We start from the raw sequence: 115343 nt of genomic DNA, 5'->3' as shown, positions 1-115343 counted from the left end.
GCACTATCTGATTCACTTATCATTTCTTTAAGTTTTTCTCTTTTTTCGTTTCCATTTGTCTTTTGTTCTTCATTTTTATCTTCCTGTGCTTTGTTCTCACTATGCCTTACAGTATGTTCTGCTTCTTTATGCCTATTTGGGACTTCATCTTTAGGGCTTATTTTTTCTCTAAGTATAACACCACCCTTTTTGATATGGGCAGGAGATACTTTTTTTATTTCTTCAATCAATTGGCTTTTTTTATATTTTGATATATTTTTTATTTCCAAAGTTTTTGCAATTTGTTTTAATTGCAAAACCGTCATATTATCTATATCTTTATCGTCCAAAAGGTAACACCTCACAATTGTCTAATTTTATATTACAATTAAATTTAGGGAAACATTTAAAATATAATTGAAAATATCATTACTAATTAAGAAAATTCCATATAGAAATGCTTATATACATATAACATTATACCCTTTTTCTATATTTTAATCTACATTATTTTTGATAATTACAAAAAATTTATATCATAGCATATATTTTTTTATTAGCTCGAGTATACCTTAATATTTTTTCTTCTACGCTCTTACGATTTCCTATACAAAATATAGGGAACCCTAACAACTCGCATCCTCCAATTATAATATTTTTTTTAACTACTTTATTTATATTATATTTATAATAGTGAATGCTCCCGCAAAGTCCACATTTTATTTTTAAGGATAATACGCCATTATTTATAGAACTTACCTTTAAAGAGGTGAAACTTTCATTAATTTTGTTAGTGTCAAATAGAGAGAAATCCTTGATACAGTATTTCCCTTCTGGACTTATAACAGCAATGCTTATATTCGTTTCAAATACCATAAACCTCACCCCCCATAAAATTGGTATTTCAGAATAAAATATAGTATTTCTTTAAATATCTTAATACTATATACATTAATATTTCTATAAATATTACTAAAATCCTTCATAAAAATTGTTTATATTACTTTTATTTATATTATTTTCTCGACAAAAATTGGTATATGTAGTTTTCACTAACACATACCAATTTCTTAATTTAAAAATATATTAATTTTTATTATTTAAAGAAGCTTTTATGAAATCCCTAAATAATGGATGTGGTCTATTAGGTCTTGATTTAAGTTCTGGATGAAATTGTACGCCTACAAACCATGGATGGTCTTTTATTTCTACAATTTCTACTAACCTTGAATCAGGGCTCGTTCCTGAAAGAACAAGACCTGCCTGTGATAAATTTTTTCTATAATAATTATTAAATTCATATCTATGTCTATGTCTCTCATATATAACTTCTTCTTCATAAGCTTTAAAACAATTACTATCCTTTAAAAGCTTACATGGATATATTCCAAGCCTCATAGTACCACCTTTTTCATCTATATCCTTTTGATCTGGCATTAAATCTATAACAGGATATTTAGTGTCTGGGTCTATTTCTGAGCTATGTGCTCCGTCATATCCAAGTACATTTCTGGCAAACTCTATTACAGCACACTGCATGCCAAGACATATTCCGAAAAAAGGAATTTTATTCTTTCTAGCCCAACCTGCGGCTAATATTTTACCTTCTATTCCTCTATCACCAAATCCTCCCGGAATCAGCACTCCATCTATGTCTTTTAAGTGTTCTCCTACATTTTTACTAGTAACATCTTCAGAGTTTATCCACTTTATATTTACATTAGTATCGTTAGCATATCCTCCATGATTTAATGCCTCAACTACAGATATATATGCATCATGAAGCTCTACATATTTTCCAACTAAAGCTATATTTACATCTTTAGATAATTTTTTGATATTATCTACCATTTTAATCCATTCCGAATTATCTATTTCACTGCATTCTAATTTCAATTTCTTACATACCAATTCATCTAGTCCTTCTTTATGAAGCATCAATGGAACTTCATATAAATTTTCAGCATCTAAGTTTTGAATAACAGAATCTCTTTCTACATTGCAAAATAAAGCTATCTTTTCCTTTAAGTCATTAGATATAGACGCCTCTGAACGACATACTATTATATCTGGTTGTATTCCTATACCCCTAAGTTCCTTAACTGAATGTTGAGTAGGTTTTGTTTTCAATTCTCCTGACTTTTGCAAATAAGGTACTAGAGTAACATGTATAAAACATACATTTTCTATTCCAACATCATATTTTATCTGTCTTATGGCTTCTAAAAAAGGCTGGGATTCTATATCTCCTACAGTACCACCTATTTCAGTTATAACTACATCAATATCTTGTTCTTTGGCAACCCTATATACCCTTGATTTTATTTCATTTGTTATGTGTGGAATTACCTGAACTGTACTTCCTAGATATTCCCCTTTTCTTTCTTTTGATATTACTGACCAATATATTTTTCCTGTAGTAACATTATTATTTTTACTTAAATTTTCATCTATAAATCTTTCATAATGCCCTAAATCCAAATCCGTCTCTGCTCCATCATCTGTAACAAAAACCTCACCATGCTGATATGGGCTCATAGTACCTGGATCTACATTTATATATGGGTCAAATTTTTGAATTGAAACCTTTAATCCTCTATTCTTTAGAAGTCTTCCTAATGAAGCTGCGGTTATTCCTTTTCCTAGTGAAGATACTACTCCTCCGGTTACAAATATATATTTTGTATTCATAAAATTTCTGCTTTTAAAAGCAGTTTCACCCCCTGTTTTTTATCCTATAAAGTTTTAGTATTACAATCTTTAATTTAACTATTTAAAAATATAAATAACATTATAAAACTAATTAATTATTGACAAACTAATTAATTAGTTTTATAATAACAATTACCTTCATAAATAGTAAAATGGTGTATTTTTGTTCAAAACATATTTACTATGATATCACACTTTCTATTTATATTCCATATTTTTTTATTCTTTTCTATAAATATTTATTTTACTTTGTTTATTATATCTTCTGCTTCAAAATACATTTCTCTTATTTTTTTATCAAGCAATAATTTTTCTTCTGCTCTTTTTATATTCCTTTTTACATTTTTACTGTTCACAGAGGGAAAATCTTTTTTCAATAATTCCATATCACAGCATTCATATTTTTTAATAAGCAAAAAAAATAAGTATCTGCAAGATTCATTTTTTAATATTTTAAACATATCTTTCCTACTAAATCCCTTGTATTCACATAGCATTTTAATTATTTTAGTATATACTTCTTCTTTATTTCTAAAATATTTCATTGCAATCAATCAACCCTCTCTTTTCATTACTATATATTTAATTAATTGCCATATGTGAATACTTTAATCAAGACTGCCCAAAAAACTTATTCATTAACTTTTATATTTACTTTTAGCTTGGTATTTTTTAATGCTTGTCCTGCAGTACTAATTTTATAATTTATCATTATATCCCCACCTTGTTCGTCTACGTTTATATTCAAACTATTTGTTTCTATTCTCAGCTCTATAGTTCCATAAGGTGTTTTATACATGGACACATTTTTTTTATTCTTATCAAAATCCATTTTAGTACTAGTACTCCCCATTCTTATGAGAGAGAACTTATCCTGTTTTATCTTCAATGTAGTAGTAGTTCCTTCCATTCCGGATAATTCAGTTTCTTTATAAACAGCATAATAGGAATCATTTTTTTTATAAAAACTTCCTGGAGTAACAACTTCTATAGGTTCTTCCTCATCAGTTTGTTTACTGGATACATATATAATAGCCTTCTTTTTCATAATTTCGTTATTAAAACTTTATCAAAACCTATGGATTTTAGTAAAGCTATAACGTACTTCGCCTCCCCTTTAGTCTAAAATAACTAATATATACATTATATCAGACTAATTTTAATATTAAAATCTATTCCAATCGTGAAATACTTTTTCGCACTTTGGAAACCTCACCAAATAAGTGAAGTTTCCATCATTCTAAACTAGACATTTAAAAGAAAATAGCACTGCTTTACATAGCGAGTTTACCATTAGGAGTGTCAATTATTTGAATTATTCTCTCCTCATATCCCGTACTTGTATTTACATAAACTTTAAAGTAATCCCCCTTATAATTTCCAGAAAATTCGTAACATAATATTTCCTTATTAGTTTCTGTAGGAATTATAGTAAGCCTCTTACTTGTTACATTAAGCCTCTTGCTAACTCTCTTCTCAGCTTCTCCATAGCTTAACTTAGGGGTTTCTATTTTTCTATTTTCTTCATGGGATATTAAGTACTTTTCTGCTTCCACACCTATAATTTCTCCATTATCTAAAGCTATCTTTAGTTTAATCTGATCAGGATAAACAAGTATACCATTTTGACTATACACATAGTTTATTACTGCCACATTATTATATCTTAGGGAATACGTAGTAATCATATTTTTATAACCTAAATTATTTAAATACTTCAATCCAATTTCAGAAGCCTTTTTAACGTCCATAGAGCTGTTATTTATACTCTTATCATTTATTAAGTAGTATACCTTCCCTCCATTTTTACTTATTTCACATACCACTCTGCTGTCTTTTTTAGTTCTTCCCTTTAATGCTGCAGAAAATCTATATACCCCTATGTTGGATTTTTCATTAACAGAAGATACATCCATATTTTCTATCTTATCTTTTCCAATAACCTGCCTAGCAGTTTTTTCTGCCTCACCTTGAGAAACTTCTTTTTGTAATTTTATTTTAGGGTTTATCTGAAGTGTATTATCTGAAAATGGCCCATCATAAATTAATGTAGGATATTGAAGGACCTGTTTTTGTATTCCCTTAAATTGTTCAGATATTGATACATCGTTACTTTGGGCAAAAACACCTGTAATCTTTTTTCTTATTTCTCCCCATTTTACCTTTCCTTGATTTATATTGTTAGATACTAATTCCAGCTGATTTTCAAGTACATTGGATTGCTTTTTTAATCTTTCTATATCATTATAATCTTTTTCGCTTAACTGTTTTCCTTCTGTAGATGATCTGCCTAAACTATAACAGAAATCTCCTACCTGAGTTAAAAACTTACTAGTATCCGATATAGTAGATTGGGACACTGGAAGTGAATGCAATTTATCACTAGCTATAGCAGAATACCTAAATATTTCGTCAAAAACTACTATCTGTTGTTCCCTTGATCCAACTATAGCCGCTTTGGTTAAATTAGTTCTTATATTTTGCACTGCATCTATTAATTCATACATACTTTTACCATACTCACCCTGCAAATAATTTCTATAATCATTTCTTTCAAGTGTCATTAATACGGCAAATGTACTCGAAAACACTACAATTAAAGTTACTATGGCAGTATACATTATTCTTTTTTTAGAAAACTTCATAAATTTCCACCTCTTTTTATGACTAATCTCACCATTTATCCGATCGCTACCATTGCTAACGTCCCCCATCGCACACAGTGAAAGCGACTATCACCAAATCAAAGACTTGGGATATCTGCTTTTCTATCAAAGTTGGGGATAAGCACTGCTACTGGATAAGTTCTTCCCCTAAAGGATAACGTATTCTAAGTGCTAAAGACACTAAGAATACTGTTAATAAGGTTCAGCTGGAAAAAGTCATACTTATAAGCAAACTCCATCTGAACCTAAGAATCACTTGATCCGATGATAATTCCTGCATTATTACATTTTGACTCTTTTTATATTGTTTGCATTTACCTAATTGTTATGTATTATTTGTTTAATATAAAATTTAAAAGCCAATACTATATTTATTACTTATTATTAATTTTTTCTTAAATGTTAGTTAAATGAGTTTATTATTTTCCGTACATTTTATATAATTAAATTACATACTTAACCAGAAGGTGATTAAATGAAAGTTTTAATTCTTTCGATTTCTGCGGGAGGCGGACATGGTAACGCTGCAGAAGCTATAAAAAGTTACATAGCCTTAAAAGCTCCAAAATCAGAAGTAAAGATTATTGATACCATTAAATATATAAATCCTATAATAGACAAAGTAGTAATTGGAAGTTATTTAAAATCCCTAAAAGTATCCCCTTATTTATATGGGAAATTATACACTTACTCAGAAGATGATTACACAATTACAAACACTATAAGTTCTAAGCTTATTGAAGCTATGACTTGTAAACTGATTCCACTTATTCGTGAATTTAAACCTAATATATTAATAGCTACCCATTCATTCTCTACAGAAATGCTGTCGGTACTAAAGTCAAAATACAGTATGAACATACCCTGTATGTCCATAATCACTGATTATTACTCTCATAGTTCTTGGCTTCATCCTTATATTGACGCTTATGTAGTTTCTAATGAAGATATGATAAGCAAAATGATTTTTAAAGGAATATCCAAAGACACTATTTATAACTTAGGAATACCTGTTAAACCAGATTTTAATATGAATTATGATAGAGGAGACACGTTAGAATCATTAGATTTATGCGAATCAAAATTTACCGTACTAGTTATGGGTGGAAGTCTAGGACTTGGAAAAATAGTAGATATATATAAACAGCTAGCTAACATAAATGAAGATATTCAAATAATCATAATAACAGGGAAAAATAAAAAACTTTATGCAGAGCTTTCAAAGATTAAAGATTCTTCTTCAAAGGAAACTAGAATTATAGGTTTTACTGACCATGTAAATAAGTACATGCAAGCTTGCGACCTTCTTTTAACAAAACCAGGAGGACTTACTATTACTGAAGCCTTAATATGCAAAATACCACTTGGTATATTTTCTCCAATACCAGGTCAAGAAGAAAAAAATGCTCAATTTCTGCTAAGGCATAACTTGGCTGTAAACTTAACTGACATAGAAAAGTGTGGTGAAAACATAGAAAAACTTCTTCACTCTAAAGATGCACTAAAAAGCATGGTAGAAAATTGCAGTAAATTTTCTAAACCTTATGCTGGAAATGATATATTTAATTTAATAAATTGGCTTGTACAAAATAAATCAAATAAAAGTTCCTTTACAGAAGAAGATAAAATTTATGAAAAGAATAGTCCTAAAACTTTTTTTAAATCTGCAGAAAAATACTTTTTGAAAACAGCTTTAAAATTATTTGAATTATAAATTAACTTGTGTTAAATATAGATTTCGATTCATATATTACAAGTTAGGGCTAATTAAAGGTATGAAATTCTCAAGTTTTGAGAACTTACCATATTCAGCCCCCTTGTACACTAGATTTATATTCCCAACTTATTTAACACTTCTATTATTTTAAATCTAACTTTTATATTATTTTTGTCACTTATGTCAAATTTATTATTATTTACCATCTTATACTCCTCCGGTGTCAAAACCTTTTTCATTTCTTGCTCTGTCTTTTTGTATGATACTTGTCCTTTTGTAATATCTACAAAACATAATGGAGGAAACATAACACACCACCAGTTTTGACCTCGTCCTTTGCCTATAATCACCCTATAAGCCTCATACCTTCCCTGAGGAAGAGTTATATTTCCATAAGTCTTTATAGGAAAATTTACTTTGGATAAGGTACTTTTAACTTCATAGTTATAACCCTGTTCACTTATTACTCTACGGGCTACTTTTAATACATCCTTATCATTTTCCATTAAAACTTTTCTTGATTCGTCTATATTTTTACAGTCCTTTAGTTTAGGTTGTATATATTTCAATATTTCGTCTCTTACTTTTAGTTTAAGTGCCTGATCACTTTTTGAATCACTATTTGCTATAACATGAAATCTTATAATCCTAGATGCCATATCATCTTGTATATTGTCACTTTTTACTTTACATAAATAGGAACATACAGTAAATATACTTAAAACACATATACTAAATACTAATAAAAATTTCTTCATAATCTCATCCCCACTTTTTAATAACTATTGAATATTTCATTAGTAATTATTTACATATATCTCAATTATATTCACTGTATTTTATTATTTTACTACACCAATTCTCCTTATCTTAGTATCTACATTTACATTTACAACTGCATCCTTATAAGAATCCTCCCATTTATCTTTTACTTGCCTCCACATGAGAGGATGATATCTTTTTATATAATCCTTAAATCCTATAGGATCAATCTTAAGATCCCTTTGAGTAACTTTTATAGCGTCTTTACACTCCTGTGATATGGCCTTATTAAAACTTTGTTCAATATAGCTCAGTTTATCTACTGATAAAACCTTACCATTAGTATAATAATTTTTTATCTCACCTTCAATATTTAACTTTATATTAAATACCAAATTGCCTTTTTCTTGAGACACCTTTATTCTTCTATTGCTATCATTTATCCTTATATCTACAGGATGGCCTTCTAAATATATCATTCTTTTACCATTTTTTAATTTACCTTGTAATAATTGTATATTAGAAGTCTGAACTTGATTTAAATCACCCTCATATTTAAAATTTTTTATAGCTGCAGTACCTGCTATTTTTATATTCTTTTTGTCCTTATCCATTTCAACTTTTGGTATTATGCTATTTCCATTTTCACTCATACTAACTAGAAAATCATTTAAAGTTACAGTCTTAACTTCATTGTCCTTGGCATCTCCTTCAACTAATCCCAATATATAATCTTCTGTACTTTTTCCCATAGGTGTTTTAATTTTTATATATTTATCTGAGCTGCCACTAGCTAAAACTATATACATATTTCTATTTAAAGAAGGCTCTCTTTGCAAATAATCTATGACTTCTTTTACTACATCAGGATATTCCATTAAGCCTTTACCTAAAACAAGCAGCTTAGTTTGACTAAACTTCACAGTTCTACTGCTTTTAGACATTGCTGTATTTACAGCATCCTCCATTGAATATCCATCTACATCAACATATTTGTCCCCAGATATACCTCCTTTACCTGGTTCTAATTTACTCAAATCCGGTGTTCCAAAAGTTACATGAATCTTTTTTAGGTTTACAGACGTTAGAAGATCTGTTGACTTTACATTTTTTAATTCTTTAACCTTACCTATATCTTCTCCTGCATCTACTCCTATTACAGATACCAATTGAGTTCTTTCTATCTCAACTTTATCCCAGCATCCAGTTAACACAGTACAAACTAAAAATATGCATATAAACTTACTTGCATTTAAGTTTCTTTTAGGTTTGCTGAACAAAAATATAATTAAAGGAAGCAATATTAAGCTGTACGCAGCTGCCACAGGCATTACTGTGTTAATTATATGATATAGCTCTGCTATATTTTCAGGATACATAGCTGTCAAATATATAAAGGGAGCTATTAAAGCTGAAGAGATCTTTATATCCCCTAATCTAAATACATCTTTCACTATATCTGAAGACAAGTAATATACATTAGAAAAATTGCAAAAGTAAAACATGATCCATACAGCCATTGCTATACCTTCCCATCTCTCTATAAAGGCTCCTCTTATATCCACAGATTTTATCATTGTTATAGTAGGCCATAATAAAGTTTTAGTTTGTTCTTCAGAAAAAATAGCCAGAGACAGTATAACTGTAACAACATAAAATAACGTTACAAACAAGATGCTTTTTAAAGCTATTTTTCTTATACTTCCTTTATTTTTTGCAAAAGGACCAACTAAATATATTATCTCTATGCCGATAAAACTATATATTGTATTTTTAAACGCTTTTAAATAATCATAAACATCACTATTAATAAAGTTAGGGATACTGTTGTTAAAGTGTGTTTTGTTTAAAGTAAACAAAAATATTAACCCTATTGACACAAACATTATCCAAAAAGAAATTTCATTAAATTTTATCAAATCTCCCAGTTCATTTCTTATAAGATAGATTCCCGTAAATATCATTACAATTATTAGAAATTCCGAAGGAGTCTTTTCCAGTAAATACATTTTTATAACTTCTATAAATATCCTCATTCCCATGGATATAAAAAATATATTATATGCAACAAATATAAGTGCTAAAATACTTCCAAATATCTTTCCAAAGCTATTTTGTAGTATTGTACATAACTTGTTATATCCATTTAATTTTATAACTTTATAGGCAATGTAAATTAAGAAATAAACTAATATTCCTTCTACTATGGTTCCAATCCATCCATTTGAACCTAAATAGTTTACCACTTCTTCGGGATATGAAAATGATCCTACACCTATCATAGTTATTACTATAGTACTGAACATTCCAAATTCAGTTATAAAATTTTTTTGTGTCATGTAATAACCATCTCCTTACCAATTCACAGTTCACAATTCATAACTTACAGTATGTGTAAATTTAAGTTTTTAAGTTATCTTTGTCTTATTTTATCTTGAGTTTTCATATACCCTGGTCTTCTTTTAAAAAAGCTAAAAGGCAATCTCAGGTACATATCCTTAAAATCATTAATGTTTTCATTTACCATTGGAGACAGGTAAGGTATTCCAAAACTTTTAAGTTTAACTAAGTGTATCAATGTTAATATAAGTCCAATCATAATTCCATAAAGTCCAGCAATTGCGGATGCAATTATGAGTAAAAATCTAATAAGCCTAAATGCAGCTGTCATCTCATAATTAGGTGTAGTAAAACTTGTTATAGCTGTGATTGCTACTATTATTATCATTATTGGGCTCACTATTCCAGCCTGAACTGCTGCCTGCCCTATAATAAGGCCTCCTACTATACCCGTAGTTGCACCTATGGCCTTTGGCAACCTGGCTATAGATTCTAAAAGCAATGCCAAACTTACCTCCATAATTATGGCTTCTACAAAAGCTGGAAAGGGTACTCCTTCTCTTGAAGCTGCAATAAAATATGCTAGTTTAGTAGGTATTATTCCTGTATGAAAAGAAGTAACAGCAACATAAAGAGCAGGCAATATAAGCGAAAGAATAATAGACATAAACCTTATTATTCTAATAGTAGACCCATATATCCACCTTTGATAATAATCATCTGGTGATTGAAACAGATTTGGCATCGTAGCTGGAACTATAATTGCAAAAGGAGAATTATCTACTAAAACAGCAATTCTACCTTCATAAAGTGCAGCTGCTACTACATCTGGTTTCTCAGTACTTTGAACCTGAGGAAAAAGAGACCATTTATTGTCTTCTATAAGCTGTTCTACATATCCACTATCTAAAATAGCATCTATTTTAATGTTATCTAATCTTTTTTCAAGTTCCTTTAGAGCTTTAGTATTTACTATATCGTCTATATACATTATTACCACATCGGTTTTAGATCTTACTCCCAGTGGTTTAGGCACAATTTTAAATCTGGTATCCCTTACTCTTCTTCTAACAAGTGCTGTATTGAATCTTATAGTTTCTGTAAATCCGTCTCTTGAACCTCTTAAAACAGTTTCTCCTGAAGGTTCCGTTACCCCTCTCGCAGGCCATAATCTAGTAGAAATTATATAAAAACTTTTCATTCCTTCAAGAAACATCAAAGTATCTCCTGATAAGACCAAATCTACCCCTTTTTTCAAGTCATCTAAATCCTTCATATCAGATACACTCATCATTCTATCTTTTATATTATCTACATATTTTACATATCTTGATCTAGCCATTAATCCTCTAAGTAGATCATTCAAAAGCATTTTGTCTCCCATTCCGTCTATGTATACTATTGCAGATTTTACAGATCCTATATAAAATTCTCTAAAAACCACATCTGAATCATCCTTAAACAGATCTTTTAAATATTTTATATTTTCATCTACACTAGAAGACACCGTGCTTCTTATCTCTTCTTTCACTTTTATCACTTCCTTAAAAAGAATAGATAGAAAAGGCGTATAACACAACTGAGAGAACTATTAAAATTACGCCAATTACCCTAGATTTAAAAGCAGTTTTTACTAACCTATTTCTTTTAAATTTTTTTGATTCAATGAATGTCAAAATGATTCCTTCAATTACCATAAGTATAAAAAAATATTTGTCAAACAGATGAACTATTCTCACATTTTTCCCTCTTCCCTTTTGTCAACTTTATATGAAGTAATTTTAAGTTATTTTTCGCCTAATAAAACTTATTTATTCATAAAATTGTTTTTGCTAATTTATTTCAAATCTATATAAAAAATTCCTGCTTAGTTATACGTTTTGTAACCAAACAGGAACTTTTTAAGTTAATGATTAAAAATGAATAGTAAATAAGGATTTTTCTCCACTACGATTTGAAAAATCTTAAGTTTAAAGCTTATTGAATCAAAGCTTCAATAGCACTATACTTTAGATTTTCTGGAGTTTTAACAGAAGAAAATCATCCATAACTCTTAATTATACTTTATCAATTATCAGCAAAATATCTAGAATATAAATTCAACTTCCAAATTATAGATTCTATATACCTTTAAATGGTTCTTGTAATAAACACCTCTCTATACCTAGTTTTCATATTATCATAACATTTCTGTGCTTTTAGCATATCATCAAAAAAAGCAAAAATGCTTGGACCGCTTCCACTCATAAGTGAACCAACTGCTCCAAAATCTATCAAATCAGTTTTTATTTTTCTAAGCACGGGATATTTTTTTAAAGTTACATTTTCCAAAACATTTTTCATGTTTTTACTCAGCATCTCCAATTTTGATTCATTAACCGCATCTATTAAAATTTCTGTATTAGGATGCCTTTTTATTTTACTTATGTCTAAACTCTTATATACCTCTGCTGTGCTCACTCCAAAAGGTGGTTTAATTAATATGAGTATATGGTTTCTAAACGGCATGAGTGGTGTAACCTTCTCTCCTATCCCCTCGCACAAGGCTGTACCTCCTATTATACAATAAGGAACATCTGCCCCTATATTTAAGCCTAATTCGCTCAATTCTTTATCACTTACTTCAGGAGTATAAATATTTCTCATAGTCTTTAGTATAGCTGCAGCATCCGCACTTCCACCAGCAAGTCCAGCTGATACAGGTATATTTTTACCTATGTTTATACTAATTCCATTCTTTATATTATATTTATCAATAAATAATTTTGCTGCTCTGTAAACCAAATTTCTCCTGTCACAGGGAATATATCTATTATTAGAGCATATCTGTATTCCAGTTTTGATCTCATCTATTTTTAAAACATCATATAAGTCTATATTCTGCATTATCATTTTCAAAAGATGATACCCATCTTTTCTTTTTCCCACCACGTCTAATGAGAGATTTATTTTAGCATAAGCTTTTACTAACATTTCAATCCTCCAAAGTAACTTAATAATATTAAGGTATTTAAGATAGTATAATACTATTTTAAAATTAAAGCTATACTTTTAAAATTTAAAAGTATAGCTTTTTCCTATATCATAGCTAGTGAATTTAAATTTGATTTTTCTTTATTTAGCTTCTGATTTAACAGCTTTATTAGAGGATCTATTTCTTCAAAGAATATTATTATGAGATCTCCTTGTTTTGCAGTATCTATTGCTTTTTCTAATGCCTCTTTTTCATCTAAAATAACTTCTACCTTGTTCATGTCAAAGCCTGACTTCGTGACGCCTACCTTTAGTATTTTTGCTATAGCTCCAATTTCTCTACCTCTTCTATCTTTATCTTCTTTAATGTATACATAATCAAAGTTCTTTCCCACAATACTTCCTATTTTTTCAACACTCTCATCTGTTCTATCACCTGGTACTCCAATTACTCCAACTAATCTATTATATTTTAAATTTTTAGCACCTCTTATAACAGCTTTATAACCTTCTATATTGTGTCCATAATCTAAAACTACTTTTATCCCATTTAAATCATACATATTAAACCTACCGGGGTTAAAAGAAAAATCTCCATAAAAGGTTTTAAACCCTTTCCTTATAATAGAATAGTCTATATTAAGCCCTACTGCAGCCGCACAAGCAGCCATAGCATTTTCTACATTATAGGTTAATTTTCCATCTAATGATATTCTTATATCTTCCACTTTAGCAATAGGTACTATTTTTTCTGTTTTTTCTACATACATAATATTATCTTTAATATATACTCCATACCCTCCACTATTTATGTTTTTTCTCAAAACTGGATTATCCTTATTTTTCGAAAACATAATTATAGTACTTTTTATTCTATTAATTATACTTATACTTACTAAGTCATCTGCATTTAAGACTACATACCCATCTTTTTTTACAGCTTCTCCTACAAGAGATTTCACATAAGCTAAATCCTTCATGGTATGTATTCCATCTATACCTAGATGATCTTCAGTTATATTAGTTATAACTGCTACATCTGCCAGGTCATAAGCAAGACCCCTTTTTATTATGCCACCTCTTGCCGTTTCTAGCACTGCTGCCTCTACATCCCTATTTGCCAGAATCGTTTTAGCACTATAATATCCTGTAGTATCACCTTTACATATACACTTATTATTTACATATATTCCACCTGTAGTAGTCATTCCAACATTATATCCAGACTTTTCTAAAATATGTGCTATAAGTCTTGTAGTTGTAGTTTTCCCATTAGTTCCCGTAACTGAAACTACAGGTATTGGCTTATATTTATCAAACATCATATCTACTATAGCACTTGCTACATTTCTGCTCTTACCTTGGCTAGGATAATGGTGCATTCTAATACCTGGTGCTGCATTAACTTCTAATATAGCACCTCCACTTTTGTCTATAGGTTTACCTATGTCTTCACAGCATATATCTATACCACACACATCAAGTCCTATAGCCTTTGCTGCTCTTTCACAAATATTTATGTTATCTTGACATATTATATCAGTGCAATCTACTGCCTTCCCTCCTGTAGATAAATTTCCATTTTCTCTTATTATCAACTTTTTACCTTTAGGTAATATACTATCTAACTTATAGCTGTGTTTACTTACACAAGACCTTAATTCTTCATCTATTTTTATTGTAGTCAAAGGCTTCTCATGTCCATCCCCTCGCGCTGTGTCTTTATTTACATTTTTTATTAATTCAACTACAGTGCTTACTCCATCTCCTACAACGTAGGGAGGTATTTTTTCCGAAACAGCTATTACTTTTCCATTTATCACACATATCCTAAAATCTTTTCCCGTTATATTTTTTTCTATCATTATGTTATCATATTTTTTTGATAATATATGATAAGCATTTATAGCTTCCTTTTCACTTTTTATATTTATAAATACACCTTTTCCTTGATTACCATAACAGGGTTTTAAAACTATAGGATATCCTATCTCTTTAGCTTCTATAAGCAACTCTAAAGGGCTTCTTACAATTCCGCCTTCTGCTACGGGAAGACATTGATTTTTAAGTATTTCTTTAGTCAATATTTTGTCACAGGATATATCTACAGCTACAGCTTTTGTATTATATGATATGGTGGCTTCTATAATTTTACTATGCTTTCCATATCCCAATTGAAATATACTATTGTCTCCAATTCTAGTTACAGGTATTCCTCTCTTTTTAGCTTCTGATATTACAGCTAAAGTACTTGATCCTATTTCTTCTCGTTTTAATACTTTCTTTAGATTTTCTATAGCTTCATTGAAATTATAATATGTTCCTTTTATAAGAGAATTTATTAAATTTACAGCTATCTTTCCCGCTGCTACTCCTGTATTTTTATATAAATACTCATATATTATATAATATTTGTCACCACTTATTTCCCTAGCTTTTCCATAGCAAGCATCTACTCCTAAATTATTTTCAATGGAAAGTATAATATGTTCGCATACATGAGCTAAGTAAGTGCCCTCTTCTAATCTTTTTCTAAAACCATGTTCTTCGTCAATTCCACACCTGTGTTCATTTAACTCAGGTATGATCTTTAACAATTTGTGATTAAACCCAGATATGTCTTTAGTAGGGATTTCGCTGTACCCTTCTAAATCTACAGACATTTTTATGCATTTTTTATGAGCAAATATATTTCTTCCCTGAAAAATTCTAAAATTATCTATTCTCATCTTCGTATATATTGCCCGTTATGCAAGCATAGAACTTTTAAATTCATTTAAAGACTCTGCTTACTTCCCTATTCATAGTATCCGATTTTGCTTATTTGCTACTTTCGTTTGGTCCGATACTCCAAGGGCTTAAAATCCCGTTTAACTATAACGGTATCATCAGCACTTATCTTTACGTTAGGCATTGTTATTTCCTTTCGAATGCCCTATTTGCTGATTTAACGGTCTATTCGGACTCCTCCCTTTATATCTATTTGACCTTTTATTGGTTTTTATTATTTCATTAGTAGTGACAAAAATCAAAATTTACTAGATATTATAGGCTGATTTATTTAGTAAATTAAAATTATCTCCACATTTAAGAACATGCAATTTTACATCAAACATGGATAACACTTCATCTGGATGTTGTTCTGAAACATTACTGTAAGTTATATTAGAACCATCTATTACATATACTGCTCCAGAACCAACTACTGTAAATTCCCCATTTTCCTTGACTATAATGGCTGTGTCCTCATCGATTCCTATGCCTAAACTTTGAGGATTCTCTGCTATTCCTACAAGCAGTCTCCCTATCCTGCCTCTCTGTGCAAAATGTTGGTCTATAATAACCCCTTTTATAAATCCAAGTCCCGGAGCCATTTTTAGAGTACACTTTTTAGGAGACTCCTCATCAGGACCTGTTACTATCATAGTATCACTCATAACAGAAGCACCTGCGGAAGTTCCCACAAAAGTACATCCATTTTTATATAGCTCTTGGATTTTAGAATACAGTGGTGTTCCTCCTATTAAACTGGTTATTCTAAGCTGGTCACCTCCAGTAAAAAATATCATGGAAGCATCTTCTATTACAGTTATATTGCTTATATTAAATGCATCCTTTCTATCTTTAATATTTAATATTCTTATATTCTTTATACCTAATTCTTCGAATATTTTCTGATACTCATATCCTAATTCCTCTGGAATTTCAGAAGCAATAGTTGCAATTACAAGTATATCTTTACTTTTTTCCAATATCCCACAAACTTCTTTTAATATTTTTTTATCACCTTTTTTATCCTCTGCCCCTCCTATTATTATCAACTTTTCCTCTACTTTTTCTTTCAAACTTATACACCTTCTCCTGTGGATATCCTATATCTTTTCCATATTTTTAATTATTATGCGTAAGGCAAAAAACTTCAGCACTTTACTACTGAAGCATGTAAATTAAATTATTTATTTTTAACTTAGCTTTCACCTATACGGAACTTTGACTTAATACAAAAATAATGCGAAGCAAAGCTTCGCAAGTTAAGAATTAATAGTGAAGTATAATTTTTAGCTGTCGCAAAAAATCTTTAAATTTATATAAGTCAGTGCTTAGTAATGTTTTACTTTAGCAAAACGGGCCTTCAAAAACTTAATTAAAGATTTTTTGTAGTGTAACGGAAAAAAGTCTACATTAACTATTAATTCTTCATTCTTAACTATTAATTAAAACTTTGCTTCGCAAAGTTTTTAAATTATATAACGGCTCTTCCTGGTATAATAAGCTTTTCTCCAGCTTTTATAACATCGGGATCTTCTATACTGTTTAGTTTCACTAAGTTTTCCACTGTAGTATAATACTTTTTAGCTATCTTCCACAGGGTGTCCCCTTGCTGGACTACATATATTGTTAAGCTGGATTTTTTATCCGGGAACTCTCCTTCTAAGGTATCTATATTTACTAAAAACTCCTTATGCGTAATATAGTTTACTCGAGCATAAACCTCTATAACTGCTTTTATTGCTATGGTGTCTACTTCTATTTCTCCCTCTATACTTTCTAAAGACACTTTTGCTATACACTGCATATCAATTTTACTTTCAGGTATATCCACACTGCAGTTAAAAGGTATCTCCTCTTTAGACCTTCTTATTTGATTTTCTGAATCTTTATATAGTATCTTGGCATTTAAAACTCCTTCTACAATAACCTTATCTTCTACTATTTTCTTATCAGTTATGCACACATCTCCATAACACATAATTACTTCTGTAGGTTTAATTCCTTCATTTATTTCTATATTGGATTTAACCATACTTTGAGTAGTATTTTGTCCATGCATGACATTCAATTCATAATCTTCTTTTTCCATTTGCATAAGGGAAGATGGAGAATATGCATCTTCTATTATATCCATATCTTCTTTATACATAACCTTAGTATTGGATTTAACAAGTACTTCTAGCTCAACTATTCTGTTTTCTCCTAAGTCATCTTCTCGCATAGTATGTTCTACTTCATCAATGTTAAAATCAGTATGACTTTCCATAGAAGGATTAACTCCCTGCATTGGAAGTTCCTTATTTACAAACACATCTTTTTCTATGCATACAATGTCTCTTGTATCCTTTCCTCTATAGAGCATTCTAATAAGCACATAAGCTTCTACAGAAATTCTATCTTCTAACACCTTTATATCTTTTTTATGAACATTTATATTATATTCTAGTACACTTCCAATCTGCGGTTTGTCCACAGATATCTGAATTTCAGTTTTAGCAACTAAGTCTCCTGAAACTGTACCCACTATTTTATCTACAGTAGCAGGATTTTTTAACATCTGTATGTCCTCAGATCCAGTTACATCCTTTATAACCTCAAATTCATACTTTTTATACACTTCTGCCTTTAATTTTATAATTCCTTCAATAGCTATTTTTCTCTCATTTGCTATAGTACAATTCATATGTTCCACATAACAATCTGAATCACATAACATCATATGTTCTGTGCCGGGTACCTCCACATAATTGGAAAATGTTCCTGTATAATTGACACTGTAAATACCCATGTTTTCGCTTTCTTCTGCTAAGTAAAGCAAAGTATATTCTATTTTCCCCTCTACAAATACTTTATCCTGCATCACTTCTTTATTAGTTATACTTGGTTTTGCATTAAGAATTAGAATTTCTTTAACATCCGGATTTGTATCAGGTATTACATATTCTGCTTTTATAACAGTATCCGAAAAATCTTCGGCTAGTAATTGTTCACATTCTATATTTTCTTTAATAAAATCTATGCTCATATTTATTACCTCCCCCATAAAAACCTACTATTTATTTATATAAATTTGAGGTAAAAAATATGCTACTATTGTAAAGATTTTTATGCTGTCTATTAATATTGACATTTAAAGAATTTTGACGTAATATTAAATTGGTTGTTAACCATATAACCTCTCATAAATTCTCAATACCCTTTTATACCATAGTTGAAAGATGGAATTAGCCATCTTTCTTCTTACCCTATAGAATTAAAAATAGTATATAGAATGATAATTATTTAAAATTATTATTCTATATACTATCCTTAATTCTACTAATTACCACTTAGAAAAGAGTAAAGGTAGTGGTTCCTGTAATTTGACTTGATTAATATTGCAAAAATAAATCGGTTATTTAATACCAATTTACGCCGTTTTATACTGGGAAAACTAATTGAACTGTCTTAGTTAAAACATCTGAATAGCTATATGTCACTTTCCTTTGGGTGTCACTTTCTAATCTAATCACAAATATACTAGGATAAGCTTTTTCTATCGTTCCCTTATTAACAAAAACTTTTCTCCTACCTCCATTTGCTTTTAGGGTTACCTTATCTCCCACATGATTTTCAATATTTTTTCTTATAGAAGCTAATACATTAGATCCTTCTATCATTCCAAACACCCTCTTTCAACATTTTATATTATACTCCCTATCCGCTATTATGTCAATTAAACTTTTTAGTATATCAGTTAATAAATCGCTTTGTCAATATTAATTTTTTGTAAACAGAACCAGGATACTTCTATTTATAGCATTTTATATTGTTATTTCTTTAAGTCACTCATATATACAATAATATTTACTATTTTTATGATTTTTATACATAGAGTGATTTGGGAAATCCTTCTCTATACTTTCCTCTTGTTTGTAATCCTCCAATGCCATTAGTTCTTGTTATAGTATTTTCTAATGCCTCTTGAATGGATACAACTTTTTCTATATTGGTATACGCTATTTTTTCGCACAAAAATACTGGGTCCAAACAATGAATAAGTACTCTACTAGGTGAGCTCGCAAAATTAGCTCCTGAATCTAAAATTTTCTCGTAGCAGGACTGGCATGCCCCTGCAAATATTACTAAATCATCATAGTTAGATTTGTAATTTCTGAGCTCGGATACTGTTTTCACAAAATACTTGGAATTTTTGTAGTTGTTTAAATCTGTATAGTCCTTAGTACCTTTAACTATAGCATCATGTCCTGTAATCACAACTATATCAGGCTTAATTTCCCTGGCTAACTCTACTACCTGACCAGGTTGATCTTTCTCTGGTATATTCTTCCCAACTACGTCTAACAAAAGCTGCTTATATACTTTAAGACATACATCTAAATATTCCGAATCTCCATCTATATGAAGTATCTTTCCTGGTCTTCCAAACGTCAATTCTTTACCTGATTTATGTGATAAAAATTTTGTTATATTATATTCTTGTCTGAACCCTCCCCTACTTGCTAAAATGTCTTTAATAGATCTATTAACTTGTCTACTAAATATCTTTTCACTTTCTGTAAGAGAATCTTCAGATACAGGTTCTAAATCATCTTCAGCTGAATCTGCAATTATTCTCAAATTTATTCCCTTTAGAATATATAGTTTTCCTTCTGCTTCTTCCTTCACATCTATTATTTTAAAAGTTATATCTCTATCGTAAGATTTCCTTACCACTACATCTCCTATTTTCATATTTTCATACATCCCCATATAAAAAGTCATGATATATATTATGAATACAATACATTTTAAGTGCAAAAAATAAGGACTATACCGGATTTAATTTAAAATTCCAGGTATAGCTCCTAGCCTTCTTTGATAATTTTACTTCTGGTTATATATTTTTTTAAATTTCTCAATAAAATCAATATATTTACCCTGCTCAGAAATTAATTCCTGAAGTTTATTATTATAAGTCTTTAAAGGCCAATTAACTTCGTTATAGTAGTATCTATTAGCCAACCTCCAAAATCTTTGAGGAAATAGCAAAAAAGCAAATATTACCCTGTATTCTTCTTCTTTAATAGGGCTAACTTCATTATATGAATTAATTATAAGCTCTGCATTAGCTATATCCCAGTCGGATCTTTTTAAAACCTTACCCATAAAAGACGAAATATCATAAGCCCTAACTTCCCTTTTACAATAGTCGAAGTCTATTACATTTACTTTATTATTATTGTCAATTACTATATTGTGATAGGTAAAATCGTGATGACAAAATCCTTCTTCTTTTTCTGTAATGTCACATAATTCATCATATTTAGAATCATTCAATACCTCTATGGCCTTTCTTCCAAAATCTTTATAAAACTGAACTTCTTTAGTATAATTTAAATCAAAATCTCCCTTGTTGCTTTTTTTCCTACCCATATCTCTCATTTTATCAAGAGCTTTAACCCTTTTTTCCATAAGGTGGTGCCACCTACCAAGATCTGTCTTCAATTTGCTGTTTTCCGGCGGCTCATATCCCTTGGAAGCTACATGTAAACTTGCCAGGCACTTAGAGGCATTTATGACATCATCTCTATTTTTAAAATCACATTCTCTGCCGCTAATCCATTCGGAAAGAGTATATATATCTTCATTTACAAGTGCATATGGATTTCCATCTACATTATTGCAATACTTATCTACATATGGAAACCCATTTTTTATAAGATGCTCCTTTGCTCCATAAACAAACAGAAGTTTTTGAGTCCCATAGTTTACCTTCTTTAAGCACTTCATTCCTTTGTCTGTTTTTAGAAGATATACTCCTTTGCTTGGTTTTATATTTTCAATTTTTACATCAAATTGTCTTTCTATTTCAAATTCTCGCATCATGTTAATCACCCCTATATATTTATATGAGGTCCTAAATTAATTTAGAAGAATATTAACATTTTGACCTTTATTTTAATATAATGAAATATACTAATTTAGAGAGGAATAACTTTATGAAAATAGGCATTGATGGACGTGCCGCAAAATGGTATAGAGGTACTGGTATAGGTACTTATACTTACCAACTACTAAATTGTTTAAATAATATTGATAATATAAATAATTATTTACTTTTCATGCCGGAGGGATTTAGAGACAATATAAATTTTAAAAAAAACTTTAGACTAGACACGCTCCCTCAAGACAATAATCACAATTTTTGGCAAGAAGTCAATGTACCGAATACAATAAAAGATACTAATATACAATTGTATCATGTTCCTCAAAATGGAGTTGGACTTCCAATTCATAAAAATTGTAAATTTGTCATAACACTTCACGATGTAATTCCCTATAGAATGCCTTCAACCGTAAGTGATAGATATCTCAAAGTTTTTTCAGACTATATACCTAAAGCAATACCCCAGTGTGATGGGATTATTACGGTTTCAAATTTTTCTAAAAAAGACATCATGAAGGCCTTTGATTTCCCAGAAGACAAAATATATGTCACCCCTCTAGCCAGTGAAGAGATATATAAACCCCTGGATAAAAGAATAAGCAAATATGTTGCTAAAAGATATTACTCTATAACTGGAGATTATATACTATACGTAGGTGGATTTAGCCCAAGGAAAAATATACTCGGGCTTATAGAAAGCTTTAGTAAATTAGTATCTTCATATAAAAGTCCTTTAAACTTGGTTATCGCCGGTAACAAAGGAATATCCTACAGCATATATAAGAATCGTGCTGAAGAATTAAATATATCGGACAAAGTTATATTCCCAGGGTTTATATCTATGGATCATCTTCCATATATATATAATGGGGCTGAATTATTTGTATATCCTTCTTTTTACGAGGGATTTGGTCTTCCTCCAATAGAGGCTATGGCCTGTGGAATACCTGTAATAGTATCAAATACAACTTCCCTTCCTGAAGTAGTTGAAAATGGTGCTCTTCTCGTAGACCCTACAGACCAAACTAATTTATATGAATCCATGTTAACCGTACTTTCAGATAACAACCTTAGAACTAAATTAATATCCTCAGGTATGAAAAGAGCTTCTGAACTAAGTTGGGGGAAAACTACCCAAAATACCTTGGATGCATACAACAAAATTCTGAGAAAATAATCAATTTAAAATTGTAAGAAACCGCATATATCTTTGAAATACATAGATTCTAAGGATATATGCGGTTTCTTACATACTTTATTTATTTTTTTAATATATTATTCACCTAATTTAGGATTTTATCTCTAAATTCCTGTAAAAATTCTTTTCTATCTTCTTTATATCTAGTTTTCCTCTTCAATCTATCTAAAAATACTTCTTCTTCCCACTCCTTACGCTTACTATAATAATCTCTTGCTATAGTGTAAAAATCATTAGGGAAATCTAGCATAGCATATAGTACCTCAAGTTCCCTACGACTTAAATTATTTTTATTGCAATAGCTATTTATTATAGAATTAGTTTTATCTATGTCAAAGGCAAAATTTTTAATAACTTTGTTTATGAAGTTACAAAGATCATGAACTTTAAGGTCTATGATGGCATAATCAAAATCTATAAAATACGCTTGATTTTCATTTATTAATATATTATGATACGCTAAATCATGGTGGCATACTACTACTTTATCCTCTTCACTACACAATTTATAATAATGAGATTGTTGAAGTAATATTATGCTTTTTTCTATTTCCTCTATATAGTAACTCCAATTTTTTATAAATATTTCATCAAACTCTGTCTTTTTCTCATGAATATTTGCTATATTTTTAAAAAATTCCATTTCCTGAATTCTTCTCTTAAAAGAATCAATCAATTTTCCATTATTACTCTTGTTATATATACCTGTCTTAAATCCTTCAGAAGCAAGATGAAATTCACCTAAGCCTTCTGCTGCAATATTCAGTTCTATAGGATTGCTAAAGTTACATTCCGTTCCATTTACTGTATCCATTATACAGTACATATCTCCATCCCAAATAGTATATATTTCTCCTGCTTTATTCTTCACAAAATTTATTATTCTAGGAAATTTTGTTCTCACATAATTTAAAACATTATATATAAACTTCAGCTCATCTAGGGTATAATCTACCTTTTTTAAAATTTTTTCCCCTTTGTCTGTGGAAATCATATATACACTTCTAACCGGTACAACATCATATACTTTTAAATCAAATCTATCAAAAAGCTTTGTACACAAATCATACTTGGTTAAATATTTTTTTTCACCATATCTGTCTACCAATTCTGCCTCCCCCTTACCATCTAAAATTTAATTAGACTCTCTCCATCTTCATTCATGGCTTTATTTAGTTTAAGTACATATTCTTCTTCTGTCCAATTTTTTGTACCATATATATATTTGCTGCAGCATTTCATAACCTCATTAGGATAAGAAATCATTGACAAAATAAACTGCACACTACTACTTTTTAAATGTTCGTACTTACAAAATTCCATTATAATTTCATAAAAGTCTGCATTTATGCCTTTCCTTTTTATTCTGTTTAAAAAATATACTGCATCCATCTCTACCATGTTATAGCAGCATCCTTGTATATCTATAACTTCTATATCTCTTTTTTTCCTCAGATTATTAAAATATGTGTTTCTGAGACACATTTCCACCCTTTTCATGCTTCTAATTATTAAATCTGTATAACTGTTTTTATCCAGGTTATCCATACAGCTTTCTGCTCTTATTAAATATTTTTTTCCTATTTGATTTAGTTTTTCCTGAAATATAGTCTTGTTTTGTAACTTCTCTACTCTATCTAAATATTTTTTCAATTTCTTCGTATAAACTCTATACTGTTCTACTTCCTTTCCTATATTGTTATATAGTCGTTTATTCATAATACCACTGTATTTTAAAGTTCTTCTATGAAATTCACTAATTATAAACATTTGTTCTTTTATGTTATCTATAGATATATCCTTGTACTTTATTGTATTATCAAATTCTTTTACTTTAAATATTTTTTTCGATTCTAAATAATTAACAAAGCATGATTCAACATCCTCAAAGTACACTTTTAAACCACCTCTTTGTTTTGCCTGTGAGATTGCCCTATCTATGCATTTTTTTCATTTCCTTTAACATCTTTTTCCTCTTTTTCTCTAATTTCATAACTTCCTTTTTTCTTTTATTCATTTTTTCTAGCTGTTTTACAGTTTTCTTTAAACTATCCACTTTACTTTCATAATATCCTAAATCCTTATTTTCAAATTCATCTATATTTTTATTATGAGACTTCTTATGAGACTTCTTATGTGACATTAGATGTTCCTCCTTTTAAAATCTTAATTATATTTGCTCTTCTTAAACTCATCTATGAATTCTAGTCTTTCTCTTGTGTCACCTAAAATTCTCTTTAACTTTTTTATAAATGCCTCTTCTCCCCAAGGCTGTTTTTCCCAATAATACTGTATTCCGAGCTGCCAATACCCTTGAGGGAACTCCATAAAAGCTGACATAATAGGTATATGCTCTGTTTTTACAACATTTATAGTACTATATGCATCAACTATAAAAGACGCATTATTCATATTCCATTTGCCGTTTTTCATCCTTCTTATAAGCAAGCTAGCCAAATCATGAAGATGAGTATCTAATATACAGTAATCAAAATCTATAATATTTATTTCTCCTTCAGTATCTATTAAAATATTATGGTTGGCATAATCATGATGACAAAATCCATTATTCAAGATTTCTTGTTTCATTTCATCCAAATACCTGGTTTTTTTTAAATCTTTTATAGACTTTTCTGCAATACTTATTTCCTTTTCCATAGAATTTAGATACAATATATCAAATTCTTCCTTATGGTCTTTTTTTAATATTCTTTTTTTAAAATCTAATATTTCGCTTTCTCTAGTTTTAAAAGTATCTATCCATTTAAACCATCCTATCCTAGGATTCATATTTTTTAGCACCTTAAAATTACAACTTTTTTTATGAAGTTCTGCTAATTTAGAAGTTGCAACTAAAACATCCAACGGATTTTCAAAATTACACTGTCTAGAATCAACCCATCTACATAAATAGGCATGACCCCCTTCTATTTCTACATAATCTTTTCCCTGCTTAGTTTTAATTATTTCAGGTATGCTTTTAAAACTTTTATTTTGGAGATGCTTTATGGCAGAAATTATAAATAAGAAATGTCCAAAATCGTAATTTATTACCTTTAAGCAATATTTATTGTATTTTGTATGAACCTTATATATACTTTTAACTTTTTCTATAAATTCAATATGGAGATCATAAGCATCTTCAACATATTTTTTTACTTCTAATATATCCAAAAGCCTTTTCCTCCAAAAATTACTATATATGTAGTATATGAATAAAGATATCCGTGTGTGCTAAATTGAAATGTCCTCTTAATTATTCATCTACAATTTGTATTCACCTTTTTATATTAGTATTAATATTATATAATATAACACTTTAACCATTTTAGAATTACTAGACTGTGGAGGTATAAAATCAATGAAAATTGCCATTGACGGAAGAGGAATCAATTGGTATAAAGGTACCGGTATAGGCACTTATACAGCTAAAATCCTAAAATATATGCTTAAAAAGCATACAGAGAATTTTTATAATATATACTGGTCCGGGAGCAATTACGAAAAATTTTTATATAAAAATACTAAAATATTAATGAGCTCTAAAAAACACCATAGATTCTTTGAAGAATATTATTTTCCAGAAAACTTAAAAAAGGAAGCTATAGATATATACCACATTCCCCAAAACGGTATTGGCATATCAAAAAATATAACCTGCAAAAAGGTAGTTACCATTCACGATTTAATACCATATATACTTCCTGAGACTGTAGGTAAAGGATATTTGTCAAAATTTTTAAAAGAGCTTCCTAATATTGTTGAACTGGCAGATGGAATAATAACTGTATCTAATTGTTCAAAAAAAGATATTCTGAAATTCTTTCCTATAGATGAAAGTAAAATATTCGTAACTCCTTTAGCTGCAGATAAAAAATATAAGCCTTTGGAAAAAGATAAATGCCAATACAACATAAAGGATAAATATAACATAAAAAATTCTTTTATTCTCTATATAGGTGGTTTTAGCTCCAGAAAAAACGTATCTTCACTAATTACTGCTTTTTCTAAAATTCATAAAAACTTGGATAAAAATTATGATTTAGTTATTATAGGTTCCAGTAAAGATGAATTATGTAAATTGAGAAACTTGAGTACAGATTTGAATATAGATAATAACATTAAGTTTACAGGATTTGTAGAAGAAAATATGCTTCCTATTTTTTATAATGCCTGTGATGTATTTATATATCCATCTTTATATGAAGGTTTTGGACTACCTCCTCTAGAAGCAATGAGCTGTGGTACCCCTGTAATAACCTCACGTATTTCATCTATTCCTGAAATAGTAGAAGATGGTGGTATACTTATAGATCCATTTGATTTAAAAAGCCTTATGTATTCCATGGAAGCATTACTTAATGATGAAAATATAAGAAATGAGTTAAGTGCAAAAGCCTTAAAGCAATCATCAAAATACTCTTGGGAAAAATCTTCTGAAAAAACTATTGAAGTTTATAAGAAAATTTTAGACATGTAAATCTTTCCAAACCCTTTAATAAAATAAAACCTTCTAACTACTGACGCTCCTAGTTAGAAGGTTTTATTTATGTTAAAAAATCCCTATGATTAATCCCCTATATTCATATTATACATCATTTTGCTAATTTTGTAAACGTTTCATGTAATTATTTTAAAATTGCTTCCAACCCTTCTATTATAGATTTATAATTTTCACTTTTAATGTTTGTTTGATTTAAAACTCCTCTTATTTTTTCTCTTATATCAGGAAAATTTTTTGTATAATTTATACTAAATGATCCTTGTTCTACACTCCCAAAAAGATTCCATATTGTACTATCAAAATACGTTATGTTTTTATTTAAATCTACAAAATTGTAAGCATCTGTGCTAACTGGGAATCTGCCATATTTATTTAATAAATCCATTTGAAGCTTTCCATCTGTAAGTGCAAATTTTACAAACTCCTCTGACAAATTTGATTCAGAAGTATTTTTATTTATAACTAAATTAATTCCACCTAAAGACACATCCCTATTACCTCCATCTTCAAAGGCAGGTAATTTCATTACACCCCACTTACCTTTAGACTGTGGAAACTTGTTCATTAAAGTTACAGCATAAGTAGGATCTGCAATAAAGGATACTATCTTGCTTAGCTGTGCTTTGTTTATAACTTCGTCTTTAGAAGAAATTTCTTGTATAAGTCCTTCTCCATAAAGGATCTTTGATATCTCGATAACTCTAGCCCACTTTTGCGATTTAAAATCTGATTTCCCAGATTGGTTAAAATAAGATGTTCCCAATTGATTTGAGAGCAGTAGATAAATATCATTATTGTCTTCTGAAGAATTTGCAATAAATATCTTTCCAGTATCTTTACTTATTTTCCTTCCTGCTTCTATATAATCACTCCAGCTTTTAATCGTATTTACGTCTATGCCTTCTTTATCAAATATATCTTTTCTATATAACAAGGCTTTAGGGTAAGTGTCCCAAGGTAAAGCATAAATTTTACCTTTTATAGTATCGTTATAAATCTTATTTGTTAATAATTCATCTTTATATCCCTTTACCGAATCTGTCATATCTAAAAATTTTTCTGGATTTTTGATTATAATGTGCTTTATACTGCTATCATTTATTGTAGTTATGTCTGCTTCATACTGCGGTCCATTAAATATCGCTTCAACATTGTTATCTGTATCCTTTACAGTAATAACATTTATATTAACTTTCTTATGCAATTTTTCAAATGCCTCTGCTGCAAGTTCAAATTGAGGTCCATGTTCTACATCCGTAACAATTTTAATATTTCCTTTAAGTACTCTTTCATTATTTTCGCTATCCTGTTTTTTATTACAGGAAACTACCATTAAACATAACGTTACTAACATTATTAGAAGCAATGTTATCCTTATATATCTTTTCATAAAAATTCTCCTATTGATTTCAATCTAATATGTATATTTTATAATAATACCAATTATCTTTCAACTTCAGTGATTAATCACAAATTTCTGATTAAAGTAAAATATCCAGAGAATAAATCTCTCTGGATATTTTAAAGGTTTAGCCTTTAGACATTTTATAATTTCCTTCAGAATTAAAATCTTTTTTCCAAGCCTTTTCTGCATAAGGCTTGTATTCCTTTGATAATTTATCAAGTTGTTTTTGAAATTCTAGATCTTCAAGCATCATTCTTGCACCTTCGTCTGTAGGCTTTGCGCCTGTCTTTTTAGCAATTTCCCTAATTTCATTAGTATTGTCAATCATCATACAAGGCAATAGCAAATTCTTATTATATGGTTGTCTATTTCTTAATTCCTTAAAAAAATCTGACTTAAATACATCCACAAGCTTTTTGCCTTTTAAATTATCTACTGCAAAATGAGCAAATATACAAGGTTCCACTTCTTCCTTGGAATTTATGTGACAATAGTATTTTCCTGCAATACATCCTCCAACATAAGGTGCATCATTAAAAAAATCAATAGTAAAATACGGCTTCGTATTTCTTATTTCTCTTATTTTTTCTCCTAAGCGTATTCTCTGCTCTGGAGTAAGCATTACATTTACATCAGGTTCTTTACCTACAGGCATAAATAAGAAATACCACCCCATTTTTGCTCCCTTTTCAACAAGCATGTCTATAAATTCACTTGATGTAACTGTATCTATGTTATACCTACTGGTTGCAGTAGATACTCCAAATAAAACTCCTCGTTCTTTCAAAAGATCCATTGCATGCATAACTTTTTTAAATATACCTTTTCCTCTTCTTTTATCTGTCTCTTCTTCAAAACCCTCCACAGAAAACATAGGAATTACATTTCCCAGCTGTTTTATCTTATCCGCTAATTTCTCATCAAAAAGGGTGCCATTTGAAAATGGTGTAAATATACAATCATTATATTTTTTGTATATATCAAGCATATAGTCATTTATAAAAGGTTCTCCACCAAGAATTATAAAATAATAAATTCCAAGTTTTCTAGCTTCACCAATAATTCTATCTACTTCCTCTTTGGGAATATCATCCTCTTTACTATAACTTGAAGCATAACATCCTATACACCTTAAATTACATCTCATAGATGGACTCATCAATATTGTAAATGGTGTCTTTATACCTGTATCTTGAAAAAACTGCTCTCTTTTTGGCATTCCATACCAAACTGCATTTGAGAAAAAATTGGTAAAAAGTTTATCCATACACTTTTTATTAGAATTTTTAATAATGCCTATAACAAGTTTATGAATTGCTTGATTAGTTTCGTATAATTCCTGAACTCTTTCTACTCTAGCTAAATTCTCTTCGTCTTTTTTTACTGTTTTCTTAATCAAAGCAAACAGCTTATCAAGGCTTTCTTCTGGGTCTCTATTCAGCAATTCTACACCGGCTTTAGCTAATGCATTCTTAGTTGCCTTTTCCAATATTCCAGTTACCTTCATCTGCCATTCCTCCTGATAAATAATAATATGAAAAATACGTCTTTAAAAAATAGCCATTTCCTTCTCATTTATGGGAAAATACGCAATAATATAAAAAAATGAATCTCTATTAAACAATATGAATTATTCAAACCGCATACCATAATTATACCTTTTAGCAGTTATTTGTCAATAAAATAACATTAGATGCATTTATTAGCATAACAACATTTAATAAAATTAATATAATCTAAAACAATATTATATTAATTTTATATGCAAATATTCAATAATTCCCACTCAATATTGCACAATTCATTTTATCCTGCAATTTTTCATCTAAAACACTTTTTCATTTAAATGTTTTAGACATAACCTCCCTATATATTTCATCTATACTTATTTTATTTTTTAAAGCAAGTTTTTTACAATCCTCATATTCAATTTTGCTTTTTATTTTTTTGCCTTTGTAATAAGCATTTTTTACATTTACTTGACCATACTTTGTAACTACCTTTGTAAAATCTCTATATAACATATTCCTTTCTACTTTATATTTTCTAAATCCCAAGGTAGTAGTTTCTGTTAAAATAATATCTCTAATCTCTTCTTCTGCTTCATCCTTATAAAGCGCGCTCAATTTTACTGCCGGCCTTCCCTTCTTCATTATTATGGGAGTCAAGTACGCATCTAAAGCTCCTATTTGTAACAATTTATCTATTATATATTGATATTTTTCAGGATTCATATCATCTATATTGCATTCTATAACTTGTGCTTCTTCTTTAATACATCCTACTTCATCTTTAAAGCTAGATTTATCCATGTTTCTTCTATTTAATATATATTCAGTTTTCTCATCTTTATTCCAATAACAATTCTTATGGTTATTCTTTTCATAAGATATAGGTTCTCCTATAAAAACTCTCAAAACATTTGGAATATCATCATTATCCTTACTTCCTATTCCATATCCTATTTTTGTTACTTTAAAATTCTTATCCGAAGTAAAATTTGAACATAGATAAGATAAAATAGCTGCACCTGTTGGTGTAGTGGCTTCAAAATTCACTTTAGATTCTATAGGAACGTTTTTTAATATCTCTGCTGTAGCAGGTGCTGGCACAGGTAATATACCATGAGCACACTTTACAAACCCACTACCAACTTCCACCTTAGAAGCTTCCACTTTATCCACATCCAAATAATCAAAACATATAGCAGCTCCAACAATGTCCACTATAGAATCCACTGCCCCAACTTCATGAAAGTGAACCTCATTTATAGGTTTACTGTGCACCTTTGCTTCAGCTTGTGCTACTTTTTTAAAAATTCCCTTACTTATTTCCCTAACCCTAGAGCTTAGACTACTTGAACTTATCATGTTTTCTATATATTCTAAATTTCTATGATGATGTGCACATACAGAATTATTTTTCAAAACTACGTCTACTTTAGTCCCTGAAATGCCATTTTTTATATCCTTCTTAATATTAATCTCATAACCATCTATATTAAGCTTTGCTAATTCAAAAGTTAAATAATCCTTATCTACTCCAGCATCTATTAAAGCACCTAAATTCATATCCCCACTTATTCCAGAAAAGCAATCATAATAAAGTATTTTCATAATTTTAATCTCTCCCACTCTATAAGGGTTTTCTAGTTGAAAATCCCTATAACATAATTATTAGTCTTATATGATATAATAATATCATATAAGACTAAGGGAGGTTGCATAATTTGTCTAACAAATTAGATAGAGATTTTTACGGAAGGGATACCTTATCAGTTGCAAAAAGTCTCTTAGGTAAAGTATTAGTTCATGAAATAAACGGTAAAAAATTGTCTGGGAAAATAGTGGAAACAGAAGCTTATAAAGGAATTATAGATAAAGCTGCTCATGCCTATGGAAACAGACGTACTAAACGAACAGAAGCCCTGTATGGCCCTTGTGGTTTTTCCTACGTATTTATAATATATGGAATGTACTATTGCTTCAATGTAGTAACTGAAAGAGAAGGTATTCCTGAAGGCGTACTTATAAGAGCATTAGAACCTCTCACTTGTTTAGAAGACATGTCCTTGAACAGATATGCAAAAGAATACAGCCTATTAAATAAACGTCAAATTGAGAATTTAACCAATGGCCCTGGTAAACTATGCAAGGCACTTCTCATAGATAAAAGTCAAAATAGAAAAGATCTTTGTAAAAGTGACCTATACATCGAAGGAAATAATATTGAAAATATCAGCATAAAAAGCTCTAAACGTATAGGTGTAGATTATGCAGAAGAAGCTGCAGATTACCTCTGGAGGTTTTATATAAAAGATAATGCTTACGTATCTGTAAAATAAGCTTATGGAAGAGATTAAAAAATGAATTATGTATATATATTAAAATGTAGTGATGGAACACTTTATACAGGTTACACCAATAATTTAGACAAAAGAATATCCACTCATAACAAAGGAAAGGGAGCCAAATATACTAGAGGAAGGCTTCCAGTAAAGCTAATTTATTTTGAAGAGTATATACTAAAAGGTGAAGCCTTACATAGAGAATTTATTATAAAAAAAATGAGTCGACAAAATAAGCTAAATTTAATAAAAAATTGTCAGCAACTTTGATATTTTACAAACTCACTGACATTATCTCTTAGATGGAAACTGCCTCTATATTCCATAATTACAATTTCTTCATTAAATGTATTTTTTTAAGTTACTTTTATTCTTTAAAATATCTACTAGATATTTTACCTCCTGATCTCTATTTTTGTCCATAATTAAAAGCACATCTTCAGAATCTATTACTATCAAATCCTTAACCCCAAATACTATTATAAGTTTATCACCTCCAAATACAGTACAACTTTCGCTAGACTCTATTACAGTATTCCCCTTTACATTATTACCCTTTACATCCTTAAGAAACCTTCCTAACGCAGTAAAAGTACCTATGTCATCCCATAAAAATTCGCATTTAATGACATAAGCTTTTCTGGTTTTTTGCATTATTCCAAAATCTACAGATATCCCATCTATACGTTTATATTGTTCCTGTATTACCTTCTCCTCCTGTTTTGTATCCAGGTTTTTATATATAAGAGCCATACTCTTATACATTTTAGGAAGGTACTTCTGCATTTCTCTTAAAAAAACATCCACCTTCCACACAAACATACCACTGTTCCATAAATAGGTTCCTTTTAATATCAAATCTTTTGCGACTTCTATATTGGGCTTTTCTAAAAATCTTTCTACTTTAAAAGCATTAACTCCTATATTTATTTTTTCGCCCATTTCAATATAGCCATATCCTGTTTCAGGTCTTATGGGTTTAACTCCAATGGTTACAAGTCCTTTTTTCTTTTCTGCAATCTCAACCGCTTTATTTATGGTATCTATAAATAATTTTTGACTTTCTATATAATGATCTGAAGGCAAAATTATCATAGTAGCTAGAGGATCCTTTTTTAACAATTTCACCGCCGAAAATCCTATACAGGTGGCTGTTTCCTTATTTTCTGGTTCTGCAAATATATTATTTCTACTTATATCCGGAAGTTCCGCTTGAACTCTATCTATATATTCCTCATTAGTAACTACATATATATTATTTGTATCAACTAAAGGCTTAATTCTATCTACAGTATTTCTTAAAAAACTCTTATTATTTACAATTTTTAAAAATTGTTTTGGATTTTTAGCTCTAGATAATGGAAATAATCTTGTTCCTTTACCTCCTGCAAGAATTAGTGCATACAACAATAAATTCACTCCAAATAATACTTGCTATGTTTTATACTATGTATAAATTATTGTAATTGTGAAATACTGTTTAAAATATTATTTCATTACAAGACTAAAAATATAGTGCCTTAAAAACATTTTTAAGGCACTATATTTTATACAACTTGAAGATTTTTATTCTGAATTTCTTCTAGCTTGTACTGTTCAATACCTATATTATTTAGCTTACTCCAAAGTTTTTCCATAACCCTTTCCGGGTTATAATAAAATTCACCTTCTCTTATCTTATAAAATATCCAACCTAATCTTTCTAAATCTAATTGGATTTCCATAATCTCCTTAGAGCTGTAATTTTTCTGAGACAGTTCACTATCACATATAATTGCAACCCTATTTCTCACGTCCTCCACAACAAAGTCTATTTTGTACTTACCTATTTTTACCTCAGGCACAATTTTATATCCCTTGTTTTTTATAATGCCATACACGTCTTTTTGAAATCTAGATTGAAATGCATATTCCATACTTTTATTTTTAACACTATACTTATTATAATTTAGGAAGTAATTTAAGAGAGAATAACGCACACATTCCTCATTTAAATCTTCTAAGTCTATTGAATGAAATAGCCACATCTGATTTCTAGCCCTACTTGCAGCTACATTAAATCTCCTTATGTCATTTTCTTTAGTAAGTGGAGCAAATTTTACATCCTTTGAAATAACCATAGATAAAAACATTATATCCCGCTCATCACCCTGGAAAGAGTAAGCATCTCCACATATGAGCTTTCTATTTATCATCTCTTCTACACCTATTTTTTCTCTAAGCATATTTTCTATAAGATGCCCTTGAGGTTCCCCAAGTAAAGATATAACACCCATAGACATATTAGAATATCTTTTATCCCTACAGCAGGAAACAACCTTATCTACTAAACATTCAGCTTCCTTAACATTTATAGGCTTAGATGCATCTCTAGCCCCGCCATTTACTTTAACAGTGTTTATCGCTGGATAAAATTTTTCACATATTTTAGGATATCTAAGAGGTACTATTTCACCTGAATAGCTTAAATCATTACTGAAGTTTATTATTTCCGGTACGCATCTGAAATGTTCCTTCAACATTAATCTACTTGGAAATACCCTAAGTGCTGTATCATACAAACTAACTTGAAGATCAAACCATTCTTTTTGAGGTATATTTTCCAAGTACTTCTCTATTAAGTCATGCACCACATTCTGATCAATACCTATAGTTTCTGGACTTATTTGTTTGTCATCACCTACTATAACTGCTCTCTTAGCCCTCATAAGTGCACACAATGAGAATATATCGCTCTGACTACTTTCATCAAATATTATTACATCAAACATATTTTTAGATAACTTTATGTTTTCAATAACCCTATTTAAAGGCATAATCCATACAGGTATAACCTTTTTACATTTTTCCATTTCTTTTTGAGCTATCTTCCTATACTGAGGCACCATCTTACCTCTGCCTTTGCCAATTCTTTTTACTGCCTGAGCCCAAGAAAATAAGCTTCTTTTTTCACTTTCCTTAGTTTTAATTATCTGATTATACCAAGTCTTCTTTGATACTATATCTTTTATAAGCACCTTCTCCCTATTTTTTTCATTTTCTATAAGGTCACCTATATTATCATCATTGAAATCATAGGTGCTCTGTAATAAACTATTCCATTTAGCCCACTTCCATGCTTGCCCCCAACTGTTAAACTTTTCCTTATCGTAAGCCCAGTTATCCAATATATTTATGCAAGTTTTGGGACATACTTTTTTCATTTTTCCTATTAACTCATCTATTTTAAGTGATTTATTTTTTACACACTTAATTTCTTCAAATTCATTTAATATCCTCTTAACTTCATCTATATTCAAATTGTCCACAGCTTTATAGAGATCTCTCAACTTTTCCGTAGTTTTTATCAACTTTTTCAATATCTCTATATAGGCTTTGTCTTCATTATATTTATTCATATTCTTTATAAAATTTACGCATTTAATTAAATAATCATAGGTCTCTTTCTTATGCCAATCAATATTTTGTGGAACTGATATTTTCCCAAGAGCCCTTAAGATCTCCCTTTTATACTCCATATCCCAATTTATTATAACATCCAAATAATTTAAATTTTGTTCAATAGCAATAAACTCACTTTCCCTTAAATTAGAGTTTATTGTTTCTCCACCGTAATCTTCCATTACATTATTCCACATAGTCTTTAATGCAGCAAAAATCCTCTCCTGCTGGGTATAGAGTTTAACTATTAAGGCTTGATCCGTATTTTTTAATAAGGCACCATTTACTTTACAATATTCCAGTATATATTTGCATTCAGGATGAAAAATCATAAATACTTTTCCTACTTTTCCCTTTTCATTAAATGCATCAAATAAAATATCAAAGTCTTCTATAAACTTATTTTTGCTTACATTTTCAGGAATCTCTATTTTGCAATTTCTAATCTGATTGTTAATCCTACTCAAGCTCAACATGTATTCGCTGCTTTTGCACAACAAGTCTCTAAATGTTTGCTTTGATATCTTACTATTGTGATAATCTTGAAATACATTCCACCATATATTTTTTTCCTGGAGTTTGGTAATTTTACTTTTACATATATTTGCAAGCTCTAAAACTTTTTCATAGTTGCATTTATTATCGTTAGGTATATGCCACCCTTCTACAGTTTTAATATAATTTTCATATTGGCCATTTAATCTTTTATACTCTGAAATTTTATTATATATTTCATTAAAGTCAGGTAATTTATTTATTATGTTTTTAATGCTATCAAACTTACACTTTTTATCCTTATCTAAATCCCCTAACAGATATATTAACAAATTGAATTCCTTATCTGACAGCGGCATTACTTGATCAATTTTTATTCTATCTTTCATCCAACTATATTTGTCTTTATTGTCTTTGACCCACTTTGCTATATATACAATGTCATACTCTTTTCCCTCATAATTTATACTTCTCTTTTCCCTCTCTCGAATCTTTTTTAATTTTTCATACAGAAGCTCCTCATTTCTCCTGCAAAAGCTTAATTCTTTTTCTAAACTTTTAACTTCTTCATCCATAATTTCTGGATCCATAGAGAGGTTGTCCGTTATTTTTCTTACAGCTTTGTTAAGGTCATTTAACGAATTGATATCGTTTCCCAAAACACTTATACATAAAGGTCTTATTTCTTCAGGTATTTTTTCTGTCAATACTTTAAGTGCTCTACTTGTTTGACTAGTTACAAGTATCTTTTTACCATTTGCCAATAAGTGACATATCAAATTCACTATAGTATGACTTTTTCCCGTTCCAGGTGGTCCTTGTACAACTACTCCATAATTTTCACATATTTTCTTTACTATGCTTTTTTGTTCTGAATTTGCAGGAAGCGGGAATAACAAATTATCCGACACATCCTTCCACTCGCTTTTATCAGCTCCACTGTAATCTGACCCATCTTCATCAACCAAAGCTTTAATGGTCTCAGGTATCTCATATCCATTATCTATTTCATCAATTATATTAGCTATTTCAACCTGCCATAATTTCATACTATTTTTTCTTACCAATATAACGGAGGAATTATAAATAACAGGAAACTGCTCAAAATCAATTTTCTTTTTTAAAACCTTACTCTGACTCAACTTACCCTTAACATTTATGTGGGAAATTAAATTTAAAAATACTGACTTACTTTTTTCTATATTTCTCGGATCTAAATTCAAACGACTTACTTCATCTCCAAGGGAAATAATATCAGACATATTACATTCTTTCAGGCCTTCAAAAATGGAAGTCTCTAACCTAGTCTTACCTGAAGGTATTAATATAAATGAGCCCTTTGCCTTATTAAATTCTATTTTCATTCTAGTAGTCAAAACAGGGTGAAGTATTTTTTCCTTATCTATATTCCATACAATTAAACCATGTCCAAAAACTATCTCAAAATTCTCTCCATTTTTTTCACTTTCCTGGTATAGATTAAAAAACTCCTGATACAGCTTTCCACACTTTTTATTCACCTCAATCCAATTTTCACTGGTAACAGTTTTACTAACAATACATCCAGCCATATGGGAAAACTCTTCTTCCCAGTACAACTTATCATAATCATAAACATTTCTTACGGATTTTTCATTTAGTTTTTTTAATCTTAGCAAATAAGAAAATATCTCTTTTATCTTTTCCCTGTATTCCATAATCCCCCTCCTAATAGTGGTTAACTAATTAATGTATTTACTTTTATGTTAAATTATACCATCATAAGGGAAATACTTCAAAAAAATCGTTAAACAAAATTCAAATATATGTGACGGCATTTTTTTCAATGATTTTATGTACCTTATAAAATACAAATTTCAGCCAAAAAAATTCAGTGAAATATATTTTCACTGAATTTTTTTACTTATTAAATTCCGTCTAAGAATTTTTCCTATTTATTTTTTTATACACTAACTTATACAATACAAATATAATTATAAAAACAACTAATGCTATGTCTGCAAAATGAAACCATTGTCGTATAATTGTCCATTTCTCTCCCATTTTATAACCTGCATATCCTAAAATAATACTCCATATAGAAGATCCAAGTAAAGTGTAAATTATAAATTTTTTAACTTCCATTTTACTTATCCCTGCAGGAAGAGAGATAAAAGTTCTGATTATAGGTAATAGTCGAGAAAAAAACACTATTTTTTCTCCATATTTGCTAAAATAATAATCGCTTTTTTCAATATGGGACCTAGATAATCTGAGTTTTTCCGCGTATTTTTCAACTAAAGGTCTTCCACCTATTTTTCCAATATAATATGCACCTAAAGAACCTATTGTTCCTCCAAATGTACCAACTATTATAACAAGAGGTAAACTTAGTCTTCCCGTATAACTTAGGTATCCTCCAAATGGCAGTATAGCTTCACTTGGAATAGGTATACAGGCACTCTCAAGAGCCATAGCTGCAAATGTGCCTATATACCCCGTTTTATCTAAGACAAAAATAACTATTTCAATTATTTTTTCTACCATTACGTTTTCCTTTCCCTATAATATATATTTTTTTGATTATAATTATATATTATCATTTAATACTTTTGTATTAAATTTTTATAAATAAATTTTTGTCCTAAATAAAATTATTTTTTGCAGGAATCCCTCTCAATCAATTTATGTGACAATACATAGTTCTTTTTTTCAAGTTCTTGCTTATTTATTAATTTTATGAGCATCCTCATTCCAACAGACCCCATGTCATAAGTGGGTTGCGCTACAGTTGTTAGCTTAGGATAAAATATGGAGGCAGAATATATATTGCCAAATCCCATTACATCCACGTCTTCAGGTACCCTAATATTATTATCTCTAAGTGCATTTATAGCTCCCATAGCCACTTCATCACTGGTGCAAAATACTGAATCTACTTTAGTTTTACTGAGTATTTCACTCATTCCTTTGTAACCATCTTTTGCTTTAACATTTCCAAAATAAACCTTACTTTTGTCCAACTTCAGGTTATTTTCCTCAAGAACCTTTCTATACCCTTTGTACCTTACGGCACTAGCATTTGCCATATCTGGATTTTCACCTATGTAAGCTATATTCTTATTTCCATTTTTTATTAGATAAGTTACACCTTCATATGCAGCTTTTTCATTATCAATAGTTACGCTAGGTATACTTTCTTTTTCATTTGTGGTCTCTACTAAAACCATTGGAAGCTGAAGTTGTTTTATGAGATCCAATATTTTTGGTTCTAAGGAATTACTCATATATAAAACTCCATCTACCATCTTCTCTTTCAGAACCTTTAAATATTCCATTTCTTTTTCTATATCTAAATCAGTATTACATAACATTATATTATAATCATATATATTTGCTACATCTTCAGCTCCTCTTACAATCTCAGGATAAAACTGATTAGATATATCCGGGATTATTATCCCTATAGTTCTTGTTCTTTGAGTTTTAAGACTTCTTGCTACTATATTGGGCCTATAACCTAGTTTTTCAATAGCTGTTAAAACCTTTTTTTTAGTTTCTTCATTTACAACGTCTACATCATTAAGTACTCTAGATACTGTAGCTATTGAAACTCCTGCCTCTCTAGCAACGTCTTTAATTGATGCTGCCACCTTATCACCTACCAATTACTTTTTTAATAATTATACTTATAAAATTGACTTATTACAAGCTAATTTACAATATTTCATATATCCAATTAAAACTAATCACTAACTTTAAAATAAATATATATTTAAAATTAGTGATTAGCCTATTTACTAATTGCTTTATTTATTTACTACTTCCATTGCAATATCTAGTTTTTCTCCATTAATGTTACAATTATTATATTCTCTATTGGCATTATAAATAACATCCATAGAAAGAGTTTCTTTTTTTATTCTTTCATCAAACTTTTTCACTACCGCTTCAAGTTTTTCATTACCTGAAATATATAGATTTATCTTATCTGCAACTTCGAAACCACTTTCTTTTCTCATATTTTGAACTTTGCTTAAAATCTCTCTCAAATTTCCTTCTTCTCTAAGTTCTTCTGTAATTGCGGTTTCTAAAACAATTCCAGTGCTTCCTTCTCCTGCAAATGCAAATCCCTCTAAGCCTTCCATTGTAATAAGTAAGTTATCTGAATTTAACTCTATTTCTGACTCTGATATATTTATCTTTACGGTTTCCTTGTCATTTATCTTTTGTGCCAATTCCATTTGATTCATGGATGATATTTCATTCTTTATTTTTGGTATTAATTTACCATATTTTTTACCTAATACAGGTAAATTTGGTTTTATACTAAAGTTAACATACTTTGATAAATCTGCATTAAAAACTATATTTTTAATATTCAATTCATCCTTTATTATATCTCCATAATATTCAGGAAGAGTATTTACACTTATAAGCATTTCAGAAAGAGGCTGCCTATTTTTTATATTAGCACTGTTTCTAGCACTTCTTCCAAGTTTAACTATCTTATAAGCTTCTTCCATATCTTTCTCAAGTTTATCATCTACTGCACTTGAATCATATTCTGGCCATTTACATAAATGAACACTTTCTACTGCATTTTTATCAAGATTTACTACAAGATTTTGATAAATTTCTTCTGTCATAAATGGTACAAATGGTGCAGCTACCAGACATAAAGTATTTAGTACTTTATATAATGTTAAATATGCTCCTATTTTATCATCTGTTAACTTTTGACTCCAGAATCTTGATCTATTTCTTCTTACATACCAGTTTGAAAGTTCATCTACAAAGTTTCCTATATTCTGAGCAGCTTGAGTAATTCTATAATTATCTAAGTGATCTTCAGTTTGCTTTATAAGAGAATTCAATCTGGAGATTATCCACTTATCCATTACATTCTCACTTACAAAATCTTTATAATCCATAGGGTTAAAATTATCTAAATCGGCATAAAGCACATAAAAAGAATATACATTCCATAGGGTACCTAAGAATTTTCTCTGACTATCCTGTACTGCTTCTTCATAAAATCTAGATGGAAGCCATGGTGCACTTTCAGTATAGAAATACCATCTAGCTGCATCTGCTCCTTCATTTTCCAAAATAGTAGAAGGACTTAAAACATTTCCTTTATGCTTTGACATTTTTAATCCGTGTTTATCCAAAACGTGTCCCAGAACCACACAATTTTCAAATGGACTTCTATCAAACATTACAGTAGATATAGCCATAAGAGTATAGAACCATCCTCTAGTCTGGTCTACTGCCTCAGATATAAATTGTGCAGGGAAGTTTTTCTCAAAAACTTCTTTATTTTCAAAAGGATAATGATGCTGTGCAAAAGGCATTGAACCTGAATCAAACCAGCAATCAATTACTTCTGATACTCTCTTCATTTCTTTTCCACAATGAGGACACTTTAACTTAACTCTATCTATATAAGGTTTATGAAGTTCTATATCATCTGGTACATTTATTCCTTTTTCCTTTAATTCTTTAATACTTCCTATGCACTCTCTATGACCACATTCACATTCCCATATTGGAAGAGGTGTACCCCAATATCTTTCTCTGCTAAGTCCCCAATCTATTACTCCTTCAACAAAGTTTCCAAATCTACCAGTTCTTATATTATCAGGATACCAGTTTGTATCATTAGTATTTTTAACTAGTTTATCTCTCATTTGAGACATTCTTATAAACCAAGTATCTCTTGGATAGTATAAAAGTGGAGTATCACATCTCCAACAGAATGGATAGGAGTGAGTAAATTTTTCTGCCTTATAAAGCATTCCTTTTTCTTTTAAATATTCTATTATTTTAGGATCAGCATCTTTTACGAAAAGACCTTTCCATGGAATAACTTCTTCTTTATATCTTCCTTGAGTATCTACAGAATTTGTCATAGGAATATTGTATTTTTTCCCTGTAATACTATCATCTTCACCAAAAGCAGGAGCTGTATGAACTATTCCAGTACCTTCTGTTAAGGTTACATAATCTGCATGAACAACATAATGTGCTTTTCCTTCAAAGGATGCGAAATTGAAGATTGGTTCATAATCAAGTCCAACTAATTCTTCTCCCTTGAACTTTCTTAAGACTTCATATTCTCCCTCTAGCTTTTCTAACATAGCTTCTGCTAGTATTAAATGTTGTTCTTGATTAAGAACTTCTACATAATCATAGCTTTTATTTACAGCTAATGCCATATTATTAGGAAGTGTCCAAGGCGTAGTTGTCCATGCTATCATGTATTTATCTTGGTCCTTAATTTTAAATTTAACATATACTGATGTCTCTTTTACATCTTTATATCCTTGAGAAACTTCATGGGAAGAAAGTGCAGTTCCACATCTAGGACAATATGGCACTATTTTATGACCTTTATATAAAAGATCCTTTTCCCATATTTTTTTAAGTGCCCACCATTCTGATTCTATGTAATCATTGTGATATGTTACATATGGATTATCCATGTCTACCCAGAATCCTAACCTATCAGACATTTCTTTCCATTGGCTTACATAAGTAAATACACTATTCTTACATTTCTTTATAAAATCTTCTACACCGTATTTTTCAATTTGTGGTTTTCCAGAAATCCCAAGACTCTTTTCAACTTCTAGTTCAACAGGAAGCCCATGCGTATCCCAACCTGCTTTTCTCAATACTTTATATCCCCTCATAACCTTATATCTTGGTATAAGATCTTTCATAACTCTAGTTAGAACGTGTCCTATATGAGGTTTGCCATTTGCAGTTGGAGGTCCATCGTAAAAAGTAAAGTATTCACCATCCTCATTTTCTTTAAAACTTTTTTCAACTACTTTTTTATCTTGCCATAATTTTAAAACATCCTTTTCCATCTGTACAAAAGTTTTATCACTATCAATTTTTTTATACATGGATTTAACCCCTTTCTATTCTCATTGTTAAGTTTTTACTATTTTTCAATGTTTATACACCATATAATTTTTAAACTAAAAAATACGCAATAAAAAAACTTCATCCAAATAGGACGAAGTTTAACTCGCTGTACCACCTATGGGTAATAAATTTAAGTACTACCATACTCTATTCTGTAACGTAGAATTACGTAAGAATTTACTAAAGTGATTATAAAAATACTGTTCAATTCTTCAACTCCCAGGTGATTTTCTTTAAGCTTTTCTATGGGTTTTCAGCACTCCCCCACTCTCTGTAAATAAAAACAAACTTAAATACTTTTCCTGTTCAATGTTTTTCAATTACTACCTATATAATTTCCTTTTATTATATTATATGAATTTTCTATTGTCAATTTTTTTAGACAATTTTTTTGTATTATATTCCTAAAACCTGTAATATAGCACTTGCTATGGCTTGTGCAGCTTTACTTCTACCACCATCAGTTCCTAATATTCCCGCATCATTTTTATTGGTAAGAAAACCTAACTCCGTTAAAACCGTTGGTGCAGTAGTATGCTTTGCTATATAAAGCCAGCTTCCATCTTTAAGTCCCCTGCTATAGGTTCCAAGAGCACTAGACAAGCTTTTTTGTATAGCCTCTGCCATTTTCTCTCCCTTTACACTTCCTGTATAATACAGTGTTTCAGTTCCTTCTGCAGCTGGATCATCAAAAGCATTGGTATGAATTGAAATCATATAGGTTGCACCTGCATTGTTTGCAGTATCACATCGTCTTTGAAGACTTTCAGTGACAGTTAAAGAAGTTGTTTTTCGCTCATCTGTAGTCCTAGTATAAATTACTTTCACTCCCTTGGATTCAAGTATTTTCCCAACTTTTAAGCCAACACTTAAAGTTACATCATCCTCTTGAAATCCATTTCCATTTGAACCTATATCACTACCTATGCCATGACCAGGATCTATAACTATCACAGGTGCACCTTCCGATGGTATTACTGGTACTGGCTCTATTTGTTTTGCTTTTACAGTTAAAGTAAATGTTACAGTTTTACTATATCCTGTTACAGTTCCCTTATACGTAAATATACCTACCTTAGATGTGTCAACATTGTTTGGATTCCATACAATATTTACTTTTTTACTAGTTCCATCACTCATGGTAGCTTGTACACTAGTTGGCAGAGAATACTTACTTCCTACAATTATACTATCCGATAAGTTAGATATTGAACTTACATTTACTGTATTTTCTTCCTGAAGAGATGGTAAAGACTTTAAAATTCCATTTGCAATAGCTGATGCACTTTTATTTTGAAAATCTTCACTTCCAATTAATTGGCTTTCCTTAGGATTAGTCATAAAGCCAAGTTCAACCATAACAGCTGGTGCTGTAGTTCCCATCAGTATTTTATGCTGAGCTGTCCCTTCTTTAATCCCTCTGTTAGAGAGTCCTGTATAACTTATTAAGTCACTTTGAATATTATTTGCTGTATTTTTAGCAGAATCATTTGAAGCTCTATAATAAGTTTCTATTCCATTCACCAAGGCACTTCCCGTATAGCAATTAACATGCAGACTGACAAACAAATTTGATTTTGCGTTATTTGCTATGTCAAAACGAGCTTGTAAATTTGTACTATCATTCCAGGTTACATTATCATCTTTCCTGGTGTAAACCACGTTTACTCCATTTTGCTCTAATATTTTTCCAGTCTTTAGTGCCACAGACAAATCTACATCTTTTTCTTTCAATCCTGCTTCACTTATATTTCCTGCATCAGTTCCTCCATGACCAGCATCAATTGTAACAGTATATTTGTTATTAGAACTTGGGTTAGATTTCACTCCAAATTGCACCTTAGCTTCGCTGGACAGATTTTTCCCATTTACAGCTTTTACTCCACTTTTTACAATTAAATTATAGGTTTTACCATATGCATACTGGCTTTTAGGGGTAACTACTACACCCATCCCATCCTTTTCAACCTGCAAAGATATGGGGACAGCATTTCCTGTACTATCTGTTACCACTATGTTTGAATCATTTACTGTATCTTGGTCTAATTTCATGTTGAACTTTATATTCCAGGACTTATTGGTTTCCACATCATTTCCTATAGTAATTCCGCTGTAATTAATTGCATGTACAGTATTTCCTTTTGCAAACATAATTAATACAAATATAAGACTTAATAATATCATCATAGAAATTCTTGTAATCTTCAAATAATGACCCCCGTTCAGCAGAATAATTGCCTTAGTGTAACATATACTATTATAATTATAGTATAAAAAATGAGAATTTTGTACTTAAAAATTGTTATGTTAACATATTAATTCAAAATAATCAAAACATATTTTACAAAGGGGCGATATTCTATGAAAATAAGATGGTTTGGTCATTCAAGTTTCTTATTTGAAGATTCAAAAGGTAGAAAACTTTTAACAGATCCTTTTGACGAAACTGTAGGCTATAAAACTTTTAAAGGAGACGTTGATGTCGTTACAATAAGCCACAATCATTTTGACCACTGTTATACTGAAAAGATAAACTACAAACATATTATAAATAAAATAGGCGCTTTTAATCTGTGTGATATACCTATCTATGGTATACCTTCTTATCACGATAAAGTTAAAGGTGCAAAACGAGGTGAAAATATAATATTTATCATTGAAATGGACGATTATAGGATATGTCACCTTGGAGATGTTGGATATGTATTATCTCCGGAAGAGATAAAAAGTTTAGGGTCTATAGATGTGCTTTTGATTCCCATAGGAGGAAATTTCACTATAGATGGAAAAGAGGCTGCTGAACTTGCAAAATCCATCAATAGCCACATAATAATTCCAATGCATTATAAAACTTCTCAGTTAACTTTTGAATTAGATGGATTAGAAAAATTTCTTAAATATATGAAAAATACAGAAAGAATTGAAAGCAATACATTAACTCTAGATAACAAACCTGAAGATTTTAATCTAGTTAAAATTCTTAACTTTAAGTAACTTACTAATATTAAGTGATTCTTAGGTTTAGGTGGAGTTATACCTTTTCTCCATCTGAATCTTATTAACAGTACTCTTAGTGTCTTTAGCACTTAGAATATATTATTCTTTAGGGGGGAAGACCTTATCCAGGCGTGCAGCAGTGCTTATCCCCCATCGCATACAGGAATATACTTACAAAGTTCATTACTGAAAAAACTTTTTATAAGATTTTATAACTAAAAAATCAACTTATACGCAGGCATATTTTTACAATAGAGAAGCTCTTTTAAATATTTTGTATATAAATCTTAGGTAAAAATTTTTAAAAAACCTAGAACTTTTGAACTGTTTGAGGTACGAGTTTTCAAAAGTTCTCAGTATTTTTTTAAATTTTTCCTTTAGACTTATCAAAATATTTAACTGAGCTGAAGATTGTAAAAGATATCCGGAGTATAAGTTGATTTTTTGCTTATAAACCTCATATAACTACACTCTAATTATGTTTTACATGTTCTAATCCTGCATTAATCAACTTATTTATATGTTCATCATCTAGGGAATAATACACCGACTTTCCCTCTCTTCTAAACTTAACTAGCCTTGCAGTCTTTAAAATTCTAAGTTGATGAGATATTGCAGACTGACTCATTTGGAGTATTTCTGTAATATCACAAACACATAATTCCTTTTTAAATAATGCATATATAATCTTAATTCTTGTATAATCCCCCAGCACCTTAAAAAGTGCTGATAAATCCATAAAAGTCTTTTCATCCAACATACTTTTTCTGACACATTCTATGCAATCCTTATGAATTTCAGTACAAGAGCAAACTTCAATTTCCGAATTGTTATTCATATTATCAACTCCTCGTCATGAAGTATTATAATATATTTAGCTAAAGTTTTTCAACTAAAAGTCAATACTATTACATCATTGGAATCTAAACTTTTCTTTACATCAATAATTCTCTGATTACTGGATCCTTTAAATTTTAATTTTGTATCTTTTTTGTTCTCTTCAAATTTTCCATCCACTAGCACATCTACATTATTTAAAAGACATTTCTTTGCCATATCTGAGCCATTAACTATAGATTCAAAGGTGTATCCTGTATAACACCATATATTTAAATTTAATTCTTTAATTTTATCAGCCATGTATGCAAATTCTTCAGGTTGCTCAAATGGGTCACCACCTGAAAATGTAACTCCACTTACCATAGGATTATCTTTAATATCACAAACCAGTTTATCTATATCTTTTAGCTGACCGCCTTTGAAATCATGGGTAGATGGGTTAAAACATCCTTTACAATTATGTCTACATCCCTGGGCAAAAAATACCCGTCTCATTCCAGGGCCATTAACTAGGCTCTCATATGCAATACCTGCCAATCTAATTTTTTTGCAACCCATTGATTTTTCCTCCTTCTTATGCATGGCTTAATTAACTACTGAGATTTAGCAATATACATGTTTGCTACTTCCCTGGGATATTCTATCCCTTCTTTCTGCTGTCTTACCTTCTCCAAATCTTTCATCTAAAGATAGATACCCTGTAACCCTTGATATACCCTGTATATTGTTGCTTCCACATTTAGGACAGACATCTTCCCCGTGCATATAGGTTCCACATTCTTTACAATATCTTATGTGAAAGTTTATCCCTATATAACTTATATTTGTATTATCGTAGGCATAGTCAATTATACTTTTAACAACCTCTTCCGATGGATAATCATCAACTTCTATATAACTTATGTGACCTCCATTACAAAGTTTGTGATAAGGAGCCTCTATATCAATTTTGTCTTTTATAGATATTGGATATCCTACAGGTATATGGTAGGAATTAGTATAATACTCTTTGTCTGTAACTCCAGGTATTTCTCCAAATATCTTCTTATCATGTACTATAAACTTTCCACTTAAGCCTTCAGCTGGTGTAGCATAGCAGCTCCAATTTAAATGTGTTTCCTCTATAAGTTTATCTGTATAATTTCTTATATATGTAATTATCTTTATCCCAAGTTCCCTTGAACTCTCATCCTCACCATGATGTTTCCCAGTTAATGCAATTAATGTTTCAGCAAGTCCTATAAACCCAATAGCCCAAGTACCCTGCTTCAATATTGGTTCTATCGAATCTTCTGACTTTAAGTTCTCTGCACCTTTCATAAGTTTCTGACCTGCTACAAAAGGTAAATCTTTAACTCTGAGCCTCTTTAGAATACCATATCTATGCATTAAAGATTCCCTTGCTAACTCTAACTTTCCTTGTAATAATCCAAAAAATTTACTTACATTTCCCTTAGATAAAATTCCAAGCCTAGGTAAATTAATAGTAACAGGAGCTATATTACCTCTACCCTTTACCCCTGGATCTCCATTTACATTTGAGCAGACATAGGTACGGCATCCCATAGTTGCAGGTATTACACCTTTATCATAATATGCTTTATTAAAATCAGCATCTAAATTCATAAAAGTAGGATTCATTCTCTTTGAAGCTACCCTACATGCAATTTTAAATAAATAATAATAAGGATCTTCCTGATTCTTATTTACGCCTTTTTTAACCCTAAATATTATATTAGGGAATATAGGTTGTTCTCCTCTTCCAAGTCCTTTTTCATATTCCGTCAAAAATACCTCACATACAAGAGCTGCATCCTTTGAGGTTGGTATACCTATATTTAGTGAGCTAAAAGGTACCTGTGATCCTGCCCTAGAGTGCATGGTATTAAGATTGTAGATTATTCCCTGCATAGCCTGTTCTATACTTCTTCTTAATTTCTTTTCAGAAATATCTTTTATTTTTTCCTCTCCTACTCCCATTTGCTTCAGGTTCTTCAATATTTCCTTTCTTGTAGGTTCAACAAAAATGGCCATATCATTATCAAAGTCTGGGTGAGACTGTCCACCAAACATATCATTTTGTGCTGACTGCAGTAATATACAAGAAAGTTCTGCAGCAGATTCTATTCTCTTAGGAGTCCTTATATTTCCATATCCTGTATTAAATCCATCTAAAAGCATTTCCTTTGTTGGTATATGAAGACAATTTACAGTTAAGTTATAAGAATCTAAGTCATGATAATATATATCACCATTTTCATGAGCCTTAGCTAAATGTTTAGGCATTGTAGCTAAATTATGCCACTTGTTAGACTCACTGGCAATCCTCAAGAGCTTTGCACTAAAGTTATTTCCAACATTTGCATTATCCCTGTCTGTTTGAACTCCTATTTTATCAATAGCCTTCATAAGATCAGACTTTATTTCTCTTATATCATTTCGTTCTCTTCTATAATTTGAATAAGCTAGCCCAATTTTAACATAGCCTTTCTTCATAAGTACTTCTTCAACTATATTTTGTATATCTTCTACATTTACTTCCTTAAGATTAAGATTTTCTATATTTTCTGTGACCTTTTGAGTTAAATCAATAAATTCACTTTCTTTTAAATCAAAACCTATTTCATCACAAGATCCTTTTATGGCATTGGTTATCTTAATGGAATCAAAGGGAACCCTTCTACCATCTCTTTTCACAACATGTAGCATATACCTTCCTCCCAACTACTATATATTGTATAAACGACTTGATTATTATACCTTGCCATATATAAAAAAGCAATTTATAAATTGAGCTTTATTTTTACTTTAAACCTATAAAAACCTATAAAGCACACTTTTTAATTGAAATGCATCAAATACCTATAAGATAAAATTTCTAGGAATAATATTTAAAAATACAGATAAAAATAACATATATAATCTTATCTTTAGGAGGACTTTCATGATCGGCAAAATAATTGATATGAATATTACAGACGCACTTGTAAGCTTTCAGGATGGTACTACTGCTAATGTGGGAGCTACTCATTTACCACCCGATTCTAAAATAGGTGATAGAATAAATATCCATCCAATATCTGAAGTTACATTAAATGACAAGTATAAACAGCATCCAGTTTTGTTTTAACCCTAATTGATATGCTGTGTGAAAAACTGTGGTACATTTTTATCACAAATAGTTTTTGAAAGTTTAGGGGATTATGTAATTTTTTACACAATCCCCTTTTCTTAATTTACCTTAATAGCGCAAACAGGACAACTGTCCTCTGCATCTTTCGCAGCGTCCTCTGTTTCTCCTGGGACATTATCTTCAATTGCCTTAGCTTTTTCGTCATCATCCATCTGAAAAACCTCCGGACATATACTTGGACATAGCCCACATCCTATACAAGTGTCTTTATCAACTACAGCTTTCATACTATTTCCCTGTTATTAATAACAAGTTTTCACTCCTCGCTATATAATTAGTTACTTTAAAGTACACTTTATATTATCCCAAAAATAATGCTTATTATAATAATTTCTACTTTAATTTTTTTATAAAGTTATTAAGTAAATCATTATATTCCAATGATTTTGATATGTATTCTTCTGCCTTCTTAGCTTCCATATTTTTTACCAAATCAGAATTTATGGGCATTTCAGCAAGAAGTTCTAATCCAAGATAATCAGCTTGTTCTTTCGCTGAATTTTCACTAAATAGCCTTACTTTTTCACCACATTTTCCACATTTAACATAGGACATATTCTCTACTACACCTAATATATTTACCTTTAGGTCTTCTGCCATTATAACAACCTTTTTTACTATCATAGATACCATATCCTGAGGAGTAGATACTATTATAACACCTTCCATTGGAATTTCCTGCATTACAGTAAGAGCTACATCTCCAGTACCTGGAGGCATATCTATAAGCAAATAATCTAATTCTCCCCAACTTGTATCTGAATACATCTGTTTTAACACTCCTGTTATCATAGGTGCTCTCCATATAACAGGTTGTTCTTCCTCTTCTGTCAAAAGATTTAAGGATATAACTTTTATTCCCGAAGAAGATTCTACTGGAGAAAACTTTATTTCTTCACTTTCCCCCACTTGTAGTATATCCGCCCTTTTATCGTTTATTCCAAAAAATCTAGGCATAGATGGACCTGTTATATCTCCATCAAGTACTCCCACCTTATATCCAGAGTTTCTTAATTTTGATGCCATTATTCCCGTAACTGTAGACTTACCTACTCCACCTTTTCCACTCATAATACCTATTATATGCTTTACGTTCCCATACTTAGGCAATATGTATTTACATCCACCTTTATCCTCTTTACTGCACTTTGATTTACTTGAACAACCATCGCAATTACTCAAATCATTTCTCCTCCTTTTATATAGTTAATCCACATTAAATTTTAAGCAACATTTCCTATATTTTTAAAAACCATTAGGCTTATTTTCCGATATGCTCTTGTTCCATCCGCCACTGCTGTATGTATCCTGTACATAATAAACCTTCTCACTTTGATTTTGTCTATCAAAAAGTGTAACAGTCATTTTATACAATGTGGATTTATAGCCTTCTGTCTTTATTGTTACCCATACATCATAATTATCTTCATCATTATTTCCAATGTTTGCATTTTTAAATTTACTAGTAAGATCCGATTTAAATTCTTCCTGTTCAGTGGAAAGTATAAATCTTTGTGCCTCTATATCATCTTTTAAATTTATTCCTATTTTCTTAGTTTTATCCTTTTCACTAAAATATTTATTTAACGTATCCATTATGGACCCATAGTACACAGATTTAAAGTCACTTGGCGGCATCCTTGTATTCCAAAAATTATTTATCATATCGTTGTCTATTCTATTTGATACTATATATACTTGACCTTTGCTATAGAGATTTCCTAAATCTTTCTTATCAAGTCCTGCTATATAACTAAACTTGTGAACTTTATTGTTTCCTTCATCTATTTCGAATACATAATCAGGATCCAATGATGATTTTTTTGATACTTTTTTAGCAGAAGATAGTATATCGTACAAATTTTTAATGGTACTTTGATCAGTAACTACAAATTTAAATCCCTGATCCCTTGTATTTTGAATAATTATCTGTTTAACTTTTCCCTGCTGTTTCATATATTCAAAATCTGAATTTTTTAAACCTGCCTTAACTTTTAATTGATCCAATTTACTACATCCACACAATAAGGTTACAGGTATTAAAATGCAGGATATTATAAATATATTTAATCTTTTTTTGGTAATCTTGTCCAATGTTTTCACCCACTGCAGAATTTTTAAGAATTTAATATGTAAAAATTATATTTACAAATACATTCTAGTATACAGCGAGGGATTCTCACCCCTTTCTATCTTAATGAAATCTATGATTATTATACCATAATTAGTATAAAAAAATCCCCTTTCATATAATAAACCTGAAGGGGATAAACCTTATATTTTCTAATTATATTCTAAAGTTTTAACAATAACCTCAAATATAGTAGGCATGTTTTCTTTGAAATTTGATTCTTTTACAAAAAAAGAAAATCTGCAAAATTGTTTTCCTTCTTCTGTAAAGTATTCTATACACTTATAACTATCTCCGATTTCCTTTGTAATTGTATACTTAAGTAAATATCCTTTTCTGCCATTCATACAAATTTGTTTTATAGAATACTCTTTGTACAAATTTTGTTTTTCGGATATACTCTTGCTATTTTGTAAAAATAATTTTAAGTCACCTTTTAAATTCCATACTTCTACAAAACCATTTATGGCATTGTCATCACTCTTAAAATCACTATGATATAATATTTCATCTCCAAATGTGTCCTGATTTCTACAGGTCCATCGTGATGGCAGCTTATATAGTAACCTGCCTTCCAGACCTTTATATTGAGTAAGAGATTCCATATTATTTTGAATAAGAGCTGTAAACTTTAACCTCATATCAAAATTTTTTTCAAGTCCTAAAAGCACTATCATAAGTCCTATTATAATTATAGTAACCCCAATTTTTTTTTTATCTATTACTATTAATCTCATAATAAGTGACCAATATTACTTTCTAACAGGTATTACTATAGTATTTGCTCTAAAGTCATAAAACATAAGCCAATGGCCCATCGTGTCTTTATCCTTTAGGGGTATCCACGTAACAAATCCAGATTTTCCTCCATAAGGTTGATCCTTTCTGCTTTTAGTTCCCGGAATTCCATATATCAAATATTTTACCCTGTCATTTTTATCACATTTATAACCTGCTAGATAATAATTATATTTTTTTATATATGGATAATATTGTACCATAGGATAATATATATAAGAATATTTATTATAATCAGTTATATTATACATATCATCCATAGAACTTACAGGTACCTTATTCCATACACACCTTTTTAATTCCTTATTTATATCTTTTATTTCTTTAAAGCCACTCATAAGTTGTGTAAAAAACTTTCCTTCTGGACCTTTAGGATAACTTCTAGATACATTATCTTTTTCACATTCTCTCTGACATCTATTTAAGTTTAATTTTTTATGGCATCGTAGTCGGGATTTATCCACATATATTGAGCTATCATTATTTCTATCTTCTTTAGAATTTATGTTTCTGTCTTCATTTTTTCCTGTATCATTAGATTTTGAGTTATCTTCGATAATCTCTTCTTCCATCACTTCAGCATCTACTTGAACTTCCTTATTTTGTTCTTCACTTTCCGATTTATTAACTTCCTCAGATTCCTCTTGCTCTTCTTCTTGTTCTTCTCTATACGAATCTTTTTCTTCTATTTCTATATTTTCTTTAACTTCTTCTTCGTCTTCTTTGGCTTTCTCTATAATATCCTCATACTGATCAAACACACTCTTTGTTTCAGTTTTTTCAGATTTTTCTATTTCACTTACTTCGGTTTCTTCTAAATCTTTGTTTTTATTTTGAGATACGGGAAATGCTTTCCACTCAGGTATTTCCGTACTTGCAAACCCGCTCATTACAGATATTATGTTATCATCCACCATTCTCACTATAGCAGCTCCTGACACCTTATCCATAGCTATACCACTTCCTGCTACATCATTTGCAGCATATTCATAACTTATATCTGCTCTTCCATAATCATCTATGTTCATTTCACCAATTTTGATTATATTTTTTATATCTTTTTTATTACATATTAACATCATGTAATAGGGTGTTTTTTCTTTTTTTAAATTTTGTACATAATAAGATATTTTACACTTATCATTTTTCATCTCCAACTTTGCATATCCTGAAGCAATTTTGTCAGAAGCTAAAGAGTATCCTTTTTCATCTTCTTGTAATATTATAAAATATCTACTATAACTCTTTTTTTGTGCCAACTTCTATACCTCCATATATTATATTCATTATAATATATGAGATAACTTTCAAAAAGTGAACAAATAGTTTTAACTTATCTTCAAAAACATGTCGCATTTTAATGTATACATATGTCATATATACAATCAGATAGTCTTCCAAACTCTTCTATAGATAGCGTTTCGCCCCTTCTCTTTTCATCAATTTCAGCTTTTTTAAAAGCAGCTTCCATATCTTCTTTAGGAACTTTTAAGGTCTTTACAGCATTCCAGAGAGTTTTTCTTCTCATATTAAATGAACATCTTACTACCTTAAAAAATAATTTTTTATCTTTCACCTTAACTCTAGGTTCATCAAGTTTGGTTAACTTTATAACTATAGATTCCACTTTGGGCCTTGGAATAAACGATAAAGGACTTACTTTTCTTATTACTTCAACATCGCAATAATATTGCACTAGAATCGAAAGTGCTCCATATTGTTTGCAATTAGGTTCTGATGAGATTCTCTCACCCACTTCTTTTTGTATCATTATAGTAAGAGTTTTAAAATTGTAGTTTTCATTCAGCAGTCGTGTAATAATAGGAGTTGTAACATAGTAAGGTAAATTTGCAACAATTTTCACATTTTTTTCATCATCTATTATTTTATTAAAATCTATTTTAAGCGCATCTTTATGTATCAACTCAAAATTTTTAAAGTCCTTTAGTTCTTCCTTTAAAATTGGAATTAAATCTGAATCCAATTCAATAGCACATACTTTACCTGCTTTTTTTAAAAGTTCTCTTGTTAAAGTTCCCACTCCAGGTCCTATTTCTATAATAAAATCCTCTTTACTTATATCAGCACTATTTACTATGTCATCCAATACTGTATTGTCTATTAAAAAATTTTGCCCTAAACTTTTTGAAAATTTAAATCCATATTTTTTTACTACATCTGCAGTAGATAAATCATTCATTGTACTTCTCCTTGTCTATTATATTATTTACTTTACTTATAGCCTTTTTAAATTCCTCTTTTGTTATTCCATAATCATTTAGTCTATTTAAAAACTGAGAAGTATTACAATATCCTATTCCAAGTTCTTTTCCCATCATATCCCTCTTCGCCTTGGAATTTGATTTTCCTGTCAAACCAAAGAACACCATATCACTTATTTCAAATTCCTCTCTTTTTTCCTTTACCTCATACTTGGCATTTTTTAAAGCCTTTATTATAGTTTCTGGGGAAGCATTTTCAACCCCAATATCTCCATTTTTTATACCATCTTTCTGAGATATATAAGCATGCTTTATTCCCTTTACCCTTTTAGATATAATCTGCCTTATTTTATTTCCTGCAAAATCCGGATCCGTAAGCACTATGACGCCCTGTCTTTTTTGAGCTTCTTTTATTTTATCTATAATTTTTTTATTTATTCCAAAACCCCCTACAGCTATAAGTTGAGCATCAACCGCCCTTTTAACTGCAGTTATATCATCTCTTCCTTCAACCACTATTACTTCCTTAATCATAAATGTCCTCCTATTTTATTAAATCTATTATTATAGATAATAGATACCTTATACTTATACTCGAAAGTATTTTCATAAAATTAAAAGAAAAAATAGGAGCATATGCTCCTACCTAATTACATAAACATTAACCCATCTTACACCCCAGTTGTCTACTTCTGAGCTAGAATCAAAAAATAAATCTAATCTATTTCCCTTGATAGCTCCACCTGTATCTTCTGCTATAGCATAACCATAACCTTCTATATAAAGCTTCGTACCAAGTGGTATTACTCTAGGATCAACTGCTACTGAGCTATAATCTCCATTATTTCTCCTGGCTACAGTGCCAGATGCAGTTATACCAAATGCTGGATCTCCAGGATTCTTACCTGTACTGGCATAATCTGCAGTATATGCAGTTGCCCTCATTTGCAGTGATTCAACATAGTTAAGATTAGTTCCTCTAGACGGAGTATAATTAGTCAATGTTCCTATGGCTATAACTTTTTGTACCGGCTGCTTTTTTATGATTTCGCTAATTACTTTTTTCGAAACCTCTTTACCATTTTGGTATACAACCCTAGTCACAGTCTCCTTCTCTCCATTTTGTCCTTCTTGCACAACCTTTTTAGTTCCATTTTCAACCTGCTCGTCACTTTTCAAAATTGTGTCATAGTTTATAGGTCTGTCCTCTTTTATGTCTTTTGTTTTAACCCTAGTCACTACTACATTCATTCCTTTTTTCAACTCATGCTTCCTGGATGGATATACTATATCAAGTTTTGAAATTCCTATCTTTTCTGCCTTTAACATATCTTCAACATTATCCTCGGCAGACTCTAAATTCAACTTTTTATTGTCAGCTTCTACTTTAACTTTTACTACTCTTTTGATTTTCAACGTGGTGTTATTCTCCACCCTACTGTCTAGACTAGGCTTCACTTTATCCTTAGGCCCTATGCTAATTCCACTATTATCGAGAACTTTTCTATAGGTACTACAAAACGTGGTAATCTTCTTACTTCTTCCATCTACTGAAACAACTATTGTCTTTCTTGTACTAAATATTACTCCGATTAAAACAGATAAAATTACAACTGCAATAATTTCTACTCTAAGGCCAATTGGAAAATATTTTTTCAAGTAAGTCTTAAACTTTTCCACCATAAAAATACCTCCTCTGGGCGAGAGCGACATACTCCATTATAAATGGAACCCAAAATCATGTCAAATATCACTCTGCATTAAGACTGTTATAAAATGTTAAATGCAGCCTTGTGCATAAAACTATAAATAAAATAATTATTTATGATTCCGATATTATACTTCATGAGTAAATAACTCGCATTAAATCTACTAATTAGAGTTCCCTACTCAACTTACAGTCTATGCTATTTTTTGGTGGTTTAAAGTGCCTATTATATAAATTATGCTGTTAAATGTTTTTTTATTACTAAAAATAGATTTAATAAAACCTCTCTTTAATTTTACACTATTTTACCATATTAAGCAACTGTTTCATGTTAAAAATTGTTAATTGGCTTATTTTACTATCCTCTACGCCTTTGATTTCAGCTATTTTAGCTATAATAAATTTTATATATTCAGATCTATTTCTCTTTCCTCTAAAAGGAACCGGAGCCATATAGGGACAATCTGTCTCAACTAAAATTCTATCAAAGGGTACTTCCCTTGCAACTTCAACAGCTTTCTTTGCATTTTTGAAAGTTACTACCCCTGTAAATCCTATGTAATATCCTAATTTTAAAAATTCCCTTGCAATTTCAACACTTCCAGAAAAACAATGTATTTCTCCAATAACATTCTTAAACTGTTTTACTATATTTAAAGTATCTTCATGAGCTTCCCTATCGTGTATAATTACTGGTAATTTTAATTCATCCGCTAATTTCATCTGCTTTATAAATACAGCTTTTTGTACTTCTTTCGGAGGATTTTCTTTGTAATAATAGTCAAGCCCTATCTCCCCAATTGCCTTTACTTTTTTATTTTTAGCTAAAATTTTTAATTCTTCTAATATATCATCAGTAAATATGTCTGAATATTCAGGATGCACTCCTACTGCTGCATAAAACATATCATGTTTATCCGCTAATTTAACAGATGCTCTAGCTCCTTCAATAGAAGACCCACAATTTAATACTCCAACTATATTGTTTTTTTTCAACTCTTCTATTACTTTGTCCCTATCTTCGTCAAATTCTTCATCATCATAATGCGCATGGGCATCAAATATGTTCAGTTCCATATGATTTTCTCCTAACCTAATTTTAAATTCTTTCGCAGTTTAAAAAAATTGCAAAGCAATTTTTTTAAAGAACAAAGTTCAAAGTTCAAATATCAAATAAGGATAATTTTCTTTCTAACATCAGAAAATATTTAAATTATAGATTTCCTGAGGTACGAGGGAAATTATCTTTATCTGTTCTTTGCTATTTGAACTTTGTTATTTTCAAAAGCTTTGCTTTGCAACTTTTTATATTAAATCAAAATTTCTTATGTTCCAAAGTTGAATTACATAAAATTCACATTACCTTACTGTGCTTCCACTTGGGATTTCATCAGAAAGTGATAGTATGGATAATTTACTATCATCATCTGAAGCTGCAGATAATATCATTCCTTCTGAAATTTCGCCTTTCAATTTTACAGGTTTTAAATTCGCTACAAATACTACATATTTGCCCACAAGCTCTTCTGGCTTATAATACTTTGCAATTCCTGAAACTACCTGCCTCTGTTCCTTTCCCATTTGAAGTTGAAATTTAAGTAGTTTATTGGATCCTTTTATGTTTTCACATTTTAAAACTTTAGCAACTCTTAAATCTATTTTATCAAAATCATCTATAGTTATTTGTTTTTTTAAAGATTTTTCATTGGAATTCTGTGCTGCTTTTTTTTCTTCTTTTAATTTATTTAACTCCTCTATTTTTTTATCTACATCTATTCTAGGAAATAATAGTTCTCCCTTGCTTATCTTTGTTCCAGCCTTGGTTCCATTAAAAGAAGTTATACTATCCCAGGAAACAACGTTTGTATTAAGTTGTTTATACATTTTAGCACTTGTTTCAGGTAAATATGGAGAAACACATATAGATATTATTCTAAGTGACTCTAAAAGATTGTAAAGCACTGTTCCAAGCCTATCTTTTTTAGACTCATCTTTAGCTAATATCCATGGTGTAGTTTCATCTATATATTTATTTGATCTAGTTATAAGATCCCATATATTATCTAAAGCTTCTGGTATTCTTAAATCATTCATATTCTTTTCTACTTTTTCAGGAGTTTCTAATGCTAACTTTATAAGTTCATCATCAATTTGCTCTTTTTTTGTTGGTTCTTGTACTACTCCATCAAAATATTTTTCAACCATAGCACAAGTTCTAGATAACAAGTTTCCCAAATCATTAGCTAAATCTGCATTAATTCTTTTTATAAATATTTCATTATTAAACAATCCATCTGAACCAAATGGTATTTCTCTCAATAGATAATATCTAACAGCATCTGCACCAAAATTATCTACTAAAACTACAGGATCTACTACATTTCCCTTCGACTTTGACATTTTTCCCCCATCTACCAAAAGCCATCCATGTCCGAATACCTTTTTAGGAACAGGAAGTCCCAATGCCATAAGCATTATAGGCCAATAAATCGTATGAAATCTCAGTATGTCTTTACCAACTAGATGTACATCTGCCGGCCAATACTTATTATACAATTCTTCATTTTTACTGCCATATCCAAGAGCTGTTATATAATTTGCAAGAGCATCTATCCAAACATATATCACGTGTTTTTCATCAAAAGTTACAGGTATTCCCCAATTAAAAGATGTCCTAGAAACACACAAATCCTGGAGTCCAGGCCTTAAGAAGTTATTTAACATTTCATTTTTTCTAGATTCAGGCTGTATAAAGTCAGGATGATCCTCAATATACTTTATAAGTTTAGGCGCATATTTTGACATTTTAAAGAAATATGCTTCTTCTTTAGTTTTTTCTACTGGCCTTCCACAATCAGGACACTTACCGTCTGCTGCTTGGGTTTCTGTCCAAAAGGATTCACAAGGTGTACAATATAACCCTTCATAACTTCCCTTATATATATCACCTTGATCATACAATTTCTTAAATATTTTTTGAACTGCCTTAACATGGTAGTCCTCTGTAGTTCGTATAAACTTGTCATAGCTTATATTCATCATATCCCACAACTTTTTAATTCCAGCCACTATTTCGTCTACATATTCTATAGGAGTAACACCCTTTGCTTCAGCTAACCTCTGAATCTTCTGTCCATGTTCATCTGTTCCTGTCAAAAGCATAACATCATAACCTGTAAGCCTTTTAAATCTTGCAAGAGCATCTGCTGCTACAGTAGTATAGGTGTTTCCTATATGAAGTTTTGCAGATGGATAATAAATTGGCGTAGTAATATAATAAGTTTTCTTGGTCATGTTTTTCTCTCCCTTTTTCTTCTAGTTTTATTGTATTTCTAATTATTTTTTCATATAAAAAAACCCCCATATGGAAAAATTTTTTCCACATAGAGGCGTAAATTACGCTTTACCACTCTACTTTACTTTTACTTCACAATAAAAGCATCATTAAGTAACTATTCATTACCTTGTAATGTAACGGTTACTACCGTACCACTCTACTATTATTTCAAGCGATATACTCTAGAGCCATATTCATAAATTTCATTGCATTCGGCTCTCACCAAAATCTGCCGACTCTCTTTGTGCAAACTAATTTACTACTCTTTCCTTCACAGTATTTAACAATATAATATGTCATATAATTTTATGTGTCAACATTTTTTGTTTGAAAAATTTCTTCATTTTTCTCTTTTATACTTTTTAAATCTTCCCAAAATGCAGCTTTTTTATTCGCATCTCTCAAAACTGCTGAAGGATGAAAAGTTGCAGTCATATAAAAGCCTTTTCTTTCAATCCACTTTCCCCTATCTCTTGTAATTCTCCATTCCTTTCCCAATATACATCCCATGGCAGTTGCACCAAGACAAACTATTATTTTGGGCCTTACAAGTGCTACTTGATTTCTTAAATAAGGAATACAAGCTTTTTCTTCTTCTTCATAAGGTGTCCTATTGTTCTTGGGTCTGCACTTGCAAATATTACATATGTAGTAATCTCTTTCTCTATGTAAATCCAGAGCAAGAAGAGCTTTCGTCAAAAGCTGACCTGCCCTACCTACAAAAGGTATTCCCGTTCTATCCTCATCTGCTCCTGGTGCTTCTCCTATAAACATGATATGTGCCTTAGGATTTCCATCTCCAAAAACCATATTAGTTCTGTTATCTCCTAAACTACATTTAGAACAACTTAAACATTCTTCATAGAGCTCTTTCCACCTTAACAACTTAACTCACATCCCGAATAATTATGAATTATACTATATATTATACAACTAATTATTATAAGGTAAAATATAAAATTTCATACCAATTTTCAATTAAAACATAATTCTAGTTACTATAACTGCTGTGATTATTGCAGTTATATCTGCCATTACTGCTGCCCAGAGGGTATGCCTTATTTTTTTTATACCAACCGCTCCAAAATAAACTGTAAGAGTATAAAATATGGTTTCCGTAGAACCCATAATTATAGAAGAAATTCTACCTATGTAACTATCTGGTCCAAATTTGCTTAAAGTTTCAGCAAATATTCCAAGAGCTCCACTGCCTGATAATGGCTTTACAAGCACAAGAGGTACTACTTCAGGAGGAAGCCCTATAAATTTTACTACAGGCTTTACAAATCCTATAAAGTAATCTAAAGCTTTAGATTCTCTAAAAACTCCTACTGCTATTATCATAGCTAGTAGGTACGGAAATATCTTAATACATATATCTATCCCTTCCTTGGCTCCTTCTACAAAACATTCATATACTCTAACTTTTTTCATTTGACCATAGGTAACCATAAATATAATAATTATTGGTATTATAGCTTTTATTATGTACTTCACACTACTCTACTCCTTTTAAATAAAGTTAAAAATACCTCTGGAGAATTTTACAACATACTACTCCTACTACTGCAGATATAGTAGTTGTAATTATGGCTGGTATTATTGTTTCTGCAGGATTTTTAGATCCCATTGCCGCTCTTATGGATATAACTGTAGTTGGAACAAGCTGTATGCAAGCTGCATTTAAAACTAAAAAAAGCGCCATATCATCACTTGCTTCTTCTTTCTTTTTATTGAGATTACTAAGCTGATCCATAGCTTTTATTCCAAAAGGAGTGGCTGCATTAGATAATCCCATCATATTAGCAGTTAAGTTCATAACTATTGGTCCTATAGCTCTTTCATCTTTAGAGGCATCCTTAAACAAAACTTTCAAAATGGGTCTCATTAAACTTGCTATTTTATTCATAAGGCCACTTTTCTCTGCTATTTTCATTACTCCACACCAGAGACACATTATTCCCAAAAGACTTATCATAAGTTTTACTGAAGCATCTGAAGAAGCTATAATAGACTTAGACACTGCCTCTCCCCTTCCAGATAATATTCCAAACCCTATTCCAAAAGCTAAAATAAAAAACCATATAATGTTTATCACAATATAACCACTCCCCCTATAATCCAAAATATACAAATATTTATCATATAACTAATATATGATAATAAGAATATAAAATTACCTATAAGCAGATGGATTTTATAGAGATGAAATCATTGAAAATCCCCTTTAATAGTGTTACCATTTATGTTGTGATAATTTTTAAATTGGAGGTTAATAATGACCATTAGAGATATAATGAAATATATAGAAAGTGAATATCTAGTTATAAATGATACTCCCTGTGAAATATGTGGAGGAGAATATTTAGCTGAAAATTCAAATGTATCCATAGTTGATGGTATCCCCTACGATATTTGTAATTGTGTATGTTCAGAATGCGGCCATGAAAAAACTTTTCAATTTTGTGCACCATTTGTAGAAGATGAAGATTTATCAAAAATAAAAAATATATTAAATTAAGGAGAATTATTAATGAAAGAAAACACTTTAAATTTGGCTCAACGAGATATCGACGAAGCTCTGTCAGTTATTGAAAGTTTGGAAAAGGCCATAGTAAGCGACAGCTCACAGAATCAGGTATTGAAAGACAAATTTCATCTTCTTTACGACAAAGTAAACGAATTGGAAAATATACTAAAAAGTGAAGGAATTATTTAAATAAAAAAACACTATCTAATCATCATTGATTTTGATAGTGTTTTTACTATATTTATTACTTATATTTAGGTATTTCAAATTCTAATGTTAAATTAGAACCTGCTGTTATATCCTGCATTTCCTTTATTATATTTGGTATTTGTTTATATGCCCAAGATATATCTGTAGCATACTCATGCTGTCCGGGATTTCCAGGATCCCACCTCATTTTATAAAGAGTGTTTTGATTTGTTGATGGATTGTTTATATACCACTTTCCTATCCACTGTGCTCCACCTGAAATAGCACTCTCTACAGTAGTCCATCCATTCTCATATGCAGTTTTAGTCCCATTTAAAACAGCATTATCGTCTGTAGCATTTATTCCAAAGAAATTATATACAGGTACTCCATAAATATAATTTCCATTGCTATCCGTTGCTCCACCATTTGCAAGCTTAGAAGTACCATTTCCTGTTTCAAGCATAGCATGTGAAACTAAATAAGCTACGCTTATATTATTATTTTTAGCTGCATCTAAAAATGCTTGTCCTTTTCCATCAAAGATTCCTTTTCCTTTTAGAAAATTATTTAGGCTATCTGCTGTAACGCCATCAGCATATGTAAGCTTTAAAAATTGATATTTACCATAACTGTCAAGAAAATTATTAGGATCCGCATAATATTTTATCTGATTTTTAGTTGCAGCATTGTCCATTACATTAGCTGCTACAAATACAGGTGTACTATCTGAATTTAATTGCGTATTTACCATATCATCTAAAGATATATCATAGTTTGCATATTCATTTGACCCAGCATCTATACTATCCACACATCTAAAGTAATCTACAAAATAATTATCATACTCTGTATTTCCATCTTTATGGGCTCCAGTAGCTCCTGTCCTTTTCACATAAATTACCGCTTTGTATTTTTGACCGTTAGTACCTGCACTCAACGTTTTTAAAGCTGTTATTTTTCCGCTATCCTCGCTAGTGTATCCATTTGTAAGTTCAGTATAATTTCCATCCTTGTCATTTTGTCCATTTACAAAAATTCTGTACTGTACATCTGATGAGCTATCACATTGTATAAAAAACCCTTGTTTCTCAGATGACAAAAGTGGTTCATATTCAAATTTATTGGAAGTTATCTTAGGAAGATCTGTATAACTTGTCCCATCTGAATATTTATTACTTGTAGTAAACTGCATACTTAAAGGGTTGGACAAATTTTTTCCTGAAACTGATTTTAATCCTTCCCCTATAACAAGATTATATTTTTCACTTGGATCATATCCTGATACCTTAGGACTTACCAATACAGTACTTGGATCATTTCCCAAAGTTACTGCCACAGGAACCTGAACATTATTTTTATCAGTAACTTGTATATTAGTACTATTTACAGTACTTGGCTCCAAATTGCTGCTGAATTTAACAGTCCACTCTTTATTGGTGTCAATATTTATCCTAGGAGATCCCAGCGAAGAATCTGCAGATACCTTAAATTGAAAAGCCACTAGTGCAAAAGCTGCTGTTATTATAAGTGTCTTTACATTCTTATTCAATTTTTACCCCCCAAAATATCTTAATTATAATTATCCTATTACTTGAACGTATTACCCTAGATAAAAGTCTTTACTTATTGGCATTTTCGTAATTACTATTTGTAAGTCGTCTTTTAAATTCATTCATTCCATATCTTTCACTTACATATACTCTGTGCAAAGTATATATTCCTTGGTCTTTATTAGCCCACCCCCCTAGTATGATAAACATGTAAACATTAAATAATAGTTTTCCTGCCTAAAACTTTAATCTATATAACATCTTTATAGTTCTAAAGTTCATTTATATAACTATTGTTTAATAACTCATCTTTTGAGACAATATTCTCGTATAGATAGAGGTTTACGCTCACCCCCATGAGGCTTTTTGACCTCGGAGCAGAGACTGCTGCCTCTTCTTTGCGAGATGTTGCGTATGAGCTGGATGTCAATTGTATTTTTACAATTTTTCGTATATCGAACTAGGCTGTAACTTGCATAGATGAGAGGATTCTATCTAAATAATCTTTTAAATGAAGGTGACTTTTTATGTATATTGTTGGTGTTGATATTGGTAAGAATAATCATGAAGCTACTATTATTGATGATACTGGCTCCATAATCGGCAAATCTATAAAGTTTGCTAATTCCCATAGCGGTGGAAATAAATTAATTGAACATATAAAAAAATATACTGGCAATTCTAAAGTTATATTTGGACTTGAAGCTACGGGGCATTATTGGCTGTCATTATATTCATTTTTACTAACAAAGGGATATGAGATAAACGTTATTAATCCTATTCAATCAGATAGTTTTAGAAATTTGTATATTCGTAAAACTAAAAACGATACGAAAGATTCTTTTATAATTGCTGAAGTTATTAGATTTGGTAAATTTACTAATACAAAACTTTGTGATGATAAACTTCTTGCTCTAAGACAGCTTTGCAGATATAAACTTTCTTTAACTACTGAAATTTCTGAACTTAAATGCAGAATAATTACAGTACTTGACCAAATTTTCCCTGAATATGATAAACTATTTTCTGATATTTGGGGTGCAAGTTCTAAAGCTGTTCTCGAAAAATGCCAAACTCCAGAAGGAATATTAGAATTGGATATAAATGATTTAACTAAACTATTGAAAACAAAAAGTAAGGGAAGACTTGGTTTTAATAAGGCTGATGAGATTCAAAATGCAGCTAAAAATACCTTTGGCATTAAGATAGCTAAAAAAGCTTTTAAATTTCAAATAAAACAACTTATTAGTCAAATACTATTCCTTGAAAAACAAATGAAATCTCTAGATTCAGAAATTGAGTTTTATTATAGTAAATTTGACTGCCATCTAACAACTATTCCTGGAATTGGTTCCGTAACTGCTGCTATTATTCTTAGTGAAATTGGTGATATTAAACGTTTTAAAAACTCTTCTAGTCTTGTAGCTTATGCTGGCATTGATCCTACTGTTAAGCAATCAGGACAATTTCTATCTAATAACAATAAAATGTCCAAAAGAGGTTCACCGTATCTTAGACGTGCCTTATTTTTATCTGCTTCAACATGTGTCTTACATGACAGTCCTCTTAATGAATATTATAATAAAAAACGAAGTGAGGGTAAACATCACTTAGTTGCAATAGGAGCTACAGCTAATAAATTAACACGCATTGTTTTTGCTGTTATGAGAGATAACAAGGATTATGTCCCTATTAACTAAGCAATATTATAACTAGACTAATAGTTTTATGTAAAATTTTAACTATTAATTATTTTAATAGTTTATTTGCTTTGCTCAAAATACTTTCTTATTATTCGTTTTTAATCTTCATATAAAATAAAAAAGGCATAACTCTGCCTTTTTATTAGTAAACAAAATAAGAATAATACGAACTGGTTTATTTATTACTATTAACAATTTCTATAGCTGCCTTACCTGTCATATGTTCGATTTTGACTTCAATTAAACATACTCTATTCCATTCTCTTTCAATTTCTTGCTGCCCTTCTTTAATATAGTCAGGTGAATATTTTTCAACTAAACTTTCAATGGCATATCTCCTATCGGAATCGTTTGTAAGAATCCTTGCTCTGCCAAATATGGAAACACTCCGAAAATGGGTAGTAAAAGTTTTTTGTATTACTTCGTCTTTTTCTATAACACAAAATGTCACTTTATCATTCCTTTTAATGCTGTCAATCTTATGCCCTTGTTTTGCACCATGCATAAATAGTTTGCCGTCTTTAAAAACATAACTTATTGGAACGGTATATGGATAATCATCGTCACCAATTACACCTAAGACGCCAGATGTACATAACTTTAGAATTTCAATTGTCTCTTCTTTGGATAATAATTGTTTTTTTCTTCTCATATCTCTAAACATAATTACACCTCTAATTCTTTCGCTATTTTATTTCTTATCATTTACTGCAATTCTTGATTAAATATTACAATTTACACTTACGACGTTTTATAAAAATATAATATATTAGCATTACTAAATATTTAATAATGTACTTGAAATTTCCTCAAATCGTTCATCATTTATACCAAGTTTTTTCTTAAATTTTTCATCTTCCATTCTTGCTACAATTATTTTGTCAGGAGATATTGCTTTAATAATATTTTTTATCTTCTCAATTGATTCTTCATCATCGTTATAGCCTTTAATGATAGTAATTTCAAATATAAATTTTCCTTTGTATTGTTTATTAAAAGAAACCATGTTTGAAATATATTCTGCTAATGTATATCCTTCAATAGGTCTTTGAACTTTTTGAAAGCCTTCTTCTGTTATTATTTTTATTTCTCCAACAACCTCATCACATTTATTAGCAATTTTCATATATTCATCTCTACCTAGTAAATATCCATTAGAAAGTAGTCTTACAGGCAAACCTTTGTCTTTGATAAAGTCAATAATATCACCAATTTTATCATTTACTAAGGCTTCTCCTTTTGAGTTAATAAAAACTAATTCTGCTTTTGTACTTTCTATCCTGTTTCCAAGTTCAATCAATGAGCTGTCTATTTCATCAAATGACATTTTTGTATCTACCTTATTTTTCGACCTTCCAATAGGACAAAATATGCAATCAAAATTACAATACTTTTCTGGAAGTACATTAATCTCCAGTACCCTTCTTCCATCTTCCATATAAATATCTTTATAACTAAAACCACTCATTACCTTTTTTTCTCCTTTCGTATAACCATGGGACAAGCAATCCTGACCGCTTTCGCTCACGAGTTACTCGTTAAAGGTCATTTAGACCTTTAACCTCAAATTAATCTATTAATACTTCTTTATTGTTAATATCAAGAATTGAAATCTTGCACGTTCCACCTAAATTATCCTGTACTATTTTTGCTAAATCTTTTAAAGCATTCTCAAAATCTTTAACTCTTCTCTCATCAACTAATTCAATGCACAAAAAAGCATTCCTTGTATTTTCAGTGAGCATTGTTCTTACTGATTCACGCCAATTAAAACATCTGCAAATTGCTCCTTCGTTATCTTTATATACTATTTCACCTTCATATGGTAGTGCACTCTCATCTGTTCCTAATGTAATAAAGCTTTCATCTCCAACTGCCTTAGTCAATCTTATATCACCAGCAAATTTATCCATATCCTCTCCACCACAAGGCAATGCATATGTTAAAGAAATAGAATTGTAAATATCAACTAGCGGATTAATAGTTCCTATATGAGTTCCTTTATCAACTCGTTTTAACAATGCTTCAATAGATGATCTTGCACCTTTCTTTGTTTTAAACTTTTGGAAGGCTTCTCTCCATACTTTTATGACTTCATTGCTGCTGAATTCTACATTCTCCAAATATTTTAATGCTTCCTTTTCTGACTTACTAATCATATTCTTGTATTGATCTTCATCTTTTATAAAGTTATCTATGCCATGACAAACTATAATTCCTATCCTTGCACCTGGAAACAGACTCCAAAAATCATCTTCAATAACAAACTTTTTCATTAAAATTCCTCCTTCATATTAAAGCTAAATAACTGCATATTTTCTTCTTATCACTTTTCTTTAATTAAAATTATATTTATTTTTGTTATTTATAAGCTATATACAATTATTAGTCTATTGATATTAATTTTAAACCAACGATTCCAAGAACTATAAATACAATACAACTCATACGCATTACATTAATTGGTTCTTTAAATAAAATAACACCTAACACTACAGTGCCAACAGTTCCTATCCCTGTCCAAATTGCATATGCATTGCCTAATGGTAATCTTTTTAAAGACAATGATAAAAAATAGAAGCTTGCAATCATTCCTATAACAGTTAGGATGCTAGGTAATATTTTTGTAAATCCCTGCGAGTACTTCAGCCCTATTGCCCAGCTTATTTCGAAAAAACCTGCTATAACTAAATAAATCCATTCCATAAACTTTACCTCCCTAAATTTTATTAATTAAGATTAGTATAGTAATATTTCATGGCTTATTTAAAAGAAAATAAAACAAAAAGCCTAAGGAAATATTACAAAAATATCTCCCAGGCTTTTATCCTTCCGTGTACACAATTAAATGTGCGCTTCCTCTCGGACCAGCCAGTTACAAACTGCGGAACCCTAGAAAACTCAAATATATAAACTTTTTTATAATTTATAAGTTACAACTTATAAATCTAATTTAGCATAGTAGTGGGTTTAAATCAAGTTAATATTTTTAATTCGCAAAATCTTACTCTTGCGAATTAAAGTATTTATATATTTTAAACATATTACAAATTTTTTTATAAAATCTATTGACTTCTCATAGCTGGTCTCTGCTGTAGTAAAAGCCATGCTATATCCTTCTGCCTTTAAAGCTTTTATAGCATTTTCATTCCATTTGCCATAAGGATATGCAATATACTTTACTTTTTTATTAAGAAGTTTTTCTAAGAATTCCTTTGAATCTTTTAAAGTCTGTATTTGTTTGTCATAAGTTAACCTATCCAGCTTATCATGATTTACGGTGTGGCTTTCAATATCCATACCATAACTATCCATCTGCTTCAACTCACTAGAAGTTAAAAAATCTTTCTCATTATTTATACTACTTGTAATCATAAACACGGTAGCCTTAAATCCAAACTCCTTTAAAACAGGAAAAGCATTTTCATAGTTATCCTTATATCCGTCATCAAGAGTTATCACTACAGATTTATTAGGTACTGGTTTATTATAAGCTAAAAAATTATAAAGTTCATTTAAAGTAAGGGTGGTATATCCATTATCCTTTAAATACTTCATCTGTTCTCTAAATCTTTCCTTTGGCACCCTTAATTCATTTCCCTTTTCATAATCTATGGAATGATAATATAAAATAGGAATAGATTGAGAGTTATATTTTATATTTTTCCCTGTAAATTCTCTATCCTTAACGTGTTCTACCTTTTTTATATTTGTTTGATTTTTTTTATCAGACTTTACATTTGATTTATTATCGACCTTTTTTTGGTCATTTGAAGATACAAGTTTATTTTTGTAAACACTATGTGCGCCAATTATAAAGAAAATCAATAAAACTAGAGCAATTAAACCTTTTATATTTTTATTTTTCATATTATCGCTTCTTTCCAACCTAACCTGGATGGTACCCTCACTTTTCTCATTAGTTATATAGATTACAAATTTTCCAGTAAATAAAGTAGGCTTTTTCCTAAATTTATTATATCAAACAATCATATACATAAAAAGTTTAATTTCAAAAGTCTATAAGCTGATTTTTTGCTTTAAGCTATTGTTTTAAATTCATATCCCTGATCTTTTAGATATTCGATAATCTGAGGTAATGCTCTAGCTGTTTCTTCTTTACCATAAGTATCATGCATAAGTATAACAACTTTTTGTTGTGAACCCACACTTCTTTTTACGTGTTCTAAAAGCTGATCTGCATTTTTTCTTCTTCCTTCTGCATCAAAATCATAGGCATTCCAATCTATGCTGTACATACCTTTTTCCTTTAGTCTTGCATTAAATTCATTTAAATTAGGATCGTGATAGTATGCCCTTGACATATAACCTCCTGGAAGTCTTAGTACTCTAGTATTAAAGTCTTGTCCAACAATATTTCTTATAGCTGTATTATCCTGTTCAACTTCTGCCATAACAGTACCTACATCAAGTCTATTCCCAGGATACAACTTTCTCATGCTGTGTGTATAAGTATGATTTCCAATAGCATGTCCCTCTTTTAGTATTTCTTTTACTAGTTCCTTACTTTTTTCATTTTTTTCTACATTTTCTCCTAGCAGACAAAAAGTTGCTTTCACATTATAATTTTTCAAAGTATTCAATATTATTGGTGTCACAGTAGTAGAAGGTCCATCATCAAAAGTTAGAAATGCTATCTTCTTTCCATCATTTGGAGCTTTATTGTCCAATATATCTTTTACTTTTTGTGCATCATAAGTATATTTCATTCCATCTTCAGATACATTATGTCTAATGTTTTTGTTCTTATCTGAATCTTGTTTATTACTACTTTTCACATTACTTTTAGATGTCTTTTTCTCACTAACTTCACTCCCAGCTTTTTTATCAGCAGATATTACCTTATTAGTTTTTGATTTATTCCCATGAAAATAATTATATCCTTCATAGGACAAGCCAAAGACTACAATTAATCCAAGTAACATCAATCCACCATTTTTTAAAATCTTACTAAAGTTGTTCCTTGTTGTCATTATATATTATCTCCCATCCACTTTTATTAAATTAAACTCCGCATAAAAATCCTTTCTCTAACATATTAAAACATGTATCTTCATTTTTGTTAAGCAAAATATTAACAAAGTGTAAATTATTTTAGCTTTCGTTACATTTATAAGACCTATTGTACGTTTGATTCGAAATAAAAACTATATTCAACATTATCCACAACATTATTACATATTTTGTGGATAACATGTTATTTTTAAATAATATAAGTTATCTTTTTCCTCTAATTTTCTATCTAGGATAAAATTTAAAATATAATACAAGTATCTTATTACTGCTATATTAAAAAAATACCTCCGAATAATAGCCATAGGTACTGCATATCTAATAATATGATAAATACTACTAGTTGTTGACTTTTCCACATTATCCACAGATAATATGTTAATAAGTTGTGTTATTAACGTATTATCTATAAAACAAAATTTGTTTACATGTTATTTTTATATCATTTATCCACATTATCCACAATTTTGTGGACAATATGTGGATAACATATTATTTAGTAACAAATTTAACCCTATATCCATATAATATTATTAACCACATAGTCACAAAGCTCATAAAACACAACTAACATTTTCCAATACAAAACAATATACCTTTTTATCTCAAAAATTAAGGGGATTACCTGTCCCCTTAATTTTATAATTGCAATTGATTAAATATTTTTGGTAATTTTCTTAACATATTTTTAAACTTATGTTATTATTATAGTAAGATCTTTTTATGGAAGGTGAGGTTATTTATGAAAGATAACGTTATCAAGGTAGATTTTTCAAGAAATAGGAAAAAAGATCCATTTTCACTTCTATTACTAATAAAGAAAACTTATAAAAAATTCTTTTACTCTATGTTTAAATCCTATAAAACAAAAGATAAAAATAATAAAAATATAATTCGAAGTTTTAAAGATATATCTTAAGGTGCCATTAAGTGCACCTTTTTATTATGTGTGTTAAAATATAATAAAAATATCTAGGAGGAATTAAATGTGAAAATCGGGCTTGGTTATGATGTCCATAAATTAGTTTATAATAGACCTCTTATTTTAGGAGGCGTAAATATCCCTTTTGAAAAAGGTCTTATGGGACATTCAGATGCAGATGTACTTCTTCATGCAATAATGGATAGTCTCCTTGGAGCCTTGTGTCTAGGTGATATCGGCAAGCATTTCCCTGATAATGATAATAAATATAAGAACATATGTAGTCTTAAATTGCTGTCACATGTATCAGCTTTGATTAATGAAAAAGGATATACTATAGGGAACATAGATTCTATTATAATAGCCGAAAAGCCTAAACTTTCTTCATACATACAAGATATGAGGGTAAATATAGCTAAAACTCTAAATGTAACTACAGCCGTAATAAGTGTAAAAGCCACTACAGAGGAAGGTCTTGGCTTTACCGGCAAAGGAGAAGGCATAGCCGCTCAAAGCATCTGTTTGTTAACAGCTAATTCAAAATAAGCTGCCCATAAACAGGGTGCATGGGAGTGCTATATCAGGTAGTCATCGGATAAAAAATAACTTACCTAAATTTAATTTGATAAATCTAGGTAAGTTGCATGAAGTATCACGATAAACTCATTTTTATCCCTTCTACTTTCCTTCATAGTTATTTACTATATTTTGAACTAGTTTCTTAATTGCACTCGCCTGGCAAATTAAAGACATTACCACAAAAAAGATACCTATCCTCTCTTCATCATCAGATTTTAAGTCCATATCCTTTACCATGTCTTGAAATTTTTGTTCATTAAAATGTTCTTTACTCATCAAATCATCAAGGCTATTGTTATGCAAATCTGAAAATATCTTATAGGCTTTTTCCCAAGATATTATATCATCTTCTCCATCGTTTATCTCATTAAAGGCAAGTCTAAAAACCTTTTTTATTTCCTCTGTGGTTAATATAGGTCTCATATAACTTAATAAAATAAGCTGTGTCAAATGAACTTTTGTATATCCCCTTTTTTTCCCATCTTCGGGTTTAGATATGACTTCATTTTTAATATAATTTTGTACTATATTATTTGTGTATTTTTCACCCTGAAACTTATCATTTAGATAGTCTGTAACTTGAGATAAAAATAAATCATACCTTGGCAAATCCTCATAAGGTACTATAGTATTATCTGATATATTCTTAGCAATTTTGTTTATATATTCCATGCCAAATTTGTGTTCTTTCATTATTTACAACCTCCAAAATAACAGTTATTTTAACCTTAAAAAACCATATTAATATTATATGTTATATATATATTCTTTACAAACTAACTATTTATTAAATCCACGGGAATTTGTTACATTTTCTATATATATCATGATAAACCATAATAAATCCTATTAAACCGTCTTAAATTGCCTAAAATAAGTTAATCTAATACTTGTTATAAGTTATATAATACTGTATAATGCTCTCATACTTAATGTTATAAAAATTTAATAATATTAATATCCACTAGCTATAAATATTATGTTACCATATAAGAAAAGATTATTTTCTTTAAGGGGGTGGCTAAAGTTAAGTTAAATAAAAAACTTTTTATTATATCATTAGTGATGGCTTTTTTGTTCTTATCAGTAGATTTGTTTACACCACAGGGAAATATCTTAAACATAAATAACAATACTGCATATGCAAGAAGCTCTGGTGGATTTAAATCAAGTGGATTTTCACACAGCACAAGTAGTTTTTCACATAGTAGTAGTTCCAAATCTTCTGGTGGTAGTTTTAAATCGGGTAGCTTTTCTTCCCCTAATTCTACCTATAAACAAAAAAATAGCAGTAATAGTTCTGGAGGAGATTTTAAGTCAGGCAGTTTTTCTAATACACCTAATTCTTCTTCAAAATCTAGTAATCAAAATACTAACCAAAATAATTCTGGCTCCGGTCAAAATTATAGCAGTAGAAGTCATAGGTCCTTTTTTCCTATACCTATACCCATCCCTATACCCTGGGGACACAGCTCTAGCTATTATGGATATGGTGGAGGTCATAGTCTTTTAGCAAACTTCTTTTGGGGCTTTGTTAAATTTGTAATATTAATTTTAATATTACTATTTATTATAAGAAAGATAAAAAAATTTAAAAATAGAAAATAATGAGGAGGATTTTTTATGGGAGTATTAAAAAGAGTATCAAATATTTTTAGGGCAAAAGTAAACAATACTTTAGATGATATTGAAAACCCTATTGAATTACTTGATCAAAAACTAAGGGATATGGATGACAGCCTAAACAAAGCTAAATTATCATCAGCACAAATACTAGGTAATGTTCATGAAATTGAAAAGAAAATGGAAGAATCAAAAAGAGTATCTACTGAATTTGATGAAAAAGTAAAACTTGCAATGAGTAAAGGAAATGAAGAATTAGCTAAAAAGGCTCTAGCTAGGAAATTAGAAGCTGATAAAAGTTACAGTTCTTTAGAAGCCAGTTACAAAGATGCTTGCCAAAAAGCTGAAGCAGTTAAAAGTAAGTTAAAAGAACTAGAAGAAGAAATACACAAAACTAGAGTATATAGAGATGAGGCTGCAGCAAGATTTAATAATGCAGAAGCCTCTAAAAAAGTAAATGAAATACTATCTAATGTAGAAACAGGAAGCAATAAAATAAATATTGATGACATCGAAAGAAAAATTCAAAAGAAAGAATCTTTGGCTGAAGGCCTTGGAGATTTAAGAGAAGAAGATTCTTTAGAAAAAGAATTTAAAAAATTAGATGAAGTTGACCTTGATAAAGAATTGGAAAAATATAAACAAAATTAGGTGATATCATGAGTAAAGCTGACCAGTTCTTAAAATGTGAAAAAGATAAGTACGGCAAAATATTTGTAGCTATAAATTATGCTATAGATAACATTTCTCCTTTTTTAGATAAAGATATTTTAAATAGGAGAAAATATGTATCCAAAATATCAACCTTAAAAAAATATATAGATTTAATTGAAGCTGCACAAGGTGAACTTGATACAGGAGGCTTTTTAAACAAGCTAAAAAGTGATAAATATATTTCTTTACTAGAAGATTATAAAAATGATAATTTAGAATCTTTATTCCAACTTGAGAAATGCAGCACCTGTCAATGCCTTAACTGTACTTCAGATTGTAAATTTGACAGTTGCCTTGGATGTAAAAGTGGTTCTAAAATCGTAAATTGTGATAAAAAGAAAATAAACATTACAAGGCATGATAGCTTTTCTTTAAATCTTACTAACGATAAAACTGGTGAAAGTGATAGGTATACAGTACTAGCCGTTCTTCAAGATGTACAATTAGACAGAAAGTATATAATAATAGAAAATACCTTATCTAAAGAAAAATTTATTCTGTATTATTATCCTGGGATTTCAGAAGACAGTTATGGAGAAATTTCCGATGCAGAAGAATTTGACTTTATAGTCTCAACTTTTCAAAGTATAGAAGAATAAACGAATTTTCAGACACTTGTCCACAGAAATCATGAACTTATCAACATTTTCTGTGGATAAGTTATAAATATTGATATTAATACAACACTTCTAATCAAATTTCAACTTTTATATATTAGCATAAACAAAATTCTAATTTATCAATTCATAGTGTCATAAGCAAGAACTTATCCACAATGTGGATAAGTTCTTGCTTAGTTTAAATATAATTGTTATTTATCTTAACTCTTAAATAATTTAATGCTTCTTCTCTAGTTTGTATTTTTCCTAAATATCTAAGTCTTATCACATCTTCAAGAGCATTTTTTACCTCAGGCCCTGATATATTTAAAATCTGAATAACATCATTTCCATTTAAAATCTTATTCTCGTTTATACTGCAGTATAATTCATACTCTTTTAGCATATCTTCAATAAACATTTTAAATCTAACTTTCTCATTTTCAACATCCAAAAGCATTCTTGTAGCATAGTTATCACAATATGCAGCAGTTAGTATTTCTATTATATATCCATCATATTTTGAAAAAAACTTATAAAAATCATTCTTCTTATCTTTAGAATTTTGTTTAAAAATCTTTAGCGGATACATATGGCCCTCTACTATATTCTCTATATAGCTTTCTGCTTTTTTTGGGAATTTCATGTTCCTACAGAAATTCCTAGCTATAGCAGCTCCTTTCATTTCATGTCCCCAAAAACTTACTTTGTCTCCGTCCTTTCTATAAGCCTCATATTTACCAATATCATGCAAAAAGCAAGCTAAAGACATATACTCTCTCAACTTAAAGTCACCTATTTTATCTTGAAACACATGTAAATTTAATCCCTTAACACTTACCTTACCATTTAAGATATCCTTAAATACACAATAAGTTAAATTCATATGAGTAAATACGTCTTCTATATGATATGCACATTTTCCTATAGTTTTTAATTCTTCTATATAAGGTATAATATTTTTTAGTATTCCATAGTTATCTAAAACTTCAAAAGCCTTTCCATAATCATCCCTTTCCAATATAAGCATAAATTCTTTAAAGACTCTTTCCATAGGCATATCCATTATTTTGTAACATAATTTTTCAATGCATTTTTCCGTATCTAAATTAAAATGCATTCCATAAGATATACAAAATCTAATACCTCTAAGTATCCTGATGGGATCATTTTCTAAGCTCATATCCGTTACACTTTTAATTATTCTATTATCAATAGATCTTCTTCCATAAAAGGGATCAATAACTTTAACTTTATCTCCACTAAGTTTTATAGCTATAGCGTTCATAGTAAAATCTCTTTTCTTCAAATCCTCCTCAATAGAATCCCCCTCCATGAGAGATATATCTATCGAATTATTTCCTAGCATACATCTATATATACCTATTTCCTGCTTTATAGGGAAAAATTTATATTGTCTATTTTCGAGTTCCTCCATAAATTTTTCAATATTTCCGTTAAATATAAAATCTATATCCTTTGGTTGAGCTGTTATACTAATTAATCTATCTCTTATATACCCACCAACTAAATAAACTTCTCCTCCTACTTTACTTATTACTTCTCTTGTGCTTTTAATAAAGTCTTTCACATAATCCAAATTAATCACCTACTTACTTATTATTTTATCACATAGAAATACTCTATTTCTATAAATAAAATTTCCTTTTTTTAAAATTATCAACATTATGTGTCTAAATTACAGATATATTTTTGCAAAACTAATTCCCATACAACCTGCTCTACTTCTATTTATTAAATCATACATCTCTTATTTTAATATAAATACTCTCTTATATCCATATAGATTATCAATATTAAATTTCTTATCGAAAATTTCGACTTTAAATATTTAATTATCCATTTAGTTACTATTTTATAAAAAATATTTTTTCAAATTTCCTGATTTTGTACTTAATTTTAATATTAATTTCTTACATTTAAATCCTTGTTTATCATATATTATAAACTTTTATTAATATTGTTATTGACTTTTGAATATTATGGTAGTATATTAACTTTAGATGGAATTTGATTAGAAATTTGTAAAATGTTTTATGAAATTATATTGACTTTTAATGTAATTTTTGCTATTATCTAATTATAGTCGTGTCGAATTATGGAATTAGAGGAGGAAAATCAATGAAATCAACAGGTGTTGTAAGAAGAGTAGACGAGCTAGGAAGAATTGTCATTCCTATAGAATTGAGGAGAACTTTAGACATTGCTGAAAAAGATGCCTTAGAAATATATGTAGATGGTGAACAAATTATATTAAAGAAGTATGAGCCTGCATGTATCTTCTGCGGTGACGCAAGAGACGTTGTAAATTATAGAGGTAAGAACATCTGCAAAAGTTGTTTAAATGAATTAAAAGAAGGCAAATAATTATTATTTAAAAGACCTGCATTATAATTATAATGTAGGTCTTTTTTCTATATTCAACTTATAAATGAATATTACGTTAAGATAGCCATTGAACAATTTAAGGTAAAAAAAACATAGCTAAATTTCCTAAATACAAAATGGATTTAACTATGTATGTATATTTAAATTTAAAAATAATATGTCATTAAATTATTATCTAACTCTTCTTCCACCCGTAAAATCTGATCTATTGTCCAAAGATGCTATTTTAACTACATCTCCTGTTTTAGGTGCATTAATAAACTGTCCACCACCTACATATATTCCTACATGATACGCTGGAGAACCAAAGAAAACCAAATCTCCTGGCTGAAGTTCATCTCTTGACACAGCTGTACCTACCGTTTGCTGTTCCTGCGAAGTTCTTGGCAAATCAATTCCAAAATGGGCATATACATATTGAACCAATCCTGAACAATCAAATCCTGAAGGAGATGTTCCTCCCCATACATATGGAACTCCTAAAAAGTTAGAAGCATATGCTACTACTGCATCAGATGATGCTATAGAACTTCCGCCTCTTGAAGCACTTTGTTGAACATTACTTGCAGCTGAAGCAACTGCTTTTAGAGTTGCTTGATTAGCAACTTCTAAAGACTTTTCTTGTGCATCTAAGGATGCTATTACATTTTTTGCACTTTCTTTATCACTATTAAGCTTGGCCAACTTTTTTTCATTTTCTGACTTTAGTGCCAATAGCTTATTATTTTCATTATTTAATTTTTCTTTTCCATTAGCTAATTGCTCTTTTTTATCTTTTAAATTTCCTATAACATTCTTATCAAAACCCATTACTTTTTTAACATTATCTACCCTAGATATAAAATCATTTAAATTATCTGCATTCAATATTACTCCCAGGTAACTACTTATGCCATTTATGTACATAGCCTTTACTCTTTGATTGAACACTTGCTGCTGATTTTCCATATTTTTTTGGGCGGAATCTATATTAGCTTGAGTTTGTTTTATATTATTAGAAATTGAGGCAATACTCTTCTTATTATTTTCTAAGTCATTCATAGTCTGTGTTATCTGGTTGTCCATTTTTTCAGCTTTAACTTCCAATTCCTGCTTTTGTTGTTTAACCTGCTCTAATGAAGTCGATGAACTTGATGCACTTGGCGCGGCTAAAACATTTGCCCCTGTTGACAATGCCAAAGTTAACGCAATTGCAACAGATAAGGTTCTTTTATTCAAAACTTTTCTACCTCCTCGTAAAATATTTAATAGCTTACAAATTTGAACTTCTCATAACCCCTAAAATCTGAGATTAGTAAGTAACGTATATCTATTATAACATTAAATTGATATGTACCTCAACACATGTATAAAATTTTCAGAAGAAATATTGCAAATTTTAAATAAAGCCAAATATTATTTTAATAATTTATTAATTATATTTTATGTTTATTAACAATTTTTCATAAAAAATATGTAAATTTTAAACTTGCCTTTATTTTCTAACTATAGGCCTAAAAATTCTTATAAAATTCACATTTGAAAAGTTTTCTGTTCCCTATTTGCCACATCGTGTCTTTTATGTTTATATCTGTAAAATAAAAAAACATAGCTAAACTCTCGAGTACAAAATGGATTTAGCTATGTATGTATACTGAAATTTAAAATAATATGTCACTAAATTATTATTTAACTCTTCTTCCACCTGTAAAATCTGATCTGTTATCTAAAGCTGCTATTCTAACTGAAAGCCCAGTACGTGGTGCTTCAATAAACTGACCATCACCTACATACATTCCTACATGATATGCTGGAGAACCAAAGAAAACTAAATCTCCTGGCTTAAGCTCATCTCTTGATACAGGTGTGCCCACATTTTGCTGTTCCTCTGAAGTTCTTGGCAAATTAATTCCAAAGTTTGCATATACATATTGAACTAATCCTGAACAATCAAACCCTGAAGGAGATGTTCCTCCATATACATAAGGGACTCCTAAAAAGTTAGAAGCATATGCTACTACTGCATCAGATGATATTATGGTACCTCCTCTTGAAGCACTAACATTACTTGCAGCTGAAGCAATTGCCTTTAAAGTTGCTTGATCAGTAATTTCTAAAGACTTTTCTTGTGCATCTAAAGATGCTATTACATTTTTTGCACTTTCTTTATCACTATTAAGCTTGGCCAACTTTTTTTCATTTTCTGACTTTAGTGCCAATAGCTTATTATTTTCATTATTTAGTTTTTCTTTTCCACTAGCTAATTGCTCTTTTTTACTTTTTAAATCGCCTACAACATTCTTGTCAAAACTCATTACTTTTCCAACATTATCTACTCTAGATATAAAATCGTTTAAATTACTTGCATTTAATATTGCTCCCAGGTAACCACTCATGTTATTTGTATACATAGCCTTTGCTCTTTGATTAAATACTTTCTGCTGGCTTTCTATACTAGCTTGCACAGAATCTATGTTAGCTTGAGTTTGTTTTATACTATTAGAAACTGAGGCAATACTTTTTTTATTATTTTCTAAGTCATTCATAGTTTGTATTACTTGGTTGTCCATTTTTTCAGCTTTAATTTCCAATTCCTGCTTTTGTTGTTTAACCTGCTCTAATGAAGTCGATGAACTTGATGCACTTGGCGCAGCTAAAACATTTGCCCCTGTTGACAATGCCAAAGTTAATGCAATTGCAACAGATAAGGTTCTTTTATTCAAAACTTTTCTACCTCCTCGTAAAATACTTAACAGCTTACAAATTTCAGCCCCTTATAACCATAAAAAACTCAAATTCGCAAATAACATGTTTCCATTATACCATTAAATTGGTATATACCTCAACACATATATAAAATTTATATCAGAGACATTATAAGTTTCTAATAAAATCAGCTTCTTTTTTAGTAATTTGTTACTTATATTCTATATCTATTAACGATATTTAATAAATTTTATACAATTTTTAAGCTTACTTTTTTCTTATTATAGGTTTAAAGAATACTTATAAACTTCAGATTTCGAAAGTTTTCTATCCTTAGCTACTTTTTTTATAGCTTCTTTTTTATCTAATCCATCTTCCATATACATTTTTATATGTTTTTCTATAGACAAGTTTATCCATTTTTCACTTTCTTCTCTTAAAAGTTCTTTTTCATCCTTACCTTCTACTACCAGTACAAATTCCCCTTTTGCATTATTACTTTCATAATAATTCATAGCTTCTTCTAATGTAAATCTCAATATTTCTTCATGAACTTTTGTAAGCTCTCTACAAATGCCTATATGTCTATTACCTAGGACGGTTGCTAATACTTCTAAGGTGCTTGTCAGTCTATGTGGTGCTTCATAAAATATCAATGTTTCAGTTCTATTTTTTACACCCTCTAGTATACTTCTCCTATCTTTATTTTCCCTAGGTAAAAATCCAATGAATGTAAACCTTGACGTATCCAGACCCGAGTAAACCAAAGCCGTTGTTACTGCAGTGGCACCAGGCAGGACTTCAAATTCTATTCCCTGTTCTATACAACTTTTTACCATAATGCTTCCTGGATCTGATATACCTGGTGTCCCAGCATCACTTACTAATGCTATATCTTTACCATCTTTCAACTTTTGTATTAATAATTTGCTTTTCTCATTTTCGTTGTATTTATGGCAACTTATAAGTGGTTTTTTTATATTGAAATGATTTAATAGCTTTAAACTCTGTCTGGTATCTTCTGCTGCTATTAAATCTACATTTTTAAGGGTATCAAGAGCTCTTAAGGTTATATCACTTAAATTTCCTATAGGAGTTGCCACTAAAAAAAGTTTTCCCATCACACATTATCTCCTTAAACATCTTCCGTATATTCTATCAATTTCATCTGTATAGCTTCCATCTAATTTATGTACACATATAGGTACTTCCCATTTTAAAAATGGCTTTCCATTATTTTGTCCCTCTATAAGTACCATATTAGGTGCCTTGTTAACACATGGCTGTACCATTGTCATCAGCTTTGGTTCTATATTGTATTTCCTCATAGTGTACATTATGTCTACAAGCCTATCCGGTCTATGGATCATATATAACTTTCCATTATCTTTTAATAAAATCTTTGCTGCCTTTATAACATCTTCTAATGTACAGCATATTTCATGCCTTGATATTGCATTTTCGTATTGGTCATTTGTGATTCCCGAATTTTTTAATTTATAAGGTGGATTTACCGTTACTACATCCGCTTTTGGTAACTTTTTTAAAAATTCAAAATCTACTAAATCTCTGTGAATAAATTCAACTTTTTTCTCCATGCCATTAAAAATTACAGAACGAGTTGCCATATCTACCATATCTTTTTGAATTTCCATACCTGTTATATGCTGAGCCTTTGTTTTACCAGCTATTATAAATGGTACTATCCCTGTTCCACTGCACAAATCAATTATATTCATTTTAGGTTTAATCTTAGCAAAATTTGCAAGTAAAACAGCATCCACTCCAAACCTAAAGCTATTTTTTTTCTGTATAATACATATTCCATTTATTTGTAGATCATCTAATGTTTCATCACTTCTCACTAACTTCAATTTCACTTAAACATCCTCACTTATAAAATTTATTTTACACAAGTTTACACATTAACTTAAATTGTAATTTAAATAAAATATGTTGTCAAATACTAGATACTTAACTATCATTAATTTTTGTAAAAAATAAAATCCCATTAAAATTAAGGGATTTAATAAATAGTATATTACTAACTATGTTTAATGTTGTTGAGATTGATTTACCTTTTGTTGATCTGTAGTTGTAATCTGTGAGGTACCCTGCGAACTGTTGGTGCTGCTGCTTGTACTATTTCCACGTTCAATACTGTTAAATTTATTGCTTTCTATAATTATATCTACTCTCCTATTTTTAGCTCTATTTGCATCTGTAGAGTTATCAGTAACTGATCTGTATTCTCCATAGCCTACTGATGTAAGTTTTTCAGGTTTAATACCTACTTTATTTTGTAAAAATTGAGTTACATTAGCTGCTCTAGCACAAGATAACTGCCAATTAGATGCATATTCATTATTGCTAATAGGCACATTATCCGTATGTCCTTCCACCCTTATGGAATTTCCCATTTGATTTATCATTTTTCCTATTCCCATTAATGTATTTTGGATTTCAGGTTTTATTTCTGCTTTTCCTGTATCAAAAAACAAGGTATTACTTAAACTAACAACAAGACCTCTTTCATCTATCTGTGAGCTTACACTTTGACTTAATCCGTTAGCTGCAAGATATGAGTCCACTTGCTTTTTTAATTGCTTTAATTTATTTGCTTCCATCTTAACCTGTTCTTCAGATTGGTCACTCTCAGTTGGCTTATCTACTGTTTTAACACTATCTTTAACACTAGAAGTATTATCAGCACCTATTATTGTTTTTCCTCCTCCCATTGCTATACTGAGAGATTGAGAAAGTTTATTATATTTAGTTTGATCTACCTGGCTCATAGCATACATAACTACAAAGAATATCATAAGAAGCGTCATAAAATCAGCATAACTAAGCATCCATCTTTCTGCACTTGGTCCTTCATCTGGTTTTTTATTTTTCTTCTTCATAATTCAGCCTTCCCATCCATTCCTTCATATTTTGCCAATTCCTGCTTGTTCAAAAATCCTTTTAATTTTTCTGCTATAGTATTTGGATTTATGCCTTCTTGAATATATAATATTGCTTCAATTATAAGAGTTTTTTCCTTAACTTCCTTTTCATCTTGCTGCTTTAATCTATTACCTAATGGAAGCCATAATAAATTTGCAGATCCTATACCATATAATGTAGCCAAAAATGCACTTCCTATTTTACCACCTAAGCTAGCTGTATCTGTAAGGCTACCTAAAATATGAACCATTCCCATAACTGTACCTATAATACCCATCGTAGGCCCATATCCTCCTGCACTCTCAAATACACTTGCCCCCTGCTTATGTCTCTCAGATGTAGATTCAAGTTCCAATTCTAGTATATCTCTTACAGCTTGAGGATCTACCCCGTCTACTACAAGCTGAAGACCTTTTTTTATAAAAGGATCTAAATTAGGGTCATTGGATATTTCGCCTTCCAAACTTAACAAACCATTTTTTCTAGTTTTATAGGATACATCTTTAAAATATAAAATTAAATCAACTAAACTTGCTTTTCTAGGATTAAAAATTACTTTAAATATTTTAGGCACTCTTTTTAATACATCTAACGGAAATGATAAAGCTACAGCTCCAAACGTTCCACCAAAAACTATTACAGCTGCTGCACCGCCGAAAAGTGCCGTTGGGTTTCCTCCATCCATCACAAAACCAGCTGTTACTGCAGCAATTCCAAATATCGTAAATATGACAACAGATATATCCATTTTTCCCTCCATCTAGTACATTTTCTAACTATAATTTATTTAATCTCCTATCTATATTAATTATTCGTGTAAAATAACTTACTCTTTATACAGAATTTGATATTTATATAAATTAAAAAGGCCACCTTATGGTGACCTCCTAACAACTAGCTTTCTTCAACTGGTGCTCCTACTGGACAAACATTAGCACAGTTTCCACATTCTATACATTTTTCTGGATCTATTACAAATTGACTATCTCCTTGGCTTATAGCATCAGCTGGACATTCTGAAGCACATGAACCACAACTTACACAATCCTCTGTAATTTTATATGCCATCTTATGTAACACCTCCTTAATTTTTAGATAATGTTTTCATCCCCTGTATTTTATCACATTTGTTATAATTTTAAAAGATAATTTTAGGCATTTGAAAGAAAATAACAAGTCAAAGATGCAGCGAATATTTTTTATCAGATAAGGAGGCAGGTTCCGCAGATAGTGAATCCTATCTAAGGGTTCTACCCACGCAATATGATAAAAAATAGGCTAGCATACTGACTAGTTATTTCTTTGAAAATGCCTTATAATACTGCATAACCTAAATCTTCTATACACTGGATAATTTTATTCTCTGTTATAAAGTAATTATCATATACTATACTTACTTTTCCTTTTTCTTTATTTATTTGGCAGGCTATTACCCCTTCACTACTGGAAATAACTTTTCTTATTTTATTAACATCCTCAGAAGTACGTATATTAGGAATTTTAAATACTGATTTCATATGTTCCTCCTTAATCCTCCTTAAACAATTGTTTAATCATATCTGCATCTTCTGTTTCTTCATCAATTTTTATCTCATTTTCATCTATATTGCCTTCAAATCCTCCTGAAATTACTTTAATTTCACTTATAGGCACTTCTTTTACTATATCATCACCATCTTCAACTTTTATCTTTATTTTAATGCTTTCCTTTACTACAGAGTTATCTATAACTTCTCCCCTTCCATCAGGTGTACTAACTACAGACCCTACCTTAGGCAACTTCTGTCTTATTTTTTCATAAGTATCTTGTTCATAATTCAAACAACACATAAGTCTTCCGCATATTCCTGATATTTTAGTAGGATTCAATGACAAATTTTGTTCTTTTGCCATTTTTATAGAAACAGGTACAAAATCGCCTAAAAACGTAGAACAACACATAGCTCTGCCACAAGGCCCAAGGCCCCCTATCATTTTTGCCTCATCTCTTACTCCTATTTGTCTAAGTTCTATTCTTGTTCTAAATATGGATGCAAGATCTTTCACCAATTCTCTAAAATCTACTCGTCCGTCAGCTATAAAATAGAATATAACTTTATTGTTGTCAAAAGTATATTCTACATCTATAAGCTTCATATTTAATTCATGTTGTTGTATTTTTTCAATACATATATCAAAAGCCTTTTTCTCTTTTTCTTTATTTTCATTATATTTTTGTATATCTTCTTCTGTAGCTATTCTTAAAACACTTTTAAGTGGTGAAACTATATCACTCTCTCTTATATCTTTTGGTTCTATGACACACTCACCAAATTCTATTCCCCTTGCTGTTTCTACTATTACACTATTTTCTCTTTTTATATTTAAATTACCTGGTGAAAAATAATATATTTTACCGGCCTTTTTAAAACGTACTCCTATAACTGTTACCATATTTTTATACCTCCTGCATTTTCACCAACATAGAATTAAAAACTAAAGTTCTATTTACATTGCTTTCTAACTTTTCTCTAGTATCCTTTACTATATTAATAATATCATTCAACTTATTAAATGAAAACATTTCTCCTATGGTCTTTATATCTTCAAATTTATCAATATTTATAATAAACTTCCTATTACCCGTTTCTTTGTATACAAGTACATCTCTTATATATGACAAAATACAGGTTAGTACTTCCTCCCATTCATAATTGTCTTTAGCTATATAATCTGACAGCTTTAAACAGGAACTAAAATTCTCATGACATAATTCTTTAAATATATTTAAAATTATATTTCTCATTTCACTTAAAGATATATCCGAAATAAATTTTTGTGCTCTTCCAGGTATTCCATCACTAAACGCTAAGACAGATCTTAATTCTTCAGTAGATAAGTTAGGAAATTTGGCATTTAAAAAAGTCTCCATTTCTTTTTGACTTAACCTATTAAGTTTATATACTTGACATCTCGACTTTATGGTGTCCAATATTCCATCTAGCTTTTCACATAAAAGTAACATAAAGCTTCCACTGGGAGGTTCCTCTATAGTTTTTAATAACGCATTTTGAGCTGCTTCTGTCATTTTATCAGAATTATATAGTATTATTACTTTTTTGTCACCTTCGTAAGGTTTTTTATTTATTTCTTCTATTATATTTTTTACTTCTTCTATTCCAACGGACTTTTTACCTTTTGCTATTTTAAATTCAATTATATCCACATACTGTTTCATTTGCTTTTTTCCCAATATATCTAAAGCTATTTCTTTAGCAAGAAGACTTTTACCTATCCCATCTTCTCCTACAAAAATATGGGCATGAGAAAACCTATTGGAAGTTACAGAATTTTTTATCTGGAGTTTTATATTCTCATGCCCTATTATATTGCAAAATTCCAACTCAGTATACCTCCCATTAAATCTTTACAAACTTATCTACATCTACTACAAATATATTTGCTCCTCCAACTTCTACCTCCACAGGATAGGGCATATATACCCCTGTGGAACTTGCTACAGATGAAGGAGTTGTTATAATTTGATTTCTTGTTTTACATACGTCCTCTATATGGGCTATTACTTTATCAACGTCTTCTTCTTCCACTCCTATGAGCAAAGTTGTATTACCAGCTCTTAAAAATCCGCCTGTAGTTGCAAGTTTAGTAACCCTAAATCCACCTTCTGTTAAAATTTCCAAGAGATCAGTAGCATCATCATCTTGAACAATGGCTATAATTAATTTCATAAAACATCACCTCTTGTAATTTATTTTACAAATAATTGCCTAAATTTCTCAAATTAGCTTATATTTATTATACCATAAGTACTTATTATCTCATATAACTGAAACTTTTAATTAATACATTAACTTTTTACTATAGTATTTTTTTTATCAAATCATATATATCTTCGTGAATTTTATCTACAGTCTTTATTTCACTACCTTCTATACATGAAATTTTATTCCAATTATATTTATCTACAATATGTATAGCATTTTTATAAGAATTAACCAGATACTCATAATCTCTCTCATGTATGTCCTTTTCTGCATTACCCGTAAATTTATTATTCCTCTTAGTCATAAGTTTTTTACTATATTCAGGAGGCATATCCAAAAATATAACACAATCTGGTACAGGAAGTCTAAATATATCAAATTCAAAATTCCAGAGCCATTTTAAAAACTTATTTTTCTCTTCTAAATCATCAATTTTAGAAGCTTGATGTATCATATTAGCTGTTGTATATCTATCTGCAAGTATTATTCCACCATTTTCATAAAACTTTTTCCACTCCATCTTATAAGATGCAAATCTATCTACTGCATAAAATGTTGATGCCGCATATGCACTTACATCTTCAGGTTTTTTTCCAAAATCTCCATTTAAATACATTCTTACTAAAGCTGAAGATTCACTATTATAATTAGGATATTCTATTTTTTTTAAATTATAATTTTCATTTAAAAGCCTTTTATAAAGTTTTTCTGTCTGCGTAGCTTTTCCGCTGCCGTCACATCCTTCTATGACTATAAGTTTTCCTTTTTGTAAACTCATTCGCTTTCCTCCAAAATTTATTTTACAACTTTTATTTTATTATCTTTTACTCCAATTAAATCCATACTATTTTTTATATAATATTTAATAACTTGAATTACATTCTTATCTATCAGCTCTCCTATAGACAATACAGGAACTCCCGGAGGATATGGTATTACACTTGCCCCACTTATCTTTCCACACGAATCATTTAAATCCACCATTTCCTTTTCTACATCTATAACTTGAAATGGAATCATCTTGGATTGAGGTATTCCATATTTTATCCTATTTGTTTTTTTACATTTAATTCTTTCTAAATCACAATTCTTTAATACAGTATATAATCTTTCAAACTCCTCTTTTTCATTAAAGGGAGAAAGAATCAATACTAGGTTGGAATTGTCACTCATTTCACACTGTATATTTAGTTTTCTTAAATAATTTAAAAGTAAATTGCCACTGTATCCTGGTTCTAGATTTATAGTATATCTTGTTAAATCTATATCTGCTACACTTGGTACTGCCTTCCTTTCTTTAGAATTAAATTGTATTATATCCTTTCTGCCAATTACCTGCAATCCTCTTATAGAGTTTATCTTATCTCTATAGAATTCAGCTATCTCTATAAGTTTTTCGTAATCACTGCTGCCATACTCTTCAAGGTAAAATCGAGCATAATCCATAGAACAAAGTGCTATGTATGAAGGACTTGTACTTAAAAACGCATTATAATAAAAGTCTACTTTATCTATATATTTCTCATTGTTTACATGTAAATAAGCAGTTTGAGTTAAACTAGGCAGCGTTTTATGCGAACTAGTAACTACCATATCTGCACCAAGTGTTACTGCACTTTCCGGTAAATTTTTATTAACACCAAAATGTGCGCCATGAGCACAATCAACTAATACCTTTATGTTAAGCTTTTTTGCCTCCTTTATTATAAACTTAAGATTGCTGCATATTCCATAATAATTGGGATATGTAACTACTATTCCCTTTATATTCTTGTTTCTCTTTAGTGCTTGTAAAAAATGCTCCAAATTTACGCAAATAGGAGCATTTATTTTTTCACTTATAATATTTTCTAAATATATAGGAATTAACTTCCTCATAATTATTCCATTTAGTATAGAACTATGGCAATTTCTTTCTACTAAAATTTTATCCCCCTCATTAAAACTACTAAACAACATTATCATATTTCCAGACGTACTTCCATTAACTAAAAAATAAGACTTTTTACTTCCATAAAGCTTTGAAAGACGCTTACTTGCATCTAATATTATACTTTTTTGATTATGAAGATTGTCTACACCATCTACTTCAGTAATATCAAATTTTAAAATATTAGATATAAATTCTCTTCCTATTGAAGTATTATAAAAACCTCTTCCATTTTTATGACCTGGCATACAAAATGATATATTATTTTCCTTAATATATTTTAAAACTCCTTCTAAAAGTGGTAATTCTGACAATGAGTTATCTCTCCTCTTATAATAAAACGTGCTATAGTTTTACTTATTCTTTCTTTATAGTATTCGTAAAAATCTAAATCATTTTCTAATTTTATTAATCTTTCTTCACAACTTTTACATATTCCTCTACCATATATTATTATACCATCACTCAAAGGTTTTCCACATATGATACAATATTTTTTTTTCATCTACATCCTCCTAGCGGCACTACTTACAAATTAATATTATTACTTTTGTTATTTAAATTTTTACCCTTAATACATAAAATATTCAATTTAAAAAATTCTTTCTCATTTTTATATTCTATAATATATACTATTCAGTTCTACCCTTAAACTTATTTTGTCCACATAAATAAATTTAAATAGTAGCATTTATATTAATATCTTATAATGATATATTCAAAAGTATGTTTTCATAAGATATAATATAAATATACTATATAAATAAACCAACCAAGATACTCTGCTAATTTTTACAAGGAGGCATTACATGATTTCAATTTATAAAACTATAGACGAATCAAATAACATTCAATCTGTAGATACCATAGAACATGGCTGCTGGATTAACGTTGTAGCACCTTCAGATGAAGATTTACTTTTAATATCAAAGAAGTCTGGTGTTTCAATGGATTTTTTAAAAGCTGCTCTAGATGAAGAAGAAACGTCACGTATAGATACTGAAGATAATAATCTACTAGTAATAGTTGATATTCCTTTTACAGAAATGGAAGTTAATTCTTTAACCTATGATTCTTATCCATTAGCTATAATCCATACAGAATCTACTTTAATTACGGTTTGTTTAAAAAACAGTAATATTCTTACTGATTTTATAAATGGGAAAGTTAAATCCTTTTTCACATTTAAACGTTCTAGGTTTATTTTACAAATACTTTATAGAATAGCGAGCTATTACTTGCTCTATTTAAGACAAATAGACAAAAAAAGTGTAATGATTGAGCAAAGACTTCATAGATCTATGAAAAATAAAGAGTTTATTCAACTTTTATCTTTACAAAAGTCTCTTGTTTATTTTTCAACATCCCTAAAAGCTAATGAAATGACTTTAGAAAAAATGTTAAAGTTAGAACTTTTACAGAAATATCCTGAAGATCAAGATATTCTAGAAGATGTTATTATTGAAAATAAACAAGCCATAGAAATGACAAACATATATAGTAATATCTTAACAGGAACTATGGATGCATTTGCCTCAGTTATATCAAATAACTTAAACATAGTCATGAAACTCCTAGCTTCAGTAACTATAGTTATGGCAATTCCAAATATAATATTTGGTTCCTTTGGCATGAATTTATATGGAATACCTTTTGCTAAATCTCCAAATGGCTTCTGGATGGTATATGTCATAACAGCTTCAATTTGCCTGGTGTGTATATTATTTTTAAAGAAAAAAAACTTATTTTAATTTTAGGATGTGATGATTTTGATTGGAAAAAGATTAAAAAAAGGAGATACTATAGGCCTTGTATCTCCGGCGAGTGCAGAGAAACCTGAAAAAATCAAAGGAAAAATTGAATTTTTAAAAGACTTTGGTTTTAATGTTAAAGAAGGGAAACATATATATGACAAATGGGGTTATTTAGCTGGTAAGGATGTGGACAGGGCTTCCGATATTATGGATATGTTCTCAGACAAAAGTGTAGATATGATATTATGCACAAGAGGTGGATACGGCAGCATGAGGCTTCTTCCTCTTATTGATTTTAACATTATAGAAGAAAATCCTAAAATATTTGCAGGATTTAGTGATATAACCACTTTATTAAACAATATCTACAACAAATGCCATATGATTACCTTTCATTCTCCAATGTGTACTTCTACTTTTGATGATTTTACATTAAAAAGTTTTTTAGATACCCTAATGTGTGGATATGCTCCCTTTACTATAAAAAACCCTGAGGACATCCCCACACGGTATTTTAATGGAGAGTACGCAGCTGGTACTCTTATAGGTGGTAACCTATGCCTTATATCTAGTCTTCTAGGTACTCCTTATGCTCTAAATACTGAAAATAAAATACTCTTTATAGAAGATGTAGGAGAAGAACCCTATAGAATTGATAGAATGCTTACTCAATTAACACTAAGTGGAGACCTGCAAAAATGTTCAGGTTTTATTCTAGGACAGTTTACAAATTGTGAACTTCCACATTATGAACGAAGTTTAACTTTAACCGAAATACTTGAAGACAGGATACTTAGCTTAAAAAAACCAACTTTAATCAACTTTCAATCTGGCCATTCATATCCAAGAATAACTTTACCAATTGGGAGTAATGTAGAAGTAAATTTTAAAGAAGGAGAAATACATGTATTAGAATCTGTAGTGAAATAGATCATTTATTTACAAATATAAAACACACCAATTTTTTATACTATAGAGGCGCCATCCAGATTTGAACTAGGAAGAAATGTTTTCCTCAGCTAATCTAGTTGGCAAACTCCTATTATATACAATTTTACATATCCTTATCATATTTACTTATAAAATATATATTTGAAAATACAACAAACAGGTACGCAATAACAATGGCTAAAACTACTGACCAACTGACACCCATCAGTGCAAATGCCATCATCAATGCCCCGAATACCAATATCATAAGATCATATGCTTTAGCTTTAGCTTTATTTCTTATTGCTATATTTCTCTCATCTTTTTCATCAATTTCCCTTTGCTTAGCTATCTCGGGATTTTTTTTCATAGTATAGATGTCAAAGGCAGTACCAAGATTTTGTCCAAAGACCCCACCTCCAATTCCAATAAGAATATATGGTAAAGTCTCAATGATACCTTGATCATTTCTTGTAAGTTTTGCTAATATAGCACCTGCAGCCAAAATTACAAAACCAATGAGTGAAAATATTAAATACCTTGCAGCACTCTTACTTTTCATTTTTTTCCTCCTCATAGCTAATACTTCTTATAAGCTATTTTTCACATAACAACTATTTTCCTAAATTGTACGGAAAGTTAACTTTACATTTTTATGTTACTACCACATAGTATAGATGTCAAGTATACTTTCCATAAAAAATTATACAATAGTATTTGTCTGCAGAAAATATTGCTCTAAGACCTAATAAAATTATCAAATAAGTTGAAATAGAACGATAAACGAGGAAAATCAAAAGTGAGATGGGCAATATTCATAAGTCATTTATTTATATTACTTCTTATTTTGGGTTTTAGATGATAACTTAAATTCAGTTTTTCTAATATCTTAATAGGGTCAGGAATATGCTGTAGTACAGTTTGACAAATAGTAATATCATATCTTTTCTTTGGTATATTAATACAATAATAATTATACTACAATATACCAAAGTGCTATAAACAATAAAAAAGAAGTAACCTATCTACTGAAAAATCAGCAACCAGATTACTTCTGTATCTTTTTGGAGGCGCCATCCAGATTTGAACTGGAGATAAAGGTTTTGCAGACCTCTGCCTTACCACTTGGCTATAGCGCCATACTTTTTTTAACAGAGTTTATGATATCATTTTAAATACTTTTTGTCAACTCCAATTACTAAAAAACCCGCTGCTAAATAAAATGAATTACTCTTATACATAAAACATGCTAATATTTGCTAAACAATTAAACATATAAAAAGTATATGCTATAATATTAATCAGAGGTGATTTTATGAGTTATGAGAATTTAAAATCCGCTGTAAATTCAAGTACTAATATTGTATTTTTGGGTGGTGCAGGAGTTTCTACAGAATCGCAAATACCTGATTTTAGATCCGAAACAGGATTATATAAAACTAAAAATAATTTTTCATATCCCCCTGAAGTAATGCTAAGTCATAGTTTTTTTATGTCTCATACTGAGGATTTCTTTGATTTTTATAGGGCAAAAATGATATACAAAGATGCAAAGCCAAATGACGCCCATTACGCTCTTGCAGAATTAGAAAAAATGGGAAAGTTAAAAGCTATAGTAACTCAAAATATAGATGGTCTCCATCAAATGGCAGGGTCAAATAATGTATTAGAATTACATGGTTCCATTCATAGAAATCATTGCACTAAATGTGGAAAATCTTTTGATTTAGATTATGTACTAAATACCCCAGGTCTTATACCAAAATGTGATAAATGTAATGGAACAATAAAACCAGACGTAATTTTATACGAAGAAAGTCTAAACATGGACACATTAAATAAATCCGTAGAATACATCCAACAAGCTGATATGTTAATTGTAGGAGGTACTTCCCTAATAGTATATCCTGCTGCAGGGTTAATTAATTATTTTAAGGGAAAATATTTAGTTCTTATAAATAAATCTTCTACTTCTTATGATAATGAGGCTAATATAGTTATACATGACAGTATAGGAAAAGTTCTAAAAAGTATATTGTAAGATTTTATTCTTTTTAATAAACAGAGTTCTTGACATCAAGTGGAGTTTAAAACTCCACTTGTGATACCTTATTAACAGGCTTCTTAGTACTTTAGCACTTAAGTCTTTATCCTTTAGGAGATTATCAAGAAACGTAGCTTCTCTCAACGTACACTTGGAGAAAAGCAACTGTTACAAAATGCGTGTGAGTATTAGAGCTCATAATCATCAGATAAAATTAAATTATGATAAAAAAATAGAGTGCTAATCAGTACTCTATTTTTTTTACCTGGCAGCGACCTATTCTCCCACAGGGCCTCCCCTGCAGTACCATCGGCACCCTGAAGCTTAACCTTCCTGTTCGGTATGGAAAGGGGTGTTACCTTCACGTCATTACCACCAGATTATCATCGAAAATTGCTATAAGCTTCTCATATTTTCGTCAAGTCTTTCATTGCGGTGCTCATTTACATAAGTAAACTCTGCTCCTCATTCAAGCCTTTCCCCAATCTGATCGCTTCTATCAATTTTCTTATATATTAACTTTTAAGAGTTCAAATTACTCTGTCCTCTCAAAATTGCACAGTAAACTTTTTTTCTTTCGTTTTTATTTGGTCAAGCCCTCGACCTATTAGTATCAGTCAGCTTAACAGGTTGCCCTGCTTACACCTCTGACCTATCTCCTCGTGTTCTTCGAGGGGTCTTACTAGCTTACGCTATGGGAAATCTTATCTTGAGGTGGGCTTCACACTTAGATGCTTTCAGCGTTTATCCCTTCCCAACTTGGCTACCCAGCTATGCTCCTGGCGGAACAACTGGTTCACCAGCGGTCGGTCCATCCCGGTCCTCTCGTACTAAGGACAGCTCCTCTCAAATTTCCTGCGCCCGCGACGGATAGGGACCGAACTGTCTCACGACGTTCTGAACCCAGCTCGCGTGCCGCTTTAATGGGCGAACAGCCCAACCCTTGGGACCTACTTCAGCCCCAGGATGCGACGAGCCGACATCGAGGTGCCAAACCTCCCCGTCGATGTGAACTCTTGGGGGAGATCAGCCTGTTATCCCCGAGGTAGCTTTTATCCGTTGAGCGATGGCCCTCCCACGAGGTACCACCGGATCACTAAGCCCGACTTTCGTCCCTGCTCCACCTGTTTGTGTCGCAGTCAAGCTCCCTTCTGCCTTTGCACTCTTCGAAGAATTTCTAACCCTTCTGAGGGAACCTTTGTACGCCTCCGTTACTTTTTAGGAGGCGACCGCCCCAGTCAAACTGCCCGCCTAACATTGTCCCGTCTCCAGTTTCATGGAGCCCGGTTAGAATTCCAGTACTATCAGGGTGGTATCCCAACATCGACTCGGTAATGGCTGGCGCCACTACTTCCTAGTCTCCCACCTATCCTGTACAGACAATACCGAAATTCAGTGCTAAACTGCAGTAAAGCTCTACGGGGTCTTTCCGTCCAATCGCGGGTAGCAAGCATCTTCACTTGCACTTCAATTTCGCCGGATTTGTTGTCGAGACAGTGCTCAAATCATTACGCCATTCGTGCGGGTCGGAACTTACCCGACAAGGAATTTCGCTACCTTAGGACCGTTATAGTTACGGCCGCCGTTTACTGGGGCTTAAGTTCTGACCTTCGCTTGCGCTAAGTCTTCCCCTTAACCTTCCAGCACCGGGCAGGCGTCAGCTCCTATACTTCAGCTTTCGCTTTAGCAGAAACCTGTGTTTTTGATAAACAGTTGCTTGAGCCTTTTCTCTGCGGCCACTTGCGTGGCTCCCCTTCTCCCTAAGTTACGGGGTTAATTTGCCTAGTTCCTTAACAACAATTCTTCCGATGGTCTTAGGATTCTCTCCTCACCTACCTGTGTCGGTTTGCGGTACGGGCACATAAAAACTCCATAGAGACTTTTCTCGGCAGCGTGAAATCAGGTACTTCCCCTTGCGGGTTCCCCATAACACCTCATCATTGATATACCGGATTTTCCTGGTATACCTGACTCGATGCTTAGACATACATCCATTTGTATGCACACCTTATCCTCCTGCGTCATCCCTTTTGTCAAACGCTTTTATGCGGTATCGGAATTTCAACCGATTGTCCATCACCTACGCCTTTCGGCCTCGGCTTAGGTCCCGACTTACCCTGGGCGGACGAACCTTCCCCAGGAAACCTTAGGTTTTCGACCAATAAGATTCTCACTTATTTCTCGCTACTTATGCCAGCATTCTCTCTCCTGTACAATCCACCGTTCCTTCCGGTACGACTTCTACTCATACAGGATGCTCCTCTACCACTCTTTCGAGTCCACAGCTTCGGTGGTAAGTTTTAGCCCCGGACATTTTCGGCGCATGATCTCTTGACTAGTGAGCTATTACGCACTCTTTAAATGAGTGGCTGCTTCTGAGCCAACATCCTAGTTGTCTTAGAAATCACACATCCTTTCCCACTTAACTTACACTTTGGGACCTTAGCTGGTGGTCTGGGCTGTTTCCCTTTTGACCACGGATCTTATCATTCGCAGTCTGACTGCCGGAATTCAAGTATATGGCATTCGGAGTTTGATAAGGTTCAGTAACTGTTGTCAGCCCCTACCCCATTCAGTGCTCTACCTCCATTACTCATTTCCGACGCTAGCCCTAAAGCTATTTCGAGGAGAACCAGCTATCTCCGAGTTCGATTGGAATTTCTCCGCTATCCACAGCTCATCCCATGGTTTTTCAACACCAACGTGGTTCGGTCCTCCACGGAATTTTACTTCCGCTTCAACCTGGCCATGGATAGGTCACTCGGTTTCGGGTCTACAACATACAACTTTTCGCCCTTTTCAGACTCGGTTTCCCTCCGGCTCCGTACCTTAAGTACTTAACCTTGCTGCATATCGTAACTCGCTGGCTCGTTCTACAAAAAGCACGCCGTCGTACTTTACGTACTTCGACTGTTTGTGGACACACGGTTTCAGGTTCTATTTCACTCCCCTCCCGGGGTTCTTTTCACCTTTCCCTCACGGTACTCCTTCTCTATCGGTCACCAGGTAGTATTTAGCCTTGGGAGGTGGTCCTCCCTGTTTCCCACAAGGTTTCTCGTGTCTCGTGGTACTCTGGATTAGATCTGACTGCTCTTTGTTTTCATTTACAGGGCTTTTACCTTCTCCGGCGGAGCCTTCCAGCTCTCTTCAATTAACACTTCACAGTTTTTATGACCTATCCGCAACCCCAGGAACAAGTTCCTGGTTTGGGCTCTTTCCCTTTCGCTCGCCGCTACTTAGGAAATCGATGTTTCTTTCTCTTCCTCCGGGTACTTAGATGTTTCAGTTCCCCGGGTTTGCCTCTACAAACCTATGTATTCAGTTTGCAGTACCTAGCGTTGTCTAGGTGGGTTTCCCCATTCGGATATCTCTGGTTCTCTGGCTATTTGCGCCTACCCAGAGCTTTTCGCAGCTTATCGCGTCCTTCTTAGGCTCCTGGTGCCAAGGCATCCTCCATGCGCCCTTTGTAGCTTGACCTTTATTGTCGAAAATCGTCATTAACTTCGTCCAGCTTCGTCAAATACCTCATTCCGGTGCTCATTTACATAAGTAAACTCCGCTCCTCATTCGGTCTTTTCCTTGCTGTACTCGTTACTGCCAATTTTCTTAGTTCCATATATTATCTTAAATCTTTAAAATAATATACATCTACTACAAAGGTTATATTATAACCTTTGCTTTACTTTATTTCTTATTTACTGTGCAATTTTCAAAGGACAAATTTTTTCAGTGGTTAAACAATAATGTTTAACTCACCTGGGATACATATAATATCATGTCGATCAATTTTGGTCAACATGTAAATAATCCCTGGAAATTAAACAGAGTAGACTTTCTAACTTACTTAAACCATCAATTTATAAGATAGATTATACTCTATCTTTCGACTCCCTAGAAAGGAGGTGATCCAGCCGCAGGTTCTCCTACGGCTACCTTGTTACGACTTCACCCCAATTACTAACCCCACCTTCGGCCGCGTCCTCCTAAGTTAGACTACGGACTTCGGGTGTTGCCAGCTCTCATGGTGTGACGGGCGGTGTGTACAAGGCCCGGGAACGTATTCACCGCGACATTCTGATTCGCGATTACTAGCAACTCCAACTTCATGTAGGCGAGTTTCAGCCTGCAATCCGAACTGGGGGCAGTTTTTGAGGTTTGCTCCACCTTGCGGTCTTGCTTCTCTCTGTACTGCCCATTGTAGCACGTGTGTTGCCCTGGACATAAGGGGCATGATGATTTGACGTCATCCCCACCTTCCTCCGCGTTAACCGCGGCAGTCTTGCTAGAGTGCTCAACTAAATGTTAGCAACTAACAACAGGGGTTGCGCTCGTTGCAGGACTTAACCTAACATCTCACGACACGAGCTGACGACAACCATGCACCACCTGTATCCCTGCCCCGAAGGGCTTCTCTTATCTCTAAGATATTCAGGGTATGTCAAGTCCAGGTAAGGTTCTTCGCGTTGCTTCGAATTAAACCACATGCTCCGCTGCTTGTGCGGGCCCCCGTCAATTCCTTTGAGTTTTAATCTTGCGATCGTACTTCCCAGGCGGAGTACTTATTGTGTTTACTGCGGCACAGAAGGGGTCGATACCTCCTACACCTAGTACTCATCGTTTACGGCGTGGACTACCAGGGTATCTAATCCTGTTTGCTACCCACGCTTTCGTGCCTCAGCGTCAGTTACGGTCCAGAGAATCGCCTTCGCCACTGGTGTTCTTCCTAATCTCTACGCATTTCACCGCTACACTAGGAATTCCATTCTCCTCTCCCGCACTCTAGATATCCAGTTTGAAATGCAGTGCCCGGGTTAAGCCCGGGTATTTCACATCTCACTTAAATATCCGCCTACGCACTCTTTACGCCCAGTAATTCCGGACAACGCTCGCCACCTACGTATTACCGCGGCTGCTGGCACGTAGTTAGCCGTGGCTTCCTCCTTGGGTACCGTCATTATCGTCCCCAAAGACAGAGCTTTACAATCCGAAAACCTTCTTCACTCACGCGGCGTTGCTGCATCAGGCTTTCGCCCATTGTGCAATATTCCCCACTGCTGCCTCCCGTAGGAGTCTGGACCGTCTCTCAGTTCCAATGTGGCCGATCACCCTCTCAGGTCGGCTACGCATCGTCGCCTTGGTAGGCCGTTACCCTACCAACTAGCTAATGCGCCGCGGGTCCATCTCAAAGCGGATTACTCCTTTAAATCAGTCTCCATGTGAAAACTGATTATTATGCGGTATTAATCTCCCTTTCGGGAGGCTATCCCCCTCTTTGAGGTAGGTTACCCACGTGTTACTCACCCGTCCGCCGCTAATCCACTCCCGAAGGAGCTTCATCGCTCGACTTGCATGTGTTAAGCACGCCGCCAGCGTTCGTCCTGAGCCAGGATCAAACTCTTAATTTAAAAGTTTGTATTGACTCTTCTTATTACGAAATTACTTTTTTAGCTGCTCTCGCAGCTCAAAAGAATTGCTGGTTTATTCTAAATAAGTTGTACTTATATCTTCCTCTGTTTAATTTTCAAGGATCATTTTGCCGTCTCACTTCGACAGCCTTTATAGTATATCATTTTAAATTACATCTGTCAATACGTTTTATTATTTTTCTTTAAATAAAAAACTATTGATTTAATCTGTTTCTGTAATCTCCATGACAACGAAATTTATTATATCACAGCTTATACTTAACTCAGTTCACTTACTCCGGTATTTTTATAACTTAATTTGCATTTTCTCCTTTATACTACTTATATTCACCATTTTTCTTACATAGATACACATGGATATGTTTATACTTAATTTATTCTAACAGAGAACTATATTACCCATTTTTAATAAATATGATACCTATTACATATCATTAAATAACCCTAATAAACAAATTTCTTTTAGGATTGGAGATAAAACTATAGTATTTAAATACAAAAAAAGTTTCGGATATAATCTGAAACTTTTTTAATAAAAATTAATAAGCACCTTGTGAATTTATCCAAAGTATTATTTAGAAGTTCTTTTCTTTCTTATTACATCAATTCCTACAGCTAAAATTATAATTGCACCTTTAGCAAACCTCTGTGGTCCCTGTTGCACATCTAGTAGGTTCATTCCATTCGCAATTACTCCCATAATTAAGGCACCAATAAGTGTTCCAACTATACCGCCTTCTCCACCGGTCATACTTGTTCCACCTATAGCTACTGCCGCTATAGCATCAAGTTCGTTTCCATCACCTGCAACTGGTACTGCTGAATCAAGCCTTGCTGTTAAAATTATAGCAGCTATAGCACAGCATATTCCTGAAATCGTATAAACCAACATCTCATATTTATCCACATTTATTCCTGAAAGCTTACTTGCTACTCTATTTCCTCCAATAGCATACATGTATCTTCCAAACTTTGTGTATTTAAGCACATAATAACCTAATGCAAATATTACTGCCATAATAATTGCAGGAATTGGAACAACTCCAATAAATCCAGCAAAGCTTTTAAACCCAGCTGAGAAAGAATATACTGGTTGTCCATTTGTTATAGTATATGCAAGTCCTCTAGCCATAGTCATAGTTCCTAGTGTAGCTATAAAAGGTTGGAGTTTAACCTTTGATATTAAAATTCCATTTAAGAAACCAATAGCTGCACCTAGTATAATACCTACTAAAATAGCTAACACAACAGACATTCCTGCTTTCATGCATAATGCCATAATAAGTCCTGTAAATGCAATAATTGAACCAACAGATAAGTCGATTCCTCCAAGTAATATTACAAAAGTCATACCAACAGATATTATTCCAATTTGTGCAATCTGCTGCAATATGTTAAATACATTTTTTACAGTAAGAAAATCTGGAGACAACACAGCCATAACTACAATTAAAACAACTAATGCAATGACAACCCCTAGCTTATCCAGTATGTCATTTATACTAGTCTTTTTCTTTTTTTCAGTATCTTCTAACTGATTCATCATTCTATACCTCCTGTTGCATAATGCATTATTTTTTCTTGAGTAGCCTCATCCTTATTTAATTCTCCAGTTATTTTCCCTCTACACATAACTAATATTCTATCACTCATGCCAAGTACTTCAGGAAGTTCTGAAGAAACCATAATTATTCCTACCCCACTTTTAACTAAATCATTCATAATATTATAAATTTCTATTTTAGCACCTACATCTATTCCACGAGTAGGTTCATCCACAATTAAAACCTTTGAATCAGATAATAGCCACTTTGCTATAACAATCTTTTGTTGGTTTCCACCGCTCAGTGTACCTGCAATTTGTCTATATCCTGAAGACTTAATTGACAATTTAGATATATAATCTTTTATTTCCTTGACTTCTTTTCTAAGATTTAATTTTATAGGATTACTAATATATTTGCCAAGGGATGCTAAGGTTATATTTTGACCTACACCCATCTGTAAAACAAGACCTTCATCTCTTCTATTTTCCGTTACAAATCCTATACCATTTTTTATTGCTTTCATAGGGGAATTTATTTCAACTTTTTTACCTTTTAAATATATTTCACCAGAATCAAATGAATCTATACCAAATATAGCCCTCATTACTTCTGTTCTTCCCGCACCCATAAGACCAGAAAATCCTAGTATTTCGCCTGATCTCAAACTGAAATTTATATTTTCAAAAACTCCTTTTTTGGTTAATCCCTTAACCCTTAATATTTCTTCTCCTAAATCAACCTTTATTTTAGGAAATTTTTCTTTAATTTCTCTTCCTACCATTAATTTTATAAGTTCATCTATAGATGTACCTTTGATATTAACTGTTTCTACAGTTTCTCCATCTCTCATAACAGTAACTCTATCACCAATTTGAGCAAATTCCTCAAGTCTATGAGAAATGTATATTATAGAAACTCCTTCAGATTTAATTTTTCTCATTATTTTAAATAAATTATCTATTTCTTTTTCTGTCAGTGCCGCTGTTGGCTCATCCATTATTATGATATCAGAATGAACCGATAGTGCTTTTGCTATCTCAACCATTTGTTGCTGGGCAATTCCTAAATTCTTTATTGGTTTATCTACAGGTATATCTACATTTAAGTAATCAATCATCTTTTGTGCATCATTGTACATTTTTTTGAAATTAACCTTACCAGGTACCTTGGATTCAGGTTCTCTTCCAAGATATATATTCTCAGCAACAGTCATATAGGGAACTAAATTAAATTCCTGATAAATTATGCTTATTCCAAGTTTCTCAGCATCTTTTGGAGAATTTATCTCTACTTTGTTTCCGTTTAGTATAATGTCTCCACTATCTTTTGAATATGCTCCAGAAAGTATCTTCATAAGAGTTGATTTACCTGCACCATTTTCACCAAGTAAAATATGAACTTCTCCTTTTTTAACTTCAATTCCCGAATTTTTAAGAACTGTAACTCCTGAAAAACTTTTAGTTATGTTCTCCATTTTCAATATAGTTTCTGACAATATTACCCCCCCTTTTGCCACAAATTACGTAACTAAATATTTTACTCTTAGAAAATGTTAAAGCTAACATTTTCTAAGAGCAAATATAGAATTATTTTGCTTTATAAGTACTAACGTTACTCTTGTCTACTACAAAAGTCTTTGTCTGATCTAATTTATTTGCCATTTTTTCACCTTTTAAAGCTTTAGAACAATCTATTATACTTTCTTTACCAATTTGTTTTGGATCTGTATAAATTGTAGCAGTAGTTTCTCCCTGTGCGATTGAATCTAAAGTAGCTGGATTTCCATCTATACCAATAGTAACTCCATCCTTAACCCCTGCTGATTTAAAAGCTTGGGCTGCACCTATTGCCATTTCATCACTCAATCCATAAAACATATTTATAGCCTTATTAGCTTGATAAAGGTTAGTTGCAACATTCATGCCTTTTTCTCTCTGCCAATCAGCTGGTTGTGTAGCTACAATCTTTACATTTGAATATTTTTTAGCTTCATTTACAAATCCACCTTTTCTATTGTCTGTAAATACACCAGGAAGACCCTCTAATACACCAACATTGAATTGCTTGTCTTTAAGTTTAGTTCCTAAATAGTCTGCAGCCTGAGCTCCTGCTTGTTTTTGGTCATATCCAACATAAGCATAAACATCTGCACCCTTTATTGGACTTAATGAGTTAAATACAATAACTGGTATCTTTGCATCATTTGCTTTTTTTACAACAGCAGCCATAGTTTTATCATCTGTGGTACATATTGCAATAGCATCAACTTGCTGAGTTATAACGTCTTCAACTATTTTTAATAATCCATTGAAATCGTCTTCTGTTTGAGGAGCCAATACTTTTATGTTAAATCCTTCTTTAGCTGCTTCTTGCTTTGCTCCTGTAACAGCCTGAGTATAAAATGGGCTTACAAGTGATGGTGGAATAAATGCTATCGTTTTCTTTTTACTGCTTGTACCAGAACTTGAAGTACTTGTACTTCCACATGCCATGAGACCTACACTTAGAACTAATACAAGTCCACATAATAGAATTGACCTCATGCTTTTTCTAATTGATTTAAATTTAATCATTTTTAAATCCCCTCTCCTTTTAATTAAAAAATCAAGTTTATATTGTAAATTTTTATTACTAATCTTAACAATTGTAATTACTGTTATGGTCTTCATTGTATCCATATTAGTCCCTTATATTCCATTAAATGAAAGCGATTTCTTAAATTTATAATAATATTTGTTCGTACAAATGTCAATTGTTTTTTGTGATTATCAGTATTAATTTTTATATTTTGTCATAAAATTAACCTACTTTCTATTAATTATTATCTTTTGAATTTTAATGGCATATTTTGACATTCAAATTAAAAAATATAGAGAGTATCATCTCTAATGATAAAAAAACCATCAGAAAAGACACTCCCTATTATTTACTTCTTATTTATTTGTTATTTTATTGAAACTAAAACCTTATTTCACTTATTCATTTTTATATGTCAGTTACAATATTGTATAAAATCTGCAAGTACATTTATTAGTTATTTTCTGCACTCATTTTACTTTTTCTTAATTGTAAATCCTTCATAATGCGTGGATACTCTTTGTCAAGTCCATAACAGAGCAATAATATAATTTGAGCAACATATATTATTATTGGAACATGAATAAACAATGCTTTTATTGAAAATACCGCAGAACTAGCTTGTACTGCTTGTGCACCATTATATCCTCCCCAAGCTAAAATCCATCCTGTTATGGCTGTACCAAAACCTATACCCATCTTTTGTCCTAAACTACCTCCGCTATAAAGCAATCCTTCATTTCTTATGCCTGTTTTCCATTCACCATATTCTATAGTATCAGGGAATAATGCCCACACTCCTCCTAGCAAGAAAGCTTGGCCAAAACCTTTAACAATTTGAGAAACCATAACAACTGTTAAACTATACGGATTTATTATTGTAATTAAGTAACCACCTATGCTTATTATTGAACCAATGATCATAGCATTTCTTTTTCCGTATTTATCATAAACTTTTGAGATCATAAGGAATCCCACTAATACTGGAGCTAAATATGCAATAGTTAATCCTCCAACTAGAGAAGAATTACCAAGAAGATATTTAGCATAATATACCGTACTACCTTGATTTATAGCATATCCAATACTATAAACTATAAAAAATATAGTTGCTATAAACCAATATTTATTTTGACATAAAGCCTTTAGACTAATCTTCAAAGGAATTTTTTCCTTTTTAATTGGTTTTACTCTTTCTTTTTGCGTTTTAAAAACATAAACAAATAATAATAGAGAAACTACTCCTAAAACTGAATAAGTTAAAGCCCATCCAGGTTGTTTTCCTCCAAATAAATTTACCAATGGCATTGTAAGATTAGTAACAATTAATACTCCTATTTGTGCCAAAAACATTCTAAAAAGATTTAATACTTCTCTCTGATGTTGATCTTGAGTAACCAATGAATTTAATGTACCATAAGGAATAGCAATTGCAGTAAACGCTATCATAAGTAAATTATACGATATTACAATATACACTATCTTTCCAAAAGTGCTTATGTTTGGTACCATAAATATTGATACTGTTAAAACAACAAAAGGAATTGATCCCCATAATATCCAAGGACGAGCTTTACCATACTTTGAATTAGTTTTATCAACAATTGTGCCCATTATAACATCTAAGACACCATCTAAACAACGTGAGAACAACATAATAGTTCCAATAATAGCAGCAGACATACCAACAACATCAGTATAGAAATAAACTACAAACATTCCCAAAGAAGCCCAAGTAAAGTTAATGGCTAAATCACCACATCCATAACCAAACTTCTCACTAAATTTTAAATTTTCTTTAAAAACATCTTTATCTTGTACTTTCATATCCACTTACCTTCCCACTCCCTTCATAATTTATTGAAATTACTTTATAATTAAAACATTCCAAGAAAGCTTTGGAAGAACAACTTTCGTACCATCACAATTTGAAAGATCTTTTTCCTTTACAGTAACGTTATCAGGACTTTCAAATGTATTTCTAAGTTCTAAGTCATCTCCAGATAATACAAATTGCTTAGAGATTTTACGATCTCCAAATCCATTAAATTGAAGGTCTAATTCTGTGTCTTCATCCTGGTTACAATTTAATGCAAATACTCTAATTTCATCAGATTCTTTATCATAAACAGTAGCTGCTTCTACTAAAGGTAATTCACCAAAATCACATTTGTAGCTTGCACCATTAACAGATGGTTTAAGTACAGTTCCTCTACCATAATTACTAACCATACTAAATGGATAATAAGTCGACTGTTTTAAAACTCCTCCATTTCTCTGCGTTGTAATAGGTGCTATTACATTAATTAATTGTGCAAGACATGCAATCTTTACTCTATCAGCATTATTTATTAAAGTTATTGCAAGTCCACCAACTGTTAGTGCATCTAAAAGACTATATTTTTCCTCTAAGATTGCAGGAGCTTCTTCCCATTTCTCAGCTGAAGTTACTTCAAAAGTCGTCAGTCCCTGTAAGTCGTCGAGACTATCAAGTTTTATATCCTGGAAGTTCCATACATTCCATTCATCTAAACATATTTTTATATCTTTTTCTTCCTTATTTTTTGCCTTTACATAATCAAGAACTCTTTCTGTATTTTTTATATGGTCATCAAGTTGTTTATATGATGCAAGAAAATTTGACGTTCCTTGATTGGTATTCATATTATAATTATGAGTAGATATGTAATCAACATAAGGATAAAGTTCTTTAAGTACAATTCTATCCCAATCCATATAAGTAGGAAGCATTTCATAACTACTTCCACAAGCAACTAATTTAATATCTTTGTCTACCCATTTCATAAGTTTAGCAGCTTCACAAGCTTTTTTTGCATAGTCTTCTGCTGATAAGTGACCTGCTTGCCAGGTACCTTCCATTTCATTTCCAAGGCACCAATATTTTATATTATAAGGCTCCTTACTTCCATTTTTGATACGAAGATCACTCCAGTAAGTCCCGCCAGGATGATTACAATATTCTACAAGTTCAGCTGCACTTTTAACACTACCTGTTCCTAAATTAACTGCTATCATTGGTTCAATACCAGCTTTTTTTGCCCAACGACAAAAATCATCAATTCCAAATTGATTTGTTTCAACACTTGACCAAGCAAATTCCATTCTTTTAGGCCTGTTTTCCTTTGGTCCAATACCATCTTTCCAATCATAATTGGAAACAAAATTTCCGCCAGGGTAACGAACCAATCCCAATTTTAAATCTTTTATTACTTCCATAGCATCTGTTCTGAATCCATCTTCATCGGCCTTTTCATGCCCTGGTTCATAAATTCCACTATATACAGCCCTGCCTAAATGCTCAATAAATGAACTATATAAATTTTCATTAACATCTCCAATCTTAAAATGATTATCATAATAATAACTAACTTTTTTCATTTTATAACAATCTCCTTTCTTATAGATAAAATATAACTTAATATAACTTTTTAGAGAATTATAAATCTTTATAATCTGCAATAAATTATGATAGTACCTTTAAACCATATCACCGTACTCTTTCAAACATCATCGTAAGCCACTACATTACCAGGAGTATTTATACACTAACATTCCTCCTTTAATTTTATTTTTGAAAGCGATTACTTAAATTAATAATAATATTTGTTCGTACAAATGTCAACCTTATTTTATTTTTATAGGGATAAATCCCCGTATTTCTTAAAAATTTGATCATTTTATTAGTTTTTTTACAAAAAATGACCCTTATGTTATTCATAAGGATCATTTTGAAAATTTTATTTTATTATGTGCATAAATTTAAATTGATGCTGTAGAACTTCTAATAACAATTTCAGGTTCATATAATATTGAATCACATTCACTAAAATGATTATTATTATTAATTAATCTAATAATTAACTTAGCAGCATCTATTCCCATCTTTTCCTTTGGATGAGTTATTGATGTTAATTTCGGTTCCATAATTGTTGCCATTGGAGAATCATCAAATCCAATAATTGATAAATCTTCTGGAACCTTTAATTTTAGATCATATGCAATATTTAACACCATGTATGCAATTTCATCATTATAGCAAAATATACCCGTTGGACGTTTTTCCTGTTTTAAAACATTCTTTATCTTTTCAGGTAGTAGTGTATTTGTTTCCTCTGACAGATAGGTTAAAATTTTATCTTGCCTTAACAATACATTACTTTCCTGACATCCAGTAATAAAACCATTCATCCTGTGCACACCTTGTAGGTCATCTACCTTGAAAATACCAGCTATATTCTTATGTCCTAAAGTAATTAAATACTTTGCAGCTATATTGCCCCCCTTTAAATCATCTACACATAAGCTTGGTACTTTAACTTGAGAATAAGATGCATTTATCATAATAAAAGGAATATCTTGCTCTATTAAATTATTAAAATATCCCATGTTAGGACTTTGATATGCACTCTTTGTAGGCTCTACAATGAGTCCATCTATTTTGTGTGCTAATAAATTTTTTAAATTGCTGCTTTCAAGCATTATATTATTCTTCGTAGAAGATAATAAAAGGGAGTATGATTCATCATATAGTGTATCTTCAATTCCTCTAATTATATCAGGGAATATATAGTTGGAAATATATGTTGTAAGCACCCCAACATTCTTGTTGTTTGTCAAGTAAATTTCATTTTGTTTAAAATCAGATACATATATTCCACTTCCCTGCAATCTATACAAGTATTTCTCTGCCGCTAGATCACTTATTGCTCTCCTTATAGTATGTCTACTAACTTTAAATAGCTCCATAAGTTCCGATTCTGTTGGAATTTTTTCATGTGGTTTATATTTTTCATTAACTGCCCAGCTAATAATTTCTTCTTTTACTTTTTCATATTTATGTTTCATGTTTATCTCCTGCACAAAATAATAGTTTATTATATTACACCTCATATTATAATACATATCATATTATATTAAAGCATAAAAATATAAAAAGTAAAATAATTACAATCATCGAGCAATTTGTACTAATAAATTTACAAGTAAAATTAATATTTAATGATATAGCAATTGTTTGTGAAAAAGTAGTTATATTTGTTTAAAACGCTGTAATGAAACGCGATAATATCATCACTAAAAATAATTATTTAATAAGTAATTATCTAAATACATTTAAAATAAGTACGTATCTTTTTTTATATATTTATTGACATGTACGTATATAAATGATATATTTATCATAAAAAACCGTTTACTATTATTGTAAGGGGGAGGTAATTCTATTGACTATAAATAAGGATAGAGTAAAAGAAATTCAAAATGGTAAAACATCATTAGGAATAGAATTTGGTTCTACTCGTATTAAAGCTGTTCTTATTGGAAACGATTTTTCTCCATTAGCTAGTGGCAGCTTTGAATGGGAGACAAGCTTAAGAGATGGTATTTGGACCTATTCGCTAGAAGAAATCTGGAAAGGATTACAATATAGTTATCAAAAACTTTTTGCTGAGATAAAAGAAAAATATGGTGTAACACTTTCAAAAATTGGTTCAATTGGTTTTTCAGCAATGATGCATGGATATATGGCATTTGATAAACAAGGAAACCTACTTGTTCCATTTAGGACATGGCGTAATACCATGACAGAGGAAGCAGCCAAAAAGTTAACAGAATCATTTCACTTCAATATTCCTGAGAGATGGAGTATAGCTCATTTATATCAGGCTATTCTCCATAAAGAACCTCATATTGAAAAGCTTGATTTTATAACTACTTTAGCTGGTTATATTCATTGGGAATTAACAGGTAAAAAGGTTTTGGGTATTTGTGATGCATCAGGAATGTTTCCAATTGATATGAAAACTCATAATTACGATAAACATATGTTAGAAACATTCAATCATTTGCCAGAAGTTGAAAAGTATTCATTGAATGTAGAGAAGCTTCTACCAAAAGTCTTACTAGCCGGAGAAAATGCTGGCGTCTTAACTCCAGAAGGAGCCAATAAACTTGATGTAAGTGGAAATCTTCAAAGTGGTATTCCACTATGTCCACCTGAAGGAGATGCAGGTACAGGAATGGTTGCTACAAATTCAGTTGCACCACGTACAGGAAATATCTCTGCAGGCACATCAATTTTTGCAATGGTCGTCCTTGAGAATCCACTTAAGAATGTTCATCCAGAGATTGATATGGTAACAACACCTACAGGAGACTTAGTTGGAATGGTTCATGCAAATAATGGTTATTCTGATATAGACGCATGGATTAATATCTTTCATGAATTTGCCGAAGCAATAAATGTCAACATTCCAAGAGATCTTCTTTATATGGGACTCTATACTCAAGCATTTCTAGGTGACCCTGATTGTGGAGGAATTCTTGCATATAACTATTTTGCAGGCGAAAATATCACAGGTGTTCCGGAAGGTAGACCTCTAATTGTACGAAAACCAAAAAGTAATTTTAATCTACCAAACTTTATGAAAGCACATCTCTTTACTTCATTAGGAGCCTTGAAAATTGGAATGGACATTCTCCTAAAAGATGAAGGCGTAAAGCTTGATAAGTTACTTGGTCATGGTGGATTATTCAAGACACCTATTGTAGGACAAGAAGCAGTTGCAGCTGCAGTAAATACACCAGTATCAGTTATGGAAACTGCAGGTGAAGGCGGTGCATGGGGAATTGCACTATTAGCTAGTTATTTGAATAATAAAGAAAGTAACTCCACGCTAGCAGAATTTTTATCAAAAAAAGTTTTTGCTGGTTATGTAGCTGATGAAGTAAAACCTGAAGCAAAAGACGTTAAAGGTTTTGAACAATTTATGAAACGTTATAAAAATGGAATTCCTATTGAACAAGCTGCAGTAGATTATTTAATCTAGATGAATAAGTTAAAAACAACTAAGATAATTTATCTTATTAGTGAAAGAAGGTTAGCTCATGTTAGAAGATTTAAAAGAAAAAGTGCTCGAGGCTAATTTGATGTTGCCAAAATACCATATGGTAACATTTACATGGGGCAACGTAAGTGGAATTGATCGCAGTCAGAGTCTTGTAGTTATTAAACCTAGTGGTGTTGAATATACAAAAATGAAAGCAAGTGATATGGTCGTTGTAGATCTTAATGGGAAAGTAATTGAAGGAGATTTAAATCCGTCAAGTGATACAGCAACTCACTTAGTATTATATAGAAACTTCCCTGACATCTTAGGCATTGTACACACACATTCTCCTTGGGCCGTGTCTTTTGCTCAAGCAGGTATTTGCATTCCTGCAGCTGGTACTACACATGGCGATTATTTCTACGGAGATATTCCTGTAACACCAAAGATGACTAAAGATGAAATAGTGACAGATTATGAGAAGCAGACAGGAGATGTAATTGTTAGAACATTCAAGGACAATAGTATTAATCCAAATGATATACCTGGAGTTCTTGTAAATGATCATGGTCCATTTACTTGGGGAACCGATCCTAAAAATGCAGTTCATAATGCAGTCGTATTGGAAGAGGTTGCAAAAATTACATATCATTCCTTACAATTAAATCCCCATAATATTAGAATGGATCAAGTTTTATTAGATAAGCATTTTAAACGCAAACACGGAAAAAATGCATACTATGGTCAAAATAATAAATAAAAACAAGGAAAGAGGGTCAATTATGCTAAAAAATAAAGAAATGGAATTTTGGTTTATTGTAGGCAGCCAACATTTATATGGTGAAGAGGCACTATCAGAAGTAAAAGAACATTCTATGGAAATTGCAGATGCTTTAAATAAGAGTGGCAAATTACCTTATCCTATTGTATTTAAATCTCTTGCAACTTCTGCGAGCCAAATAACAAAACTTATGAAGGAAGTAAACTACAATGATAATGTAGCTGGTGTTATTACATGGATGCACACATTCTCACCAGCTAAAATGTGGATTGCTGGTACTAAATTATTACAAAAACCATTACTTCATCTAGCAACACAATTTTACGAACATATTCCTTGGAAAACAATTGATATGGATTATATGAACTTACATCAAAGTGCTCATGGTGATAGAGAATATGGTTTTATTAATGCTAGATTAAAGAAACATAATAAAATTGTTGTAGGACATTGGAAAAAAGAAAATGTTCAAAAACAAATTGCTGATTGGATGAACGTAGCCGCAGGTTATATCTTAAGTCAAGACATCAAAGTTGCACGTTTTGGTGATAATATGCGTAATGTTGCTGTTACTGAAGGTGATAAGATTGAAGCTCAAATTCAGTTTGGATGGACAGTAGATTATTTTGGTATTGGTGATTTAGTTGCTGAAATGAATAAAGTTTCCCAAAAAGACATTGATGATACTTATGAAGAATTTAAAAAGATTTATATTATGGATGTAGGAGAAAATGACCCTAAATTCTATGAGAATCAAGTAAAAGAACAAATTAAAATTGAAATTGGACTTCGTCACTTCTTAGAAGCAGGAGGCTATACTGCATTTACAACAAATTTCGAAGATTTATATGGTATGAAACAGTTACCTGGACTTGCAGTTCAGCGTTTAAATGCTGAAGGATATGGCTTTGCAGGAGAAGGTGATTGGAAAACTGCTGCTTTAAGTAGACTTATAAAAATCATGACAAACAATAAAAAGACAGGATTTATGGAAGATTATACTTATGAATTAAGTGAAGGTAATGAGGAAATCTTAGGCGCTCATATGTTGGAGGTTGATCCAACATTTGCATCTGATAAACCTAGAGTTGTGGTAAAACCCTTAGGAATAGGTGATCGTGAAGATCCTGCACGTTTGATATTCAATGGATCTACTGGTAAAGGTACTTCAATGACAATGCTAGATCTTGGAACACATTATCGTTTGATAATCAGTGAAGTAAATGCTGTAGAACCTGCAGAGGATACTCCTGAACTCCCTGTAGCTAAGATGGTATGGAAACCTGAACCAAACTTTGCTGATGGTGTAAAAGCCTGGATTTATGCTGGTGGTGGTCATCATACTGTTCTTACTCTAGGATTAACAGTTGAACAAGTATATGATTGGGCCCGCATGGTTAATTTAGAATCAATTATTATAGATCATAATACAAATTTAAGAGATGTTATAAGAGAAACTACAAAATAATTAATTATATAAAGGTATGCTTATTATTTAATATTATCATAACACAAATAATTAAGCATACCTAAATTTTTTATCTTATAAACAGAGTTCTAAGCATCAGACGGTGTTTTAACTCCGCCTGATGCTTAGAAATCGTTATCCAGAGACGTAGCTGATCTTTACTCCCACTTGGAAAAGTGTGAGTATTAGAGCAGGTAGTCATCGGATAAAATTAAATATTAAAGGAGTATATAAAATGATAGAAAAAAGTGTTTTTGGTTCTTTCAAAGGAAACAAAATTTATAAATATACAATGACTAACAAACATGGTATGAAAGTTTCCTGTATCTCACACGGAGCTACTTTAACAGAAATTATTGTACCCGATAAGTTAGGCAACTTTTCAAACGTTTTATTAGGCTTTGACAACTTAGATAGTTATATAAAAGATAGAAAGATGTTTCTAGGAGCAGCTATCGGACCAGTAGCTGGTCGCATAGCTAATGGCTCTTTTAAAATTAAAGGTATCTCCTATAACGTTCCTAAAAATGAAGGTGAAAATACACTTCATGGTGGCACTTATGGGTTCAATTCTCTTATATGGAATAGTAGCACAGAAGACTCTGAAGAAGCCACTAGTGTACTTTTTCATAGGACTATATCTCCCGACGAAGATGGATTTCCTGGGACATTAAATGTAGAGGTTAAATATACACTTAATAACAATAATGATTTATTAATCACTTTTAGTGGATTAAGCAATAAAGATGCACTTTTTAATCCTACAGTACATTCATACTTCAACTTAAATAATGACATTACAAAGTTGTTCTCAGGTCATACACTACAAATTAATGCATCCCATTATGCTGAAATTAATGAAGCCTTATTACCAACTGGTACTTTAAAAGAAGTTTCTGGAACACCTTTTGATTTCCAGCAGCCTAAAAATTTGGAAGATGCAATTAAATATTTGCAAACTGAATCGGGCCTCAATGGCTTTGACCATCCCTTTAATGTAAATGGTAAAAATATTGCTACTTTAATTAATCATGATACATGTAGGCGTTTAGACATTGAATCAGATCGTAATGCTCTAATCGTTTATACTCTTAATATTAAAGATGACACTTGGAAAGTGCAAAATCAAAAATTAGTTTCCAATATGGGAATAGCTTTGGAACCGCAGACATTACCTGATGCAATTCATTATAAAAATTTCGGTGACATTATATTACCTGCAAATAAAAGAAAATGCTATAATATTAAATACCATTTTAGTTTAATTTGAAATAAATTTCCATTAAATTTCAAAAAGTTACATAAAATAATGGACATAGGTTTTGTTTTTACACAAACCTATGTCCATTATTACCTTGGCATTTTTATTGCAATATGTATTACTTCATTTCAACTTTATATTTACTTCTCAATTCTTTATTAAATTTTGAATACTCATATTTCTGTCTTTCCTGTAATAATCCATTCTTAATAGCGTTCTTTACTTCATCATAAGATGCTATAGAAGGTTCTATTTTCTCTTCCACTTTTATAAGGTGGTATCCAAATTGAGTTTTTACAGGTTCACTAACTACATCTATATCTAAACTAAATGCAGCGTTCTCAAATTCTGGAACCATTTGTCCTCTAGCAAATTCACCTAAACTGCCACCTTGAGCCTTAGATGGACAAGTTGAATATTTTTGTGCAGCTTCTTCAAAAGGCATACCTTCTGAGATCTCTTTTGAAATTTTCTTAGCTTTTTCTATACTATCTACTAATATATGCTTTGCTTTTAATCTTTCAGGCTTTTTATACATATCTTTATTGGCTTCATAATAATCCTGACTTTCTTTATCAGTTACATTAACCTTATTCATAACTTTAGATATAGCTATTTGAGTTAATATTTCTTTTTTAGC

At 30.9% G+C, this 115343-nt stretch carries 99 protein-coding genes, 1 tRNA gene, 3 rRNA genes, 1 pseudogene, 1 riboswitch and 2 other annotated features (2 of these 107 running past the window's edge); of the genes and pseudogenes, 23 read left to right on the top strand and 81 right to left on the bottom strand.

The annotated features are described in order from the left end of the window. The 6 genes from rho to ypeB form a co-directional block, all read right to left on the bottom strand. Nucleotides 1-305: the beginning of a transcription termination factor Rho gene (rho, locus tag CLJU_RS01085; protein ID WP_406541098.1), read on the bottom strand. Its footprint begins 1126 nt before the window's first position; only the first 305 of its 1431 coding nucleotides appear in the window; its start codon is at nt 303-305; its stop codon lies off the left edge, out of view. Between the two features lie 205 nt (nt 306-510). Next, the gene (locus tag CLJU_RS01080) at nt 511-855 is read right to left on the bottom strand and encodes a hypothetical protein (RefSeq protein ID WP_013236911.1); all 345 of its coding nucleotides are present in this window, start codon (nt 853-855) and stop codon (nt 511-513) included. A 210-nt stretch (nt 856-1065) separates the two neighbouring features. Beyond that, nucleotides 1066-2670 (bottom strand): CTP synthase, encoded by a 1605-nt coding sequence (locus CLJU_RS01075; RefSeq protein WP_013236910.1) that lies wholly within the window; start codon nt 2668-2670, stop codon nt 1066-1068. A gap of 260 nt (nt 2671-2930) precedes the next feature. Beyond that, a complete protein-coding gene (locus tag CLJU_RS01070; protein WP_013236909.1) occupies nt 2931-3236 on the bottom strand; it encodes a hypothetical protein in 306 nt (101 codons plus the stop codon). An 86-nt stretch (nt 3237-3322) separates the two neighbouring features. Next, entirely contained in the window at nt 3323-3739 is a 417-nt protein-coding gene (locus CLJU_RS01065; protein ID WP_013236908.1) for a YwiB family protein, read from the bottom strand. 226 nt (nt 3740-3965) lie between these two features. Continuing rightward, nucleotides 3966-5336 carry a germination protein YpeB gene (gene ypeB, locus CLJU_RS01060; protein ID WP_013236907.1) on the bottom strand — a complete coding sequence of 457 codons (1371 nt, stop codon included), beginning with the start codon at nt 5334-5336 and terminating at the stop codon, nt 3966-3968. A 496-nt stretch (nt 5337-5832) separates the two neighbouring features. Here ypeB and CLJU_RS01055 point away from each other — a divergent pair, with 496 nt between their 5' ends. Further along, nucleotides 5833-7071, top strand: a complete 1239-nt coding sequence (locus tag CLJU_RS01055; protein ID WP_013236906.1) for an MGDG synthase family glycosyltransferase — start codon at nt 5833-5835, stop codon at nt 7069-7071. A gap of 116 nt (nt 7072-7187) precedes the next feature. Here CLJU_RS01055 and spoIIR read toward each other — a convergent pair whose 3' ends face one another. The 11 genes from spoIIR to CLJU_RS01000 all read right to left on the bottom strand — a co-directional run bounded on the left by spoIIR (nt 7188) and on the right by CLJU_RS01000 (nt 21789). Then, nucleotides 7188-7832 carry a stage II sporulation protein R gene (spoIIR, locus tag CLJU_RS01050; protein WP_013236905.1) on the bottom strand — a complete coding sequence of 215 codons (645 nt, stop codon included), beginning with the start codon at nt 7830-7832 and terminating at the stop codon, nt 7188-7190. 84 nt (nt 7833-7916) lie between these two features. Continuing rightward, entirely contained in the window at nt 7917-10175 is a 2259-nt protein-coding gene (locus CLJU_RS01045) for a Ger(x)C family spore germination protein (RefSeq protein WP_013236904.1), read from the bottom strand. A gap of 74 nt (nt 10176-10249) precedes the next feature. Next, complete coding sequence (locus CLJU_RS01040) at nt 10250-11707, bottom strand: spore germination protein (protein ID WP_013236903.1); 1458 nt, start codon at nt 11705-11707, stop codon at nt 10250-10252. A gap of 13 nt (nt 11708-11720) precedes the next feature. Continuing rightward, nucleotides 11721-11915: a CLC_0170 family protein gene (locus CLJU_RS23260; RefSeq protein ID WP_013236902.1), complete on the bottom strand. Its 195-nt coding sequence runs from the start codon at nt 11913-11915 to the stop codon at nt 11721-11723. 391 nt (nt 11916-12306) lie between these two features. Continuing rightward, nucleotides 12307-13149: a 4-(cytidine 5'-diphospho)-2-C-methyl-D-erythritol kinase gene (ispE, locus tag CLJU_RS01030; protein ID WP_013236901.1), complete on the bottom strand. Its 843-nt coding sequence runs from the start codon at nt 13147-13149 to the stop codon at nt 12307-12309. A 104-nt stretch (nt 13150-13253) separates the two neighbouring features. Then, on the bottom strand, nt 13254-15878 hold the full coding sequence (gene cphA, locus CLJU_RS01025; RefSeq protein ID WP_013236900.1) for a cyanophycin synthetase: 2625 nt from the start codon (nt 15876-15878) through the stop codon (nt 13254-13256). A 309-nt stretch (nt 15879-16187) separates the two neighbouring features. Then, nucleotides 16188-16994, bottom strand: coding sequence for a cyanophycinase (locus tag CLJU_RS01020; protein WP_013236899.1), 807 nt, complete (start codon nt 16992-16994; stop codon nt 16188-16190). A 398-nt stretch (nt 16995-17392) separates the two neighbouring features. Beyond that, nucleotides 17393-18946: a DUF3794 and LysM peptidoglycan-binding domain-containing protein gene (locus CLJU_RS01015; protein WP_013236898.1), complete on the bottom strand. Its 1554-nt coding sequence runs from the start codon at nt 18944-18946 to the stop codon at nt 17393-17395. Nucleotides 18947-19340: 394 nt separating this feature from the next. Continuing rightward, nucleotides 19341-19577 (bottom strand): Veg family protein, encoded by a 237-nt coding sequence (locus CLJU_RS01010; protein ID WP_029170030.1) that lies wholly within the window; start codon nt 19575-19577, stop codon nt 19341-19343. Nucleotides 19578-19785: 208 nt separating this feature from the next. After that, nucleotides 19786-20655: a sporulation peptidase YabG gene (gene yabG / locus CLJU_RS01005; protein ID WP_013236896.1), complete on the bottom strand. Its 870-nt coding sequence runs from the start codon at nt 20653-20655 to the stop codon at nt 19786-19788. A gap of 132 nt (nt 20656-20787) precedes the next feature. Further along, nucleotides 20788-21789, bottom strand: coding sequence for a CotS family spore coat protein (locus CLJU_RS01000; RefSeq protein WP_013236895.1), 1002 nt, complete (start codon nt 21787-21789; stop codon nt 20788-20790). A 113-nt stretch (nt 21790-21902) separates the two neighbouring features. Here CLJU_RS01000 and CLJU_RS00995 point away from each other — a divergent pair, with 113 nt between their 5' ends. After that, a complete protein-coding gene (locus tag CLJU_RS00995) occupies nt 21903-23027 on the top strand; it encodes a glycosyltransferase family 4 protein (protein ID WP_013236894.1) in 1125 nt (374 codons plus the stop codon). A 106-nt stretch (nt 23028-23133) separates the two neighbouring features. Here CLJU_RS00995 and CLJU_RS00990 read toward each other — a convergent pair whose 3' ends face one another. Genes CLJU_RS00990 through CLJU_RS00975 form a run of 4 tightly spaced genes read right to left on the bottom strand, consistent with a single transcriptional unit; the run spans nt 23134 to nt 26222 of the window. Continuing rightward, nucleotides 23134-24156 carry a CotS family spore coat protein gene (locus CLJU_RS00990; RefSeq protein ID WP_013236893.1) on the bottom strand — a complete coding sequence of 341 codons (1023 nt, stop codon included), beginning with the start codon at nt 24154-24156 and terminating at the stop codon, nt 23134-23136. Nucleotides 24157-24176: 20 nt separating this feature from the next. Beyond that, nucleotides 24177-24944: a spore coat protein gene (locus tag CLJU_RS00985; protein WP_013236892.1), complete on the bottom strand. Its 768-nt coding sequence runs from the start codon at nt 24942-24944 to the stop codon at nt 24177-24179. 37 nt (nt 24945-24981) lie between these two features. Next, nucleotides 24982-25191 carry a hypothetical protein gene (locus CLJU_RS00980; protein WP_013236891.1) on the bottom strand — a complete coding sequence of 70 codons (210 nt, stop codon included), beginning with the start codon at nt 25189-25191 and terminating at the stop codon, nt 24982-24984. A 23-nt stretch (nt 25192-25214) separates the two neighbouring features. Beyond that, nucleotides 25215-26222: a CotS family spore coat protein gene (locus CLJU_RS00975; protein WP_013236890.1), complete on the bottom strand. Its 1008-nt coding sequence runs from the start codon at nt 26220-26222 to the stop codon at nt 25215-25217. Between the two features lie 187 nt (nt 26223-26409). On the opposite strand from CLJU_RS00975, the gene CLJU_RS00970 reads away from it, so the two are divergent. Then, nucleotides 26410-27528 (top strand): glycosyltransferase family 4 protein, encoded by a 1119-nt coding sequence (locus tag CLJU_RS00970; protein ID WP_013236889.1) that lies wholly within the window; start codon nt 26410-26412, stop codon nt 27526-27528. A gap of 148 nt (nt 27529-27676) precedes the next feature. Here the strand turns inward: CLJU_RS00970 and CLJU_RS00965 are convergent, their stop codons facing one another. The 3 genes from CLJU_RS00965 to larC all read right to left on the bottom strand — a co-directional run bounded on the left by CLJU_RS00965 (nt 27677) and on the right by larC (nt 32073). Then, nucleotides 27677-28942 carry an ABC transporter substrate-binding protein gene (locus tag CLJU_RS00965; protein ID WP_013236888.1) on the bottom strand — a complete coding sequence of 422 codons (1266 nt, stop codon included), beginning with the start codon at nt 28940-28942 and terminating at the stop codon, nt 27677-27679. A 139-nt stretch (nt 28943-29081) separates the two neighbouring features. After that, the gene (locus CLJU_RS00960; RefSeq protein WP_013236887.1) at nt 29082-30464 is read right to left on the bottom strand and encodes a radical SAM/SPASM domain-containing protein; all 1383 of its coding nucleotides are present in this window, start codon (nt 30462-30464) and stop codon (nt 29082-29084) included. A gap of 331 nt (nt 30465-30795) precedes the next feature. Beyond that, complete coding sequence (gene larC, locus CLJU_RS00955; protein WP_013236886.1) at nt 30796-32073, bottom strand: nickel pincer cofactor biosynthesis protein LarC; 1278 nt, start codon at nt 32071-32073, stop codon at nt 30796-30798. A gap of 113 nt (nt 32074-32186) precedes the next feature. Between larC and CLJU_RS00950 the strand changes: the two genes are divergently transcribed. Beyond that, nucleotides 32187-32801 carry a DNA-3-methyladenine glycosylase gene (locus CLJU_RS00950; protein ID WP_013236885.1) on the top strand — a complete coding sequence of 205 codons (615 nt, stop codon included), beginning with the start codon at nt 32187-32189 and terminating at the stop codon, nt 32799-32801. Nucleotides 32802-32822: 21 nt separating this feature from the next. After that, complete coding sequence (locus tag CLJU_RS00945) at nt 32823-33074, top strand: GIY-YIG nuclease family protein (RefSeq protein ID WP_013236884.1); 252 nt, start codon at nt 32823-32825, stop codon at nt 33072-33074. A 72-nt stretch (nt 33075-33146) separates the two neighbouring features. Here CLJU_RS00945 and CLJU_RS00940 read toward each other — a convergent pair whose 3' ends face one another. From CLJU_RS00940 to CLJU_RS00915, 6 genes are all read right to left on the bottom strand, one after another. Further along, nucleotides 33147-34214: a mannose-1-phosphate guanylyltransferase gene (locus CLJU_RS00940; RefSeq protein ID WP_013236883.1), complete on the bottom strand. Its 1068-nt coding sequence runs from the start codon at nt 34212-34214 to the stop codon at nt 33147-33149. 137 nt (nt 34215-34351) lie between these two features. After that, complete coding sequence (locus tag CLJU_RS00935; protein ID WP_013236882.1) at nt 34352-38437, bottom strand: AAA domain-containing protein; 4086 nt, start codon at nt 38435-38437, stop codon at nt 34352-34354. Between the two features lie 220 nt (nt 38438-38657). Next, a complete protein-coding gene (locus CLJU_RS00930; protein WP_013236881.1) occupies nt 38658-39266 on the bottom strand; it encodes a DedA family protein in 609 nt (202 codons plus the stop codon). Between the two features lie 107 nt (nt 39267-39373). Next, complete coding sequence (locus CLJU_RS00925) at nt 39374-40372, bottom strand: LacI family DNA-binding transcriptional regulator (RefSeq protein WP_013236880.1); 999 nt, start codon at nt 40370-40372, stop codon at nt 39374-39376. Between the two features lie 156 nt (nt 40373-40528). After that, the gene (gene ileS, locus CLJU_RS00920; protein WP_013236879.1) at nt 40529-43636 is read right to left on the bottom strand and encodes an isoleucine--tRNA ligase; all 3108 of its coding nucleotides are present in this window, start codon (nt 43634-43636) and stop codon (nt 40529-40531) included. A gap of 106 nt (nt 43637-43742) precedes the next feature. Continuing rightward, nucleotides 43743-43977, bottom strand: a binding site (T-box leader). A 77-nt stretch (nt 43978-44054) separates the two neighbouring features. Continuing rightward, nucleotides 44055-45866 carry an N-acetylmuramoyl-L-alanine amidase gene (locus CLJU_RS00915; RefSeq protein WP_013236878.1) on the bottom strand — a complete coding sequence of 604 codons (1812 nt, stop codon included), beginning with the start codon at nt 45864-45866 and terminating at the stop codon, nt 44055-44057. Nucleotides 45867-46019: 153 nt separating this feature from the next. On the opposite strand from CLJU_RS00915, the gene CLJU_RS00910 reads away from it, so the two are divergent. Further along, nucleotides 46020-46652 carry an MBL fold metallo-hydrolase gene (locus CLJU_RS00910; RefSeq protein ID WP_013236877.1) on the top strand — a complete coding sequence of 211 codons (633 nt, stop codon included), beginning with the start codon at nt 46020-46022 and terminating at the stop codon, nt 46650-46652. 475 nt (nt 46653-47127) lie between these two features. On the opposite strand, the gene CLJU_RS00905 is transcribed toward CLJU_RS00910, so the two are convergent. Genes CLJU_RS00905 through CLJU_RS00895 form a run of 3 tightly spaced genes read right to left on the bottom strand, consistent with a single transcriptional unit; the run spans nt 47128 to nt 50204 of the window. Beyond that, the gene (locus CLJU_RS00905; protein ID WP_013236876.1) at nt 47128-47493 is read right to left on the bottom strand and encodes an ArsR/SmtB family transcription factor; all 366 of its coding nucleotides are present in this window, start codon (nt 47491-47493) and stop codon (nt 47128-47130) included. Nucleotides 47494-47543: 50 nt separating this feature from the next. Then, a complete protein-coding gene (nrdG, locus tag CLJU_RS00900; RefSeq protein ID WP_013236875.1) occupies nt 47544-48053 on the bottom strand; it encodes an anaerobic ribonucleoside-triphosphate reductase activating protein in 510 nt (169 codons plus the stop codon). 45 nt (nt 48054-48098) lie between these two features. After that, the gene (locus tag CLJU_RS00895) at nt 48099-50204 is read right to left on the bottom strand and encodes an anaerobic ribonucleoside triphosphate reductase (protein ID WP_013236874.1); all 2106 of its coding nucleotides are present in this window, start codon (nt 50202-50204) and stop codon (nt 48099-48101) included. 235 nt (nt 50205-50439) lie between these two features. On the opposite strand from CLJU_RS00895, the gene CLJU_RS00890 reads away from it, so the two are divergent. Beyond that, a complete protein-coding gene (locus tag CLJU_RS00890) occupies nt 50440-50625 on the top strand; it encodes a hypothetical protein (RefSeq protein WP_013236873.1) in 186 nt (61 codons plus the stop codon). Between the two features lie 101 nt (nt 50626-50726). On the opposite strand, the gene CLJU_RS00885 is transcribed toward CLJU_RS00890, so the two are convergent. From CLJU_RS00885 to CLJU_RS00825, 13 genes and pseudogenes are all read right to left on the bottom strand, one after another. Further along, entirely contained in the window at nt 50727-50915 is a 189-nt protein-coding gene (locus tag CLJU_RS00885) for a ferredoxin (RefSeq protein WP_013236872.1), read from the bottom strand. Between the two features lie 106 nt (nt 50916-51021). Next, nucleotides 51022-51870 (bottom strand): Mrp/NBP35 family ATP-binding protein, encoded by an 849-nt coding sequence (locus tag CLJU_RS00880; protein ID WP_013236871.1) that lies wholly within the window; start codon nt 51868-51870, stop codon nt 51022-51024. 63 nt (nt 51871-51933) lie between these two features. After that, a complete protein-coding gene (locus CLJU_RS00875; RefSeq protein WP_023162533.1) occupies nt 51934-52791 on the bottom strand; it encodes a YhfM domain-containing protein in 858 nt (285 codons plus the stop codon). A 180-nt stretch (nt 52792-52971) separates the two neighbouring features. Further along, entirely contained in the window at nt 52972-53556 is a 585-nt protein-coding gene (locus tag CLJU_RS00870) for a hypothetical protein (RefSeq protein WP_013236869.1), read from the bottom strand. Nucleotides 53557-53571: 15 nt separating this feature from the next. Continuing rightward, complete coding sequence (locus CLJU_RS00865) at nt 53572-54876, bottom strand: DUF7922 domain-containing protein (protein ID WP_013236868.1); 1305 nt, start codon at nt 54874-54876, stop codon at nt 53572-53574. Nucleotides 54877-54974: 98 nt separating this feature from the next. Next, nucleotides 54975-55817 carry a 16S rRNA (adenine(1518)-N(6)/adenine(1519)-N(6))-dimethyltransferase RsmA gene (gene rsmA / locus CLJU_RS00860; protein ID WP_013236867.1) on the bottom strand — a complete coding sequence of 281 codons (843 nt, stop codon included), beginning with the start codon at nt 55815-55817 and terminating at the stop codon, nt 54975-54977. After that, on the bottom strand, nt 55810-56373 hold the full coding sequence (rnmV, locus tag CLJU_RS00855; RefSeq protein WP_013236866.1) for a ribonuclease M5: 564 nt from the start codon (nt 56371-56373) through the stop codon (nt 55810-55812). Before rnmV ends, rsmA begins: the two co-directional genes overlap by 8 nt. Before the next feature lie 108 nt (nt 56374-56481). Then, entirely contained in the window at nt 56482-57522 is a 1041-nt protein-coding gene (locus CLJU_RS00850) for a 3D domain-containing protein (protein ID WP_013236865.1), read from the bottom strand. A 325-nt stretch (nt 57523-57847) separates the two neighbouring features. Beyond that, nucleotides 57848-58624: a TatD family hydrolase gene (locus CLJU_RS00845; RefSeq protein WP_013236864.1), complete on the bottom strand. Its 777-nt coding sequence runs from the start codon at nt 58622-58624 to the stop codon at nt 57848-57850. 282 nt (nt 58625-58906) lie between these two features. Beyond that, nucleotides 58907-60844: pseudogene (gene metG, locus CLJU_RS00840) on the bottom strand (methionine--tRNA ligase); the annotation flags it as partial. An 85-nt stretch (nt 60845-60929) separates the two neighbouring features. Then, nucleotides 60930-61168, bottom strand: a binding site (T-box leader). A 22-nt stretch (nt 61169-61190) separates the two neighbouring features. Next, nucleotides 61191-61769 (bottom strand): uracil-DNA glycosylase, encoded by a 579-nt coding sequence (locus CLJU_RS00835; protein ID WP_013236862.1) that lies wholly within the window; start codon nt 61767-61769, stop codon nt 61191-61193. A 93-nt stretch (nt 61770-61862) separates the two neighbouring features. Further along, the gene (locus CLJU_RS00830) at nt 61863-62381 is read right to left on the bottom strand and encodes a spore maturation protein (RefSeq protein WP_013236861.1); all 519 of its coding nucleotides are present in this window, start codon (nt 62379-62381) and stop codon (nt 61863-61865) included. A gap of 25 nt (nt 62382-62406) precedes the next feature. Further along, a complete protein-coding gene (locus CLJU_RS00825) occupies nt 62407-62982 on the bottom strand; it encodes a nucleoside recognition domain-containing protein (protein ID WP_013236860.1) in 576 nt (191 codons plus the stop codon). Nucleotides 62983-63162: 180 nt separating this feature from the next. Between CLJU_RS00825 and CLJU_RS00820 the strand changes: the two genes are divergently transcribed. Next, a complete protein-coding gene (locus CLJU_RS00820) occupies nt 63163-63405 on the top strand; it encodes a hypothetical protein (RefSeq protein WP_013236859.1) in 243 nt (80 codons plus the stop codon). 12 nt (nt 63406-63417) lie between these two features. Next, nucleotides 63418-63603 (top strand): hypothetical protein, encoded by a 186-nt coding sequence (locus CLJU_RS00815; RefSeq protein WP_013236858.1) that lies wholly within the window; start codon nt 63418-63420, stop codon nt 63601-63603. 55 nt (nt 63604-63658) lie between these two features. On the opposite strand, the gene CLJU_RS00810 is transcribed toward CLJU_RS00815, so the two are convergent. After that, the gene (locus CLJU_RS00810; protein WP_013236857.1) at nt 63659-65155 is read right to left on the bottom strand and encodes a glucosaminidase domain-containing protein; all 1497 of its coding nucleotides are present in this window, start codon (nt 65153-65155) and stop codon (nt 63659-63661) included. 528 nt (nt 65156-65683) lie between these two features. Here CLJU_RS00810 and CLJU_RS00805 point away from each other — a divergent pair. Beyond that, entirely contained in the window at nt 65684-66856 is a 1173-nt protein-coding gene (locus tag CLJU_RS00805; protein ID WP_013236856.1) for an IS110 family RNA-guided transposase, read from the top strand. Nucleotides 66857-67034: 178 nt separating this feature from the next. On the opposite strand, the gene CLJU_RS00800 is transcribed toward CLJU_RS00805, so the two are convergent. From CLJU_RS00800 to CLJU_RS00775, 6 genes are all read right to left on the bottom strand, one after another. Beyond that, nucleotides 67035-67523: a pyridoxamine 5'-phosphate oxidase family protein gene (locus CLJU_RS00800; protein WP_013236855.1), complete on the bottom strand. Its 489-nt coding sequence runs from the start codon at nt 67521-67523 to the stop codon at nt 67035-67037. A gap of 114 nt (nt 67524-67637) precedes the next feature. Next, nucleotides 67638-68327, bottom strand: coding sequence for a radical SAM protein (locus CLJU_RS00795; protein ID WP_041704986.1), 690 nt, complete (start codon nt 68325-68327; stop codon nt 67638-67640). Between the two features lie 100 nt (nt 68328-68427). Next, nucleotides 68428-69135, bottom strand: a complete 708-nt coding sequence (locus tag CLJU_RS00790) for a B3/B4 domain-containing protein (RefSeq protein WP_013236853.1) — start codon at nt 69133-69135, stop codon at nt 68428-68430. Between the two features lie 109 nt (nt 69136-69244). Beyond that, on the bottom strand, nt 69245-69565 hold the full coding sequence (locus CLJU_RS00785; protein WP_013236852.1) for a DMT family transporter: 321 nt from the start codon (nt 69563-69565) through the stop codon (nt 69245-69247). 105 nt (nt 69566-69670) lie between these two features. After that, a riboswitch (guanidine-I (ykkC/yxkD leader) is annotated at nt 69671-69766 on the bottom strand. A 63-nt stretch (nt 69767-69829) separates the two neighbouring features. Continuing rightward, entirely contained in the window at nt 69830-70729 is a 900-nt protein-coding gene (locus tag CLJU_RS00780; protein ID WP_041704984.1) for a polysaccharide deacetylase family protein, read from the bottom strand. A gap of 170 nt (nt 70730-70899) precedes the next feature. Next, nucleotides 70900-71853, bottom strand: a complete 954-nt coding sequence (locus CLJU_RS00775; RefSeq protein WP_013236850.1) for a polysaccharide deacetylase family protein — start codon at nt 71851-71853, stop codon at nt 70900-70902. Nucleotides 71854-72635: 782 nt separating this feature from the next. Between CLJU_RS00775 and CLJU_RS22530 the strand changes: the two genes are divergently transcribed. After that, nucleotides 72636-72812, top strand: a complete 177-nt coding sequence (locus tag CLJU_RS22530; RefSeq protein WP_013236848.1) for a hypothetical protein — start codon at nt 72636-72638, stop codon at nt 72810-72812. Between the two features lie 69 nt (nt 72813-72881). Continuing rightward, on the top strand, nt 72882-73361 hold the full coding sequence (ispF, locus tag CLJU_RS00770) for a 2-C-methyl-D-erythritol 2,4-cyclodiphosphate synthase (protein ID WP_013236847.1): 480 nt from the start codon (nt 72882-72884) through the stop codon (nt 73359-73361). 132 nt (nt 73362-73493) lie between these two features. On the opposite strand, the gene CLJU_RS00765 is transcribed toward ispF, so the two are convergent. Then, nucleotides 73494-74087, bottom strand: coding sequence for a DUF1836 domain-containing protein (locus CLJU_RS00765; protein ID WP_013236846.1), 594 nt, complete (start codon nt 74085-74087; stop codon nt 73494-73496). A gap of 324 nt (nt 74088-74411) precedes the next feature. Here CLJU_RS00765 and CLJU_RS00760 point away from each other — a divergent pair, with 324 nt between their 5' ends. Genes CLJU_RS00760 through CLJU_RS00750 form a run of 3 tightly spaced genes read left to right on the top strand, consistent with a single transcriptional unit; the run spans nt 74412 to nt 76330 of the window. Next, nucleotides 74412-75002: a hypothetical protein gene (locus tag CLJU_RS00760; protein WP_023162529.1), complete on the top strand. Its 591-nt coding sequence runs from the start codon at nt 74412-74414 to the stop codon at nt 75000-75002. A 15-nt stretch (nt 75003-75017) separates the two neighbouring features. Next, the gene (locus CLJU_RS00755) at nt 75018-75668 is read left to right on the top strand and encodes a PspA/IM30 family protein (RefSeq protein ID WP_013236844.1); all 651 of its coding nucleotides are present in this window, start codon (nt 75018-75020) and stop codon (nt 75666-75668) included. An 8-nt stretch (nt 75669-75676) separates the two neighbouring features. Next, entirely contained in the window at nt 75677-76330 is a 654-nt protein-coding gene (locus CLJU_RS00750) for a hypothetical protein (RefSeq protein WP_013236843.1), read from the top strand. A 199-nt stretch (nt 76331-76529) separates the two neighbouring features. On the opposite strand, the gene CLJU_RS00745 is transcribed toward CLJU_RS00750, so the two are convergent. After that, nucleotides 76530-77921, bottom strand: a complete 1392-nt coding sequence (locus tag CLJU_RS00745; protein WP_035788388.1) for a tRNA nucleotidyltransferase/poly(A) polymerase-related protein — start codon at nt 77919-77921, stop codon at nt 76530-76532. A 551-nt stretch (nt 77922-78472) separates the two neighbouring features. Between CLJU_RS00745 and CLJU_RS00740 the strand changes: the two genes are divergently transcribed. Continuing rightward, nucleotides 78473-78718: an AbrB/MazE/SpoVT family DNA-binding domain-containing protein gene (locus CLJU_RS00740; RefSeq protein WP_013236841.1), complete on the top strand. Its 246-nt coding sequence runs from the start codon at nt 78473-78475 to the stop codon at nt 78716-78718. Between the two features lie 192 nt (nt 78719-78910). Here CLJU_RS00740 and CLJU_RS00735 read toward each other — a convergent pair whose 3' ends face one another. The 14 genes from CLJU_RS00735 to CLJU_RS00670 form a co-directional block, all read right to left on the bottom strand. After that, nucleotides 78911-79957: a C40 family peptidase gene (locus CLJU_RS00735; protein WP_013236840.1), complete on the bottom strand. Its 1047-nt coding sequence runs from the start codon at nt 79955-79957 to the stop codon at nt 78911-78913. A gap of 446 nt (nt 79958-80403) precedes the next feature. Further along, nucleotides 80404-81441, bottom strand: a complete 1038-nt coding sequence (locus CLJU_RS00730) for a C40 family peptidase (protein WP_013236839.1) — start codon at nt 81439-81441, stop codon at nt 80404-80406. Between the two features lie 264 nt (nt 81442-81705). Further along, on the bottom strand, nt 81706-82545 hold the full coding sequence (gene rsmI, locus CLJU_RS00725) for a 16S rRNA (cytidine(1402)-2'-O)-methyltransferase (protein ID WP_013236838.1): 840 nt from the start codon (nt 82543-82545) through the stop codon (nt 81706-81708). A 6-nt stretch (nt 82546-82551) separates the two neighbouring features. Beyond that, nucleotides 82552-83304: a tRNA1(Val) (adenine(37)-N6)-methyltransferase gene (locus tag CLJU_RS00720; RefSeq protein ID WP_013236837.1), complete on the bottom strand. Its 753-nt coding sequence runs from the start codon at nt 83302-83304 to the stop codon at nt 82552-82554. Nucleotides 83305-83478: 174 nt separating this feature from the next. Beyond that, nucleotides 83479-84330 (bottom strand): OmpA/MotB family protein, encoded by an 852-nt coding sequence (locus CLJU_RS00715; protein ID WP_013236836.1) that lies wholly within the window; start codon nt 84328-84330, stop codon nt 83479-83481. Then, entirely contained in the window at nt 84327-85121 is a 795-nt protein-coding gene (locus tag CLJU_RS00710) for a flagellar motor protein (RefSeq protein ID WP_013236835.1), read from the bottom strand. The genes CLJU_RS00715 and CLJU_RS00710 overlap by 4 nt, the downstream gene beginning before the upstream one ends. 146 nt (nt 85122-85267) lie before the next feature. Next, nucleotides 85268-85441 (bottom strand): DUF362 domain-containing protein, encoded by a 174-nt coding sequence (locus tag CLJU_RS00705; RefSeq protein ID WP_013236834.1) that lies wholly within the window; start codon nt 85439-85441, stop codon nt 85268-85270. 245 nt (nt 85442-85686) lie between these two features. Next, complete coding sequence (locus CLJU_RS00700) at nt 85687-85890, bottom strand: heavy-metal-associated domain-containing protein (RefSeq protein WP_013236833.1); 204 nt, start codon at nt 85888-85890, stop codon at nt 85687-85689. Nucleotides 85891-85900: 10 nt separating this feature from the next. Beyond that, a complete protein-coding gene (locus tag CLJU_RS00695; RefSeq protein ID WP_013236832.1) occupies nt 85901-86806 on the bottom strand; it encodes a PSP1 domain-containing protein in 906 nt (301 codons plus the stop codon). 4 nt (nt 86807-86810) lie between these two features. Continuing rightward, a complete protein-coding gene (locus tag CLJU_RS00690; RefSeq protein ID WP_013236831.1) occupies nt 86811-87755 on the bottom strand; it encodes a DNA polymerase III subunit delta' in 945 nt (314 codons plus the stop codon). Between the two features lie 16 nt (nt 87756-87771). Then, entirely contained in the window at nt 87772-88101 is a 330-nt protein-coding gene (locus CLJU_RS00685; protein ID WP_013236830.1) for a cyclic-di-AMP receptor, read from the bottom strand. 130 nt (nt 88102-88231) lie between these two features. Further along, nucleotides 88232-88915, bottom strand: coding sequence for a dTMP kinase (locus tag CLJU_RS00680; protein WP_013236829.1), 684 nt, complete (start codon nt 88913-88915; stop codon nt 88232-88234). Between the two features lie 17 nt (nt 88916-88932). Beyond that, nucleotides 88933-90381, bottom strand: a complete 1449-nt coding sequence (locus CLJU_RS00675; RefSeq protein ID WP_013236828.1) for an aminotransferase class I/II-fold pyridoxal phosphate-dependent enzyme — start codon at nt 90379-90381, stop codon at nt 88933-88935. Further along, nucleotides 90360-90572 carry a sigma factor G inhibitor Gin gene (locus CLJU_RS00670; RefSeq protein ID WP_013236827.1) on the bottom strand — a complete coding sequence of 71 codons (213 nt, stop codon included), beginning with the start codon at nt 90570-90572 and terminating at the stop codon, nt 90360-90362. Before CLJU_RS00670 ends, CLJU_RS00675 begins: the two co-directional genes overlap by 22 nt. A 304-nt stretch (nt 90573-90876) precedes the next feature. Between CLJU_RS00670 and CLJU_RS00665 the strand changes: the two genes are divergently transcribed. Continuing rightward, nucleotides 90877-91818, top strand: a complete 942-nt coding sequence (locus tag CLJU_RS00665; protein ID WP_013236826.1) for a magnesium transporter CorA family protein — start codon at nt 90877-90879, stop codon at nt 91816-91818. Nucleotides 91819-91836: 18 nt separating this feature from the next. Beyond that, nucleotides 91837-92751: a S66 peptidase family protein gene (locus CLJU_RS00660; RefSeq protein ID WP_029170199.1), complete on the top strand. Its 915-nt coding sequence runs from the start codon at nt 91837-91839 to the stop codon at nt 92749-92751. A 124-nt stretch (nt 92752-92875) separates the two neighbouring features. On the opposite strand, the gene CLJU_RS00655 is transcribed toward CLJU_RS00660, so the two are convergent. Together CLJU_RS00655 and CLJU_RS00650 are read right to left on the bottom strand one after the other, a co-directional pair. Further along, nucleotides 92876-93313: a DUF6442 family protein gene (locus CLJU_RS00655; protein WP_013236824.1), complete on the bottom strand. Its 438-nt coding sequence runs from the start codon at nt 93311-93313 to the stop codon at nt 92876-92878. A 503-nt stretch (nt 93314-93816) separates the two neighbouring features. Then, nucleotides 93817-93890 (bottom strand) — tRNA-Cys (locus tag CLJU_RS00650). A 176-nt stretch (nt 93891-94066) separates the two neighbouring features. On the opposite strand from CLJU_RS00650, the gene CLJU_RS00645 reads away from it, so the two are divergent. Then, nucleotides 94067-94792, top strand: coding sequence for an NAD-dependent protein deacylase (locus tag CLJU_RS00645; RefSeq protein ID WP_013236823.1), 726 nt, complete (start codon nt 94067-94069; stop codon nt 94790-94792). A 266-nt stretch (nt 94793-95058) separates the two neighbouring features. On the opposite strand, the gene rrf is transcribed toward CLJU_RS00645, so the two are convergent. The 9 genes from rrf to CLJU_RS00600 all read right to left on the bottom strand — a co-directional run bounded on the left by rrf (nt 95059) and on the right by CLJU_RS00600 (nt 109211). Continuing rightward, nucleotides 95059-95175 (bottom strand): 5S ribosomal RNA (gene rrf, locus CLJU_RS00640). 207 nt (nt 95176-95382) lie between these two features. Further along, a 23S ribosomal RNA gene (locus CLJU_RS00635) occupies nt 95383-98272 on the bottom strand. A gap of 418 nt (nt 98273-98690) precedes the next feature. Beyond that, nucleotides 98691-100200 (bottom strand): 16S ribosomal RNA (locus tag CLJU_RS00630). Together the 16S, 23S and 5S rRNA genes form the textbook arrangement of a ribosomal RNA operon. 592 nt (nt 100201-100792) lie before the next feature. Continuing rightward, nucleotides 100793-101767 (bottom strand): ABC transporter permease, encoded by a 975-nt coding sequence (locus tag CLJU_RS00625; protein ID WP_013236822.1) that lies wholly within the window; start codon nt 101765-101767, stop codon nt 100793-100795. Beyond that, nucleotides 101764-103263, bottom strand: a complete 1500-nt coding sequence (locus CLJU_RS00620) for a sugar ABC transporter ATP-binding protein (RefSeq protein ID WP_013236821.1) — start codon at nt 103261-103263, stop codon at nt 101764-101766. The genes CLJU_RS00625 and CLJU_RS00620 overlap by 4 nt, the downstream gene beginning before the upstream one ends. A 91-nt stretch (nt 103264-103354) precedes the next feature. Then, the gene (locus CLJU_RS00615) at nt 103355-104341 is read right to left on the bottom strand and encodes a sugar ABC transporter substrate-binding protein (protein ID WP_013236820.1); all 987 of its coding nucleotides are present in this window, start codon (nt 104339-104341) and stop codon (nt 103355-103357) included. 457 nt (nt 104342-104798) lie between these two features. Next, the gene (locus CLJU_RS00610; RefSeq protein WP_023162526.1) at nt 104799-106172 is read right to left on the bottom strand and encodes an MFS transporter; all 1374 of its coding nucleotides are present in this window, start codon (nt 106170-106172) and stop codon (nt 104799-104801) included. 39 nt (nt 106173-106211) lie between these two features. Continuing rightward, nucleotides 106212-107744, bottom strand: coding sequence for an arabinosylfuranosidase ArfA (gene arfA, locus CLJU_RS00605; RefSeq protein ID WP_013236818.1), 1533 nt, complete (start codon nt 107742-107744; stop codon nt 106212-106214). Between the two features lie 381 nt (nt 107745-108125). After that, nucleotides 108126-109211, bottom strand: a complete 1086-nt coding sequence (locus tag CLJU_RS00600) for a GntR family transcriptional regulator (RefSeq protein ID WP_013236817.1) — start codon at nt 109209-109211, stop codon at nt 108126-108128. 377 nt (nt 109212-109588) lie between these two features. On the opposite strand from CLJU_RS00600, the gene CLJU_RS00595 reads away from it, so the two are divergent. The 4 genes from CLJU_RS00595 to CLJU_RS00580 all read left to right on the top strand — a co-directional run bounded on the left by CLJU_RS00595 (nt 109589) and on the right by CLJU_RS00580 (nt 114712). Beyond that, nucleotides 109589-111193: a xylulokinase gene (locus tag CLJU_RS00595; protein ID WP_013236816.1), complete on the top strand. Its 1605-nt coding sequence runs from the start codon at nt 109589-109591 to the stop codon at nt 111191-111193. Nucleotides 111194-111251: 58 nt separating this feature from the next. Continuing rightward, nucleotides 111252-111953, top strand: a complete 702-nt coding sequence (locus CLJU_RS00590) for an L-ribulose-5-phosphate 4-epimerase (protein WP_013236815.1) — start codon at nt 111252-111254, stop codon at nt 111951-111953. A gap of 22 nt (nt 111954-111975) precedes the next feature. Beyond that, on the top strand, nt 111976-113442 hold the full coding sequence (gene araA, locus CLJU_RS00585) for an L-arabinose isomerase (protein WP_013236814.1): 1467 nt from the start codon (nt 111976-111978) through the stop codon (nt 113440-113442). A gap of 235 nt (nt 113443-113677) precedes the next feature. Next, nucleotides 113678-114712, top strand: coding sequence for an aldose epimerase family protein (locus CLJU_RS00580; RefSeq protein WP_013236813.1), 1035 nt, complete (start codon nt 113678-113680; stop codon nt 114710-114712). 109 nt (nt 114713-114821) lie between these two features. On the opposite strand, the gene CLJU_RS00575 is transcribed toward CLJU_RS00580, so the two are convergent. Next, on the bottom strand, nt 114822-115343 hold the 3' portion of the coding sequence (locus tag CLJU_RS00575) for a peptidylprolyl isomerase (RefSeq protein WP_013236812.1). It continues 222 nt past the right edge of the window; only the last 522 of its 744 coding nucleotides appear in the window; the start codon falls outside the window, past its right edge; it ends in the stop codon at nt 114822-114824.

This window comes from Clostridium ljungdahlii DSM 13528 (assembly GCF_000143685.1).
Taxonomy (GTDB): Bacteria; Bacillota; Clostridia; order Clostridiales; family Clostridiaceae; genus Clostridium_B; species Clostridium_B ljungdahlii.
This window is presented reverse-complemented; position numbering and strand designations above follow the sequence as displayed.

What these genes read in the sequence shown, in the direction of transcription:
- CLJU_RS01055 (WP_013236906.1), top strand. Translation starts at nt 5,833, where the DNA reads ATGAAAGTTTTAATTCTTTCGATTTCTGCGGGAGGCGGACATGGTAAC.
- CLJU_RS00805 (WP_013236856.1), top strand. Translation starts at nt 65,684, where the DNA reads ATGTATATTGTTGGTGTTGATATTGGTAAGAATAATCATGAAGCTACT.
- cphA (WP_013236900.1), bottom strand. Translation starts at nt 15,878, where the DNA reads ATGAGAATAGATAATTTTAGAATTTTTCAGGGAAGAAATATATTTGCT.
- CLJU_RS00665 (WP_013236826.1), top strand. Translation starts at nt 90,877, where the DNA reads ATGATTTCAATTTATAAAACTATAGACGAATCAAATAACATTCAATCT.
- CLJU_RS00610 (WP_023162526.1), bottom strand. Translation starts at nt 106,172, where the DNA reads ATGAAAGTACAAGATAAAGATGTTTTTAAAGAAAATTTAAAATTTAGT.
- CLJU_RS00750 (WP_013236843.1), top strand. Translation starts at nt 75,677, where the DNA reads ATGAGTAAAGCTGACCAGTTCTTAAAATGTGAAAAAGATAAGTACGGC.
- CLJU_RS00890 (WP_013236873.1), top strand. Translation starts at nt 50,440, where the DNA reads ATGATCGGCAAAATAATTGATATGAATATTACAGACGCACTTGTAAGC.
- CLJU_RS00815 (WP_013236858.1), top strand. Translation starts at nt 63,418, where the DNA reads ATGAAAGAAAACACTTTAAATTTGGCTCAACGAGATATCGACGAAGCT.
- CLJU_RS00685 (WP_013236830.1), bottom strand. Translation starts at nt 88,101, where the DNA reads ATGAAATTAATTATAGCCATTGTTCAAGATGATGATGCTACTGATCTC.
- ispE (WP_013236901.1), bottom strand. Translation starts at nt 13,149, where the DNA reads ATGTTAGTAAAAGCTTATGCTAAAATAAATCTCTCATTAGACGTGGTG.
- CLJU_RS00935 (WP_013236882.1), bottom strand. Translation starts at nt 38,437, where the DNA reads ATGGAATACAGGGAAAAGATAAAAGAGATATTTTCTTATTTGCTAAGA.
- CLJU_RS00845 (WP_013236864.1), bottom strand. Translation starts at nt 58,624, where the DNA reads ATGGAACTGAACATATTTGATGCCCATGCGCATTATGATGATGAAGAA.
- ileS (WP_013236879.1), bottom strand. Translation starts at nt 43,636, where the DNA reads ATGTATAAAAAAATTGATAGTGATAAAACTTTTGTACAGATGGAAAAG.
- CLJU_RS00700 (WP_013236833.1), bottom strand. Translation starts at nt 85,890, where the DNA reads ATGAAATCAGTATTTAAAATTCCTAATATACGTACTTCTGAGGATGTT.
- CLJU_RS00680 (WP_013236829.1), bottom strand. Translation starts at nt 88,915, where the DNA reads ATGAGTTTACAAAAAGGAAAACTTATAGTCATAGAAGGATGTGACGGC.
- CLJU_RS00655 (WP_013236824.1), bottom strand. Translation starts at nt 93,313, where the DNA reads ATGAAAAGTAAGAGTGCTGCAAGGTATTTAATATTTTCACTCATTGGT.
- CLJU_RS01000 (WP_013236895.1), bottom strand. Translation starts at nt 21,789, where the DNA reads ATGATGCGAGAATTTGAAATAGAAAGACAATTTGATGTAAAAATTGAA.
- CLJU_RS22530 (WP_013236848.1), top strand. Translation starts at nt 72,636, where the DNA reads ATGAAAGATAACGTTATCAAGGTAGATTTTTCAAGAAATAGGAAAAAA.
- CLJU_RS00820 (WP_013236859.1), top strand. Translation starts at nt 63,163, where the DNA reads ATGACCATTAGAGATATAATGAAATATATAGAAAGTGAATATCTAGTT.
- ypeB (WP_013236907.1), bottom strand. Translation starts at nt 5,336, where the DNA reads ATGAAGTTTTCTAAAAAAAGAATAATGTATACTGCCATAGTAACTTTA.
- rnmV (WP_013236866.1), bottom strand. Translation starts at nt 56,373, where the DNA reads ATGATTAAGGAAGTAATAGTGGTTGAAGGAAGAGATGATATAACTGCA.
- CLJU_RS01070 (WP_013236909.1), bottom strand. Translation starts at nt 3,236, where the DNA reads ATGAAATATTTTAGAAATAAAGAAGAAGTATATACTAAAATAATTAAA.
- CLJU_RS01075 (WP_013236910.1), bottom strand. Translation starts at nt 2,670, where the DNA reads ATGAATACAAAATATATATTTGTAACCGGAGGAGTAGTATCTTCACTA.
- CLJU_RS00715 (WP_013236836.1), bottom strand. Translation starts at nt 84,330, where the DNA reads ATGAAGAAGAAAAATAAAAAACCAGATGAAGGACCAAGTGCAGAAAGA.
- CLJU_RS00780 (WP_041704984.1), bottom strand. Translation starts at nt 70,729, where the DNA reads ATGAAAAATAAAAATATAAAAGGTTTAATTGCTCTAGTTTTATTGATT.
- CLJU_RS00970 (WP_013236889.1), top strand. Translation starts at nt 26,410, where the DNA reads ATGAAAATTGCCATTGACGGAAGAGGAATCAATTGGTATAAAGGTACC.
- CLJU_RS00795 (WP_041704986.1), bottom strand. Translation starts at nt 68,327, where the DNA reads ATGAGTGGTTTTAGTTATAAAGATATTTATATGGAAGATGGAAGAAGG.
- spoIIR (WP_013236905.1), bottom strand. Translation starts at nt 7,832, where the DNA reads ATGAAGAAATTTTTATTAGTATTTAGTATATGTGTTTTAAGTATATTT.
- CLJU_RS00615 (WP_013236820.1), bottom strand. Translation starts at nt 104,341, where the DNA reads ATGATTAAATTTAAATCAATTAGAAAAAGCATGAGGTCAATTCTATTA.
- CLJU_RS00895 (WP_013236874.1), bottom strand. Translation starts at nt 50,204, where the DNA reads ATGCTACATGTTGTGAAAAGAGATGGTAGAAGGGTTCCCTTTGATTCC.
- CLJU_RS01015 (WP_013236898.1), bottom strand. Translation starts at nt 18,946, where the DNA reads ATGAGCATAGATTTTATTAAAGAAAATATAGAATGTGAACAATTACTA.
- nrdG (WP_013236875.1), bottom strand. Translation starts at nt 48,053, where the DNA reads ATGGGTTGCAAAAAAATTAGATTGGCAGGTATTGCATATGAGAGCCTA.
- larC (WP_013236886.1), bottom strand. Translation starts at nt 32,073, where the DNA reads ATGAAAATACTTTATTATGATTGCTTTTCTGGAATAAGTGGGGATATG.
- CLJU_RS00670 (WP_013236827.1), bottom strand. Translation starts at nt 90,572, where the DNA reads ATGAAAAAAAAATATTGTATCATATGTGGAAAACCTTTGAGTGATGGT.
- CLJU_RS00695 (WP_013236832.1), bottom strand. Translation starts at nt 86,806, where the DNA reads ATGGTAACAGTTATAGGAGTACGTTTTAAAAAGGCCGGTAAAATATAT.
- CLJU_RS00785 (WP_013236852.1), bottom strand. Translation starts at nt 69,565, where the DNA reads ATGGAATGGATTTATTTAGTTATAGCAGGTTTTTTCGAAATAAGCTGG.
- CLJU_RS00945 (WP_013236884.1), top strand. Translation starts at nt 32,823, where the DNA reads ATGAATTATGTATATATATTAAAATGTAGTGATGGAACACTTTATACA.
- araA (WP_013236814.1), top strand. Translation starts at nt 111,976, where the DNA reads ATGCTAAAAAATAAAGAAATGGAATTTTGGTTTATTGTAGGCAGCCAA.
- CLJU_RS00870 (WP_013236869.1), bottom strand. Translation starts at nt 53,556, where the DNA reads ATGAGATTAATAGTAATAGATAAAAAAAAAATTGGGGTTACTATAATT.
- rsmI (WP_013236838.1), bottom strand. Translation starts at nt 82,545, where the DNA reads ATGGGAAAACTTTTTTTAGTGGCAACTCCTATAGGAAATTTAAGTGAT.
- CLJU_RS00625 (WP_013236822.1), bottom strand. Translation starts at nt 101,767, where the DNA reads ATGATGAATCAGTTAGAAGATACTGAAAAAAAGAAAAAGACTAGTATA.
- CLJU_RS00790 (WP_013236853.1), bottom strand. Translation starts at nt 69,135, where the DNA reads ATGAAAAAGTTTGTTATTGAAGATGATTTTTGGAGTCTGTTTCCAGGT.
- CLJU_RS00740 (WP_013236841.1), top strand. Translation starts at nt 78,473, where the DNA reads ATGAAATCAACAGGTGTTGTAAGAAGAGTAGACGAGCTAGGAAGAATT.
- arfA (WP_013236818.1), bottom strand. Translation starts at nt 107,744, where the DNA reads ATGAAAAAAGTTAGTTATTATTATGATAATCATTTTAAGATTGGAGAT.
- CLJU_RS00590 (WP_013236815.1), top strand. Translation starts at nt 111,252, where the DNA reads ATGTTAGAAGATTTAAAAGAAAAAGTGCTCGAGGCTAATTTGATGTTG.
- CLJU_RS00995 (WP_013236894.1), top strand. Translation starts at nt 21,903, where the DNA reads ATGAAAATAGGCATTGATGGACGTGCCGCAAAATGGTATAGAGGTACT.
- CLJU_RS00765 (WP_013236846.1), bottom strand. Translation starts at nt 74,087, where the DNA reads ATGAAAGAACACAAATTTGGCATGGAATATATAAACAAAATTGCTAAG.
- CLJU_RS00905 (WP_013236876.1), bottom strand. Translation starts at nt 47,493, where the DNA reads ATGAATAACAATTCGGAAATTGAAGTTTGCTCTTGTACTGAAATTCAT.
- CLJU_RS00710 (WP_013236835.1), bottom strand. Translation starts at nt 85,121, where the DNA reads ATGGATATATCTGTTGTCATATTTACGATATTTGGAATTGCTGCAGTA.
- CLJU_RS00645 (WP_013236823.1), top strand. Translation starts at nt 94,067, where the DNA reads ATGAGTTATGAGAATTTAAAATCCGCTGTAAATTCAAGTACTAATATT.
- CLJU_RS00850 (WP_013236865.1), bottom strand. Translation starts at nt 57,522, where the DNA reads ATGGTGGAAAAGTTTAAGACTTACTTGAAAAAATATTTTCCAATTGGC.
- CLJU_RS00965 (WP_013236888.1), bottom strand. Translation starts at nt 28,942, where the DNA reads ATGAAAAGATATATAAGGATAACATTGCTTCTAATAATGTTAGTAACG.
- rsmA (WP_013236867.1), bottom strand. Translation starts at nt 55,817, where the DNA reads ATGAATGATTTATCTACTGCAGATGTAGTAAAAAAATATGGATTTAAA.
- CLJU_RS00980 (WP_013236891.1), bottom strand. Translation starts at nt 25,191, where the DNA reads ATGTCACATAAGAAGTCTCATAAGAAGTCTCATAATAAAAATATAGAT.
- CLJU_RS01080 (WP_013236911.1), bottom strand. Translation starts at nt 855, where the DNA reads ATGGTATTTGAAACGAATATAAGCATTGCTGTTATAAGTCCAGAAGGG.
- CLJU_RS00800 (WP_013236855.1), bottom strand. Translation starts at nt 67,523, where the DNA reads ATGTTTAGAGATATGAGAAGAAAAAAACAATTATTATCCAAAGAAGAG.
- CLJU_RS00910 (WP_013236877.1), top strand. Translation starts at nt 46,020, where the DNA reads ATGAAAATAAGATGGTTTGGTCATTCAAGTTTCTTATTTGAAGATTCA.
- CLJU_RS01045 (WP_013236904.1), bottom strand. Translation starts at nt 10,175, where the DNA reads ATGACACAAAAAAATTTTATAACTGAATTTGGAATGTTCAGTACTATA.
- CLJU_RS00885 (WP_013236872.1), bottom strand. Translation starts at nt 50,915, where the DNA reads ATGAAAGCTGTAGTTGATAAAGACACTTGTATAGGATGTGGGCTATGT.
- CLJU_RS00580 (WP_013236813.1), top strand. Translation starts at nt 113,678, where the DNA reads ATGATAGAAAAAAGTGTTTTTGGTTCTTTCAAAGGAAACAAAATTTAT.
- CLJU_RS00960 (WP_013236887.1), bottom strand. Translation starts at nt 30,464, where the DNA reads ATGAAGGTAACTGGAATATTGGAAAAGGCAACTAAGAATGCATTAGCT.
- CLJU_RS01065 (WP_013236908.1), bottom strand. Translation starts at nt 3,739, where the DNA reads ATGAAAAAGAAGGCTATTATATATGTATCCAGTAAACAAACTGATGAG.
- CLJU_RS00755 (WP_013236844.1), top strand. Translation starts at nt 75,018, where the DNA reads ATGGGAGTATTAAAAAGAGTATCAAATATTTTTAGGGCAAAAGTAAAC.
- CLJU_RS00705 (WP_013236834.1), bottom strand. Translation starts at nt 85,441, where the DNA reads ATGGCATATAAAATTACAGAGGATTGTGTAAGTTGTGGTTCATGTGCT.
- CLJU_RS00600 (WP_013236817.1), bottom strand. Translation starts at nt 109,211, where the DNA reads ATGAAACATAAATATGAAAAAGTAAAAGAAGAAATTATTAGCTGGGCA.
- CLJU_RS00930 (WP_013236881.1), bottom strand. Translation starts at nt 39,266, where the DNA reads ATGGTAGAAAAAATAATTGAAATAGTTATTTTTGTCTTAGATAAAACG.
- CLJU_RS00775 (WP_013236850.1), bottom strand. Translation starts at nt 71,853, where the DNA reads ATGACAACAAGGAACAACTTTAGTAAGATTTTAAAAAATGGTGGATTG.
- yabG (WP_013236896.1), bottom strand. Translation starts at nt 20,655, where the DNA reads ATGAAAATAGGAGATGTAGTGGTAAGGAAATCTTACGATAGAGATATA.